This window comes from Vibrio sp. 970, assembly GCF_033339075.1.
Genome location: NZ_JAWOTW010000002.1, coordinates 172,117 through 287,459 on the forward strand (window position 1 = coordinate 172,117; position 115,343 = coordinate 287,459).

The 115,343-nt window shown below is 46.1% G+C and carries 87 protein-coding genes (1 of these 87 running past the window's edge); 43 read left to right on the forward strand and 44 right to left on the reverse strand.

The window, feature by feature from the left end; translation table 11 throughout:
* Positions 1–554, reverse strand: partial view of a U32 family peptidase gene (locus tag R7Q11_RS03365; RefSeq protein ID WP_225466177.1) — the beginning only. The gene continues 1,438 nt to the left of window position 1, outside the view; 554 of the gene's 1,992 nt are visible here — the first part of the coding sequence; the start codon lies at positions 552–554; the stop codon falls past the left edge of the window.
* A gap of 227 nt (positions 555–781) precedes the next feature.
* Here R7Q11_RS03365 and R7Q11_RS03370 point away from each other — a divergent pair, with 227 nt between their 5' ends.
* Positions 782–1,228, forward strand: coding sequence for a DUF302 domain-containing protein (locus tag R7Q11_RS03370; protein WP_005383492.1), 447 nt, complete (start codon positions 782–784; stop codon positions 1,226–1,228).
* Between the two features lie 95 nt (positions 1,229–1,323).
* Here the strand turns inward: R7Q11_RS03370 and ptsG are convergent, their stop codons facing one another.
* Complete coding sequence (ptsG, locus tag R7Q11_RS03375; protein ID WP_079766922.1) at positions 1,324–2,766, reverse strand: glucose-specific PTS transporter subunit IIBC; 1,443 nt, start codon at positions 2,764–2,766, stop codon at positions 1,324–1,326.
* A gap of 265 nt (positions 2,767–3,031) precedes the next feature.
* Between ptsG and R7Q11_RS03380 the strand changes: the two genes are divergently transcribed.
* The 3 genes from R7Q11_RS03380 to R7Q11_RS03390 are packed head-to-tail and all read left to right on the forward strand — an operon-like array spanning position 3,032 to position 6,406.
* A complete protein-coding gene (locus R7Q11_RS03380) occupies positions 3,032–3,739 on the forward strand; it encodes a response regulator (RefSeq protein WP_005383484.1) in 708 nt (235 codons plus the stop codon).
* Positions 3,729–5,159 (forward strand): ATP-binding protein, encoded by a 1,431-nt coding sequence (locus R7Q11_RS03385; RefSeq protein WP_225466178.1) that lies wholly within the window; start codon positions 3,729–3,731, stop codon positions 5,157–5,159. Before R7Q11_RS03380 ends, R7Q11_RS03385 begins: the two co-directional genes overlap by 11 nt.
* A 2-nt stretch (positions 5,160–5,161) precedes the next feature.
* The gene (locus R7Q11_RS03390; protein WP_225466179.1) at positions 5,162–6,406 is read left to right on the forward strand and encodes an ABC transporter substrate-binding protein; all 1,245 of its coding nucleotides are present in this window, start codon (positions 5,162–5,164) and stop codon (positions 6,404–6,406) included.
* Positions 6,407–6,479: 73 nt separating this feature from the next.
* Here the strand turns inward: R7Q11_RS03390 and R7Q11_RS03395 are convergent, their stop codons facing one another.
* From R7Q11_RS03395 to R7Q11_RS03415, 5 genes are read right to left on the reverse strand one after another with little or no spacing between them, the layout of a single operon-like run.
* Positions 6,480–7,682: a type III PLP-dependent enzyme gene (locus tag R7Q11_RS03395; protein ID WP_225466180.1), complete on the reverse strand. Its 1,203-nt coding sequence runs from the start codon at positions 7,680–7,682 to the stop codon at positions 6,480–6,482.
* A complete protein-coding gene (locus tag R7Q11_RS03400; RefSeq protein ID WP_225466181.1) occupies positions 7,675–9,504 on the reverse strand; it encodes an IucA/IucC family protein in 1,830 nt (609 codons plus the stop codon). Before R7Q11_RS03400 ends, R7Q11_RS03395 begins: the two co-directional genes overlap by 8 nt.
* Positions 9,476–10,681, reverse strand: a complete 1,206-nt coding sequence (locus tag R7Q11_RS03405) for an MFS transporter (protein WP_054576553.1) — start codon at positions 10,679–10,681, stop codon at positions 9,476–9,478. Before R7Q11_RS03405 ends, R7Q11_RS03400 begins: the two co-directional genes overlap by 29 nt.
* A gap of 6 nt (positions 10,682–10,687) precedes the next feature.
* Complete coding sequence (locus R7Q11_RS03410; protein WP_054576554.1) at positions 10,688–12,520, reverse strand: IucA/IucC family protein; 1,833 nt, start codon at positions 12,518–12,520, stop codon at positions 10,688–10,690.
* Entirely contained in the window at positions 12,517–13,728 is a 1,212-nt protein-coding gene (locus tag R7Q11_RS03415; RefSeq protein ID WP_054576555.1) for an acetyl-CoA carboxylase biotin carboxylase subunit family protein, read from the reverse strand. Before R7Q11_RS03415 ends, R7Q11_RS03410 begins: the two co-directional genes overlap by 4 nt.
* Positions 13,729–13,978: 250 nt before the next feature.
* On the opposite strand from R7Q11_RS03415, the gene R7Q11_RS03420 reads away from it, so the two are divergent.
* The 6 genes from R7Q11_RS03420 to fecE all read left to right on the forward strand — a co-directional run bounded on the left by R7Q11_RS03420 (position 13,979) and on the right by fecE (position 22,068).
* Positions 13,979–16,015, forward strand: coding sequence for a TonB-dependent receptor (locus R7Q11_RS03420; RefSeq protein WP_033906633.1), 2,037 nt, complete (start codon positions 13,979–13,981; stop codon positions 16,013–16,015).
* Positions 16,016–16,135: 120 nt separating this feature from the next.
* Positions 16,136–18,274: a TonB-dependent siderophore vibrioferrin receptor PvuA gene (pvuA, locus tag R7Q11_RS03425; RefSeq protein WP_225466182.1), complete on the forward strand. Its 2,139-nt coding sequence runs from the start codon at positions 16,136–16,138 to the stop codon at positions 18,272–18,274.
* A gap of 101 nt (positions 18,275–18,375) precedes the next feature.
* Positions 18,376–19,299, forward strand: coding sequence for a Fe(3+) dicitrate ABC transporter substrate-binding protein FecB (locus tag R7Q11_RS03430; RefSeq protein ID WP_025768676.1), 924 nt, complete (start codon positions 18,376–18,378; stop codon positions 19,297–19,299).
* 74 nt (positions 19,300–19,373) lie between these two features.
* Positions 19,374–20,333 carry a FecCD family ABC transporter permease gene (locus R7Q11_RS03435; protein ID WP_405531633.1) on the forward strand — a complete coding sequence of 320 codons (960 nt, stop codon included), beginning with the start codon at positions 19,374–19,376 and terminating at the stop codon, positions 20,331–20,333.
* Complete coding sequence (locus R7Q11_RS03440) at positions 20,330–21,301, forward strand: FecCD family ABC transporter permease (RefSeq protein WP_047102431.1); 972 nt, start codon at positions 20,330–20,332, stop codon at positions 21,299–21,301. Before R7Q11_RS03435 ends, R7Q11_RS03440 begins: the two co-directional genes overlap by 4 nt.
* A 2-nt stretch (positions 21,302–21,303) precedes the next feature.
* Positions 21,304–22,068, forward strand: coding sequence for a Fe(3+) dicitrate ABC transporter ATP-binding protein FecE (fecE, locus tag R7Q11_RS03445; RefSeq protein WP_054865921.1), 765 nt, complete (start codon positions 21,304–21,306; stop codon positions 22,066–22,068).
* A 117-nt stretch (positions 22,069–22,185) separates the two neighbouring features.
* On the opposite strand, the gene R7Q11_RS03450 is transcribed toward fecE, so the two are convergent.
* Entirely contained in the window at positions 22,186–24,072 is a 1,887-nt protein-coding gene (locus R7Q11_RS03450) for a methyl-accepting chemotaxis protein (protein ID WP_130545695.1), read from the reverse strand.
* A 364-nt stretch (positions 24,073–24,436) separates the two neighbouring features.
* Here R7Q11_RS03450 and R7Q11_RS03455 point away from each other — a divergent pair, with 364 nt between their 5' ends.
* On the forward strand, positions 24,437–27,187 hold the full coding sequence (locus R7Q11_RS03455; RefSeq protein WP_213871306.1) for a M16 family metallopeptidase: 2,751 nt from the start codon (positions 24,437–24,439) through the stop codon (positions 27,185–27,187).
* Between the two features lie 87 nt (positions 27,188–27,274).
* On the opposite strand, the gene R7Q11_RS03460 is transcribed toward R7Q11_RS03455, so the two are convergent.
* Positions 27,275–27,727 carry a polymer-forming cytoskeletal protein gene (locus R7Q11_RS03460; RefSeq protein ID WP_080773744.1) on the reverse strand — a complete coding sequence of 151 codons (453 nt, stop codon included), beginning with the start codon at positions 27,725–27,727 and terminating at the stop codon, positions 27,275–27,277.
* Positions 27,631–28,584, reverse strand: a complete 954-nt coding sequence (locus R7Q11_RS03465; protein ID WP_005374721.1) for a M23 family metallopeptidase — start codon at positions 28,582–28,584, stop codon at positions 27,631–27,633. Before R7Q11_RS03465 ends, R7Q11_RS03460 begins: the two co-directional genes overlap by 97 nt.
* A 427-nt stretch (positions 28,585–29,011) precedes the next feature.
* Between R7Q11_RS03465 and R7Q11_RS03470 the strand changes: the two genes are divergently transcribed.
* Positions 29,012–30,766: a hypothetical protein gene (locus R7Q11_RS03470; RefSeq protein WP_017634495.1), complete on the forward strand. Its 1,755-nt coding sequence runs from the start codon at positions 29,012–29,014 to the stop codon at positions 30,764–30,766.
* Between the two features lie 81 nt (positions 30,767–30,847).
* On the opposite strand, the gene R7Q11_RS03475 is transcribed toward R7Q11_RS03470, so the two are convergent.
* The 12 genes from R7Q11_RS03475 to R7Q11_RS03530 all read right to left on the reverse strand — a co-directional run bounded on the left by R7Q11_RS03475 (position 30,848) and on the right by R7Q11_RS03530 (position 44,054).
* Positions 30,848–31,492, reverse strand: a complete 645-nt coding sequence (locus tag R7Q11_RS03475) for an START domain-containing protein (RefSeq protein ID WP_225466184.1) — start codon at positions 31,490–31,492, stop codon at positions 30,848–30,850.
* A 77-nt stretch (positions 31,493–31,569) separates the two neighbouring features.
* Positions 31,570–32,754, reverse strand: a complete 1,185-nt coding sequence (locus R7Q11_RS03480) for a multidrug effflux MFS transporter (RefSeq protein ID WP_017820099.1) — start codon at positions 32,752–32,754, stop codon at positions 31,570–31,572.
* Entirely contained in the window at positions 32,751–33,395 is a 645-nt protein-coding gene (locus R7Q11_RS03485; protein ID WP_047102429.1) for a recombinase family protein, read from the reverse strand. The genes R7Q11_RS03480 and R7Q11_RS03485 overlap by 4 nt, the downstream gene beginning before the upstream one ends.
* Positions 33,396–33,541: 146 nt before the next feature.
* A complete protein-coding gene (locus R7Q11_RS03490) occupies positions 33,542–34,549 on the reverse strand; it encodes a LacI family DNA-binding transcriptional regulator (protein ID WP_017820101.1) in 1,008 nt (335 codons plus the stop codon).
* Positions 34,550–34,765: 216 nt separating this feature from the next.
* Entirely contained in the window at positions 34,766–36,499 is a 1,734-nt protein-coding gene (locus tag R7Q11_RS03495) for a sodium:solute symporter family transporter (RefSeq protein ID WP_203345554.1), read from the reverse strand.
* The gene (locus tag R7Q11_RS03500) at positions 36,492–37,487 is read right to left on the reverse strand and encodes an ester cyclase (protein ID WP_213885246.1); all 996 of its coding nucleotides are present in this window, start codon (positions 37,485–37,487) and stop codon (positions 36,492–36,494) included. Before R7Q11_RS03500 ends, R7Q11_RS03495 begins: the two co-directional genes overlap by 8 nt.
* A 49-nt stretch (positions 37,488–37,536) precedes the next feature.
* The gene (locus tag R7Q11_RS03505) at positions 37,537–38,511 is read right to left on the reverse strand and encodes an ester cyclase (protein WP_017820104.1); all 975 of its coding nucleotides are present in this window, start codon (positions 38,509–38,511) and stop codon (positions 37,537–37,539) included.
* Positions 38,512–39,035: 524 nt separating this feature from the next.
* Entirely contained in the window at positions 39,036–40,316 is a 1,281-nt protein-coding gene (locus R7Q11_RS03510) for a TRAP transporter large permease (protein ID WP_213885245.1), read from the reverse strand.
* On the reverse strand, positions 40,313–40,876 hold the full coding sequence (locus R7Q11_RS03515; protein WP_025768663.1) for a TRAP transporter small permease: 564 nt from the start codon (positions 40,874–40,876) through the stop codon (positions 40,313–40,315). The genes R7Q11_RS03510 and R7Q11_RS03515 overlap by 4 nt, the downstream gene beginning before the upstream one ends.
* Positions 40,877–40,934: 58 nt before the next feature.
* On the reverse strand, positions 40,935–41,930 hold the full coding sequence (locus R7Q11_RS03520; RefSeq protein WP_025768662.1) for a TRAP transporter substrate-binding protein: 996 nt from the start codon (positions 41,928–41,930) through the stop codon (positions 40,935–40,937).
* A 267-nt stretch (positions 41,931–42,197) separates the two neighbouring features.
* Positions 42,198–43,154, reverse strand: a complete 957-nt coding sequence (locus R7Q11_RS03525) for a LacI family DNA-binding transcriptional regulator (protein WP_025768661.1) — start codon at positions 43,152–43,154, stop codon at positions 42,198–42,200.
* A 150-nt stretch (positions 43,155–43,304) separates the two neighbouring features.
* Positions 43,305–44,054, reverse strand: coding sequence for an HpcH/HpaI aldolase family protein (locus R7Q11_RS03530; RefSeq protein WP_005374748.1), 750 nt, complete (start codon positions 44,052–44,054; stop codon positions 43,305–43,307).
* Between the two features lie 289 nt (positions 44,055–44,343).
* Here R7Q11_RS03530 and hisD point away from each other — a divergent pair, with 289 nt between their 5' ends.
* The 4 genes from hisD to R7Q11_RS03550 all read left to right on the forward strand — a co-directional run bounded on the left by hisD (position 44,344) and on the right by R7Q11_RS03550 (position 48,163).
* Complete coding sequence (gene hisD / locus R7Q11_RS03535; protein ID WP_005374756.1) at positions 44,344–45,636, forward strand: histidinol dehydrogenase; 1,293 nt, start codon at positions 44,344–44,346, stop codon at positions 45,634–45,636.
* Position 45,637: 1 nt separating this feature from the next.
* Complete coding sequence (locus R7Q11_RS03540) at positions 45,638–46,372, forward strand: SDR family NAD(P)-dependent oxidoreductase (protein WP_005374763.1); 735 nt, start codon at positions 45,638–45,640, stop codon at positions 46,370–46,372.
* A 65-nt stretch (positions 46,373–46,437) separates the two neighbouring features.
* Positions 46,438–47,442 carry a cupin gene (locus R7Q11_RS03545; RefSeq protein ID WP_025768658.1) on the forward strand — a complete coding sequence of 335 codons (1,005 nt, stop codon included), beginning with the start codon at positions 46,438–46,440 and terminating at the stop codon, positions 47,440–47,442.
* A gap of 1 nt (position 47,443) precedes the next feature.
* Positions 47,444–48,163 (forward strand): alpha/beta fold hydrolase, encoded by a 720-nt coding sequence (locus R7Q11_RS03550; protein ID WP_053350176.1) that lies wholly within the window; start codon positions 47,444–47,446, stop codon positions 48,161–48,163.
* Positions 48,164–48,226: 63 nt separating this feature from the next.
* On the opposite strand, the gene R7Q11_RS03555 is transcribed toward R7Q11_RS03550, so the two are convergent.
* From R7Q11_RS03555 to R7Q11_RS03565, 3 genes are all read right to left on the reverse strand, one after another.
* The gene (locus R7Q11_RS03555; protein WP_225466185.1) at positions 48,227–49,312 is read right to left on the reverse strand and encodes a porin; all 1,086 of its coding nucleotides are present in this window, start codon (positions 49,310–49,312) and stop codon (positions 48,227–48,229) included.
* Positions 49,313–49,489: 177 nt separating this feature from the next.
* Complete coding sequence (locus R7Q11_RS03560; protein ID WP_005374772.1) at positions 49,490–50,506, reverse strand: nuclear transport factor 2 family protein; 1,017 nt, start codon at positions 50,504–50,506, stop codon at positions 49,490–49,492.
* A gap of 101 nt (positions 50,507–50,607) precedes the next feature.
* The gene (locus tag R7Q11_RS03565) at positions 50,608–51,903 is read right to left on the reverse strand and encodes an MFS transporter (RefSeq protein ID WP_025768655.1); all 1,296 of its coding nucleotides are present in this window, start codon (positions 51,901–51,903) and stop codon (positions 50,608–50,610) included.
* A gap of 339 nt (positions 51,904–52,242) precedes the next feature.
* Here R7Q11_RS03565 and R7Q11_RS03570 point away from each other — a divergent pair, with 339 nt between their 5' ends.
* Complete coding sequence (locus R7Q11_RS03570; protein WP_225466186.1) at positions 52,243–53,784, forward strand: sodium:solute symporter; 1,542 nt, start codon at positions 52,243–52,245, stop codon at positions 53,782–53,784.
* Between the two features lie 11 nt (positions 53,785–53,795).
* The gene (locus R7Q11_RS03575) at positions 53,796–55,166 is read left to right on the forward strand and encodes an L-serine ammonia-lyase (protein ID WP_225466187.1); all 1,371 of its coding nucleotides are present in this window, start codon (positions 53,796–53,798) and stop codon (positions 55,164–55,166) included.
* 78 nt (positions 55,167–55,244) lie between these two features.
* Here R7Q11_RS03575 and glgX read toward each other — a convergent pair whose 3' ends face one another.
* Complete coding sequence (gene glgX / locus R7Q11_RS03580; RefSeq protein WP_225466188.1) at positions 55,245–57,236, reverse strand: glycogen debranching protein GlgX; 1,992 nt, start codon at positions 57,234–57,236, stop codon at positions 55,245–55,247.
* A 446-nt stretch (positions 57,237–57,682) separates the two neighbouring features.
* Here glgX and lamB point away from each other — a divergent pair, with 446 nt between their 5' ends.
* The 5 genes from lamB (at position 57,683) to R7Q11_RS03605 (ending at position 64,299) form a co-directional block, all read left to right on the forward strand.
* On the forward strand, positions 57,683–58,903 hold the full coding sequence (lamB, locus tag R7Q11_RS03585; RefSeq protein WP_053307973.1) for a maltoporin LamB: 1,221 nt from the start codon (positions 57,683–57,685) through the stop codon (positions 58,901–58,903).
* A 156-nt stretch (positions 58,904–59,059) separates the two neighbouring features.
* A complete protein-coding gene (locus R7Q11_RS03590; RefSeq protein ID WP_053307972.1) occupies positions 59,060–59,890 on the forward strand; it encodes a MalM family protein in 831 nt (276 codons plus the stop codon).
* A gap of 163 nt (positions 59,891–60,053) precedes the next feature.
* Positions 60,054–60,572 (forward strand): glycosidase, encoded by a 519-nt coding sequence (locus R7Q11_RS03595; protein ID WP_225466189.1) that lies wholly within the window; start codon positions 60,054–60,056, stop codon positions 60,570–60,572.
* A 120-nt stretch (positions 60,573–60,692) separates the two neighbouring features.
* Positions 60,693–62,351, forward strand: a complete 1,659-nt coding sequence (locus R7Q11_RS03600) for an alpha-amylase family glycosyl hydrolase (RefSeq protein ID WP_225466190.1) — start codon at positions 60,693–60,695, stop codon at positions 62,349–62,351.
* Between the two features lie 331 nt (positions 62,352–62,682).
* Entirely contained in the window at positions 62,683–64,299 is a 1,617-nt protein-coding gene (locus R7Q11_RS03605; protein WP_225466191.1) for an endonuclease, read from the forward strand.
* Between the two features lie 99 nt (positions 64,300–64,398).
* On the opposite strand, the gene pulA is transcribed toward R7Q11_RS03605, so the two are convergent.
* Positions 64,399–68,388 carry a pullulanase-type alpha-1,6-glucosidase gene (pulA, locus tag R7Q11_RS03610; RefSeq protein WP_225466192.1) on the reverse strand — a complete coding sequence of 1,330 codons (3,990 nt, stop codon included), beginning with the start codon at positions 68,386–68,388 and terminating at the stop codon, positions 64,399–64,401.
* A 545-nt stretch (positions 68,389–68,933) separates the two neighbouring features.
* Between pulA and R7Q11_RS03615 the strand changes: the two genes are divergently transcribed.
* From R7Q11_RS03615 to pdxY, 6 genes are all read left to right on the forward strand, one after another.
* The gene (locus R7Q11_RS03615; RefSeq protein ID WP_064376884.1) at positions 68,934–70,130 is read left to right on the forward strand and encodes a tetratricopeptide repeat protein; all 1,197 of its coding nucleotides are present in this window, start codon (positions 68,934–68,936) and stop codon (positions 70,128–70,130) included.
* Between the two features lie 537 nt (positions 70,131–70,667).
* Positions 70,668–71,114, forward strand: a complete 447-nt coding sequence (locus R7Q11_RS03620; RefSeq protein ID WP_025768646.1) for a helix-turn-helix transcriptional regulator — start codon at positions 70,668–70,670, stop codon at positions 71,112–71,114.
* Between the two features lie 410 nt (positions 71,115–71,524).
* On the forward strand, positions 71,525–73,705 hold the full coding sequence (speF, locus tag R7Q11_RS03625) for an ornithine decarboxylase SpeF (protein ID WP_176311362.1): 2,181 nt from the start codon (positions 71,525–71,527) through the stop codon (positions 73,703–73,705).
* 61 nt (positions 73,706–73,766) lie between these two features.
* Positions 73,767–75,077 carry a putrescine-ornithine antiporter gene (potE, locus tag R7Q11_RS03630; RefSeq protein WP_053307967.1) on the forward strand — a complete coding sequence of 437 codons (1,311 nt, stop codon included), beginning with the start codon at positions 73,767–73,769 and terminating at the stop codon, positions 75,075–75,077.
* A 147-nt stretch (positions 75,078–75,224) separates the two neighbouring features.
* The gene (locus R7Q11_RS03635; RefSeq protein WP_017634469.1) at positions 75,225–75,413 is read left to right on the forward strand and encodes an AbrB/MazE/SpoVT family DNA-binding domain-containing protein; all 189 of its coding nucleotides are present in this window, start codon (positions 75,225–75,227) and stop codon (positions 75,411–75,413) included.
* A gap of 101 nt (positions 75,414–75,514) precedes the next feature.
* The gene (gene pdxY, locus R7Q11_RS03640) at positions 75,515–76,384 is read left to right on the forward strand and encodes a pyridoxal kinase PdxY (RefSeq protein ID WP_176311361.1); all 870 of its coding nucleotides are present in this window, start codon (positions 75,515–75,517) and stop codon (positions 76,382–76,384) included.
* A 65-nt stretch (positions 76,385–76,449) separates the two neighbouring features.
* On the opposite strand, the gene sstT is transcribed toward pdxY, so the two are convergent.
* The 7 genes from sstT to malT all read right to left on the reverse strand — a co-directional run bounded on the left by sstT (position 76,450) and on the right by malT (position 85,171).
* Positions 76,450–77,667 (reverse strand): serine/threonine transporter SstT, encoded by a 1,218-nt coding sequence (gene sstT / locus R7Q11_RS03645; protein ID WP_005374821.1) that lies wholly within the window; start codon positions 77,665–77,667, stop codon positions 76,450–76,452.
* A gap of 356 nt (positions 77,668–78,023) precedes the next feature.
* A complete protein-coding gene (gene rsgA, locus R7Q11_RS03650) occupies positions 78,024–79,100 on the reverse strand; it encodes a ribosome small subunit-dependent GTPase A (protein WP_054728841.1) in 1,077 nt (358 codons plus the stop codon).
* Between the two features lie 276 nt (positions 79,101–79,376).
* Positions 79,377–79,685 carry a PTS transporter subunit EIIB gene (locus R7Q11_RS03655; RefSeq protein ID WP_104980204.1) on the reverse strand — a complete coding sequence of 103 codons (309 nt, stop codon included), beginning with the start codon at positions 79,683–79,685 and terminating at the stop codon, positions 79,377–79,379.
* Positions 79,675–80,289: an SCO family protein gene (locus R7Q11_RS03660; RefSeq protein ID WP_225466193.1), complete on the reverse strand. Its 615-nt coding sequence runs from the start codon at positions 80,287–80,289 to the stop codon at positions 79,675–79,677. The genes R7Q11_RS03655 and R7Q11_RS03660 overlap by 11 nt, the downstream gene beginning before the upstream one ends.
* A gap of 9 nt (positions 80,290–80,298) precedes the next feature.
* On the reverse strand, positions 80,299–80,724 hold the full coding sequence (locus R7Q11_RS03665) for a hypothetical protein (RefSeq protein ID WP_025768641.1): 426 nt from the start codon (positions 80,722–80,724) through the stop codon (positions 80,299–80,301).
* 242 nt (positions 80,725–80,966) lie between these two features.
* Positions 80,967–81,884, reverse strand: a complete 918-nt coding sequence (locus R7Q11_RS03670; RefSeq protein WP_225466194.1) for a DUF368 domain-containing protein — start codon at positions 81,882–81,884, stop codon at positions 80,967–80,969.
* A 578-nt stretch (positions 81,885–82,462) separates the two neighbouring features.
* The gene (gene malT, locus R7Q11_RS03675; protein ID WP_158173265.1) at positions 82,463–85,171 is read right to left on the reverse strand and encodes an HTH-type transcriptional regulator MalT; all 2,709 of its coding nucleotides are present in this window, start codon (positions 85,169–85,171) and stop codon (positions 82,463–82,465) included.
* A 734-nt stretch (positions 85,172–85,905) separates the two neighbouring features.
* Here malT and R7Q11_RS03680 point away from each other — a divergent pair.
* The 5 genes from R7Q11_RS03680 to R7Q11_RS03700 all read left to right on the forward strand — a co-directional run bounded on the left by R7Q11_RS03680 (position 85,906) and on the right by R7Q11_RS03700 (position 96,186).
* Positions 85,906–88,359: a glycogen/starch/alpha-glucan phosphorylase gene (locus R7Q11_RS03680; RefSeq protein ID WP_225466195.1), complete on the forward strand. Its 2,454-nt coding sequence runs from the start codon at positions 85,906–85,908 to the stop codon at positions 88,357–88,359.
* 117 nt (positions 88,360–88,476) lie between these two features.
* Positions 88,477–90,657, forward strand: a complete 2,181-nt coding sequence (gene malQ / locus R7Q11_RS03685) for a 4-alpha-glucanotransferase (RefSeq protein WP_225466196.1) — start codon at positions 88,477–88,479, stop codon at positions 90,655–90,657.
* A gap of 283 nt (positions 90,658–90,940) precedes the next feature.
* A complete protein-coding gene (gene glgB, locus R7Q11_RS03690) occupies positions 90,941–93,133 on the forward strand; it encodes a 1,4-alpha-glucan branching protein GlgB (RefSeq protein WP_405531563.1) in 2,193 nt (730 codons plus the stop codon).
* 137 nt (positions 93,134–93,270) lie between these two features.
* A complete protein-coding gene (gene mtgA, locus R7Q11_RS03695) occupies positions 93,271–93,945 on the forward strand; it encodes a monofunctional biosynthetic peptidoglycan transglycosylase (protein ID WP_053303908.1) in 675 nt (224 codons plus the stop codon).
* Between the two features lie 180 nt (positions 93,946–94,125).
* The gene (locus tag R7Q11_RS03700) at positions 94,126–96,186 is read left to right on the forward strand and encodes an alpha-amylase (protein WP_225466197.1); all 2,061 of its coding nucleotides are present in this window, start codon (positions 94,126–94,128) and stop codon (positions 96,184–96,186) included.
* 69 nt (positions 96,187–96,255) lie between these two features.
* On the opposite strand, the gene R7Q11_RS03705 is transcribed toward R7Q11_RS03700, so the two are convergent.
* Positions 96,256–96,972, reverse strand: coding sequence for a DsbA family protein (locus R7Q11_RS03705; protein WP_225466198.1), 717 nt, complete (start codon positions 96,970–96,972; stop codon positions 96,256–96,258).
* Positions 96,973–97,068: 96 nt separating this feature from the next.
* The gene (locus tag R7Q11_RS03710) at positions 97,069–97,356 is read right to left on the reverse strand and encodes a hypothetical protein (RefSeq protein WP_049872671.1); all 288 of its coding nucleotides are present in this window, start codon (positions 97,354–97,356) and stop codon (positions 97,069–97,071) included.
* 448 nt (positions 97,357–97,804) lie between these two features.
* Between R7Q11_RS03710 and R7Q11_RS03715 the strand changes: the two genes are divergently transcribed.
* From R7Q11_RS03715 to R7Q11_RS03730, 4 genes are all read left to right on the forward strand, one after another.
* Positions 97,805–98,542 carry a nucleoside recognition domain-containing protein gene (locus R7Q11_RS03715; protein WP_005374846.1) on the forward strand — a complete coding sequence of 246 codons (738 nt, stop codon included), beginning with the start codon at positions 97,805–97,807 and terminating at the stop codon, positions 98,540–98,542.
* A complete protein-coding gene (locus R7Q11_RS03720) occupies positions 98,542–99,009 on the forward strand; it encodes a YjiG family protein (protein WP_158173260.1) in 468 nt (155 codons plus the stop codon). Before R7Q11_RS03715 ends, R7Q11_RS03720 begins: the two co-directional genes overlap by 1 nt.
* A gap of 9 nt (positions 99,010–99,018) precedes the next feature.
* Positions 99,019–100,143 (forward strand): M20 family metallopeptidase, encoded by a 1,125-nt coding sequence (locus tag R7Q11_RS03725; RefSeq protein WP_205391344.1) that lies wholly within the window; start codon positions 99,019–99,021, stop codon positions 100,141–100,143.
* 212 nt (positions 100,144–100,355) lie between these two features.
* A complete protein-coding gene (locus tag R7Q11_RS03730) occupies positions 100,356–100,730 on the forward strand; it encodes a YkvA family protein (protein WP_047102406.1) in 375 nt (124 codons plus the stop codon).
* Positions 100,731–100,834: 104 nt separating this feature from the next.
* On the opposite strand, the gene R7Q11_RS03735 is transcribed toward R7Q11_RS03730, so the two are convergent.
* From R7Q11_RS03735 to R7Q11_RS03745, 3 genes are all read right to left on the reverse strand, one after another.
* Positions 100,835–102,139: a dicarboxylate/amino acid:cation symporter gene (locus tag R7Q11_RS03735; RefSeq protein WP_017820133.1), complete on the reverse strand. Its 1,305-nt coding sequence runs from the start codon at positions 102,137–102,139 to the stop codon at positions 100,835–100,837.
* Positions 102,140–102,528: 389 nt separating this feature from the next.
* Positions 102,529–103,794 (reverse strand): DUF1835 domain-containing protein, encoded by a 1,266-nt coding sequence (locus R7Q11_RS03740; protein WP_042521728.1) that lies wholly within the window; start codon positions 103,792–103,794, stop codon positions 102,529–102,531.
* Positions 103,795–104,074: 280 nt separating this feature from the next.
* Positions 104,075–104,965, reverse strand: a complete 891-nt coding sequence (locus R7Q11_RS03745) for a LysR family transcriptional regulator (protein ID WP_042521726.1) — start codon at positions 104,963–104,965, stop codon at positions 104,075–104,077.
* A 109-nt stretch (positions 104,966–105,074) separates the two neighbouring features.
* Here R7Q11_RS03745 and R7Q11_RS03750 point away from each other — a divergent pair, with 109 nt between their 5' ends.
* The gene (locus tag R7Q11_RS03750) at positions 105,075–105,383 is read left to right on the forward strand and encodes a monooxygenase (protein WP_005384613.1); all 309 of its coding nucleotides are present in this window, start codon (positions 105,075–105,077) and stop codon (positions 105,381–105,383) included.
* 7 nt (positions 105,384–105,390) lie between these two features.
* Complete coding sequence (locus R7Q11_RS03755) at positions 105,391–105,762, forward strand: hypothetical protein (RefSeq protein ID WP_017634450.1); 372 nt, start codon at positions 105,391–105,393, stop codon at positions 105,760–105,762.
* Positions 105,763–105,827: 65 nt separating this feature from the next.
* On the opposite strand, the gene R7Q11_RS03760 is transcribed toward R7Q11_RS03755, so the two are convergent.
* The 3 genes from R7Q11_RS03760 to R7Q11_RS03770 all read right to left on the reverse strand — a co-directional run bounded on the left by R7Q11_RS03760 (position 105,828) and on the right by R7Q11_RS03770 (position 109,736).
* Positions 105,828–107,996, reverse strand: a complete 2,169-nt coding sequence (locus R7Q11_RS03760) for a polysaccharide biosynthesis tyrosine autokinase (RefSeq protein WP_005374875.1) — start codon at positions 107,994–107,996, stop codon at positions 105,828–105,830.
* Between the two features lie 51 nt (positions 107,997–108,047).
* Positions 108,048–108,488, reverse strand: coding sequence for a phosphotyrosine protein phosphatase (locus tag R7Q11_RS03765; protein WP_025768627.1), 441 nt, complete (start codon positions 108,486–108,488; stop codon positions 108,048–108,050).
* Between the two features lie 129 nt (positions 108,489–108,617).
* Complete coding sequence (locus tag R7Q11_RS03770) at positions 108,618–109,736, reverse strand: polysaccharide export protein (RefSeq protein ID WP_017820139.1); 1,119 nt, start codon at positions 109,734–109,736, stop codon at positions 108,618–108,620.
* Positions 109,737–110,194: 458 nt separating this feature from the next.
* Between R7Q11_RS03770 and R7Q11_RS03775 the strand changes: the two genes are divergently transcribed.
* Positions 110,195–111,088 (forward strand): hypothetical protein, encoded by an 894-nt coding sequence (locus tag R7Q11_RS03775; protein WP_025768626.1) that lies wholly within the window; start codon positions 110,195–110,197, stop codon positions 111,086–111,088.
* A gap of 69 nt (positions 111,089–111,157) precedes the next feature.
* Here R7Q11_RS03775 and nfsA read toward each other — a convergent pair whose 3' ends face one another.
* Positions 111,158–111,880: an oxygen-insensitive NADPH nitroreductase gene (gene nfsA, locus R7Q11_RS03780; RefSeq protein ID WP_025768625.1), complete on the reverse strand. Its 723-nt coding sequence runs from the start codon at positions 111,878–111,880 to the stop codon at positions 111,158–111,160.
* A gap of 194 nt (positions 111,881–112,074) precedes the next feature.
* Between nfsA and R7Q11_RS03785 the strand changes: the two genes are divergently transcribed.
* Positions 112,075–112,716, forward strand: coding sequence for a MarC family protein (locus R7Q11_RS03785; protein ID WP_005374889.1), 642 nt, complete (start codon positions 112,075–112,077; stop codon positions 112,714–112,716).
* Positions 112,717–112,906: 190 nt separating this feature from the next.
* Positions 112,907–113,779: a patatin family protein gene (locus R7Q11_RS03790; protein WP_005374891.1), complete on the forward strand. Its 873-nt coding sequence runs from the start codon at positions 112,907–112,909 to the stop codon at positions 113,777–113,779.
* A 53-nt stretch (positions 113,780–113,832) separates the two neighbouring features.
* Here the strand turns inward: R7Q11_RS03790 and gbpA are convergent, their stop codons facing one another.
* On the reverse strand, positions 113,833–115,296 hold the full coding sequence (gbpA, locus tag R7Q11_RS03795; protein WP_104976409.1) for an N-acetylglucosamine-binding protein GbpA: 1,464 nt from the start codon (positions 115,294–115,296) through the stop codon (positions 113,833–113,835).
* Positions 115,297–115,343 lie beyond the last annotated feature (47 nt).

Below are 115,343 nucleotides of genomic sequence, written 5' to 3' on the forward strand. Positions count from 1 at the left end.
GAACTGATGTAGCAAATTCCGGAGAATCCGATGCAGTATGAGCCGTGGACAAACACTTCCATCATTACGTTGTGCTCGCGACCAAATTGCGCCAGATGTTTTATTTCATCGATGTTAAGTTCGCGAGATAAGTTTACTCGGCTTGCGGTGAGCTGGTTGAGAAAGAGGATTTGGCCTTCGTTATGCGTGTTCAGTTGCGTTGAAGCGTGCACATCCAAATCGGGAAAGTAATGTTTGAGAATGTAGGCCAGACCGAGATCTTGTACGATCACGCCATCGATTTTGGTGGTGTTCAGTTGGCTGAGTAAGCGAACAATCGCTGGAATTTCACTTTCTAAAATCAGCACATTCAACGTTAGGAAAATCTTACAGCTGTGCTGATGGGCCAACGTTAACACGCCATTTAAGTTATCTAAGGTGAGGTTGGTCGCTCGGTTACGAGCATTGAAGCGGTCGAGCCCACAGTAAATTGCATCGGCGCCAGCGGCAATGGCGGCTTTGATGGAATCTAAATCACCACCGGGTGCTAATAACTCAAATTGATCGCGTGTCACTACTTTTCTCTTTCTTACTAAAATAGGCTGCAAATGTTACGTATTTCACGCTTTTGATGCTCAGCTAGTTAACGCTTTATTAATCTGAATCAATTAATCCGTGTTACACGGTCGACTCTTGAGTGGGTAGAGTGCAATTCGCGAGAGCGGAATTTGACTTCTATAGTTTTCCTACACTTGGTTTTTCTATATTTAGTTTTCGACTCAGAGAGAGGAAGGGACGACAAATGAAAAAAGTAATCATCGGGTTGGTAGTGGCGTTGACGTCATTGAGTGCGTTGGCTGGTGAGGGCGTGGTAACCGTTGCGAGCACGCATTCAGCAAAAGATACGGCGGATAAATTTGTCGCTATCGCGCAAGAAAAAGGGTTGAACGTCTTTGCGCGCATTAACCACCAAGAGAATGCCACGAAAGTCGATATGACGTTGCGACCAACTGAAGTTATCGTGTTTGGAAACCCTAAAGTGGGCACACCACTGATGATCTGTGCGCAGGAAGTGGCGCTCGATTTACCCCAAAAAGTGTTGGTGTATGAAGATGCTGAAGGCAAAACGTGGTTAGCTTACAACGATCCGATGTATTTAAAACAGCGCCATCATATTGAAGGCTGCGACGAGGTATTGAACAAAATCAGCGGCGTGCTGGGCAATTTAACCAACGCGGCGGCGAAGTAGGGCTGGTTATTGGCTTCGCTTTTTTTACTCCGAAAACGAAAAAGCCAACCTCACAAGGAGGTTGGCAAATCTTACCTATATTGGGGGAGGTAAGATCAGGAGGTGGCGAGTACGCTGTGCACTTCTGACTTAATTGAGTCAGACTGCGTACCGAAAATCGCTTGTAAACTGTCGCCAATCACTAATACATCTCGCGCGCCAAGTGCTTTTAGCTTAGCAACATCAACGTTAGCAATGTCTTTCACCGATACGCGCAGACGAGTGATACACGCATCGACTGACTTGATATTGGCTTTTCCGCCCAATGCCGCCACTACATCTACCGCAATTTCATCAGGTTGTCCGGCAATCGTCACTTCTGCAATGTCGGTTTCACGGCCCGGCGTTTTCAGATCCAACTTCACAATTAGGAAGCGGAACAAGCCGTAGTACAGCGTCGCCCAGATTGGACCGATGATGATGAACATCCACGCGTTGGTCGACATTGGGTAGTAAAGGAAGAACTGGATCGCGCCGTGCGCAAAGTCCGTACTGTGTTTGATTTCCAAAAACGCGGTGATCGCAAACGCAATACCGGTGAGGAAAATATGGATCACGTACAGCACTGGCGCGACGAATAAGAAGGTAAATTCGATTGGCTCTGTGATACCAGTCAACCAAGAGGTCAACGCCGCAGACATCATCAAACCGCCGACGATTTTCTTACGCTCAGGAGACGCGCAGTGGTAAATCGCCAATGCCGCTGCTGGTAGCGCCCACATGGAGTACATAAAGCCACCAGACAGATAACCCGCGGTTTTATCGCCCGCGAAGAAGCGAGTGAGCTCACCGGTAAACTCTTTGCCGGTTTCTGGGTCTACATAGCTGCCGACTTCAAAGAAGAACGGCGCATTCCAGATGTGGTGCAAACCAACCGGGAGTAATGAACGTTCGCCCGCGCCGTAAACCGCCCACGCGAGTACTGGGTTTTGGTACGCTGCCCAATGAGAAAATGCATCAAGAAGTTGTCCGACAGGTGGCCATGCAAACGCGAGAATCGCACCAACGACGATCGCCGATAAACCGGTGACAATGGGCACAAATCGCTTACCCGCGAAGAAGCCCAAATATTCCGGCAGTTTGATGTTGTAGAAGCGGTTGTACATGATTGCTGCGACCGCACCGATAAAGATGCCGCCAAACACCCCGGTTTGCAACGTCTCAACGCCCATGATGGTGGCGTCAGTTTCTAAGCCGCGCAAGCCAGTCACGATACCGAGCGATGCGTTCATAATAATTAGGCCAACTAAGCCAGCGAGCGCCGCGGCACCGTCATTGCCTTTTGATAACCCGAGCGCCACACCGACCGCAAACATCAACTGCATGTTGCCGAACACGCCTTCACCGGCGGCGAGCATCACTTTGTTGACCGCGTCTGGAATAAACGCAAACCCCGCATTACCAATCCCCAGCATCAAGCCGGCCACCGGTAACACCGCCACAGGCAGCATCAACGACCGCCCTATTTTTTGTAGTTGTCCAAATATACTTGCAAACATGGTTTCCTCCTGACGAATGTCAGTGTTGTAGGACCTGATTCCTTCAGGTCATGTTGTTTCACGTAAGGTCAGGATGATCATAGCGAGCAAGGCGGCGCCTAAGGTTACAAAAGGCAATCAGTTTGTAAGTGGCCGCTTACAAATCTCTTACACCGAGAAGTGAAAATTGCAATCGGCTCGATTGTGCATGGGCGTTTAAGAATGCATCATATTGGCCAGCGCCAAACTTAGGGGCAGGTACAGGGACGGACACAGGGAAAGTAGGATGGAAAACAAGCAGATACTGGTCGTCGATGACAACCTCGACCTTCGCGAAGCATTGTCAGATTACCTTGGTCGCGCAGGGTTTGAAGTGCTTTGCGCAGAAAACGGCGGCGTGATGTGGCAACTGCTCAACGATCACCATCCTGATTTGATCATCCTCGATATTATGATGCCCGGTGAAGACGGCTTTACCCTGTGCCAAAAACTGCGCAAAAACTCCGATATCCCGATCATCATGCTGACCGCCGTCACTGAAGAAGCCGACCGAGTCGCAGGGCTAGAAATGGGCGCCGATGACTACATCACCAAATCATTCAGCCCGCGAGAACTGCTCGCGCGCATCAAAACGATTTTGAGACGCAGCCAATCGACCGCCAATAGCAAACTGACGCGTAAAGTGCGTTTTGACGATTGGTTATTAGATACCGTAACCCGGCAACTGACCCACGTTGCTAGCCGCGAGGTCAAACAACTGAGTGGCGCGGATTTGTCGCTACTTGGTTTATTCGTCAACCACGCACAATCGATCTTGTCGCGCGATGATATTGCGCGCGAGATCTGGGGACGCGATGCAGACCCGTTTGAACGCGGCATTGACGTGCAGATCAGCCGCTTGCGTCATCACCTTGAAGATAAAGACCGTTCGCTGATCCTAACGGTGCGCAATAAAGGCTACATGCTGACCACGGACGTGCATTATGAGAATTAAACGCTGGACGGGATCACTGGTCGTTCGTACCAGTGTGTTCTTGTTGCTGGTGATCATTCTGGCGCAGGTATTATCCGGGATTATCTGGTATCAACACGCCAGCGAACGCGATAAAGAAGGCCTGACCACCACGGTCAAAAGCTTAGCATTGAGCGCTTCTTCCACCATTGCTTTCTTTCAAACCCTCCCTTCGGAATATCGCCACTTGGTGCTCAATCAACTACGCAACATGGGTGGTACGCGCTTTTTCGTCTCACTCAACAATCACCAGATTGAGGTCGACCCGCTGCCAGAGAGCGAGCGCAAAACGTTGGTCATCAACCAAGTTCGTGAAGTATTAGAAAGCGAGTTGAGCGGCATTCCTAATATCGAGGTGGAATTCACCCAGCGCGACAAACTCAAAGTGTTCAACAACGAGCTACCTATCGACGAACTGCCGCTATTGTGGGCGCATTATTCGCTTTCGTTTGGTGACCTCAATCCACCGATTCTGGTGATGCAGGTCGAAGTCGCACAGAACGAATGGTTTTATCTCGCGGCGGTGCTACCCGCGCCTTACATCAACCTAGAGACTAACTATTTTGAGCTGCGCCAATGGCTGACGCTATTGGTGTCCGCGCTAATGCTGTTGCTGTGTACCTGGTTTATCGTTCGCAAAGAAATTCAACCCATTCGAGAGCTGGCAAAAGCAGCAACCCTGATGTCGAGCCGACTAGACGTGCCCGAAGTCTCTGAGCGAGGCAGTAACGAACTGAAAGCGGCGGTACGTGCGTTTAACAAGATGAATCGACGCATCGACAGCCACATTAAAGACCGCGAGATGCTGTTCAGCGCCATCTCCCACGATCTGAAAACGCCGATAGCCTGCCTAAAACTGCGGGCGGAAATGCTGGATGACGACGCCGACCGAGAACGCTTTATCCGCCTGAGTAACGACCTAGACTTGATGGTCAAAGGCGCATTGCAATGCATTAAAGAGACCGATATCCACGAGGAAATCGAGCCGATCAATTTCACCCAACTGATTCAGCACATTTCCGCCAATATCGCCGATGCGCCGGACACAATTCGCATCCACGGTGAAATCCGCACCCACTTTGCTGGTAAACCGTTAGCGATTAAGCGCTGCATTCAGAACCTGGTCGATAACGCGCTCAAATACGGCCATCAAGCGGACATTACGCTGAGTGAAAGCCCAGAGTCGATCCAGATTGAAATTGAAGATCACGGTGACGGTGTTGACGATTTATTACTTGAAAAGCTCTGCCAGCCATACTTTCGCGCTAGCAACGATAAAGAAGGCAGTGGGCTGGGGTTAACCATTTCACAGAGTATTGCAAAGGCTCACGGCGGCAATTTGTTGCTGAGCCATTCTCAGTTTGGCGGCCTCTGCGCCACGCTGATTTTCCCGAGAGACTGACTATGAACAAACTGGCATTCTTGTTCCCACTGTTGCTCGCCCCTGGCGTCGCTCACGCTGAGCCGCCACAAGGGGTAGAGTTTTTACATTGGTGGACTTCTGACGGCGAGCAACAAGCGCTGCAAATACTCAAAGCTCAGCTAAAACGGCACGATATTGAGCTGCTGCAAAGCCCGGTGCTAGGCGGTGGTGGCGACAGTGCGATGACGGTACTGCAAGCTCGCGCGCTGGCGGGCAATCCACCGAGCTTCGCGCAAATCGAAGGGCCAAGTATTAAGGCGTGGGATGCCATCGGTATTTTGCACAACGTCAACGCGGTTGCCGATGAGCAGCGCTGGGACGAGGTGCTCTACCCACTGTCTATCGAAATCAATAAAACACAAAACGGCTATATCGCCCTGCCACTTACGCTGCACCGTTTGAACTGGTTGTGGGTCAACCACAAGCTGCTTAAACAACTGAATCTATCCGCGCCGAAAAACTGGCAAGAGATGTTCGCCGCCATGGAGCTTGCTAAGCAAAATGGCATTGTACCGATCGCGGTTGGTGAGCAGCCGTGGCAAGTCGCCCAACTTTTCGAGAACTTAGTGATCTCCACTGGCGGCGTTGAGTTCTACACCAATGCAATGGTTAAACTTGAGCGAGACAGCATCGACAGCGATACCCTGCGCCAAGCGCTGACGCAATTTCGCCGCCTGAGCTTGTTGATCGACAACCAATTACCCGACAGTAAGTGGGATACGGCGACCCAAGCGCTAGCCGACGGTCAAGCGCTGTTTCAAATCGGTGGAGATTGGATTTTAGGTGAGCTGCTCGCCAATCAAGTCTCAGTCCCGCAAGAGGTCGGCTGTTACCCAACGCCGGACAGCGATGGTGTATTCCTCTACAACATGGACAGCTTGGTGTTTATGTCGAGCAAGTCGTTTTCTGCCGAGGCGGCTCAGCAAACCGCAAGCGCGCTGGCAGATGTCGAGTTTCAAGCTAAGTTCAATAAGGTAAAAGGCTCGATTCCGGTACGCACCGATATCGACATCAGCGATTTTAATCCGTGTCAGGTCCAGTCATATCAAGACTTTCACTACGGCGTTAAACACAACCTCGCTGTGCCGAGTATGATTGATTCGATGGCGGTCAATCCGGTTGCTCAGCAAGCGATAAACTCGGAAATCTTCCGTTTTTACCGCAATCCCAAGATGGAACCCGACGAGCTGATAAAACGCATTATTGCTATTTCGCAAAGCGGTTAATGGCAATGAATTTGTGCCGAGTGGAATAAAAAAGCCCCAATGATTGGGGCTTGAATGAAGCGAAGTATGCCGTTTAAAAATAGTGGAAGATCGGCGGTTCATGCATCAAGAAGTTTTGATGGGAGATGTTCCACGCATAGGCGCCAGCTAAGGTAAACACAACGTAATCACCAATATCGACGTGGGCGACGTGTTGATTGCGTGCCAGCACATCTTTGGGCGTACAAAGCTGGCCGACAAAGGTCGCTTGTGCATGCTGAATTGGGTGAGAAATCTCATGGTGTTGCTCGCTTTTCAGGATGACGAATGGATGATCATGGCTCTGCGCTGCTGGCGTGCGGAAATGGTGAGTCCCCCCGCGTGCGATGACAAAGTTTTCGCCAAGATTTTGCTTAATATCCAGCACTTCCATCACGTAATAACCGCATGCCGCCGTGATGAAACGTCCGCATTCAAAACGCAGTGTCCAGTCTTGCACTTGCTCTTTAGCGATGAGGAATTCCAACTTGTCGCAAAACTCCATCCACGGAAAGTGTTGCTCAGGGTTTTGGTAGTTGATGCCCATGCCGCCGCCCAAGTTGATCATCAGCTCACCGAGTTCGAACTCTTGTTGCCACGCCTTCACGACTTGGAAATAGCGCTGCATTAACGCTAAGTGACGTTCAACATCGAGCTGATGCGACATCAAGTGAAAATGGAAGCCTTTGAGTGACACTTGCGGGAAATCGCGCAGCAACATCAAAGCATTACTCAGTTCGGACTCGTCCAAACCAAAAGGAGTCGGCTTGCCGCCCATCGCCAACTTGCTGAGCGTGATGTCGCCAATATCAATGTTCATACGCAAAAAGATCGAAGCAGGGCGGTTGAGGCGCTCGGTTAGTGCTCCAATGCGTTGCAGCTCGGTGAGGCTTTCGACATGAATTGCATCAACATCAAGATCAATCGCTTGTTGCAATTCACTTGGCATTTTCCCTGGGCCACCGAAGATCAATGGCTTATCGAGTTGTTGCTGGTGAAGGTGTGCCAACTCCCCGCCAGACGCCGCTTCAAAACCATCGACAAACGGCGCGAGCGTTTTAAGAATCGGGCCCGATGGATTGGCTTTGGCTGCGTAAAATAGCTCGACATTTTTCGGCAAAACGTGACGCAGTTGTTTGATGTGTTCTTCTAAGGCTTTTAGGTCATACAAGTACGCGCACAAGGGGTGATTTTGCTGCTGTGCGAGCGTGTGAACTTGCTGGCTAACGCTTGTCGGTAGGGAGAGTGAATTAGACATGTTGCGCTCCTTTTTCGTGTTGTTGCCAAGGCGCGGCGACTTGGGTATAGCCCGACTCTTTATCGGCTTTTTGCATCAAACGCGTGGTGAAATTATTTTTGCTTGGGAAGTGACCGTCATTCAGTAACGCTTCTAGTTCTGGCTGTTTTCCATTCACTGATTGCCAACGCACAATGGCACTTTGCACCGCATTCCACAGCGTTTGTTCTAGTGGCTCATCACCTTCTGCGATGAAGAAAATCGCTTCGCTGATGTTGTTGATAAAGGTGCAGTATCCGATGCGATTCCAGCCTTGTTCGCGACTGTAGTAAACCGATTGTCGCGCGCGTTCAGACAAGTCAGTTAATGTTTCTGCTGGCCAAAACTCTGGCAGTAATTTAGTGCCTTCCAAATCACGAATCCAAACACAACACGGCATCTCTTGCTCAAAGCCAATCAAGGTGTTTTGCAAATGCGGCTCAAACGCCACCCCGTGTTTGAAGTAGTAATTAAACACGCCCGGAATTAGGCAATGCAAATAGCGTTCAAACCACAGTGTCGCGATGTCGGAATAGCGATTTTGCGTAGTACGCGCTTTGTTTTTAAGGCGTTGAGCAATGCAACTGTTGCCGTTTTTGTCGTAAGCAAACAGAGCGCCAGCGAGGGTTGGTTTTAAGATATCGACTTCGCTCAACGAGAAATTTTCGCGATACAAAATCCCAAACGATTCGCGCGCTTTGGTGTTGTCATCCCAATTACGCTCAGCGACACTTTCTAGATTCAATGTGGTGGCGTAAGGCTCTGTCATCACTTTAAATACGGGGTTGTGCAGCTGTTCGTTTTCTCTTATTGGTTTGAGAATCGACGTGAGCTGCACGGCGCTGTCGAGTTCGTACCACGCGTTTTTGCGCACGCAATTGGTTAATCGTACGTTGATGGAGAATTTCGCAAACCAGTCCATATCTGGGTGGTAGAGGGTACGAACTGAAGAGGTCGGCTGCATCTTTTCACCACCTAAACCCAGTGGCGTGATTTTGCCTTGTTCAATGGAGCGCTTCACGCTTGGGTTGCTCAAAATGGTGTAGCTTTCCCAAGGATGGCAAGGGTAGAGGGTCTTCCCATTGCTGGTGGTGTGTTGTGGCGCGAGCTGTTGTAGCATGCGTTGCGCAGGGTTAGCGTCTCCGTCGGAACTCAGCACATCAAGTAAGGACGTATCCACTTCAAACCAGTACAGCGGGACTTGCGCGCCGACTTCTGGAGAAAACGCCAAGAGATCATCCATGGTGACGCCCGAACGACTTTTCGGGGTCGGATGGAAAGTATGCCCCCAAATCAGAGATTGTTCCGAAGCGATAAATTCGTTGTGATGCGATTTGGGCGCGACGTTGAGAAACTGCTCGGTAACCAGCACGCTATTTTCCAGTTGTTCGATCAGCTCATGGTTAAATGGGATCGCCAACACCTGCTTGAGATAGTTAAGCAAAAGCGTAAGAGTTTGCGTGGCATCCAATTTCGCCCAACCAGATCCCGGCATTTTCGCCCACGGCAGTTCTGCCAATTTGATTTTGCCCAGTTTGCTCGCGTAGTGAATCGGCAAAACCAACACGCCATTTTGTTGAGAAAGATGAACGGCTATCCGCTGTTTAGCGGGATAGTTGCGTTTTAACGTTTGGGGTAGCGATGTCGATTGGTAGTGCCATTCCACTTGTTGATTCGGTAGCGCAAATTCACGTAAGTAACAATTAAGAACACCCATTATCGTGTTGAGTTGGGCTTTCTCACGGTTGAGCTGCACCTCATGCGCGCGCAACTCGCTAGTCTGAGAGGATTGAGTTTGTAACATGTTGATTTCCAAATTTTGAGTGGAGAACCAGCGCGATCAAGGTGATTACGCTGACTATCGCAGAAAGTAGGAAAGGAACCTCAAGTAGCCCCAAGCTAGAAATGAAAGAAGCGCAAAATCCCGCTGCCACGCCACCCCATTTGGACATGGCATCAAAGCGAGAAAATACTTTGCCACTGAGTTTGCGATCCAGATTGCTCGCAAGATGCTGATGCAATCCGTGATAACAACACACCATCGCGATGCCGAAGATAATTCTCGCAGCAATGAGTGCGGTTTCGGACGCAATCAAATGCAAAGCAGAGCTCACGGCAAGCAATGCAAACCCGAGCCACAACGTGCGCAGCGGTTGATGGCGACTCAGCCCATCTGACAACACGTGGATTTTGCCTGCCAGCAACAGATAGACACCATGCGGCAGTGCGTACAAAAAACCGATCCATGCGTGGTTAGTGATGCCATATTGCTGCACAAACGGCGAGAAATAAGGAAAGGTCACCACCATGGAAAACGCAAACCCGAACTGAGCAAAGAAGATCCAGCGAATGGCATGCATTGCGTTTTTCTGTGCAACCGGTTTTTCTTGCTGAGATTCTGAGTTTGGCTTTTCGAGGTTTCGTTCGGCGGGTTTATCCGCAGGCAGTGTTAGCGTGATGCCCATAGCAATTAAAGGCAAAACGCATAACCACAGGTACGCGTTGAGTGGGTTGGTTTCGGACAAGCTCCAGCCGAGCCCAATGGGCGCAACGATCAGCGCCAAGCGAGCAGATAGTTGGGTTTTATTGAGTGACTTGCCGAGTGTTTTGGCTTCTTTAATTTGACTAGATAAGTAGCTGTTCGAGGCGGCCATGGTGCCGCCAAAGGTTCCTTGAACAATAAGACCAAACACAAACATGGCGAGGTTGTCTGCCAAGCCGCACAGCGCAAAACCTGCTGCAAGGCCAAGTTGCGCACGCAAGAGTGAGCGGCGGCGACCGTAGCGATCGGCAAAGTTGCCCCAAAATCGCGCCGCCAACGCAGTACAAAACGTAGGTAGGATAAACAATACCCCTGCCCAGTCCGCATCAATGCTTGCGCCTAATGTTGGCAACACGACGGGTAGAAATAGCGGCATACCTAACGCGGCAAACGCAGCGATAAAGTGGCACAACAACACACTGTAGATGAGTTTGGTCATAATCGTTTAACGTACGCTTTTTTTGATGGCTTCTAAGTAGGCGCGCTGCGCTTCTTCGCTAGAAAGCAGCAAGAAGTTCGGGGCCGACAAACCATAGAACTTATTGATGTCACTCGCGCCGGAGGCTTCTTTCGAGAGCAAACTGCCAGAGCTCAACAAGTACTTGGCGTACAAATCAGGCGCCTCTTGCAGTAACTCGCGTGCCAGTTTTGTTTCTAACCCTTCGCCTTCCAATCGGTTGAGTTGCTCAGCAATGCTTTTGGCCACGATGGCGTAAAGCGATGCTGAAGAGGCAATGCCCTTTGTAGCCATTGCTTCTACAATCGCTGCGATATCCAATTGTAATGTGATGGTGGTAAACATCTGACCGAGCGCCAATTCATTGTCGACTTTGATGCGTTGGTCGAGCAGTTCATCGCAATCCACTGGAATTGTTTTTGCGCCGTGTTTTTCGGCAGCATGGTCTGTTGCAAAGCGGAAGCGCTCTGGCCAAATTCGCGCCGCGTCGTTGTCTTTCATCGCGAGCGTCATTTTGCCCTGTTGATCAAATGCAACGATGGCGTTTTGCTGGTTGGACTCCAATGCAATGCCATAACGAAGCCACAAGGTGAGGTGCACTTGGCATAATAGATCGACGTAATCTTGGAACCACGCCAGCGTATCTTGTTGATAGTAATGTTCTGCCAAATGTTCTAAGAACAAGCGGTCGTCAGGCATTGGGCTTGCCAGTGCTGCAACCGGAACTAACGCTTTGTCTTCGCAATGAGTAAGTGGGTACTCACGTACGATGTACGCGAAGGTTTTATCCTCGCCGACGTGTCCACCGTGTTTTTCGTTGCAATGGAACAAGCGACTGTTTAAGTCGGCGTCCGTTTGTTCAAGGTGGCTGAGTAGGCGTTCAAACCAGTGGCCGTCATACAGTGTTGAAGGCTTGATTAAGCGAATATTTTTTGTGCCTAGCGATCGCATGATCAGCGGAACCTTGATGTGAATGTGCGGTGCCTCGTTGACGACCACAGTACGAACGGAAAGCGTCGGCGTCACGTCTAGATACGTTAAAGGCGCTTCTATCATGCCTTCGGGTAAGGCTTCTAAAGATCGCAGGGTGAGCGGATGTGCAGGGAACAGAACGTGGCTCAGTGCAAAATCAGCAGGAAGCCCAACTTGCTCCATGGTCGGCCAGCAATCAGGTTGTTCGCTGGTTAATGTCACCAGTGATTTTTCAATCGCAATCCAATGCAGAGCAAAGCTTTGTGCGAACTCGGGCGCGTACTTAGCAAGGTCTTCATCGCTCAGACCAAACTTCGCACGCGCAGTTGGATAGTACGGATGGTCAAGGTAAGAAGCGATCTGGTCGGCTAGCAGCAGCTTTTTATGCCAGGAACCAAGCTCGGATATTGGTTGAGAAATGTGGTCTGCGTGATGATGAAACGCTTGGTCACACAGCGCTTTGTGTTTCTCTGCACATTCCAGTTCTTGAAGGTATCCCGCCAGCAACTCGTGAGAGCTCTCATGCGCCAGTGTCGTTAGTAGTGCAATCCACTCTTTGTAATGTTGTTGATGTTCGACTTGGCCATTTTTCTCCACCCACCAACCTTGTGGTGCTTCGTCATTGGCGTGACCGTAGCGCCAGTGCTGCATGTAATACGTTGGCGCAACGGGTAAATACAACGTGAAATCAGAGTTGGCAAATATCAGCCAGACTTGCTCGCCTTGAGGAACAATTCCCCCTTTTGGCGCGTCGCTACTGAACTTGGCTTTCGACAAAATGCCAAACATGTCTTCCCGTAAGCAAGTGTCGATCAATCGTTGCGTTAGATACAAAGCGTTGTCATTCATGCTGCCACCTCACGAGTCGGAGCGAGATCGAAATTGCTAAGCGCGTTCTGCAGCGCTTGGTCGAGGTTTCGCCCTGATGGTGAGACAATCGAAATTCGGGCGAGATAATCCTTATTGGAATAACTCTGTTGGAAGTGTTCTCCAGCGGTTTTTAGTACCTGTTGCTGAGTGATGATATCGTCATCGTGTTGGATGAAGGAGGTTGAATCTCCATCAATCACACCACTGTGCTCCGCAACCACATAGTGCACGTGCGCTGACCCATGAATTTGGTAATCGCCGGCCAATCTTCGGCCCAAATGCAGACCCAAAATTGTGCTAAACCAACCGAAGTGAGCGAGATTGTTGAGCAAGAATTCGCGGCCATCTCCAATACTGCGGTAGTTAATTTCCACCAGAACCGGGCCATTTTCCGTAATGATAAATTCGCTGTGGCAAACTCCAAAACCAACGCCGAACGCTTTAAGTTGAGCCAAGCAAGCTTCTCGGTGAGCAATGCCGTTTGGTCCGTTCCAGTCTGCGGCGGTTTCGATAAAGTAAGGCGGCTCAGAGAGCGACACATCAAAACCGCCCACGGCGATAAGTTGGTTACCGTCTCCTAAAGTTTCGAGCGTAACCAACGGTCCTTGAAGAAACTGCTCCACCAGAATGGCGGTGTTTGGGTGCTTTTGCCAAAACGCCTCGGAGTAAGCATCGAGCTCGCTTTGGGAGTCACAGCGCTGTACATCTAAACTTGCCACGCCTTCTTTGGGTTTTGCTACGACAGGGAAGGCCATGCCTAATGCCACATTCGAATGGCGATGCAGCAAACAGCTTTGTGTGTTGGGTAAGGATTTTTCATTTAACACCTGTCGAGTTAAGTGTTTGTTTTTGGCCTTTAACGTGACAGACCAATCTTTGGATGGGAGGCCAAAAAATTGCGCGCAGATGGCGGTGGAAGTTTGTAAGTGATCACTATTGCTGAAAATAGCGTCTGGCTTTAATTCATGCTCCGTGATGGTTTCGATGAGTTCTAATGGGTTGAAGACATCACATTCTAGAATGGTATCCGGATTAAAGTGACTATCACGACTCGCCAGCTCTAAATGGCTTAGCTTGTGGTCGGTGATAAGAACGACGTGAAGGTCCATCGCTTTAGCTGCAGGCACAAAGCCGTGAGTGACTGCATCGTTAACGACATGACTTACGATAATCATCGTAGATTTCATGAGCTTTCCTAATTTTCTAACATTTTCTTCTAACGTTGATAAAGTCGCTCACGGTCGTCTTCCAATGTGCCTCTCTCGAGACGGAGGGCAGAAGTTTTAGTATTTATTGTTATGATATTTGGTTTTTTTTGTTGTTAGTTGTGTTTTTAGGGTAAATAAATATAGAGCATAAAATTAATATTGCAAATAGAAATAATATTTGTTCTTATTTCCATCCGTTGGCTTTATAACAACTAAACGGAATTATGGAATGAATAAATTATTGACCCTGACCCCCTTGGCGGTCGCGATTGGTTCTTCATTAGTAGCACCAAGCGCAGTGGCTTCAGAAGAGACGAACTCAACCTCATCAGCAACTGAAACGATTCAAGTCTTCGGTCATCAGTACGAAGGTTATGCTGAACACATGCCTCAATCAGGCACCAAAACCGATGTGGAATGGCTTGATGTGCCACAAGCGGTATCCGTAGTAACGAAAACAGAAATGCAAGACCGAGGCGCGGTGCGTTTAGTGGATGCGCTAGATGGGGTAGCCGGGGTCAATAACACCTTGGGCGAAGGCAGCCGCGATCAGTTCATGATCCGTGGTTTTGATTCACTCAACGATATGTACCGTGATGGCTTGCGAGATGACGGTACGTTGCAGTCTTACCGCAGCTTAGCGAACGTTGAACGCGTTGAAATTGTGAAAGGCCCTGCGGGTGCTTTGTATGGCCGCGGTTCGGCTGGGGGCATCATCAACTTGGTGACGAAACGCGCTAACGGTGAGAATTTTACTCACGTAAACGGTAGTGTAGGCAGCAACAACCAGTATGTTGGTCAGGTCGACAGCTCAATGGCGTTTACAGATAAGGTCAACGGGCGTATTAACTTGGAATACCGTCAAGCCGACTCGTACGTTGATCATGTTGATTCAAACGATTTCTTCATTGCACCGACCATTCGTGTGTTACCAGCGGACGGTCACACCATTGATATTGACGTGGAATACGCCCATCAAGAACTAGTGCCGTATCGTGGTGTGCCATCAAAAAATGGCAAGCCAGTTGATTTGCCAGTAAGCACTTACTTTGGCGGCACAAACGACTATCAGGAGTCAGACAGTCTCCGTATTGCGGTGGATTACGAATGGCGTCTGAATGATCAATGGGTATGGAACAACCGAGCGGCGTTCAACCATATCGAACTTGAGCAAAAAGGCACGCGTCAGGGCAAAGTGACGGGTAATGAAGTGTCTCAAACCGTCAACAACTTTGGTTACGATCCACGTACTACGACCACTTTACAATCTGAGTTGGTTTGGGAAACCAGGGACAATCAATTGATGGTGGGTGCAGATTTCAACCAGATCGATATCGACCTAACGTTGGCAAGTGACAAAACGCTTCCTCCGCAAAATATATACGACCCAGTCGTTGGTCCAACGCCTGATCCGGGCTTTAAGCCATTTCGTGACAATACCACCACCACGACAGGTTTGTATGTGCAAGACGTCTATACGTGGGGCGACCTTTCTTTGATCGGTAACGTGCGTTACGACTCGATGGAGCTCGAACAACAAAAAGCGGGCTCAGATAAGGAAAAGTTGGATGATGACAAAGTCAGCTACCGTGCTGGTTTGGTATACCGCATCAATTCCGACACATCCGTATACGCCAGTTTAGCGCGCTCTTGGCAGTTACCGTACGCTGGTATCTACATCAATCCAAAATTGGCGGAATTCTTCCACACCGACTTAAAAGAGGTGGGTGCGAAAGCGTACCTTTTGGATAACGCATTAATGTTGAATGCGGCACTGTTCCAGATTGATCAAGAGCAACCACAAACTAACGTGGACGGCGATGTGATCGATAAAATTGAAGTGCGTCACCAAGGCATTGAATTAGAGGCTCGCGGCCAAATCACCAAACAGTGGGACATCTCTGTTGGTTACAGCTACTTAGATGCGGAAGACAAAGCCACAGGCAAAAAGCCTAACGATGTATCAGACCACTTGTTCTCTCTTTGGAGCACTTACCAATTGGATGACAACTGGCGTTTAGGCGGTGGTGTGAAGTACGTGGGCGACCGTTACGCAGGTAACGACGAAGCCGTCGCACTTGGCGATTACACAACGGTGGATTTGATGGCGGCGTACACCACTGGTCGTCACAAAATCCAAGCGAACGCTTACAACATTTTGGATGAGAAATACATTCTTGGCGCAACAAACGGCACGTCTGGCTTAAACCAGATTGGCTACGGCGCACCAGCCGAGTTCATGCTCAGCTACGGATATCAGTTCTAGGCTTTTTGTGCGTAGTTAGCGCCTGTTAGCCGATTTTTGCCTCATATTGAGGATGTTTAGCCCCTAGAGCCTACGGGATGTATTCTGCCCGAGGCTCAATTTCTCGCAAAGGAGATCTTAATGTCTTACCAGAATTTGGATGGTAAAGTGCGTGTACGTGCTGGTTTGTCTACCACTTACAGTGTGCTTGCGATTGCAATCGCTTCTGCCACATCCATGAGCGCGGTTGCTGCTCCTGCTAAAAAAGAACAAACTACCACGATGGAAACCGTCGTTGTCACTGGTAGCGTGATTGGTAAATCTGAAATTGAAGACGTCAAAGAGTACCCAGGTGCTCGTACCGTCATTACCCGCGATCAAATCGAGAAAACCGCCGCAGGCTCGATTGATAACGCGCTACAGCGCGTGCCGGGTATTAAAGTTCAGGATGAAAGCGGAACGGGCGTATTGCCTAACATTTCCGTACGTGGTTTGAAAGCAAGCCGTAGTGGTCATGCTCAGTTCTTGATGGATGGTGTACCGCTAACACTTGCGCCATATGGTCACACTGGTCAGTCTATCTTCCCAGCAACACTGTCGATGCTTGATCGTATTGACATTGTACGCGGTGGTGCCGCAGTACAGTACGGCCCAAACAACGTCGGTGGTGTGATCAACTTAGTGACCAAACCGATTCCACACACGTGGCAAACTGAAATCAGTAACCGCCTTACCGTTTTTGATGGCGGTGATGCGCCGCTGAATGATTTTTACCTACGCACGGGCGGCTGGTTAAGCGACACATTTGCACTACAGTTGGAAGGTAACTTCCTAAAAGGTGAAAGCTTCCGTGAACATTCCGATACGGACGTGAAGAACTTCCAAGCCAAAGCACAGTGGCTACTGAGTGACACTCAAGAGATTCAAGCATTCCTGCAACGTTACGATGCTGAAACGCAAATGCCGGGCGCACTTTCGCCACAAGATTACGAGCAAGATCGTCACCAATCGAAACGTCCTTACGATGATTATGAAGGTAAGTCGACGCGCTGGAGTGTTAAGTACATCCACGATTTGCCATTTGCCGACAGTGCCGAGCTAGAAGTGCTAACGTTTGGCCATAAGTCAGAGCGTCTTTTCAAGTGGGGCTTTAACAGCGCGGGTGGCCATTGGGCGGATCCGGCTCTGCCAGCGACGGACGTTCGTACCTCTCCACGTGAATTTACCGTGTATGGTATAGAGCCAAAAATGGCGATGTACTTTGGCGAAGGTAAATCCGTTACTCAAAACTGGATCGTGGGTACCCGTTATGTTAATGAAGACATTGACTACAAACTCACTCAGACTCCAATCGCCGGTGGTGCAACCAGCGTTCCGCGTGATTGGCATCTAGATACGGACGCGTTTGCTGGATACGTTAGCAACGAAATTGGTTTGTTCAATGATACATTGAAGGTAACGCCTGGGTTGCGTGTTGAGTCGGTTCGAATGACGTTTACCGATCGTGGTAAAAAACAAACGGCAGACAACACCGTGACGGAATGGTTGCCAGGTTTGACGGTGGCATACAACTTAACTGACCAGTGGGTGACGTATGCGAACGCGCAAAAATCACTTCGTGCGCCACAAATTGCCTACATCCGAGGTTTGGGTGAAGAAGGTAGCGAACTGGCTTGGAACTACGAAGTCGGCGCGCGTTACACCCAAGATGCGACCAGCTTTAACGCTGCACTTTATCGCATCGACTTTGAAGATCAATTGCAATGGCAAAGCTCAACGCAGACCTTCGATAACATCGGAAAAACACTTCACCAAGGCATAGAGCTTTCTGCTCGTTACGTGCCTGAAGCACTACCTGCACTGAGTTTAGGCGCAAGCTACAACTATCTAGACGCTACGCTTGAAGAAGAAGGCGCGAATAAAGGTAATCAACTGCCTTACACCTCTAAGCATCAGCTTGGTTGGGATGCAACCTACGCATTTTACGGCATGGACACCACGCTATCGGGCTTCTACTTTAGTGATTCGTATACCGATAACGCCAACACCAGTGCCGAAGATGCAACTGGCGCAACGGGTGAAGTACCATCTTACATGGTGTGGAACTTCAACTTGGGGACGGATTTATACAAAGACGACAAAGGCAAGTTACGCATGAATGTTGCGGTGAACAACTTGTTTGACGAGGAGTATTACTTCCGCGGGATTGATACAAGCCCAGTTGGTCGGTACCCAGCTCCGGGACGCTCTTACACACTGGATCTGAACTATCAGTTTTAAGCGTTTCGTTCACCGAGTTTGAAAAGAAAAGTCGCCAATTTACCTTGGCGACTTTGCCGATCTTAGGTAATGGAAAACTCTTAGCACTGGAAAAAAGCAAGATGAAAAATAAAAAACAATTTACGATCAAACACTTTTCAACAGTTTTGCTGATGCTGTTGAGCTCAGCTTTGATGTCATTTAGCGCATTTTCTCAGGCGCGCAGCGTGCAAGATGAGCAAGGCACTTTTGAGCTAGAAGCGATACCTCAACGTATTGTGGTTTTAGAATTTTCGTTTGTCGATGCATTAGCGGCAGTCGATGTCTCACCTGTAGGCGTCGCCGATGACAACGATGCCACACGAGTCATTCCTGCTGTTCGTGCCAAGGTTGGTCCTTGGCAATCGGTCGGCATGCGCTCGCAACCGAGTTTAGAGGCGATTGCGGTGCTCAAGCCGGATTTGATCATTGCTGATGCAGAACGTCATCGCGCGATTTATCAAGATTTGCAGCGAATTGCGCCAACTTTGCTGTTAAAAAGCCGTGGTGAGACATATCAAGAAAATCTCGAATCCGCACACAAAATCGGCGTGGCAATTGGCAAACAAGCGAAAATGACACAACGAATTGAGCAGCACAAACAGACAATGGCGGAGTTCAAACAGCATTTTGCAACACAGGAAACCATTCAGTTTGGTGTGGTTTCTGACAAAGGGATGTGGTTGCATAGCCCGGTTTCTTACGCTGGGGGCGTTTTGAGTATGCTGGGCATCCAAAGCCCGCTGGCTCCATCTGAGCAAAAAGCGTATATCCCAACCAGTTTCGAACTTTTACTAAAAACCAACCCTGATTGGTTGTTAGTTGGACTTTACTCTCAACCAAATATTGTGGATGAGTGGCGCAAAAATCCATTGTTTAAGTTGCTAACTGCTGCGAAAAAACAGCAACTTGTTGAGGTTTCTCCTGAACTGTGGTCGTTAAATCGCGGCATGTTGGCTGCGGAAGAAATTGCCCGCAATCTTGAAGCGTTATTGGAGCGCTCATGAGTGCGGCGATAAGCTCGGAAAGCGCGTCTTCGGTTAGCAAATCGCATTGGAAAGCGAGCTTGTTTGTCTGTGCTATGGCGTTGTGTACGCTCTCAGGCTATGCAGCCTCAATGATTGGCTGGTCCAACTTTTCTTTGAGCGTTAATGATCTGACAAGCTATTGGTTTGCGTTTGATGAGGGCAATATGCTGCATCAAATCCTCGCGACGCTGCGTGCGCCTCGTGCCTATGCTGGGTTATTAATTGGCGCTTCGCTTGCGGTATCCGGAGTGCTGATGCAAGGATTAACTCGTAACCCTTTGGCGTCGCCATCCATTCTCGGCATTAATGCTGGTGCGGCTTGTTTTATGGCCTTGGCGTCCATCGGCGTACCATTCTTTAGTCAATTGAACTCAATCATCAACGCAGTACTCGGCGCGCTACTAAGTGGTGGTGCGGTCATGTTGTTGGGCGGTTTTTTTTCCGCGCGTTCTCACCCATTGCGTTTAGTGCTAGCGGGCATTGCCATCAGTGCACTGCTGATAGGGTTAACTCGTGCGTCGGTAATTTTGGCGGATGACATGGCTTACAGCGTGTTGCATTGGTTAACGGGTTCACTCTCCGCGGTAGATTCTGAACAGTGGCAGCAACTGTGGCCTTTTGCGACTTTAGGTTTGGTGCTCGCCATGGGCTTAGTGCGAAACTTAAATTTACTCGCGTTGGGGGACGAAGTTGCTGTTGGGCTAGGTGGTAACATTCGTCTTACGCGATTTATCAGTGGTTTAGCGGTTGTGCTGTTGGCAGGAACTAGCGTAGCGATTGCTGGGCCAATTGGCTTTGTCGGGTTGTTAGTGCCGCACTTGGTACGCCCAATTGTTGGTCACAACTATCACATTCTCATTCCGGTTTCCGCCTTGTGTGGCGCGGCATTGGTGACGTGGTCAGATGCTTTATCACGAGCGATTGCTTTTCCGGCTGAAACGCCAGTGGGCGTGATTACCGCGCTGTTGGGCACACCTTGCTTTATCGCGATTGCAATGAGGAAATCATCATGATGAATCAAACCAAACTGTTTGCATTAGTTGGATTGTTGCTGATTGCGTCTTCTCTCACGCTGTTTGTTGGCGCGGCGAACATGTCGGCTCAACAGGTTTTTGCATTGCTGTTTTCTTTCTCTGACTCGGACTTTGTGATTCACCAATATCGATTACCGAGAATGTTGCTCGCCATTGGCGTGGGCGCTGGGTTGGGGCTGTCAGGCGTTTTAGTTCAAGGCGTCATCCGTAATCCACTTGCCTCACCAGATTTAATGGGGATAAGCGCCGGAGCAGGACTGGCGGCTACCGCTTGTTTGGTGCTGTATCCGAATGCGCCAGTGGCAATGTTGCCGATGGTCGCTATGGCGGGAGGCTTGCTTGCTGCTGGCTTTATTGCTGTGCTGGCTTACTGGTCGAAACCAACACCAGCACGTTTGGCGCTGATTGGTGTTGCTGTCAGCGCATTTTTAGCTAGCGGTATCGATTTTCTTCTGATTGTGCACCCTATTGAAATCAACACGGCGATGGTATGGCTAACCGGCAGTTTGTGGGGACGAAACTGGCAACAAGTGCCGTTTATTTGGAGTGCTTTATTGCTGCTACTACCATTGGCGTTTTGGCTGGCTTGGCGGCTAGATGTTATGGGACTGGGAGAAGAAAGCGCCACTACACTTGGCACGAAACCAAGACAGATCCAAATTATTGCGTTGATTGCTGCCGTGCTATTGGCGAGTATCAGTGTGTCTGTGGCAGGCACGATCAGCTTTGTTGGCCTGCTTGCGCCGCATCTTGCGCGTTTGCTGTTTGGCCACAACCACAAGTTGTTGATTCCAGCCGCTGCAACCCTTGGCGCTTTGTTGGTGATTTGCGCCGATGGTTTAGCGAGAGGCTTACAGCCACCAATTGAGCTACCAGCGGGAGTGCTGACATCTGTTATTGGCGCACCATATTTCATTTTTCTTTTGTATCGTTATAGAGGTTGGTAAGCATGTTACGAACGCAGAACTTATCCGTCGCGTACGGCAAACAGACCATCATTCCAGATCTCTCTTTGTCGATTCCTCAAGGTAAAATTACCGCGCTTGTTGGCCCAAATGGTTGCGGTAAATCGACACTATTAAAAACCTTGGTACGCATCAATAAACCCGCTTCTGGCCAAGTATTGTATGACGACAAACCTCTAAGCAACTACGGTGATAAACGCTTGGCGCGTTCGTTGTCTTTGCTGCCGCAGATTCTTGTCAGTCCTGAAGGTATTACCGTCAGAAAACTGGTCGAATATGGCCGCTCGCCTTATCTCTCTCATTGGGGCCGGTTAAGTCAACAAGACAAGACCTTAGTCGAGCAAGCAATGCAAGATACTGGCGTGATTGAGTTTGCTGACAAGCCAGTTGAATCGTTGTCTGGCGGTCAAAGGCAAAGAGCGTGGATTGCGATGGTAATGGCGCAAGATACCGACGTAGTGATGCTTGATGAGCCAACCACTTACTTGGATCTCTCTCACCAAGTTGAGCTGATGAAACTCATGAGGCAGATGAACGACAAAGGCAAAACAGTGGTCGTAGTGCTGCACGATCTAAACCAAGCGTGCCGTTACTGCGATCATTTGGTGGTGTTGGAAAAAGGTCAGTTAGTCACGCAGGGAACACCGCAAGAGGTAATGACAGAAGGCATGTTGTCATCGGTGTTTGATTTACAAGCGAGAGTATTTAATGACCCAATCTCAGGCACGCCGATGTGTGTGGCGGTGTAGGTTTACGTCTTTGGAAAGCTATCTGCAATAAAAACGTCGATCCATAAAAACAAACCCCGCTAGTAACAAAGTTGCTAGCGGGGTTTGTTGTTTTTAAGAGCGTCCTTAATGTGGCGTTTAAGCCAGTTTAAACGTCGCCACTTTCGAGTTGAGATCCTCAGCTTGCGATTTCAGCTCAGCAGATTGATTCATCGATTCTTCGGCACCAACTACCAAGTGATCGGTCACATCTTTAATGGACGTGACATTTTGCGTGATTTCATTGGTTACGTGCGTTTGCTCTTCGGCGGCGGTCGCGATTTGCGTTGCCATATCGCTGATCAGCGCAACGGCCGCGTTGATTTCATCCAGAGCCAGTGCTGCGCGATCTGCATCTTCCACCGAACCTTGCGCGAGCTGAGAGCTTGTATCCATGATGGTCACAGCGCGTTGTGTGGTTTGCTGCAAGGTCTCGATCGTCGAGCGAATCTCTTCGGTTGAGGTGTGTGTGCGTTGTGATAGCACGCGAACCTCGTCTGCAACAACGGCAAAACCGCGACCTTGTTCACCTGCACGCGCCGCTTCAATCGCCGCATTCAGAGCCAGTAAGTTGGTTTGTTCTGCGATGTCTCGAATCGTTGATAGTACGGTTGAGATGTCTTGCGCGTGCTGGTTGAGCTCGCCGATGACAACGCTCGCTTGGTTGACTTCAGAAGACAAATTGTTGATGGATGACTTGGAGTTGATCACTAACTCATGACCATTTTGTGTGCTTGCTGAAGAGTCTTGAGCGGCTTTAGCCGTCTGCTCTGCATGTGCTGCAATCTCTTGCGTTGCCGATGCCATTTCAGTCACAGCGGTCGCCACCATCGTGATTTCTTGTTGCTGATGGTTCAGATCGGAAACCGATTGATTCGCGCGAGTCGTGCTCAGCTCCGATTGTTGGCTCAGTTCTTCCGCTTGGTGACGAATGTGACCAATAAGTTGCTGCAAACTTTCAACGAACTGGTTGAAGTTTTCAGCCAGCTCACCAACTTCGTCACGGTTTTCTACTTTGATGCGTTGAGTTAGGTCGCCGCTACCGTTTGCGATTTGTGCAAGCGCATTCGAAACGTTGTAGAGCGGACGGAACAAGATGTTACATAGCAGATTAAACAAAGCTACACAGATAACGACGACGATGGTGGTTGCGATGATCTGATCCCAAACAGCATCGTAGAGTGGGGCAACCAACGAGTTTTGATCTAACACCGTCACTGTTGTGAGCTGGGTACCCTCTATGTGGCGCGCGTAAATCACATATTCGGTGCCGTTAATAGAGACGCGACGCTCTGTACCTGAACGTGCGGCAGACGTAATGTCGTTGTTGTTGAGGCCTAGCTTGCTAACCGGTTGATTCAGCAGTTTACCGTTGTTATGAGTGAAAATATTGCCCTGTTCATTGGCAATAAACATATAACCTGCACCCGGTAGGATCACTTGGTTCAGACTGTTCAGGATATCACCGATCTCTACGTCAGCACCCAGAACGACGGTTTGACCATGCAATTGCAGGGCTTTACCGAGCGACACCACATTCGCACCAGTTGCAGCAGCAACGGTCGGGTTATCCATAAAGACTTTCGATGGATTGGCAATGGCGTTGGTGTACCAGCCCCACTTGCGAGGATCGTTATTACCTGGTGGCAAAACCACCCCATTAGCGTTGTCTTGTGACCCGTCCGGGTAAGCGAGGAAAACGTTATCGAACGCGCCAGAGTCTCGGACTTGTTTCAAATGCGTAACCAGAGAACGTTTCTCTGAATCAGAAGAGAGTGAAGTTAGTGCGCGCTCTTTAGAGAGTAGCCAGTCCTTTACGTATTGATTGTAAGATGCGCTAGTGCTTTCTAGTCGCTGTGCGACTTCGACATCGAGCCTATTTAATGAATCTCGAAAAGACAGCCCCTCTACCAGCACTCCCCCTAGAATGATGGCGGCACTGGCAGAGATTGCCAGTTTGTTTTTTAATGATAGATTTTTGAACATAAAGCGAATAATAGATCTTTGAATAATAGTTGTTGTGTTTTTATTCTCATCAGTGCTCTCTGCGCTGTTGAATATGCAGCAGAAAGTTAGATTCGAATCTGTTCAATAATTATATTTTATTGCTCAAAATAAATACTGACTCCATGTCGCGAATTTGAGTTTTACATCAAATAAGCAAAAGGATTTGGAACGATATTATTTATGTATTTGTAAAGTAAGGATTTGTCGATTTTTGTAAATGAGAATTGATTTCAATAAAAGGTGATCTTTATCACATTTGCGCGTCTGATAATCCATTAAAAATGTGAAGGTTATAGCACCGGATATATATTGATTAGCTTAATCATTGTTATGGGCAATCGTTATGCGCAGTATATTGTTAGTCCCCGCGTTATTAGTGTCAGGGTGTGCTCTGATACAACAGTCGACGCCGATTCAACCTGACGCCAACTGGCACGTGGACCAGTTATCGAACGGTATGAAATACCATCTTTATCCAACAGAAGATCAAGAAGTCTCGGTCCGTTTGGTGATGAATATCGGCTCATTCCAAGAAACATCTTCTCAAAAGGGTTACGCTCACTTTGTTGAGCATATGGCGTTTAATGGTAGTGAGCATTTTACCGGTAACGACGTTGTTAAACTTTTCGAGCAATCTGGTGGTAGCTTTGGCGCTGATATCAACGCTTTTACCAGTTATCAGCAAACGTCTTACCAACTTGACCTTGCGAATAATACGAAGCTAGAAGATGCCCTGAAGTGGATGAGAGATATCGGTAACGGACTTGAGTTTGCTCCTGAGCAAGTAGAGAAAGAAAAAGGGGTGATTCTCGGGGAATGGCGACGTGCTAATCCGGATGATAAGTCCTTTTCTATGCATGCTTACCAAGCCTCGATTGAAGGCACTATGTATGGTGAGCATGACCCAATAGGTACTCGCGAAGCGATTCAAAATGCTTCCTCGAGTAAGTTAAAGGCGTTTTACGACAAATGGTACCAGCCACAAAATGCCGAGTTGATTGTGACTGGTAATATCGACGTAGATTCACTGTCCAAGATTATCAAAAGCAAGTTCTCGAACTGGGAAAGTACCTCGGATACGCTAATAGAGAAGCGCCGTGATATTCGAGTGAACAACGAAAACAGAATCTTGCCAAGTAACACGATGGAATCACCAAGTCTTCATTTAGTGATTGAGCGTGGTCTAAGTGGCGGCACGACGATTGAGCAACAACATGAAGTGTGGCGTGATGAAGTAGCAACACAACTCATTCAACAGCGTTTGATCCGTGTACTCAGTGATGCCGCTGAACCTTTTCAATACGCTTATGCAGAGCCCTATTACTCTAACTATCAGCGTATGACGTCGGCAGGGATTTCGTTTGCACCAGATCGCCGCGAACAAATGCACCAGACTTTCATTCGTACCTTGGCGTCGTTGAGAGATTATGGTGCGACTCAATCCGAGTTAGATAGCGTTATGTCAAATTGGCAAGGTGAACTTGCAAATATTGATTCAGATTGGAGTCAGCGCAAGCCAAACAGTTACGCAGAAGCACGTGTTTTTCAAATTGGACAAGACAGTGTCAGCCAATCAAAAGAGAATTATGCCCAGAGTTTGGCAGAATTCATCAACAACGAGAATTTAGAGAGCATTAACACACAATTGACGGCTTTGTTATCTCAGCAGCCAAGCTTTTTTATTGGTTTGGGGAAAAGCGAAACGTCAGAACAGTTCAATGGTGTATTTGCCGCTCTAAACAGTGCCTATCTTCAAACTGGCGAAAAACCGTTAGAGATGTATGACAAAGTGGATGGATTCTTAAAGCCTACCCAGGAAGGCAGCATCACGAGCATGCGTCAGGAAGCGGGTGGTTTTCAAGTCTATACGCTATCAAACGGTGTCGAAGTGTGGTTCCAAAAAGATACTAAAGCGGGTGGTCGAGCGTATATTTACTATGCGAGCCAAGGTGGTAAAGCCGCTGTTGATCCGACGTTGTATGCCGCTTATGAAATCGCAGCAACAACGGCAATACGCAGTGGGTTAGGGGCATTTTCTGGTTCAGAGCTAGATAGCTACTTACGCAAAAACAACATTGCGCTTGGCGCGATGCTTGATGCGACCAGTCACGGAGCACAAATTACGGCGCCAAATACGCACCTAACTGATGCTTTGAATGGACTATACAACCTAGCGACGGAGATTAAAGTCGACGAGCGCCAGATGGCAGCAGCGAAGCAAGAGTTTAAACAGCAGAGCGGCGCTTTTTTTGAATCACCGATGGGAAAACTGATTCAAAAAGCAAACGGCAATTCTTATTTGCCGGGTAGTCGTCATCGTATAGTGTCCAGTGATGATGTTGAACAAGTGACTTCTGAGCAGATACTAGCGGTGCATGAGCAACTTTTCAAAACCAATGATGGTTTTAAGATGGTTATTGTTGCAAACGTAGAGCCGGAAGAAATTACACCACTTTTGCGTAAGTATGTGGCCTCTATCGAAATGAAACCGAGTCGTTCGATTGATTATCACGTTGCGTTTAACCCGGAAGTGCCGGAGCGAACTGTGGTTGCGGATGGGCATGAACCTTCATCGTTGTATGTAATGCGTTTGACTAATACGAGCGATTACCAACGTACGGCAAGAGACACGGTTATCGAAGATATTTTGCAACGTATTAGTAATGCACGTGTTTTGGATATTGTGCGAGAAGAGTCTAGCCTTGATTACAGCCCGAGCATTTACACCATGACACAAGATCGCGAACCCATTTCTGATTGGCTCTTGGAGTCTCAAGTCGAGCCCGAAGACGTGGCACTTTTAGAGAGTAAACTGGGTAAAGTGTTTGATGATTTAGCGTCAAATATTACCCAAAAAGAAGTGGATACGGCCGCGAAACAACTGGCAGTCGCGATGCAAGGATTGGATGACAACCCAGCACAGAGATCATGGGCATATGCTCGTTATTTGGTGCATGATTACGGCGTCGATGTGTTACTTGACGTTGAGAAAGTGGCTAAAAGTGTGACGTTAGATGAAGTGAAAGCGCATGCAAAATCAGCTTTTGGTCCACAAGCAAAACGCTCGGTGATGGTTTTAAATCCGGCCGAATAATCACGTAGTTTCTGACGAAAATCGTGGCAATAGTAATAAAAAAGACGGCGTGAAAGCCGTCTTTTTTAAGCACTTTAATCAAAGCTTTTATGCTGATTTACGCGCAAGTCGCTTTTCATTGTTGGTGTTGTTTTCTTTTGTGATCGCACTGTCTTGAGCCTTACCCTTTAACGTTACCACTTCCTTTTCAGGTAATTCGGCTGCTTCACCAAAGAATTTGCCACCAGGTTCAATGCTGAGGTTATTGCTCCAGATCCTACCGCTTACGCGTCCCTTGGCAAGCACTTGAATGTGTTCTGCGTGACAGTTTCCGTCCATCATGCCATTAATGATCAGCTGTTTAGCGTAGATTTCACCGTTTACTCGCCCGCTTTCTGCGACAACGAGAGTGCCTTCCACGTTAATTTGACCATCGACGATGCCATCAATCTGGACATCGTTTTCTACTTTGAGTTCTCCGCTAAGAGAACAGCCTTTGGCGATGAGAGTTGAAGCTGCTGAGCTACTCGTTGTTCCACTGTTTTGATTAAAGATTCCCATCGTATTCTTCGCTCCTTAGTAAAAATGTCTTCGAAATCATTAAGGCTCCAATCGACAAATGGTTTCGGATTCAGTGCTCGCCCAACAAATCGCACCTCGTAATGCAGGTGAGGGCCAGAAGAGAGCCCACTGTTGCCGGAAATTGCAATCAGCTGCCCTTTTTTGACGAACTGACCACTTTTTACTTTGAACGCTTTCAAGTGCGAATAAGAACTCGAAAAACCGAAAGAATGTTGCAGCCTGAGGAAGTTACCAGAGCCTTTATTACTGCGGCGGGTGACTTCCACTACCCCATCGGCAGGGGCATAAATTTTGGTGCCGATATTTACGGCAAAATCGAGCCCACGATGCATCTTGGCAACTTTTGTCACCGGATGGATACGCTTACCGAATCCGGAAGATAGTCGTACGTTGCCGACTGGAGAGCCACTTGGTATTTGGTTTAATAACACCATGCGAACGTTTGAGGTTATCGCCGCTGCATCGAGCCTAGCATCCAAGTTATTTGTCGAGGTATGTTCTCCAACCCCAAGCACTTTCTCTAATTCACCCAAACGTTCCGAAACAAGTTGTACCCGTTCTTCCCGTTCTGAAAGGTCATTTTCTAGCTCTGATTTAAGTGTTTTCAGTGTGCTGAGCTCTTCACCCATGGTGCGTGAATGCTCTGTCAATTCAGCTTGTTTTAACGCTGCATTATCAACGCGAGTGTACAAGTGATGAATTAAGATTACGGTAGCGGCCAGAGCAACAACAAAAAAAACGAAAAACGTTTTTATGTTGCGTTGCATCCTTTTACTGAAGTACCAATGTCTTGAGCCATTGATAGTTGATATAGAGATCGTCAACTGGTCTTTCATCGTCTTCTATTGCTCGTATTTGGTATACGTCTCGTCACTGAGTTAGTAGGAATGTAAGGAAAACGAGTAGGGACCGCCAGAGGCAAATTGGAAAGAAGTGTCAGGTCGTGAGGCGTTTTCAGATATTAGATAAAAGACTCAATAAAGATTTAATATTCTGCTGATTTTGGTCGTAATTACTCCAAATCGCTTCATTTAACTGAATATTATGATTTTTAAGGCGGTTATCCGAGAAATTGGATTGTGAATATTGCCAATAGCATCCGCACGCAATTCAACTTACTTCACGGTTTGCCTTATAAATGTTGGATAATTTATCAAACCGACATTCATTACATCGATAACTTGTTTATGATAGCGGTTGATATAAAGCACTATTCATTGGCTTTAAACCTAAGCGTTACATTTCGTTTAGGAACACATAACTATGACAACGGAGTTGGTCGTGAAAAAACTACTATTGGCTACAGCAGTGGTCGCAGCAGCAGGGGGCGCTGGCTACCTGTACCAAAACAATACTACCGCGAGTGATGCAGGCTCACTGTTAACGCAAGTTCCTGCAGATTCACTTATGGTGACGTATCAGACAGAACCTTTTAACCATTATAAATACATGAACGCATTCGGTACGGCGAATCAAGGCTCGATTGCAGAACTTTTTGCCGATGAACCACTGTCTCCACAACAGCAGTTTGCAGTTAACTTATTCGATGGGTACCTAGAGAGTGCTGCGTCGCCAGAAACATTAAAAGCTTATTTGGGCACCGGGGAAAACATTAATCCTGTGTTGTACACAATTGGTATGGTACCGGTGTACAAAGTGGATATTGAAGACCCTGCCGCGTTATGGAAAACACTGGATCATGAAGAGCAGATGAGCGGCGCTAAGCATGAGTTGGTTAAGCTTGGTGAAGTCGAGTATCGTCGTTACGAGATGACTGATTCAATTGACCCGCAGGACGGTATTGGCTTGGTTGTAGCCGTGGTTGATAACGTGCTTACGTTAACGGTTGATGTTCCGCAACTGGGCGTTCAAAACCCGATTAAAATGGCATTAGGGCTTGAAGCACCAAGTCAAAATATTGCTGACAGTGGACGCCTTGAGGCGTTGCAAGCCAAATACGGTGAAAACAACAACTCTTTTGGTTACTTTGATCATCGCGAAGTGATTAAAGGTTTGACGACGAAAGATGGCAATATGTTTGCTCGTCAAATCAGCACGTTGGATGCAATAGATCCTGAACCAACGATTGAGGAAATGCGTTCACCAGCCTGCCATACTGAGCTTACTCAAGTTGCAGAAAACTGGCCTCAGTCCGTCGCGTTTGCAGAATACAAGATGAAAGGCGATCAGGCGTTCATTAAAGGTTCTTTTGTTGTTGAGTCCAACAATAAAGTGATTCTAGATGCGCTCAAGTCGATTCGTGGTGTATTGGCTGAGTCTAAAAGTGATAAGAGTTTCTTTAGTATGGCGCTTGGTTTAGACATTAATACTCTAGCGCCATCGATTGGTCAGATTTGGGCTGACTTGACCCAGCCTCAATATCAATGCTCTTTATTGACACAAATGCAGCAAGAGATGGGCGGCCAGAATCCAGCAGCCGCTGTAAGCATGGGGTCAGGCATGGTTAATGGCCTTAAAGGGTTAAGCCTGCAAATGTTTGATATCAAAGTAGATACTAATGCTCAGCATGGTGAAGTATTTAGCCAGCTAGATGGTATGTTGTCTCTTTCTGCCAATGATCCAATGATGCTTATTCAAACTGCGCAAATGTTCGTTCCTGAACTTGCTCAATTGCAAATTCAACCGGATAACCAACCTGTTAATGTCAGTGACCTATTAGAAATGCATACTGGCATGAAGGTGGACGTGTTTGCTCGTCTAAACGAAAACCATTTCACCCTTTACAGTGGTGATAGTGCTGCGGAAGCAAGCAAAGAAGTGATGGCGCAATCACTTTCTCCAAATGGCTTGTTCAGCTTTGATTTTGATTCAGAGCGTATTTTGGAAGTGTTAGAGAGTGCGTCGTCAATCACTGGGGAGCCGGTTCCGGATGATGTTGTCAAAAGCTTACAAGGCGAGCTTGTTGGTGGTATGACGATGGACGTGACAGACCAAGGTATTGGTTTTGAGTTTGATTACCGCGGTGCAACTAAACCTGTAACGGTTGCACAGCAGTAACACATTGCGTAGAAAAAGGCGGCTTGAAGCCGCCTTTTGTTATTATGTACCGTATTAAAAAGCGAGTGGGAAGAGCGACGCTTACTCATCTATTTGAGGATGAGAGTATTGCTGATATTCAGGTAACTCTTTTCTTAAATTACTAAATGTCGCCCATGCACTTTCTTTTGAGAGTTTGTTGATCAGCCAGTTTGGCAATAGACCTCCGGGGTCAGCAAACGCCTTGTATTCCACGAGTGTTGTATCGTTTGTGAGTTTTTGTAACTCCCAAGTCGCATCAACCGAGCGAATTCGAACATAACCATTTTGTTCAGCAAGATATGAGTCAGGTGCGCTTTTGATTTCTATCGTGAATCCCAGCTCATCGACCCAGTACTTTGAGTAGGTGACCATATCCCGATTTTTGGCAGGCCATGGTGCTTTAAACTGGGTGTAAACGATGTTCTCGGTGGCCGATATCTGATTTAAAACCCGGCTATGACTGGCATTGTCAATCCAGTTCGGGATATTGTCACTCTCTTCCAGTAGCGTTAAAAATGCACCATAGCTGGTGGGTGTGAACATCCGGGCACGGATCTCAACTAAACCGTCACTATGTTCTCGGGAGTAAATTGTGATTCCATTCTTGTCACTCTCGAACTGCCAGTTCTCGTTGGCGCTCGCATCAGTGCCAGCGGATATCAATGTGGCGAGTGTTAAGGCGCCCATTCTTAAATGCAACATCATGTTAGTATCCGCCAACTTTTCCTAAATTTAAGTTTATACGATTTGTCGTAACTATAAGGACAATAGTATGTTTTTTGTTATCGTTCTGAAGGTTGCTCTGCACTGAAGCCACGTTGAATGTTGGTGAAGGTAAGCGATGCAAATATTACGATAACGATCGCTAGATGCCATGCTTGACTCAATCCAAGCTGCACCAGAGTTAAGCTGACCAATGAGGAGACGACCATTTGTCCACCACCAGACATTGCCGCTGCGGCACCTGCTTGCTTTTTATAAGGTTGCATTACCATCGCTTGTGCACAAGGTAGGGCAATACCATTACCCAAGATCATTAATAGCTGTCCTAGCATCAGAAATAGAGGCTCAACAGGACAGAAAAATAACCATATTGCGGCAGCGAGGTGAAGAAATGGGGTGCAGAGCAGCATTTTTTTATTGCCAATAATTGGCCTTACTCGGTTACAAATCGTGGTACCACATAACATACCCAAAGCGGGAATGAGCGCCCACATCGCGTATTGAGCGGAGGTCATGCCAATTTGATCTTGCATGATAAATGGCATCACAGAGACTGTCGTAATCATTAAGCTGAAGTTTAACCAACTGATACTGGCGAAGCTCATAAAGTAACGAGACGTAAGTAAGCTCTTGTATTGGAGTAACATTTTTCGGGGTGACGGAATGACAGAACGTTTTGTGATGGTTTCTGTGAACTTAAAGGCGATGATTACCCAAGCCAGCGAGACATAGCCCAACAGAGAAATAAACACCATACTCCAACCGAAGTGGAAGTTGATAAAGCCGCCAATCACAGGTGCAATAAGTGGCGTGATTGAAGCCGCCATGGCGATGTAAGACATTGCCACTGGGAGTTCATCCCCGCTAAATCTATCTCGAGTCGACGCCCTCGCGAGTACCGCGCAGCATCCTGTACCTAACCCTTGTAAAAAGCGCCCCATCACCATCCCTGTAAATGTGTCACTGAAGAAAATAATTATCAGCAGACCAGACATCGCGATGAGTAAACCGGTAAGTAATACTCTTTTTCGTCCTAAAGCATCTGACACTGGCCCGTAGATAAATTGAGAGGGGCCGAAGCCGAGCAAATAAATACTCACAAGCAGTTGAGCTTGGTCGAGGGAGATGGAAAAGTCTTTTGCTATCCATGGCAAAGAGGGCATAACTAGCCCCATGCTCAACTGGCCAACGCTAATAATAAGACAGGCGAGTAGTATAGTATGAAAGTTGATTGGGCGACTCATGACTGGTCTCCATTCAAACAACCTTTTTGGCGTCGTGAGCTTAAGCCGCCTTCGTCATCCACTTCATTTAGCTTTGCTTTGACCCGCTTCACAGTCGATAGACTGACTTCGCATTGCTCTGCTACGTTTTGCAATGTGTAGCCTTCTAGCAGTAACGTTGCGATCTGTTGGTGTTTGGTTTTGTTTGCGGGGCGGCCGCGAAACTTCTGTTTCCATAATTCTGGCTGCTCTTTAATGGCCTGTCGCCCTTGCTCTGCGGCAAACAGGCGATGTTCAGTCTGCACTTTCCCATATCCAGATAACACTGTGAGTAGTGTTTGAGTCTGAACAGAACCTGGCTCAAAAGTTATTGATTCACATACAGTTTTCAATGTTACCCCTTTATCGAGTAGCATTTTTATCGTGTTCAATGCTTGACTAAAGTCGCGACCAAATGCGGTCAGCCACCAGAGCACAATCGTATCCCCAGCTCTGACGGAATCGAGCAGTCGTAAGAATGCCTCTCTCTCGGTTGGAGGCATGCAACCACGAACCTTATCCTCAAAATGCTGAGCTTCGGGCGCAAAAGCTTTTAGAGTATTAAGGTGCTCTTGGTAAGCTCGATTTTTTGGCGAATAACGAGTGTAAAGATACGTGGTCATAAGGATTATGAGCCTCTTTTTGTTTGGTTCATATAGTGTAATAGCTCATAAATATACATGGGTTCATTAATGCTTACAACACTAAATGAGCCGTTTGGGAGTCAGAGGCAAATAAAAAAGCCAACCGAATGGCTGGCTATAGCTATTTAAGCTTTTGTTGTCTGGCGCTCGATTAACTTCACTGGCACCATCATTTTTACTAGGCTGCCGTTTTTCGTATTAATTTGATCAACAATGATCTTCACGCACTCGCGAGCGAGGCGACGGAAATCCTGGCGGAACGTGGTTAATTGATAGCTTAACCATTCTGTCTGAGGAATATTATCAAAACCAATGACTTGTAAGTCCTGAGGAATCCTCAACCCGCATTCTATACGGGCGATATCCATGACCGCCATCGCAAGGTTATCGGTTGCACAGAACACCGCTTCAGGCCGATTTTTGTCTGCCAGTATGGCACGGACTTTATCAAGTGAGCTCGCGTAGTCATAGCTGGCTTCAATGATGCGTGGCGTCTTGCCGGTTAGGTCTTCAAATTCAGAGCAGAAGCCGCTTTGACGTTCGTCATTCGTAAAGGTTGGCACTTCTCCCGTCAAATAAACCGCGTTCTTCACGCCACTTTTGTGCAGAAGTTGCGCAGCTTGTTGGCCTGCTTCGTAGTTGTCACTGATAACGTAGCTACTCCTAGTACCTTCAACAACTCGTGCGTATTGAACAATTGGGATATTAAACTCTTCACATTCTTCATAAAGGGACTTATTGAAGGTTGCGGAAGCAGCAATGACACCATCGACGCGATACTGGAAGATATTTGGGATTGAGTGGCCCTCTTCTTCATCCACTTGCCATGGAATCAATACGGCAGAATAACCTTTTTTCTGTAACTCACTGGAAATTAATTGCAGTGTTTTCATATGGATAGGGTAATCCGCATCAGGAAACACCAAACCTATCAATTTCGATTCGTTTGTGGTCAGGCTACGTGCAAAGGCGTTAGGGCGGTAGTTAAGGGCTTTAGCCGCTTCAAAGACTTTTTGCTTGGTCTTTTCGGATACTGAGCTACCCGGAACAAACACGCGCGATACAGTAGATTGAGAGACGCCTGCCATCTTTGCCACATCTTTTGATGTGACTACGTGTTTAATTGATTTCATGAATAAAACTTAGTTGCCAGTAATTGAGGTCATAAGACTAGCATAAATAGGTACGTATTCATAAATGTTCTAACGGGTATCCTAAGTAGAATAATGGCTTTGGAGTATTAAAAAGCAAAATGTGGGTTAACCCATTCGATTTGCTTTGAGCTAGCACTAGAGCTAGAGCGTAGATACTGTCCGTTTGTTGGACGTACAGTATCTACGTAAAGAACATTAATTTGCTTGTTTGACTGCAACTTTACGTTTCGGGGAGAGGAGTGAATACCCCATGTATCCGATGCAAGCGGTTGCGACAAGAATAGAGCAGCCACGCATAAAGTTAATCAGCATAGGAGCGTTGTCGGTAAACGCGTTGATCCCCCAAAGCATCACGAGAGAGAACACAAACATCACTAGTAAGCCATAACATGGAGCATCGATTTTGCCGGGAACGACATACCAACCATCTTCCTTGATTGGTTTATTTAGACGAGCATATTCCGCTTGCTGGCCTTTCACTGTGTAAAGATGCATTTCATCTTGTTTACCCGTCAGGAGAAGGCTAGCAATGTAAGCAACAACGGCATTCACAAGGACGCCAATCACGCAATACCAAGGCCACGCAATATCGGTCGCAACGGCTACATACCAAATCACCAAGAAGCTAGCAGCAACGCCAATCAACAAGCCTTTTTCAGTAATGTGTTTTGAGTAGAACCCAAGGACGAACATACAGAAGCTCGCACCGACAAAGTAAGAGCCTGCCTTACTCAGCACTTCCAGTACCGAGCCGGTGCTGGTGGCAAACATGATCGCTGGAATGATGACCAAAATCGCCCACGCCACCGTGAAGAAACGCGATACCTTTAAGTAATGCTCTTCCGACTCGTTTTGCTTGTAGAAGCGTTTGTAAAAGTCAGCCACAGAAACGGTCGCCATTGAGTTAAAGGCGGAATCGAGACTCGACATACTTGCCGCCAGAATCGCAGCTGCAATGATGCCCATCAAGCCTGGCATTCCATATTCACTCGCGTAATGAAGAATGATGGTGTTGCCATTTTCAAACTCTTTACCGTCGTAATAAGCGTTGAATAGGACGCCAAGCAAGATAAAGACAAAGTAAATAAAGAAGGCCACGTAGCCCATCATCAACATTGCCTTTTTCGCATCGCCCATGTTTTTCGCGGCCATACAACGTTGTACCATCATCTGGTTACCGCCATACACGGTGGTGTGGAACATCGTCATTGCGATAACGCCAGCCCATACCGTCGTTACTTGGCTTAGGTCAAAACTTGTTTGTAGGGCATCGGTCATTCCTTTCGCTTTGAGCTCTGCCATGACCTCCGTCATTGGAGAAGGCATGCCATTCCAAACGGCTTCAATGATGATGAATGCGCCAATAAATAAGATTACTGCTTGAATCACATCGGTCCAAATGACAGCCGCGATACCGCCCATTACGGTGTAGATAAGGGCAATTGCAGTGACGATCATGATGCAGTACATCACGTCGATACCAGTAATGAACTCTAAAATCATTGCTGTCGCGTAGAGTACGGCTGCCGAGCTCAATGCTTGTTTGATAAGGAAGATAAACGACAAAGTCAGTCGTGAAGCCTTACCGAAGCGTCGTTCTTGATACTCGTAGATGGAGGTTAAACCGCTGTTGTAGAAAAACGGCATAAACACAGCCACGATGAAGAAGATCACCAGCGGATAATTGAGGTGAATCGCGATAACCGACAGGCCTTCTTTGTAAGACCAAGCTGGCCCGCCAAGGAACGACATGGCACTCACGTAAGTACAAACGACAGAAATACCGATCGCCCACCAAGGGATGCTCTTATCACCCAAAGCGAATTGGCTAGCTGAAGTTACTCGCTTACCAATCACCGCACCCAATACTAGCGTTAGGGCGATGTATCCCCCAAGGATGCTCCAGTTAAGTGCGCCAAACTCATGCATAATTAGGTCCTTCTAACTGTTCTTTCATTTGTGCAAACACGTCATAGCCAAGCTGCAGCAGGATATGAACGATGTCGATCGCCACCCAGTTTTCCTTCAGTAAATCGCCTTCGCGTCGCCAAATGTCCATAACGCGAAGTTCGATGTGTTTTCCTGTCGGGGCGAGACCGAGCCAGCCACTGTGACCAGTGTGAGTACCATGCATATGTGGCCAACCACCTGTGGATACGTAGTCATTTTTGGCCAAAAAATTGACCTCAATATCGACACTTCGATCAGGGAAGGCGAACACGAATGGTGCTTGGTGGTGGTTACGGAAACCTTTGATACCGCGCGTAGTACCAATACCTGCAGGGCCGTACCACATGAAGTCATTGTGCCAGTAGTTTTCTAAATCCATCGAGAAAAGATCTTGACCATCAAAACGACCCAAGCAAGACAGCATATCTTCAACCAGCTGGGCGCTCTTTTCACTTTCTCCCAAAGACACAACAGATTGTTGAATACCGTCAGAAGTCGCAGGAGAAGGAACCAAGCCATCGTGACCTAAGCTTTTACGAAGAGGGTTGCAGCCTGCTTGATTCATCGCGTCGATGAAGTCTGGGATCATGTAAGATTCGGTGATTTGGTCGTTCTCCACACACACCATTTCGGTGTAACGCAAGTAGAGTGTTTTCCCTGTTGCTGGGATGCCAAACAGTGGTTGTTCAAATGTACCGATAAAGTAGCCGGTAGAGTTGTACCAAGTGCGGCCTTTGTATTCGCCGTGCATCACAATTATTGGTCGGCGCTCGGCGTCAGGCAAAGCATTCACAAGTGGTGAGAGGAAAGATTCGTGGGTTGCATCTGGGCCATTAAGATCGTTCACAGGGTGCGCCACGCACCATTTTACGTCAGGGTTCAAAGCTTGCAGAGCGGCCTGTTTTTGCTCTTTGTCTGCGGCTTTGAAGTAGTTCTGGTAGAACTGTTCGATGATGTTGAGTGACATGTTGCTTCCTTACTGTCTGTGATTTTAATAAATAGTGTTTAGTCAGCCGTTAGCCTTGCTGTAGCAGGATTTGCTTCCAGATTGCGGTCTCGTCAAACAAAGTGAATTCGCGACGAAGACCCCAAGGGCCAAACTCAGCGTGGCTGATCCCCATGATGTAAACCTCTTTTCCTGAAGGCTTACCAAACATCCCATATCCCTCATGCTTACCGTGCAAAGACCATCGAATTGCAGCGCGTGGTGACATCATGTCGTCATCCCGGCCAATACGATGGTGAACGGTAAATTGAGCATTTGGGAAAGACGCACGAAGTGCCATCCAAAAATGATCGACTTCCGAGTGTGATAGGGCAGTTTGACCGCCAGTGTATTCGCCGATGCAAGCGCGGTCGTACTCTTTCGGTACTATAGAGAACTCGGCATTCATAAGGCTTCTGAGAATTGCTTCATAGCGCTGACCATATTCGTTGTCGTTGCCTACGCCCAAATAAGGTCCAGGAATGTCGACTTCAGGTGTGAACGGAAATGGGCTTGATTCCACGCCACCTTCAAATTCGATTTGTTGGCGTGCAAACTCTTCTGACGTCATACCCAGTTGTTTCGCGATATCGGCTTGATCGCGAACCAACCATTCGTCATTGATTTGGTTATTGATAGCGTGGCAATCTGCGATAATACGGAAACGAAGTTTGCGGTTCGAGGCTTGCCCGTAGAAGCCGTTGCCACTGTGTGTTGCAGTAGAGATGATTCGATGAGAAGAAAGCATGCCTTGTTCCGGGGTGCCTGACCAAATGACGTCTTCGCCATATAGCGTGCGATCGGGAAACTCGGCCAGTGTCGCCATTGTTGCACTGATCACCCCTTCGTTTCCTTGAACGATAGAGAGTGGAGTACGCACAACAATGTCGGGAGAGTAGTAGTGTTCTAAGGTGTTTAAACCTCGGTCTTCCCAAATCTCTTTTGTGATACCAAGAATGTAGTCGGGAAAATCACGCCACTTTTCATCGAAGCCAACCATGGCCATAAATCACCTCCGTAATTGAATAATTATGTTTGAATTATGTTTTGATTACGTATTCAAAATATATCATGTTGCCATTTTGTCAACGGATTGTTTTTTGATTGTTTAAATAGCGTGCTGATGATCAGGTTTTTAACAATTGAGCAGAAAACAAACTAAAAAAGTACAGGCGAGATGGAAGCTATCTCTTATCGAGACGTGTTAATAAGAAAGGAGGTCAAAGTTTTTTGTATGAATTTCCTAATATCTTATTGTTTTTTAATCGCTTAATTTATTTTGATCTGTTTGAATGGAAACAAATGATTAAGCCAAAACTGATAATCATGCAGATCAAGGCACCCAAATAGACTTTATCGCTAATATTCAGCTATTTTGGTGTCAATTATCCTTATATCTTTCAAATTTTCCTTTTGCATACGAATGCTTAAGGGCTTTTTTATTAAATCGGAAGTAAATAACGAATAAGCCACTAGAAAGGTGTTTATCTAGTGGCTATAACAGTCATAAGCGCTCTATGAGTGCAACGATCAGGATAAAAGCGCAGGTAACGATAGCGAGATGGCAGGGATGAAGTTAATCAACATCAAGGCCACTATCATTGCCCCAATCCAGCCCATAATGGCTTTAGAGAGCGACTCTATCGGTACTTTGCCTACCTGACTTGCCATAAACAAGTTGGCACCTAAAGGAGGCGTAACAAAGCCAATGGCCAAGTTCACGATCATCACGATACCAAAATGAACGGGGTCCATGCCGAGTGCTGACGTAATGGGTAGCAGAATTGGTGTGAGAATAACAATGGCCGCCAGCGTTTCCATGAAGGTACCGACAAGCAACAACAGAACATTGATGCAAAGCAGTATCAGCAGTTTGTTTTCGGTAATCGATAGAATGAACTGAGCAATTTCAGTCGGCAGACGTTCTAGGGTCAATATGCGGCCAAACGTCACGGACGCACCCACAATGACAAGCACAGCGCCAACTAACAGTGACGACTCTAGAATGATTTTCACCACTTGCGCTGGTTTGAGTTCTTTATAAACAAACATGCCAAAGAATAAGCCATAGAGAACTCCGATGGCGGCTGATTCGGTAGGCGTGAAAATGCCAGAATAGATACCGCCGAGAATGATCACGGGGAGTAGCATTGCCCAGCTAGCTTCTTTTAGCGCAGCAAGACGCTCTGCCCAAGTCGCTTTGCGTTCGTTACCTGTGTAGCCCCGCATTTTTGAGACAATTAGACAGTAGCCGATCAATACCATACCGACGACCAAGCCAGGAATGATTCCCGCCATGAACATCTTAGTGACGGAGACTTCAGCAGTGATCGCGTAGACGATCATCACCACAGAGGGTGGAATAATGACGCCAATTCCGCCGGAAGAGGCTATCAAGGCACCGGCAAAGCTGCGGTCGTAGCCTTTCTTCACCATCGAGGGAATCATCGTCAGGCCGATAGCGGCAACAGTGGCAGACCCCGTACCAGAGATGGAAGCGAAGAACATGCACGCCACAATGGCCACGATGCCAAGCCCACCAGTAAAGTGGCCAAAGAAGACCTCCGCCACGTGTAATAATCGTTTTGAGATCCCTCCTTGGCTCATAAGGTTACCTGCCAAGGTAAATAGAACGACGGCGAGGAGAGGGAAAGAGTCGAGCCCTGTTACCATTCCTTGGACTAAAAACTCGATGTTAAGAAACGGCAGACTGAGTATCGCGACCATACTGGCTGCCGCCAGAGCAATACCGACTGGAACGCCAATGAGCAGAAGCAGACCAAAGCTGCCAAACAAAAGTGCAGACGTCATGCGTTAAACTCCAATAGTCGGTTAGAAGTACGGTACTTTGCTTTGATATGGCGATAGCGTTGGCGAGAAAAGCGAACTCGTTCATTGCTGGTGGAGCACGCGTTCACACGTTGATAAATGCTTGTCACTAGGCGCGCGCAGCTTAATAGTGCGCAAACTAAAACAGAGGCATACAAACACGCAATAGGAATTTCCATTGCGGGTGCAATCTGACCGAGTTGCAGGCTGCGATTGATCACCTTAAATCCAAACCAGGCGACAGTGGCACTAAAGGCAAGGTAGATAAGATCAGAAACAATCAAACTGAATTGCGTCCAATTGCCCGGAAGTTTATCGATGAACACACGAATGCGGATGTGTCGATCATCTCGGATACAATAGCTGATGCTCAGGTACATCGCCCATACGAATAAATAACGTGCCAGCTCTTCAGCCCACGCGATCGTTGCGTCAAATAGGCGTAGTGCGATTTGCAAGCACAGTAAAGTTGTCATCGTCGAGATCGCGATAACGATAAGGGTAGGTTCTAGGTATTTGTCTAGTAAGCGAAACCACTTCATGTTCACCTCCAAAACGAGAAAGCACGACCTGTTGCCAGATCGTGCAAAAGAGTGGGAGTTATAGGCGTTCTATCTCGGCAATCACGTTGTCAAACAAGTCTTCACCTGTCTTGCTACGCAGGTCTTGGTACACGGCTGCATTCATTTTTTCTTTCATGATGCTGCGTACCTCGTCTGGGACGATGTTAACCGTCATGCCTTTTGCTTCGAGCTCTTTGATTACTTCTTGGTTTTGCTTAGCGGCGAGCTCACGCTGTTTTGCGATGGTTTCTTTGCTTACTTCACTGATCAGCGCTTGTTGTGCGGCCGGCAGTGAATCCCAAAACGATTTGTTCATGAACAACACGTAGTTGGTGTATATATGGTTAGTTAAAGAGAGGTACTTTTGTGCCTCGTAAAAACGTTCGGCATAAATAGAGTAGATAGCACTTTCTTGAGCGTTAATCAGGCCTTGTTGTAACGAGGTGAAAATTTCTCCCCAAGACAGAGGTGTTGGCGCAGTACCAATAGATTTCCACGCGCTTATTTGAGTGGGGTTAGATGCCGAGCGAATCTTTAGCCCTTTCAGGTCCTCAATACTATCAATTGGCTGTTTGTTGTTGGTCACGCTACGAAAGCCGACCTCCATAAAGCCAAGTCCATGAAAGCCTTTTGATTCCATAGCATTCAACAATGGTTGTCCGATCTTCTCACTGTCGAGCGCTTTGTGTGCTTGCTCTTCGCTATCAAAAAGGTAGAACACGTCGAGCACGTTAAACTCTGGGACGTAGGGAGAGAGTAAAACTGACGCACCAAACGTCATTTGTAAGTTGCCTTGCTGCACGAGTTCAGTAGTCTCACGCACATCGCCTAGTTGTCTTGCCGGATAGATTTCAACTTCTATCTCACCGTTTGAGCGAGCTTCCACTTCTTGTTCGAAATAGAGCATTGCTTTGTGTACGGGAGAGGTTTCTTGACTGTCATGAGCAAGACGAATAACACTGGTTGCAAACGTATTCATACTGCTAAATGCAAGCCCCAGTGCGGTAAGTGAAGTAAGGATTGCTTTCTTCATCGTTCTTCCTTGTTTCTGGTATGACCTGCCATGGGCATTCGTCGGCAAGTCACACAACTTTTTATGTTTTTATAAATTAGTTGAGCAATTCATATCCATTTTGCATACGAATCCAAAATAAAACATTAAAGTAACAAGTCAATAACAAGATTGATGAATTGATGAGGAATTAAATAACGATTGGTGAAAATTTAATCGTGATCACAGAAAATGCCTTACTCGAAAGCAAGGCATTTTGTTTATGAAGAATGAATAAAAATGGATTTATTAAATGGTGCTACTACGTTCGATCAAGGTGCCTTGCTCGAAAAGGTATTCGCCAGTTGCATCCAGGTTGCCGTTGATTCGATTCATCAAATCTTCAACCGCTCGTTTAACAATTTTGTCGACTGGTTGAGCAATGGTGGTCAAATCATAGCTCGGCCATGCAGACATCGGAATGTTATCTACACCCATCACAGAGAAGTCTTGGGGGATCTTTGCTCCGGCTTGTCGCAAGCCATCCATCACACCCATGGCGAGGATGTCGTTTGCACAAAAAATTGCATCGGGTTTGCTAGTGTGCGACAAGATCGCTTTCGCCGCTTCTAAGCCTGCTTCAAAGCTGTACTTGGCTTGGATAAAGGTTGGTGACGGGGAGCCGAGTTCTTGCAATTTTGAAGAGAAACCCAGCCAACGCTCTTCACTGGTCATGGAGCCAGCATCGCCACTGATATAAGCACACTGTTTTGCGCCTTTCTGCGTTAAATACTCGGCTGCTTGTTGGCCCGCCAATCGGTTATCAATACCAGAGCTATTGGCATTAATACCCTCGGCGTAGCGGTTAATCAAGCTTAAATGAACGCCAAACTTTTCGCATTGGGCAAACGCGCGTGAGGTTAAACGGCTGGTGGCGATAACGAGTCCGTCCACTTGGTATTCAATGGCGCGTGAAATGGCGAGATCGAGGTCGTCTTTGTCGATAGGGCAAAGCACAACTTGTCCGCCTCGCTTTTGAATTTCGACAGCCAAAGCACGAGATTGCATGTCATACATTGGGTTTGATTCGCTATCTAACGCAATCGCCACTAAGCCTGAACGATTCGAAATCAGACCTCGGGCGATGGCATTCGGTGTGTATCCGAGCTTAGCTGCGGCATCCATCACCATTTTGCGTTTCTTCTCGCTAATACTCGCAGTCGGGCTGAATGCTCTAGATACCGTCGATTGAGAGACGCCGAGCATCTTCGCGACGTCGATCGAAGTTACTTTCGCTTTAATGGTGATACTCCTTATTTAAGGCCATTGAACCTTCTCATACGTGCTGAGTGTATGGGCTAGGGGATTTCTGTGTCTAGAGCATTACATTGATAAGGCGTAAATATCAGAGAAAACTCAAGAATTCATCACATTTCTCTCTTGCTTGAAGCCATCAATGATCATTTTGTGTTCAGAGCCAACACAAAAGAAGCTAACGCCGAGTTCACGCCATTCCCGAGCTTGTTGAGCCGTCGCGACAAACATGCCAACAGGTTTATTGGCGGCTCTGGCCGCTTCGATTACTCGCATACTTGCTTGTGCGACTTTCTCATCATGAACGCTATCAGCACCATAAGCGACAGTGAGATCAACTTGGCCAATGAAGAGCGCATCAATTCCTTCAACATTGGCAATCGCTTCAACATTTTCAACCCCTTGAGGGTCTTCAATTTGTGCAATGACAATCGTATTCGCACGGCTGTCTTTTAAGTGTTCAACCATGGGCTTAGTGGCGTATTGCGCTGCTCGACTGGAACCAGCATACCCTCGGCCACCTTCTCCGTAATGGCAGATTTTCGCCAGTTGCGTCGCTTGCTCAGCAGTACAAACATGGGGAATTTGTACACCCGCCGCGCCACAGTCAAGCGCGTTCAAAATGGTTGAAGGGGCGCTGTCTTGTACTCGTACCACGCACGCGAGGTCATTCGCTCTGGCCGCCATGATGCACAGATCAAGCGAGGAACGATCGAAAGGTGCGTGCTCTGCATCCAGTACCACAAAAGGCAATTCTGCCAGTGCCAATACCTCGATAATGTGAGGATGAGGGGTTTTAACAAATGTACCTAATAGCGTTTCTTTAGTCAGACGTTGCTTAAAATTGCTCATAATTCTCTCCTTTGCAAAGGTATGCAAAAACTAACACGGAGAAATGTAAATGATGAGTAAAAATGATGTGATCTAAAACTCATTTTTGATTAAAAATTAAACTCAATCAAGGTCCTTATTACTTGCTTTTATTTATTTAAATTAATTAATACAAAGGCTTAAGGGTGGTTTTTGTGGTTTGTTGACTTAACTTGTCAAATGTTAATTAAGTGTTTAATCTGATTTTGCATTCGTATCCAAAAGCATAAAAATAACCGTTCGTCAGCCTCAATGTTCAAGGAGAAACCCAATGGCACGCATTTTAAAAAACGGAATCACTGAAGAAGCATCAGCATCAAATGACGCAAAAGTGCGTCAGATTGTCGAAAACATTCTTGCTGATATTGAATCGAAAGGTGATAGCGCTGTACGTGAGTTGTCTGAAAAGTTTGATAACTGGTCGCCGGAGCAATTCCGCCTGTCAGAAGAGCAAATCCAAGCCTGTGTGGATGCGCTTGATGAATCGACTCGTCATGATATCGAGTTCGCTCAGCAACAAGTTCGAAACTTTGCTCAAATTCAACGTGACTCAATGAAAGACGTCGAAGTAGAAACCATGCCTGGTGTGGTACTGGGGCATAAAAATATTCCAGTAAACAGCGTGGGTTGTTACATCCCTGGTGGAAAATACCCATTGGTTGCATCCGCTCACATGAGTGTACTGACGGCGAAAGTCGCGGGCGTAAAACGTGTTATTGCTTGTGCGCCTCCGTTTAACGGCCAGCCGAACGTCGCGATTGTCGCTGCGATGGCAATGGCGGGTGCGGATGAAATCTACTGCTTCGGTGGTGTTCAAGCGGTAGGAGCTATGGCATTGGGCACGGAGACTATTGCGCCAGTCGATATGATTGTAGGGCCGGGTAACGCATTTGTAGCAGAGGCAAAACGTCAGTTGTTTGGTCGCGTTGGTATCGATTTGTTTGCAGGGCCAACGGAAACCTTGGTCATTGCTGATGAGAAAGGCTGTGACCCGGAATTGGCAGCGGCAGACTTGCTTGGTCAGGCTGAGCACGGTTACAACTCTCCCGCTGTATTGTTGACCAATAGCGAAACATTTGCGCAAGAAACCATTAAAGAGATCGAACGTCAGTTAACCATTCTCCCAACGGCTGAAGTTGCGGGTAAAGCGTGGGCAGATTACGGACAAGTGATCGTATGCGATAGCTACGAAGAAATGGTGGAAGTGGCAGACGATATCGCTTCTGAACACGTACAAGTGATGACGGAAGATCCTAAGTACTTCCTAGATAACATGACCAACTACGGTGCCTTGTTCCTAGGTCGTGAAACCAACGTCTCTTACGGCGACAAATGTATTGGTACCAACCATACACTGCCAACGAAGAAAGCGGCGCGATACACCGGTGGCCTTTGGGTAGGTAAGTTCATCAAGACTTGTACTTACCAGCGTGTAACGGAAGCGGCATCCTTAAAAGTCGGTGAATACTGCTCTCGCTTGTGTGCACTAGAAGGTTTTGCCGGTCACAAAGAGCAAGCGGATATTCGTGTACGCCGTTACAAAGGCAAAGTGGAAGAGGCGTAATATGTCGAAACTTGCCTTAGTCACAGGCGGCAGTGGCGGACTGGGTGCCGCCATTTGTCGCAAGCTAGCTGAATCGGGATATCGCGTAATTCTGACTTACAACAGTAATCAGAAAGCGGCCGAGGATGTGCTTTCCTCGCTGCCACGTAACGAGCATCTAGCATTCAAATTGAACGTGGCAGATTCTAGTGCGATTGAACAGCTTAAACATCAAGTCAGTGAAATAAGCGACAAGCTGGATTTGTTGGTCAACTGTGCGGGGATGACGAAATTCGTCGCGCACTCTGATTTGCAAAGTTTAGATGACCAGCTGTTTGACCAAATTTTCCAAGTGAACGTCCGTGCGCCTTTTGCCATGGTTCGAGCGTTTGAGCCTTGGCTTAAGCAAGCCAATGGTTGTGTGGTGAACATTACTTCTATCGCGGCACAGACTGCGATGGGGAGCAACATTGCTTACTGTGCAAGTAAATCTGCCGCGGAGAACATGACCCGTTCTTTAGCTCGCGCTCTGTCTCCCGAGGTTCGAGTTCTGGCTGTTGCTCCAGGGCTTGTCGACACTGAGTTTGTCAAAGGCTTGGATGACGCATGGCGTAATCAACAAGAACAATCCACACCGCTTAAGCGTTTAGCCAATGATGAAGAAGTCGCTCAAGCCGTGTACGCCGTGGCAGATCTTCTTACCTTCTCGACAGGCAATACCATCGCGGTTGATGGTGGGCGACCTTTAGGTCTGTAACACACTTTCGGTTTGTAACTAACAATTCAAAGGCTAGGTCCAAACAAGGACAACAAGGATTTACAATGACTCTACAATCTAAAATGAATAATAATCTGGTCCGCTACATGGAACTGATTCCGGGTACGAGTGCGTTTATTGATGCGCGCACGCCTGGCAGTGATCTGAAAGATAACTTCTGCATTATCGGTGCTGGGGTGGCAGAAAGCAGTCGTCAACATGTTCATATTCGCGATACGGCGGGCTTTAACATTGGTGCCGCAGGCCAACCGCCGGGCATCAAAAATTCGTTGCACTCTCATCGTACCGCCGAGCTTTTCTTGGTGTTCAAAGGTCAGTTCCGTTTTTATTGGGGGAACGATGGAGAGCATGAGGCGGTGTTGTCTCACGGTGACGTCATCTCGATTCCAACCAATCTCTTCCGTGGATTTGAAGTGGTTGGCCGCGATTACGGCTTTATGTTCTCGGTACTTGGCGGCGACGATTCAGGTGGCGGCGTTATTTGGCATCCAAACGTTATTAAAGACAGTCAAGGTTATGGTTTATACCTCAAAGCCGATGGCACACTCGTGGACACCATTAATGGCGACCCGGTGCCACAAGAATCAGAATTGATGCCGCTGCTTACCGAAGAAGAGCTCGCGACCTTCGATACCTACACCGCAGAAGAGATGATGCCATTTGTCGCTCTGCAAAAAGATTATCGTGAAATCAAAGGCGATTTCGGCGGAAGCAACGTGAAACAATACGCCTTAACGGGTCATCCTTTGGCGAGTTATGACTTCCAAGTAAAGAGTGAAGATGAAGTGAGCATCATGGCTTATGAGCTTTCTGAAGGTGGCTCGATTCCTCAACACTGCCGAGAAGAAAAACAAGTACTTATCAACTTTGATGGCGATACAGAGGTGGTCCTCACGCATCAAGGCGAACAAGCTAATGTTGTTTTAACGCGCGGTGATGTGCTGAATGTTCCAGAAGGTGCGTCATACTCACTGACGAACTTGCGTGGTAATAGTTTGACGTATTGCATTCTTGGCTCTGATCAACCAAAGCCGCTGGCAGGAGAATAAAATGACGCAACCCACCTCGTTAGTTTGGCTACCCGGACTACTTTGTGATGGCACATTGTTTGAGGAAGTCAACCGAGCGTTGCCAAGTTGGGTTGAGCCTTCATGCCCGACGCTGGCTTCATTGCCGTCAATGGAACAGCTGGCGCAGAGAGTGTTGCAAGACGCACCGCAGGAGTTTGTCTTGGGTGGCTTATCAATGGGTGGGATTCTTGCCTTTGAGGTGTACCGTCAAGCGCCAAACAGAGTCAAAGGCTTGATCCTCATGGATACCAATGCAGCAGATGAAAAGCCAGAGGTGACACAAAAGCGTGATGCACTGGTTAGCCGTGCGTTAAGTGGTGAGTTTGAACGCATTACGCCTGACACTCTGATGCCTGTGCTGATTCATCCCAGCCGTTTGCAAGACAAAGTGTTGACAGAGCGTATTGAAGGCATGGCGGTCAATGTAGGTTTGGAGGCATTTGAAGCGCATGCTAAAGCGTTAGCAACTCGCCCGGATGCTCGACCTTTATTGGCGGACATTCAAGTTCCTACGTTGGTGATAACAGGTAAAGAAGATAAGCTTTGTCCGCTAGACAATCACCTGCTCATGGAGAGATGCATCCCAAACGTCACGCTTCATGTTATCCCTGAGTGTGGGCATCTATCTACGCTGGAGCAGCCTTTAATGGTTAGTGAAGTGATGACTACTTGGCTTCAAGATAACTTTGCTTTGTGTTGATAAGAACTTCATCACTCACCACCTTAAGGCTACTTGGGTATAGGTGGTGAGAGATGAGTATTATCAGAAGTAGTAGCGAATACCTGCCGCGAATTGATCATCACGATTTTCGAATTTGCTGCCATCGTACTGATCTTTACCTAGGTCGAATTGGTATTCAGTCCAAACTAGGAATTTGTTCTTCTGGAAGTGGTATTCAACACCAGGAATCAGCAAGTTACGCTCGTAACCTTGCGTCTCGTCACCGCGATCTTCCATGTAGTTGTAGTTCAACGTTGGGCGTAGGCCGTTGTCGAAGTGGTAGTAAGTGTAGATTTCGCCACCTAGGGTATCGAACATTACGTCCGTACCGCCTTGGCTCACTGCTTCCCAGTTTTCGCCAACGTGGAAAGTCGCACCCGCGTAGAAGCCACCGTTGCTGTAGTTTGCGCCCAATAGCATGATGCGCATGTTGTCGCCGTTTTCTACGCCAACCACGCTTGCGTCTAGATCCGCAACTTCATTCTGATGGTAAGCCGCACCCAGTGTTACGCCATCAACCGGTTTGTAAGTGATCGACGCACCCATGCCGTTTTTCAGTGAGGCTGTCGCATTGCCTGCTAGAGCAACATCTTCACGCGTGGTTTGGTAAGTAAAGCCGTAGCTCACTTTTTCATTGATTGAATTACGGTACGTAATTGAGTTTTCTGCACGACCAGCACCGGATGCGATACCCCAGTCAGCTAGGTTGTAAACACCTGAGCCACGAGTACCGAATACACGACCTAAATCGGTGTACCATGCTACGTCGTAGAAGGTAGACCACTGCTTAGTACCCGCAGCAATCTTGCCGTATTTTTCGTGGTCAACACCTGCGTATAGCAAGCGGTCGTAAATGTTGTCGCCGTTCGCGCCAGAGTTGTAGCCCCATTCCGCGTGACCGAAACCAGTCCAGCCATTATCCAGACCCATTTGGCCTTTCAAACCGAAACGTGAGCTGCCGCTGTTCCATTCGCCGTTGTCATCACCGCCACGGTCTTGGTAGCGAAGATCGAAACGGCCATCGATGGTTAGGCTGTCGCCAGCGTCATTAACAAAAGTGTGTGCAGCAAAGGCTGAGCTAGAAGTAAGCGCTGCTAAAATCACTGCAGAAAGGGTCGACTTTTTCATCATCAATCTCATTATTCAGGGCGCAGAAAGCCACCGTGCGTTCATGCCCGTTTTGAATAAGGGTTCTATCTTGAGGTTGTGCCCCATCCTTGAGGCACGAGTTGGGAGCATGTCGCCTGAACCGAGAGGGGATTCAGGCAACATAAAGGCGGGTTGACAATCCGCCCCTAGGACTTCTTACAGAGAAGGGTTTAGGATCTGTTGAGTACGCTCGAACACGTCTAGACCTTGCTGTTTTAGCCAGTAAGGAAGGTCGATCAGTACCCAGTTCTCAGATAGCTTGTCGCCGTCACGGTAGTAAACGTCAACCACTTGCATGTCTGCACGTACTTCACCGCCTGTCATACCTAGGAAACCACCGATTGGCGTGTTAGATAGGTTTGGCCAGCCGAAGAAACAAGAGAAGTTACCTTCTGCGAAACGACATACGTGGCCGTTAAACTTCTTGTCTTTCAGGTTGTTACGGAACGGCAATTGGTGCTGCTGTTGGTAACGAGGGATTGTGTAAGACGCACCGATACCACATGGACCGTACCAGATCATGTCTTTAGACCAGCTCTTCTCAAGAACTTCTGGTGGGCAACCCATAGCACCGCTGTCGTTTAGTGCAGATAGGTCATCAACCATCTTGTTCACTAGTGCTAGTGTTGCTACACCTTCTTCTGGTGCTGCGTCTTCGAACAGTAGACCGTCGTGGTTACGAGGACCAGGGTATACGAAGTGTTTACCTGTTGATGGTGGTAGTGGGTAACAACCCGCTTGGTCCATCGCACCTAGAAGGTCTAGGAATAGGCCAGTCTTAGTGATCTTGCCGTTTTCAACACAGTTAAACTCTGCGTAACGGATGTTCATGATTTTGCCAGTTGGGCGCATGCCTAGGTATTCAGCGTCGAATAGACCCATGAAGTGACCCATGCTCATTACCCAGATTTCACCTGATGTTACTTCGTTCTCACCACCGATGAAGATGTCTTGACGACGCTGCATGCGAGTCATTGATTTCATCAAAGGAGCCCAGAAAACGTCAGCCGCTGCTTGAGCGCCTTGTTGCTCACGGAATGGGTAAACACCACGCCATAGGTAATCTTCTGAAGTATGTGCTTTTAGTACTTCTGCCACGTTCTCGTGAGTTGCGTTTTCCATTGCGCTGAAGTATTCACGTACAACGCGTTTCGCTTCTTGATATTTAGACATAATAAACTCTCTTATTTGCTGTCGAGTCGGCTTTGGGAACAGGACTCGAAATTAAGTTTTTTCATCCGACCGGGGAGCCAGCCGGAGTTTTTGAAATTCAGTTACGCTTTTGCTGCTTCGGCTTTTTTGCTCTTATCGAACACGCCGCCTTTTAGTGTCTCTGGCAGTGATAGCCATAGAAGACCAGCAAGGATCCATACGATTGGTGAACCCCACATTGCGGTTTGTAGGTCGGTACGCTCTTGGATGAAGATAAGTACCATTGGTGCCCACATACCGAGGATACGACCACCGTGGAATAGCGCCGCGCCGTAGCTACGTAGGTGTGCTGGGAACAGTTCTGAGAAGTAACCACCCCATACCGCTGAAGAAGACAGGCCGAAGTTGTAAATCAGACCAAGTAGAGCCAGCATGTTTAGGCCGCCAATCACCATGTCGCCAGGTGCAACAAAGAAGATTGAAACCATGATGCCCGCTAGGATGAAGCCAAACGCGTTCACCTTACGACCGAATTTGTCAGCTACCCAACCCCAGAACCACGCACCAAACAGTGAACCAAATGCTGAGATAGAGAAGATGAGACCGATGGTTGCACCGTCGAACATACGTACATCACGTAGGTAAGTGGTTACGAAGCCACCAAAGAATTGGAAACCATAGAAGTTAAGGCCAGCCAGTAATAGACACGTTAGAGTGATCTTACGGTAAGGCTTGCTTAACATTTCGCCCCAAGAGCCTGTTTTCGCTGGTGCGTCTGATTCTTCCGCTTTTGCTTGTTCTTCTTCACCGTAAGCGATCACTTTGCTGTCGCTAGGTAGCACAAAGATCATGACCACAGCGGCTGCCAATGGTGGGATACCACCAACAAGCATTAGGCTTTCCCATGGTGCATCAATGCTTGCAATAAATGCTGCATACGCACCCATTACCATCAGTGCTACAGAGAACATAGAAGACGCGAATGCCGTCAACTTACCACGTACCGTTGGCGTAAATAGGCCGATCATCAAGCTTACTGCCACGGTGAAGTAACCACCCAGTGACAAACCAATGATGAAACGCATTGCTGCCCATGTTGTGTAGTCGGTGAACATCATATTGATGATCGTAGCGCCACCGTTTAGGGCTGTGATGGTAATAAGAGTGGATTTCTTACCAAATTTTGTTGCGAACCAAGCACAGCTCAATGCACCGATAAGTGCACCAACCGACTGCCATGTATAGAACTGGGCAGTGTCTGACAGGCTAATACCATCATACGCTTCAACGATGTATGGGCGTACGTAGTCAATAATTACAAAGTTATAACAATAGAAAAAGTAACCAACCAGTATCGCTAGATAGGCAGCTACCCTTTGAATCATAGGAACTTCGCTCATGTGTCTTTTGGCATTCATGACCGATAAACCTCTATTTCACTTAGGATTTGTTGCTATTCAAACTCAATGAACACGATCTTATTTGGATCATCTTCGATTTCGTGTCGGTGTGAATCATAGTTTTTTTAAGGTCATTAGATCCGTGATCAATATCAATTTTAAAATGAATGCGTACCCAATTAGTGGTTTTTAGTGATGGGAGTCTCATTAAATCGGTCTTTTTGGCATTTTTGAATATATAACCGTCTATATTGGTGATTGTAGTCACAGTTATGGCGGGATTATCGTTTAGATATGCTTTTTTAAAGTAATATCCAAGCACAAATAGTTAGCACCCAGAATTATGGAAACCCTGAAATGGTTACGTACTCAAGTTTTGTGGTGATTGCGTTATACGTGTTAATCACCATATTAATCAGCTATTTAGTGAATAAGCGCTACAGCAATGGTGGCGACTTTTCTACGGGTGGAAAGCAATTTGGCTGGTTTACGGCAGGTGTTTCGATACTTGCGACTTACATTAGTGCGATGACGTTTGTAGGGATGCCAGGTTGGGTTTATAGCTCTGGCATGGAAGCGATGAGTATTCACCTTAACTATCCCATCGTTATTTTTTTCACCGTCATTTTCTTTGTGCCTGTTTTCTATAAGCTGGGTCTGACTTCGATTTATGAATATCTTGAGCACCGCTTTGGGGTGTATGCAAGAACCATCAACTCGATTGTGTTCATTGTGGTTCAATGTATCTCTGCGGGTGTGATTTTGTATGCCGTGGCGCTGATCTTAGTGCAAGTTCTGCCTATCAGTATTTCTGAAGCCATTATCTACATTAGTATTTTCACCGCTTGCTATACCTATGCGGGCGGAATTTCCACGGTGATCTGGACCGATATGTTGCAATCTGCAGTATTGGTAGCAGGCAGCATCGCTATCTTTGCCATTCTAATGACAGAGATTAATGCGGCAGATTACCTTTCTCGTGATCACCTGAATATCATCAACTTAGATTTTGATTTGGGCGTAGATACCACACTCTGGGCTGGCGTGGTTGCCGTGAGCTTTTTGCATTTGAGTGTGTACGGCACCAACCAATTGATCATCCAACGCACGTTAGCGACGAGATGTGAAAAGACGGCGCAGAAGTCGATGCTGTTGTGTGGTTACGGTGCGTTTTTCGTGTACTTGTTCTTCGCGGTACTCGGTGTTCTTTTGAGTGTTTTCTATCAAGATCAATCGTTTGAAAACAGCAATGAAGTGATTTTGGATTTCGTCTTCAACCACACTAACCCAATCGTCGTTGGTTTGATCATTTCCGCGTTGGCGGCGGCCGCAATGTCGACCTTGGACTCGACCTACAACTCGATGGCGACTGTCGCAACGTTCGATATCTACAAGCGTTTCGTTCGCAAGAGTGCCGATGATGAGCACTACGAAAAAGTCGCAAGAAAGATGAGTTTGCTAGCTGCGGCTATGGTGGTAGTGCCAGCTCTTCTGGCGGTATCGAATGAATCGGTACTCAAAACCATCGCTAGCCTGACTTCCATCTTTGTTGGTATCCGTCTTGGGTCATTCGTGCTTGGCTTATTCTGGGCAAAAGCCACTGAGAAAGGCGTGATCGTTGGCAGTATCATGAGTGTGATTGCGGTGTTTACTGCAATGTATCTCGACGTGGCTTGGCCGTGGTTCGCGCCAATTGGTACGTTTGTCTTCCTTTTGTTTGGTGTGTTAGTGAGCCGTCGTTGGGGCGCTGTGACTGCCGAACAACAAATCTTTATCAATAATCAAAAACATCTTTTTGCAAAGCCAACCGCAAGCCATTACGGGCTGTTGGTGTTCGCTGTGGCGACCATCGCTGCTTGTATGGTTCTCCCTGATTGGCTTTATGCTGCATTGTCGTAATAGGTAAGTTTATGCTGTCCATCTTTGATATTTACAAGATTGGTGTGGGCCCTTCTAGCTCTCACACCAATGGTCCAATGATCGCGGGTTACCACTTCACTCGTTTGATTGAATCGAACTTGGCAAAAGTGGTTCGTATTCAAGTCGATTTATACGGCTCACTCTCGTTAACGGGGGTTGGTCACCATACTGACCGTGCAACGATTTTGGGTCTGTTGGGTAACAAACCAGATACCATCAAAATCGCTTCTGCGAACAAAGCGATGCGCAAGGCGATTGAAGAGGGCATGATGTCTGTTGATGGCCGTCATGAAATCGAATTCAACAACAAAACGGATATGTTATTCCACGAAGAGAACCTTCCTCTGCATGAGAATGGCATGACGATTACTGCCTTAGATGCGCACGGCAATCAGGTTGGGTTTGAAACTTACTACTCTATCGGTGGTGGTTTCATCGCAACGGCGAATGAACTGCAAAATGGCAGTGCGACTGCTCCCGTAGAAGTTGAGTTTCCATTCTCCAGTGCGGACGAAATGTTGGCGCAGGCAGAGAAGAACGGCATGAGCCTCGGTGGCATGATTCTGAAAAACGAACAAGCATTTCAGGATATGGAAGCCATCAATCAACGTGCAGAACAGATCTGGCGTGTGATGACGCGTTGCATGGAGCGCGGTTTCGAGACAGAAGGTATCTTGGATGGCGGCTTGAACGTGACCCGCCGTGCGCCTAACTTGCTGAAGAAGCTTGAAGCAAATGCAGCGATTGAAAACGATCCAATGGAAATCATGGATTGGATTAACCTGTTTGCTTTTGCTGTGAGTGAAGAAAACGCCGCTGGTGGACAAGTCGTAACGTCGCCAACTAATGGTGCGGCGGGTGTGATTCCAGCGGTATTGATGTACTACCATCGCTTCATCAAAGAGCTCGATACTAAACAGCTTAAAGACTTCCTTGCTGTATCCGGTGCGATTGGCATTTTGTACAAAACTAATGCGTCTATCTCGGGTGCCGAAGTGGGTTGTCAGGGCGAAGTCGGTGTTTCTTCTTCTATGGCGGCAGCTGGCTTGACCGCGCTACGTGGTGGCAGCAATGAACAAATTTGCATTGCTGCTGAGATTGCCATGGAGCACTCACTAGGCATGACTTGTGACCCAATTGGTGGCTTAGTGCAAGTACCGTGTATTGAGCGTAATGCAATGGGGGCAATGAAAGCGATCAATGCATCTCGCATGGCATTAAAGCGTAATAGTAAATGTTTGATCTCGTTGGATAAGGTGATTGAAACCATGTATCAAACGGGCAAAGACATGAACAAGAAATACCGCGAGACGTCACTGGGTGGATTGGCTTTGATCCACCTAGCGCCGCCTTGCGAATAATGAGTTAGGCAAATCTAACCAACAAAAAAGCCGAAGCACTGAGATGCATCGGCTTTCCTTTTTTGGAGCGTTTATAACTTAGCTATGCGTTTGCTCACCTTTTGGTGTGCTTTGGTTTGGTTGATAGTGCAAAATCACCATTGAGGTGGGTGACAGCAAGACTTCGCCTTCAGCATGTCCTGGGTTGAGGTTACGTACGTTTGTATCACAGATCGTCACCCATTCTTGCTTTCGCTCATTGGGGAGTTTAAAGCGCGCTGTGGCGTTAGTTTGGTTGATGAGGTAGACCAGCTCTTGCCCTTCTTTACCGATACCAAGGTGAAGTGCGACAGAGCATAAACGGTTCCAATCATCGTGCTCCATTAAGCGACCGTCTGTACGGCGCCAGAAAATACGGTTGTTATTGCGGTTTTCGCCACTGAAAGCTCGGATAAATGGCACCATGTATTGATTTCGGTTGGCGACCATTTGTGACATCCATGCTTTGAAATGTTGCTTACGTTCTGTCTCTTCCCAGTTCAGCCAACTGGTTTCGTTGTCTTGGCAATAGGCATTATTGTTACCGCCTTGGGTGTGAGACAGAACATCAGCAGTGAGAATGTGTGGGATACCGAAGGCAAACAGCAAGCTAGCAATAAGGTTGCGTTTTTGCTTCTCACGCGTGGCGATGATCATCAGATTTTCCGTCTCGCCCTCAACACCGTAGTTTTCTGAACGATTGTCACCGTGACCGTCGCGATTTTCTTCGCCATTGGCTTCGTTATGTTTGTGCTTGTAAGACACTAAATCTTGCAGTGTGAAGCCATCGTGATACGTGATGTAATTTACGGTGAGTTTGTATGGCCAGTTCGCTGCACTATAAATGTCACGAGAGCCCATTAATCGAGTGGCAAACTCTTTTAAATAGCCTTGATCACCGCGCCAAAAACTGCGGGAAATATCACGCAGTTTGTCATTACATTCGTTCCAACCAAATGGAAAGTTACCCACTTGGTAGCCATTTGGACCAATATCCCAAGGCTCGGCAATCAATTTGGTTTCACGCAAAATTGGGTCTTGCGCAACGGCTTTAAAGAAAGCTGCTTCTGGGTTGTAATCATCGCCCTGTCGACCTAACGTTGCAGCCAAGTCAAAACGGAAGCCATCGACTTTAAATTCGCTAACCCAGTAGCGCAATGTATCCATCACAAGGTTTAAGGCTGGTTGGTAGGTGAGATCCACTGTATTTCCGCAGCCAGTGTAATTGGCGAAGTGGTTGCCATGTTTGATGTAAAAACAGGAGTCGAGGGCTTTCAGGTTGAAAATTGTAGGCCCTTCACCACCTTCAGCAGTGTGGTTGTAAACCACGTCGAGAATCACCTCAATGCCGTTTTTATGCAATTCGCGAATTGTTGTTTTTAATTCCGTAACGGCGTCTTGTTCTGCGTAGCGCGGATCGGGCACCATAAAGAGATAAGGGTTGTATCCCCAATAATTGACCTTTTCCATCTCTAGTAGATGAGGCTCATGCATGCATGCTGCGACAGGTAGCAATTGCAGCGTGTTGATGTTTTGCTGTTTGTAAAAGGCCAGCATTTCAGGTGATGCAAGACCTAAATAGCGCCCCCTCAGCTTGTCCTCAACCTCTGGGTGGCGTTGGGTAATCCCTTTGACGTGCGTCTCAAACAACACCATCTCTTCTCTGGGTATACGCGGGTGATCCGTGTTTTGCCAGTCAAAATCATCTTCGATAACGACGCACTTCGGCATATCGAAACTTTTGGCTGGAGAGTAGGGAGGATGATAGTGGAGGGCTTTATCTATTGATTTTGCGTACGGATCAGAAATTAACAGTGGCTCGTCCTTGTGGGAGACAAGATAACCGTATTTTTGCCCCGGCTTAATATCTGGAATAAAAGTATGACGTATGCCAGCGTATTCATTCGGTAAACCGCGAAGCTCGTAGCTGCCATCGTCTGCAAACAATGCCAGTTGAATGTCTTTTACGCCCGGAGCATGAATAGAGAAGTTACAGCCTTCTTTATTCAATGTTGCGCCCAGGGGGTAGGGGCGAGAGAGAAGTCGTGTCATCGGAGATACTTTATTTAATATTTATTGCTACCTTTAGGAAACTATAAGTTAAAAACTTTGTCTTACTAAGGTCAACCACCCTAAATATAAAAATATTCGTGTAATTTAATTACTTTATGTGACGGCTTAGAGTCAAAAATATGAAATGGCTATCACTTTGTAGCGGCTCAAAACCGAACAAACTTACTAATTCCTCCCTAGATTGGTGATCTGACTCGAAAAAACACCATTCGGTAAATTTTCTACTCCCTTCTCATCCCCCTTAAATTAGTTTAGGGCGGAGGAAGTCATCCTTGTACGCCTCGGGTAATCTCACAACTGTTGAAACAAACGGGGATTCGTTCCCATCTTACCTCTCTTTCTTTAGGTGTGTTTTTACTGCCTATATTCACCTAAAAGAGTGAGCAGGGAAGACAGAATTATAAATACCCTTAATGGAGTTAAGAATGAAAAAAGTAAGTGTAATTGCTGCTGCTGTTGCTGCAACTTTAGCTGCTGGTTCTGCGTTTGCAGTGGATTTTAACGGTTACATGCGCGCTGGTACTGGTATCAGCGGTAATGGTAATGGTGACCTTGCTGTAAACAAATTTGGTATTGGTCGTCTGGGTAACGAAGACGATAACTACTCTGAGTTTGGTTTGGCGGAAGAGTTGAAAATGGGTGACCAGACTTGGCGTATCGAATCTATGATTGCTTCTGGTGCTCCTGGTGCGAATGGTTGGGAAGATGCTGATTTTAACGTTGCTCAGTTTGCTGTAAAAGCTAAAGGTCTGATTGCTTCTGATAAAGACGCAACTATGTGGGCTGGTAAAACTTACTACCAGCGTAAAGATATCCACATCACTGATTTCTATTTCCTAAACACTTCTGGTACTGGTGGTGGTATCGAAAACCTCTCAGTAGGCAACCAAAAACTATCTCTAGCATTGATTCAAGATGGTGAAACTTCAGATTCAACGGGTTACATCTTTGATGCTCGTTTAGCGAACATCGGCCTTTGGGATAATGCTGCTCTTGAGTTGGCTGTTGCTTACAACTTTGCGACAGATTCTAACGATGCAAAAGAAGAAGCGGATGACGGCGTATTGGCGTCTGCGATTATCCATCAAGGTATGAGTAACGGTTTTAACCAAACAGTATTTCAATACGGTACAAATGGTTACGGTGTTCAAGCTGCTAACTTCTGGGGATCTGGTGCTTATTACGCGCGAGGTACAGAGGCATTTAATGATGCATCAGGCTTCCGTTTGATCAACTGGGGTGTAATGAACCTAGCTGAGAACTGGGAAATGGGTCACCAACTTGCTTACCTATCAGGTAGCGACATTGGTGGTCAAGCTGCTGGCGCTTACACAGGTAAAAACTTCGATATTGATCAATATTCTGTAGTTGTTCGTCCTATGTACAAGTGGAACGATACAATGCGCACAGTATTCGAAGCGGGTTACAACTCTGGTGAGAAAATCGCAGATAGTGGCCTAGCAAAAGAAGATTTTGGTAATGCTAAATTCACAGTTGCTCAAGCTTGGGCTATGGGTGACAGCTTCTGGGCTCGTCCAGAACTACGTGTATACGGAACTTACTTGCTAGATACTGAAAATGACAATGCGTTCAACGGTGACGATACAGAGTTCGTATTTGGTGTTCAAGCTGAGGCTTGGTGGTAATCAAATAAACTCTTAGTTATCTAGCTGTCCTAGTCAAATAGCCGACATCAGTCGGCTATTTTTCTAAGGGTTATTGAAAAGTTAGACGTTTCATTAAAGTCACTCTAAGATGCTTTAGTGCCAAAACCTTTAGAAAAATAACTAGAAGGAAAAAGTATGTACTTCCGTGCCCTCATGTTAAGTGGATGTGTAGCGCTTGCTGGCTGCCAATCCACTGAAGTTATCGAACAAGTTCAAGTTGCTCAAATGCAACAAGTTGACACACTCTCTGAACTTCAATCGGTAAAAATGAAGCTTCCTAGCTCTGCCATTATTGATATCACTGCTCAAAGCCAAGTTCTGAAGTATCAGAATATCGATAGCCGTGTCGCTGTGTTTGAGCTTCCAGCAGATCGTGGTGAGTTTGCTATTAAAATCACCAGTCTAATCGAAGAGACGGCTTTTGTACCAAGAGCAGTTATTGTCGATAAAAATGGTAGAGAGCTCGAAAATTATGATAAAACTGAATTTGAGTACAAAAAACCTCGCCTGCATCTTGGTAATCGCTTGGCTGCCGAAAAAGACTTTTTCCCCCCAACGGGATTAGATTCTGTTTATCTTATTATTTATACAGATAAAGCCGACCTTGGCGGGTTTACCGAAGTGATTCACCCCGCGCGTTTGGACGCTGAGGGGAGAGGTAACTACTTACCAGAAGTAAAAGATATTCCAATTCCTAACAGTGATACAGGTAAGATTGAAGTCTCGATTGACCGTGTGAGTTTCTTCTCAATCGGAACATCAAGTAATGAACCAGCGGCGGCTCCAATTGCGGCTAAGGCGGTTGAATCAGTACAGCCTGAAACACAAACTTACTACCACAACGCAATTAAAGCGGCCGTAAAAGCAGATGATATCCCTAAAGCTCTGAGCTTACTTGATGAAGCAAAAGCGTTAGGAATTGAAGGTGCGCAAGAAGTATTTGTAAAAGCAGTTAATAGTAAATAGATAATTTTAAAAAGCCGGCTAAGATAGTCGGCTTTTTTATTACGCATTTAGTTATCTTTTTCACATATTATATTATTCCTATTTAAAATTTATTTTATTTCGATCCATAATATATATGTTCTAATTTAATTAGTACTTGGTCTAATAAAAATAAGGATATAACGTGAAAAAAATAATTATAAATACAGCATGTACTTTAGCTGCTGTGTCTATCTTGTCTGCTTGCTCGTCCACATCATCAGAAAATACAACCCAAGGTGAAGTAAATAATGCGGTTGCGTTTACGAGCACGCAGATTGATATGATGACAAATTGTAGTTTGCCGGATTCAGCCGAATCTGGCCCATTGTCTAAAGACATTTTTGTTGTAGGTAGTTTCCCAAATGCAGATTGGAAGCACACTGCCGAGCGCAAGCTGACCTATAAGGGGAACAATGTCTATCAAGTGATTACCGATGAAATTTCAGGTAATTATAAAATGCAGTATGCCGCTGAACAATGGAAACCACAGTTTACTGCCAAAGGTAAAAAATTATCGGTCGGACAATTAAATGAACTGACTTACGGTGGTTACGGTACAGATACAAAACTAGAAATTAAAGAGCCTGGTAAATATCTTTGGAGTTTAGAATTTACAGATGATGGCTCACCTTATTCAATTATGGTAAATAAGTGCCAATAATATTCCATTCAATTATTTAAACTCTATTTTTATTTATTAACCCCTGCATGAAACACATGTCGGGGTTAATTTTATTACTCAAATTTCCGTAGTTTATTTGAGTAAGTTAGGGAGAATAAAATGCGTAATATCCTACGTAACCATCGCCTGTCTCGATCGTTGCTTGCGTTAAGTGTGATTGGGGCTTTATCTGCGTGTAATTCTTCTGGTGGTGGCGACACTAATAGCAGCACTCCGCTACCGGATACCAGTTATGCTTGCCAAGCCAATGTCATGGCGCAAAGTAACCAACTTCGTACTTATCAAATCATGGTAGAGAGTTTTGTGGATGGTGATGCGAGCATTGGTCACGGTACAGGTTATGGCACCAGCCATCATAACGGCGATTTGCAAGGAGTGATTGATTCACTCGATTACATCCAAGATTTAGGGATGAACGCGATTTGGTTGACGCCAGTTTTTGAATCGGAAGCGATAGCGGGCCAAGAACACTGGGCCGATCGTCTGGATGCCACGGGCTACTTTGCAACGGATTACTTCACCATTGATCCACGTTTTGGTGATTTAGAAACGGCGAGAACCTTGGTCGAGGAAGCACACAAACGCGGCTTATACGTATTTTTTGATGGCGTATTTGGCCACCATAAGAATGGTTTGATCAAACCCTCGCCTTCCGGCTTGTCGCCTTCCGGCTTGTCGCCTTCCGGCTTGTCGCCTTCCGGCTTGTTGCCTTCAGGCTCAAGCAACCCCGTGGATTACCCAGCCAGTCTCGATTTCTACAAAGAGGTGGCGACGTATTGGATCAAAGAACTCAAGATTGACGGCTGGCGTTTAGATCAAGCCTATCAAGTTCCGACAGACGCTTGGACACAACTTCGTAAAGCCGTCGATGAAGCCTCACAAAGTGTGACGTACACCAATAGCAAAGGCGAACAAGTGAATCCGTTGGGCTATATGGTGGCAGAGATTTGGAAAGGGGAGTCTGAGATCGCGAATGAGGCGTATGGATCGAACAGCGATCCAGCATTGTGCTCTGCGTTTGACTTCCCTATGCGATATCGCATCGTTGAAACTTTGGCCGTGAATGAGAGCGGCGTGGGTGGTCGCGGTGCGTATTGGTTAGACAACGGCTACAGCACACACAACCAATATCCAACACATGCGCAGCCGAATTTGATGATCGGCAACCATGATTTAGTGCGCTTTGGTGACTTGTTACAGCGCGGAAACTTGGCGGATGTGAATGATGCAGAATATTGGTTACGCCATAAAGCCGCGTTTGCTTTCCAAGCGGCGTACACCGGGCCAATCACGTTGTACTACGGTGATGAAATCGGGGATCAAGTGGATGGTTTTGCAGCAAAAGAAGACAACAGCACCTGCGCCATTCAAGGTTTGTGCGATGATCACGTTGCGCGCAGTAGTGCGAAAATTGAAGGCGTGACGGCGACGCTTGATGCAAACCAAGCCGATCTCAAATCTTATGTGACATCGCTGATGACAATGCGCGATGCGCATCCTGCACTTTATCAAGGGTCACGCACGAATTTAGTTGCGAGTAACGGCAGTTATGTGGACTTGAAACAATCTGGTTCGGACAAAGTCTTGTTTGCGCTAAATACCTTAGAGAGCGCTAGAAGCGTCACTCTTACTCAGGAGAGTGTTGGTACTGGTGAGTTGGTGGATTTGCTCACGAATGAAAAAATTACTCCGAGTAATGGTCAATATCAGATTCTGATGTCGCCACTACAAGGACGATTCTTTGCGGTAAAACCTTAAGGAATTATCCAGAATTGATGCTCACCAGTTGAGCTGACCACAAGCTTTCTTATAAACAAGCCAAGTGTTGTTGCTGACCCCCATAGGCTCACACTTGGCTTTTTTCTGTCTGTTTTACTTTTCCCTTAATGGTTTTACGACGATGTAGCCAACAAGTTGCTTCGCTTTTTGTATTGGCATTTGTTTTCAGCAGATGGATATTTGTGAGATAAGCTGCACATTAAAAAGTAAATTAACACTTGTGCAACGTAAAAATGTGACTGAAGGATTACTTATGCCCCGCTAATATGTTTATCGTGTTTGGGATTTATATAACTAATGGAAAAGTATAATGAAATCCATAACGAACTCCCTCTGTCTCCTTGTTGCTGCTAGCTCTCCGTTTGCATATAGCCAAATTATCAACGGTGACTTTGAGCAGTGGAATGGCAATGTACCTACGCAGTGGTCAGAGATTGACGCGGGCATTACAGTGTCGCCAAGCAGCGAGCAAATCAAATCGGGTGGTCTGGCTGCCCAGGTCGTCGTGAATACAGGTACCCAAAGCAACACCGACTTTTTGCAAACCATTAATGTGGAGCAAGGGAAAACCTATCCGTTTTCTGTCTCGGTTTATCATACCGAAGGAAATGTAAAAGCACGTCTGGTGGTTGATGGTTATCACAATTACTCGAACCCACAACAGATAAACCAGTGGCAAGAGCTCGCGCACAACTACACAGCGAGCTCGAACAAGACCATCAACGTCGGTTTGCGTTTTTACGATGAAGCCAGTTTTGATGGCTCAGAAGTTGTCTACGTCGATAATTTTCAACCGACTGAGACGAGTACACAACCTCCTGTAGAAAGTTGTAGTGATCACCAAGTGGTCTTGACTCTCACAACCGATAATTATGGTTCAGAAACTAGCTGGACGTTAAAAAACAACCAAGCTGAAGTACTGTTTTCTGGTCAGGGATATGAGTCAGCAATCACCATTGAAAAGAGCATGTGCTTAGCTGACGGTAACTACCAATTCACGATTCAAGATGAGTATGGTGACGGCATTTGTTGTGGCAGTGGCGCGGGGTCTTACACGCTGACTGAGGGAGATAAGACTCTTGCTTCTGGCGCTGAATTCTCGAAAAGTGAAACCACCGATTTTACGTTAGGTGACTCAACCACGACCCCACCAGTGGTTGATGGTTACTATCAAGCGGCATCTGGTAAGACGGGATACGCTCTAAAAACAGCGTTGTTTAACATTATCAGTAATCACTCCAGCCGAGGCTATTCTGCGGTCTGGACCTTGGTAAAAGATGCCGATATTGATCGTTATTATGAAAATGATGGCTCTATTCTCGATATGTACTCTGAAAAGCCATCTGCTAGCGATACAGTAAGCTTTACCAAAGTCACAGACCAATGTGGCCAATACAAAACGGAAGGGGATTGCTACAACCGTGAGCACTCTTTTCCGAAAAGCTGGTTTGGCGGTAAGGTTGAGCCGATGAACTCAGACGGTCATCACTTGTTTGCAACTGATGGTTATGTAAACGCGAAGCGCAGTAATTGGCCATTTGGTGAAGTGGGCACCGCGACCTACGTGTCTAGTAATGGCTCTAAACTTGGACAAGCAAGCACTAGTCTGGGCTACTCCGGTACGGTGTTTGAGCCGATTGATGAGTTTAAGGGCGACTTCGCCCGTGCTTATTTCTACATGGCAACCCGCTATGAAAATGTTGTAGGTAACTGGGAAGGCAATTCAAGCAATGCGGATGCTGTCCTTGATGGTTCAAGTTCAACGGTTTTTGAACCTTGGATGTTAAACATGCTGAAACGTTGGCACAAAAATGATCCCGTTAGTGAAAAAGAACGAAACCGCAATCAACAAGTGTTTGATTTTCAGGGCAATCGTAATCCATTCATTGATCATCCTGAGTTTGTTGAACAGATTTGGGGAAACTAACACCTTTTTGATTTTGGTATCCACCATTTAGTGACGCCAACAAAACAAAGGGGAAGCGTGATGCTTCCCCTTTTTCATTACGGATGTTTTTAAATGAAACTAGTTTTTCGTTACCGTCACGATTGGCGCCGACTTGTCAGCCGCATTGAAGTGGAAGTTGTAGTTTCCTGCTTCTGCAATCGCAATTTTTAGGTTTGCGCTACCGCCACCGGCTTCCATCGTCAGCGCTTTACCAAGCTCAACACTGCCTTCACCACCGAAGTTGGTGTCTGCTGCCCAGTCTGCGCTCGCAACTTTCATCTCGTAGTTGCCCGCCGCTAGGGTAATGTCTAGCGAATAAACGTCATTTGCAACATAGCTGAACTTCGCTGTTGAGTCTTGTGCTGGAGCATCCCATGTAGTGATAGTGCCACGTAAGTATAGTGCTGTTTCACCGAATGTTGGTGCATCTGCTGATTTGGTCACTGACACGACCGGTTTTTCTACGCTTTCATCTTGAACATGCAGCGCGTTCAGAGTGAAGTTGTACTTACCTGTTTCAGCAACAGACAGCTTACAGTTACCTTCTGAACCTAATTCTAGTGAACCAGAAGCTATATTCGCAGCATCACAACCGATGTTTGGATTTGCCCAACCAGAGTCCGCGAATTTGAATTCGTGCTCACCTGCTTCAAGAACGCCAGTTACAGAGTACATACCGTTGCCAATAAAGGTCATCGCCCAATCACTGCTATCAGACCACTCGTTCATCGTGCCTTTCACGTAAACAACGGTTTCGCCGTAAGGAGGAATACTCGATACGTCTTTGTTATCCGTGTTTACTGGTAGGCCAGCACCTTGTGCGCCGTTTTGTGGCTGCACGAATACCGCTGTTGTCAGTGCTGGTACTGTGAACGTTTCATTGGTGAAGCTTGCACCTTTCACGATGTCATCCGCAGAGTTTTGTTGAACTTCATGTAACTCGAAACTAGTTGCACCGGCAACTTTGAAAGATTTCTCAGTTGATGTTGAGTTCACAACCGCCACGATAGCATCGTAGTTCGAATCTAAATCGGCACCTGCTGATGTACCATCGTCGATAGACATCACAATCAAGCCTTCCATTTGGTTTTTCCCTACGTTGCGGAAGTCAACACGGTTCATCACTTCTTGCGCGGTATCTAGGCGGAACAGTTCGCTTGTGCTACGGATTTTTAGTAGCTCTAGGAATTGTTGCTTAGTCAGCTCGATGTCGGTTGAATCTGGTTTCGCAGTGCTGTCACCAACGATGGTTTTGATCAGCTCCCAGTTTGCACCGTCTTTGTCTTCACGTGGTAGACCAACGTTCCAGTTATTGTCGCTTCCGTCGAAGAATACACGGTTGAACCAGTCACCAGAATCGTACGAGTCGCGCTGCATAGATTTAGAGCGCAATAGCTCAGAACCCATGTGGATGAATGGAATGCCTTGACCAAGCATCACCGTTGATAGGGACACAGACTGCATACGTGCACGCTCGGCAGATGAAGTGCCTGTCGCAATCTTGTAGGCGTTGTTATCCCACAATGTTTGGTTGTCGTGCTTAGACACGTAAGAGATGTTCTCTGATGGCACTTTTGTGTAGCCTGCAGGCGCACCATTGTAATCAACGTTCTTACCCAGCTTGGTTTCGCCTTTGTAATCAAGAAGGATGTAGTCAGCCAAGTTACCAGCCATACCTAGACGAACCAGATCTTGGTTGTGTAAACGACCATTCACCGACTCTGCGTCAGTTTTGGTTTCTTCGTTAGGGTAAGCGGCGTTACCAAAGCCTTGGTTAAAGCGAAGTGGGTGCTTACCTTCAGAATCTACACCGCCATCAAACGGGCTTCCGCCACGAACTGCGTCACGCAGACGATCAGAGAAAGTACCGATTTCTGTCCCCGCCATGTTGACTTGTGTCGCCTGATCGAAGCGAGCGTTTTGCGCGACTTCACCAAAGTCCCAACCTTCGCCGTAGAACAAGGTATTCGGGTCAATTTCACGGACTTTTTCAAGTGCGTAAACCATCACATCTTTCGGCTGGTGGCCCATAAGGTCAAAACGGAAACCATCGACTTTATAGTCATCCGCCCATACCATCAATGAGTCAACCATTAGTTTACCCATCATCAAGTTCTCGGTTGCGGTGTTATCACAACAGGTTGAGTTTTCGACGCCGCCAGTGTTGACGTTTAGGCGGTGGTAGTACCCAGGGACAATCTTATCCAGTACTGATTTTTCGTTCACACCAGATGCATTTGTGTGGTTGTACACGACGTCCATGACCAGTTTCAGATCCATTTTATGCGTCGCTTGAACCATTTCGCGGAACTCAAGAATACGCTTAGACCCGTTAGGATCGGTCGCATAACTGCCTTCTGGCACGGTGTAGTGGTAAGGGTCATAACCCCAGTTGAAGCTGTCTAGCATGCGAAGATCGTTCATCAACGCTTGTGCTTTGCCCGTTGTTGGGTCGTAGCTATTTAATACCTCTTCAATTACTTTGCCGTCATCTTCGGTCTCACAAATGGAGGCTTCTGGCTTGATGCCACAAAGTTTACCCACGGTGTCGGTGATATCGACTCGCTTGTCAGCGTCTTCATCCACGGTTGCAATATCAAACGCAGGCAGGATATGTAGCGTTGTTAGGCCAGCATCTTTTAAAGCTTGTAAGTGAGATACAGACTCACGCTCAGGTTCTGTAAGCGCCAGATATTTGCCATCAAGACTTGGTGTGCCTTTGCTGTCGTTAAAGCTGAAATCACGAATGTGTGACTCGTAAAGGACGTGGTCTTCGTCTTTTTTAACCGTTGGGCGTGCGTAGTTTTTCCAATCTTGAGGCATTAAGCTTGGATCATCTAAATCAACCACTTGCGAGTATCGTGAGTTCTTAGACAAGCTCATTGAATATGGGTCTGTTACCAAACGCGTTTCAACGACGCCAGTTGTTGGGTGGTATACCTTAACTTGGTAGCGATAATATTTGTTGACAACGTTGCTTTGTGCCTCAGAAACCCAGATACCTGTTGCTGGGTCTTCCGTCATGGCAACGGTCGCTTCTTCTGCTAAGTTTTCATCGTAGATTATCAGATCAACATCTTGGGCAGTTGGTGCCCATAGTTTGAAGGTTGCGGCACCGCCTTCCACAATCGCACCGAGTTCTTGACCGATCGCGTTACCTGCCTTGGAATCGGCAAACACCGCATCCAAAACGCCCGGTTTTTGCACTTCAGTTGCAGAAATGACGTCACCATTTGCGTTGTAAGCCACCATAACGATTTGTGACTTCAGGATCGTACGCAAGGTCGCGTCATCGACATCGATACCCGCAGCTTGAAGGCTAGCAAGGTGACGGAAGCGTGATTTCAGACCATCAGACAACTCACCAGCTTTTGTCAGCTCAACCGCTGTACCGCCAGAGATTTGCTTATCTTCATCCATTTTGATGTCATTGCTAAGGCTGTAGAACAGCTTCATGGAATCCGCACTGGTCGCCGCTTCCCATGCAATGGTGTTGGCGTCTAACCAATGGGCTTTTTGACCATCAATATCAACAGGGCGCTCTTCTATTGGCTCGTAGTAAAGTTCACTGCTGCCGTGGAAGCCAAACAAACCTTTCGATTCGCCGATTTTCGTCAACTCTACTTTTGAGTTTGCGCTGCCGAACGCTTTCTCATCACCCTTGTGCAGAATGAAGTTCATGCATTCGTGTGGGTCAGAGGCATCTGGGTTTATTTTCAGTACGTAGTAAGCACCGTAGGTGTCGTTGATGCCATCGAATGGGTGTGGCGCAGACCAATCCGTTCCTGTTCCCGGAATGCCCATTGCGTCTAAATCTGTGCTGGTACAGCCCTCACCGTTCCATAGGTGCAAGCCCCAACCTTCGTAGTCGCTGGCCGTTGAAGCTGATGCTACGTCACGTTTGTAATAAATGACGACTTCGTTCTCTCCCGCAGGGTACAAGCCTGAGCCAGGGTTCGTCGTATCTTCGTTCGTGCTATCACTACCACAACCGCTGATTACCGCGACGGAAATCAAAGGCAGTACGGTTTTGGCAATTGTTGATAATTTAAATGTCTTATTGTCCACGTTTACAAATCCATTGTTATTGAATTGATATTGAGCTGCGCGCTGCCTTCGCTGACTCAATCATCAAGAAGGTTTTGCACACGCTAGAAAGGCAGATGCCAAAAAGGAAATGTTCAATTAGATGCTAATACACTGAATCATCAGCAAAATGTGAGAGCAGGCTGTTAAGTTTTTTACAGGTGCAAATTTTCTGTCACAGTCGATTTTGTTCACAAATTAAATAATAAAACAGGCGCATAGTGAGAGATTCTGCACATCATTAAAATGTGAATTTTTATGGGAGGAGTAAGGGGGGATGATAGGGGATGAGAATGTCTCAGCCCCAAAACCGTGATTAAGTTCTATAAAAATGAGGGCTATATTTTTCTTTTAAAAATAAGTTGCAGTGATGTTGAATAAAATACCGCCATTAAGTCTTCGCAAGCTTCAGATTTTCGCTAAGTGGTCGTTATATAATGAAGGTAGTCGGCGTTATGTCGGCGCGTAATCATAAGATTTCCCTGAAAGGGAGTTGAATTGGGCCCTGAAACCAAAAGAGGCTATTTATGAGTAGTATGGGCATTGCCATTGCGGCAACTGGCCTTTCACTCGTCCTGATATTTGTGTGGATGATCTCGTTGTCGATGCGGAAACAGAGACTCGAGGCAGAGAGGAAAGCTCGCGAAGCCGCTTATCGAAAGGCGATGCATAAAGCGCGAGAGCAAGAGCGTAAAGAGCGAGAGTTCAAAGCAGAAACCGGGCATATCCCCACCATTTTATTTCTAGCGAAAGAAGCCGAAAAGGACAACATTCGTCAAGCGCTGTATTGGTATGATAAAGCCGCTAAACTGGACAATGTGACGGGGATGTACGGCATTGTTCGCTTAAGTGAACGCATGCGCGAAGATGTGATTTTAAAAGAGCAGGCAAACTTCTGGCGTACCGCAATTGCGGGAATGGAAGGGGATACCGAAGCGAAATTTTCGACAGGCAAAGCGTTGGTTTTTGGTCGCGGAACGGAAAAAAATATTCCCAAAGGTAACCAACTGATTGAAACCGCAGCCGAGGAAGGCTGCATTGATGCCATGCTTTACATGGGTGAGTGGCAGCTTTCACCAGACAATAGTGCAGGACGCAGTGCAGATGCGCTTTACTGGTTTATGAAAGCGGCGGAAAAAGACAGTGCGGATGGCAAGATCCAAGTCGGCTTATGTTACCTAAATGGCATTGGTACAGAAAAAAGCATGGTTAAAGGTTGCTACTGGCTGGAACGGGCCGCGGAAGGTGGCAGTGCTAAAGCGATGTATCATGCTGGCGAAGCGTGGAAGGATAAAGGTAAAACGGGTAATGCAATTGCTTACGTTTGGCTGTTTCTTGCTGCCAATATGGGCTACCAACCTGCGCGTACGTTACGTGATGAAGTGGCAACCAATATTGGTGTTGATGTTGTCGTTGGATTGCAGTCCATAGCGAAGCCGTTGCAAAGAAAACTGGCCTCAGGAATGGTGAGAAAGCACTCTATTATTCGAGCCCTTAACAAAGTGTACAAACGCGAAGCGTATTTTCCTGCGGAAGAGGAGCTCAATGCGGTGTTGAATGATGAGAATAAAGACGCCTCCGAAGCTTGGGAGGAGGCATCAACACTAGATTTTCAGCCTAACATGACAACGGTAACAGCAGAAGGTCAGGCAAGCACATCGCCCAACGAAAAAAAACTTTCTAAAGAGGCGCTCGATTTCACTCAAAACTTCCTTCAACCATAACCTATCTTATCCAGAAGCCTCAAGATTGAGGCTTTTCTTTTGCTCTTTTGCCAGTATCTCTATCAGTCACGACAACAGAATGTAAACTTACTTAAGCAGTCATTTTACTGATGTGCATACTATTTATGCGATTTTTCAACATATTTTTAGTACTTAACTAAGATGGGATCTGTTTACCTTAAAAAAGAGGTTTTTCCCTCTTTATTTACTTCCGCTATTGGGCTTAGATCAAGACTTTTCAATTGATAGTAATAATGATTGAAGAGCAATACTTGATGCCCCGATTTATAGGTGAATAGTACTCATTACTTTATCTAATAATTTAAATTAAAAAATGTATTATAAATCTTAAATTGTTCTTTTATATTTAGGTGTCGATTATTGATTTTATGATTAATTAGGCGCAAGATAACGTAAAAATAAAATAGCATAGTTAATATGCAGAATTACACTAGGAAGTAACTTTTTCATTACATGTTTCATAATAAATAGAGATAATTTTTTATCTCTGTTTTTATTTATATTAGAGATTTGTGTATGTTGAGAATCATTAGTGCAGATAAATTTATCTCTTCAAGGTTTATCTTAGAGTACAGTAAGGCTGAGTTCGCTTCTTTATTAGGTGTTTCCGTCGCTAAAATAAGTAATATTGAAAGTGGAAAATCTTCAATCCCCCCGGTGTATGATTACGCCATTAATTACTTGTTGAGTGAACATCCATTTAAAGATAGTGCTGTTGAGGCTTTATGTTCTCACGAAACGTTAAACTTTGCTCGTCGTATTGACGTCAATACCAAAGTAAAACGCTTGTCCTGTAAGCGTTGTGATAGCCGTAGACTGCACGTTATGGCTGGCATGAGTGGCTTGTATTTTGTCGAGTGCATGGATTGTAAACACACTATGTACTCGTCAGGCATGTCTGTAAAACGTTATCAGCAATGGTCGAATGATGGAGTCAAACTAGATAGTCATTTATTTAATTGAATTGTGTTTCCTTTGCACCTAAAGTAAAAAGCCATCAATACATGTGTTGATGGCTTTTTTATTATGTGTTTAAATTTAGTTAAAATTAAAATATTTATCATTCCTAATAATATACTCCTAATAATTATATAGTGATGGAAATCTCAAAAAATTATTTTCTTGATATTTTATTTCTAACAATAATGGTTGTGGTCACACAATTTTTAATTATTTTTCCTTTTAATTCTGGTTTCAATATCATTGGACTATCAATTGGAAAGTGATGAAGGTCGCGAAATTTTAATTCGAGGAAATAAGTCTTTTAAATGTGAAAATTTAATCACGAAATTTGTTTTTTGAATTTTAAATATCGTTTTCGTTTGTAATATCTGTACTTGTCAATTTTAAAGAACAAAAAAGAGATATTCCAAATGAAAAGTTTAATTATAGGTGTTAGTAATTACATGCCAGAAGACTTCAGTTTATTAGCTGAGTCTTTAGATGAACAATTTAATCGTCATTTACAACCTTTAGAGCAAGTTGAATTAACCGACGTTGGTGCGGCTATTATTACTTCAGCAGACATTAAAGCAGGTCTGCATAAAATGATTTCTGAAACGGGTTACGGTATTCCAGTTTTCTTAGTAACGGATGAAAACCCAGTTTCGGCAGAAGATTACGTTTGGCTAACTGGCGTTATCGATTTAGAAAGACAATCTATTGAGTACTACTGTCGTCAAATCAATGAAGCAGTAACCAAGTACGAATGTCGTCTTCTTCCTCCTTTCTTCAAGCAATTAACGCACTATGTTGAGATGGGTAACTCAGCGTTTGACTGTCCGGGACACCAAGGTGGTCAGTTCTTCAAAAAACACCCAGCTGGTAAACAGTTCTACGATTTCTTTGGCGAAAACCTGTTCCGTAGTGACTTGTGTAACGCGGACGTGGATTTAGGTGACTTGCTGATCCACGAAGGTTCTGCCCACCAAGCGCAAGCGCACGCTGCAAAAGTATTTAACGCGGACAAAACTTACTTCGTACTCAACGGTACTTCTGCTTCAAACAAAGTGGTGTGTAACGCGCTGGTAACTGAAGGTGATTTGGTACTGTTCGACCGTAACAACCACAAATCGAACCACCACGGTGCGTTAATCCAAGCGGGTGGTATGCCAGTTTACTTAGAAACGGCGCGTAACCCTTGGGGCTTTATCGGTGGTATGGATGAACACTGTTTCGATGAAGAATACATTCGTGCTCAAATCGCGAAAGTGGACCCAGAACGTGCACGCGATGAACGTCCTTTCCGTCTTGCTATTATCCAGCTTGGTACTTACGACGGTACTATCTACAACGCTCGCTACGTAATGGATAAGATAGGTCATCTTTGTGACTACATCCTGTTTGACTCTGCGTGGGTTGGTTATGAGCAGTTCATCCCTATGATGAAAGACTGTTCACCACTGCTGCTGGATTTGAAACCAGAAGACGCAGGTGTGATCGTGACTCAGTCTGTTCACAAACAACAAGCTGGCTTCTCTCAAACATCGCAAATCCACAAAAAAGACCGCCATATCAAAGGTCAAGCTCGTTACTGTAACCACAAACGCTTTAACAACGCGTTTATGATGCACGCATCGACTTCACCATTCTACGCACTGTTCTCTGCGCTTGATGTGAACGCGAAGATCCACGACGGCGAAGCAGGTCTGCGTTTATGGCGCGATGCGGTTAAGACAGGTATCGAAGCGCGTAAAGAAATCCTTAAGAGTTGTGAATTGATTCGTCCGTTCATTCCAGATGAAGTCGAAGGCCAACCTTGGGGCAGCTACGACACTGACGTGATCGCAACGAACAAGAAATTCTTCATGTTTGAGCCAAACGCAAGCTGGCACAAATTTGAAGGTTACGGTGAAGGTCAATACTTCGTTGATCCATGTAAATTGTTGCTAACTACTGCGGGTATTGCAGAAGACGGCAGCTATGCAGATTTCGGTATTCCTGCAACGCTATTGGCGAACTTCCTTCGTGAAAACGGCATCATCCCTGAGAAGTGTGACTTGAACTCTATCTTGTTCCTACTCACTCCTGCGGAAGATATGGGTAAGATCCGTCACCTTGTAGCTCAAATTAACCGATTCGAAAAATTCATCCGTGATGATGCCCCTTTAAGTATCGTACTTCCAAGCGTCTACGAAGCGAATAAAGAACGCTACCGTGGCTACACCATCCGTCAGCTATGTCAGGAAATGCATGACATGTACAAAGAGCTGAACGTGAAACAGTTACAAAAAGCGATGTTCCGCAGCGAGTACTTCCCACAAATGGTTCACAAACCTGACGTAGCAACACGCAAATACTTCCGTGGTGAATGCAATTACCTACCACTTAAAGAGGCCGTGGGCCGCGTAGCCGCTGAAGGTGCACTTCCTTACCCTCCAGGCATTATCTGTGTGATCACTGGTGAAGTCTGGACTCAACAGGTGGTGGATTACTTCCTATCTCTAGAAGAAGGCATTAACCGCTTCCCAGGCTTCGCGCCAGAAATTCAAGGTGTGTACCTTGAAGATGTTAACGGTCGCACTACCGCACATTGTTATGTCCTAAAAGATTAATCTACCCGTTCGCACCACGCTCCGGCGTCGGTGCGAACCGCTTATTCGTGGAGAATAATTTATGAGTACTGAAACTAAAAAAATGTCGGTGGTGCAGTTAACCATTCTGACATTCATCAACATGGCCGGCTCCGGCATCATCATGCTGCCAAGTAAACTGGCGCAAGTGGGCACCATTTCTGTGTTGTCTTGGCTGATCACGGCGGCGGGCTCTTTGGCGTTGGCTTACGTGTTTGCAAAATGTGGTCGTTTTAGTAAACGTGACGGCGGTATGAACGGTTACGCGTCTTATGCATTCGGTAAATCGGGTGCATTTATGGCGGGCTGGACTTACGGTTTGTCGCTCCTTATTGCGAACATTGCGATCGCGATTACTTGTGTGGGTTACGGCTCCGCATTCTTTGAAGTGACCCTATCTCCGGTCGAAACCTGTTTGTACACCATCGCCATTCTTTGGATTTGTACTTTCGCGAACTTCGGTGGTGCGAAAATCACAGGTCAAATTGGTACATTCACCGTGTGGGGCGTAATCCTACCAGTGTGTTCATTGGGTATTGTTGGTTGGTTCTGGTTTAACCCAACCATGTACATTGAAGCTTGGAACCCACACCACCTACCATTTGGTGAAGCTGTGAGTGCTTCTATTGCGATGACTCTATGGGCATTCCTTGGTCTTGAATCGGCCTGTGCGAACTCTGAAGCCGTAGAAAACCCAGAGAAGAACGTACCAATCGCAGTGCTAGGTGGTACGCTAATCGCGGCTGTGGTTTACATTGTATCGACAAACATCTGTTCTGGTATCGTTGCAAACTCTGAGCTTGCTGCATCTACAGCGCCATTCTCAACCGTATGGACAGTGATGCTAGGTTCTGCTGCTGGTAAAGTGGTTGCGGGTATGGCGGTATTGGCTTGTGCGGGCTCTCTATTGGGTTGGCAATTCACTATCGCGTCAGTGTTCAAATCGTCTTCTGATGCGGGCTTCTTCCCTAAATTGTTCTCTCAAGTGGACAAACGCGGCACACCGATCAAAGGTATGATCGCGATTACTATCATCCAATCAGTATTGTCTCTAATGACGATTTCTCCAACGCTGAACGAGCAGTTCGAAGCACTGGTTAACCTAGCGGTAGTAACAAACGTTATTCCTTACATCTTATGTATGGGCGCAATCTTTATTATGCAGCAAGTAGCGCACGTGCCAGAGCGCGAGATGAAAACCACCAACGTTATCGCTCTGATTGGCTCTCTGTACAGCTTCTATGCGCTTTACGGCTCCGGCTACGAAGCGATGATGTGGGGCTCTATCGTAACCTTCCTAGGCTGGAGTGCTTACGGTCTGATTGCTGCGAAGCATGAGCCTTTAGCAAATTAAAAAATAATACTGAAAGAGCCTTCCCAAACGCGGTGTGGAAGGCTCTTTGCTTTTAGGCATTTACGCCAAATCCAAGTCAGCTTAATGTATTTGAGGCTAGACATCCAATGACGTGAAAACTCATTTTCGACATTTGGAGGACGAAAGATGATAAGTCAACCTGTTAAAATCGGTGACGACACCGCCGTAGTCATTCCAAGCGTAATCCTGGCTCAGCTCGGGATAAGGGAAGGAGATACCCTAGAAATCGCACTGAATAAAGACAAAATGGAAATTAAGAAGATGGTGTTGAAAACCAGCGCGCCAACTTACTCTGAAGATATTGAGGAGAATTGAGTTAGAGAATCTTGGTTTGTCGGATACACTACTGGTTTCGCAAAACTGGCGCTTGCCGCTGTCTTTGAACTATCGATAACTACAATAAGAGGTAAGGTACTATGCAAGGTATCCTCTCTATGCAATCTCATGTTTCTTTTGGTCATGCTGGTAACAGCAGTGCCGTTTTCCCAATGCAACGCATGGGTTTCGAAGTATGGCCGATTCATACCGTTCAATTTTCTAACCACACGCAGTATCAAGAAGGCTGGACTGGGCGAGCGTTTGCGGCTGAAGACATCAGCGAGTTAGTTCGTGGACTTGGTAACATCGGCGCGCTGGAAAAGTGCCAAGCGGTATTGACGGGCTACCAAGGTAGCGCAGAGCAGTGCCTTGCTGTTGAAGATACCGTGACGAAAGTGAAGCAAGCGAACCCGAACGCACTTTATGTTTGCGACCCTGTGATGGGCGCGCCAGACAAAGGCTGCATTGTGGCTCCGGGCATTGCTGAAAATCTTCTAACGCGTTTGATGCCAATGGCGGACGTGATCGTTCCGAACCAATTCGAGCTAAGTCAATTTGCTGAGATGGAAATCCACTCACTAGACGATGCGATCACCGCATGCCAACGTGCGCTAGAGAAAGGTCCAAAAGTGGTGCTAGTTAAGCACCTTTACTGCCTAGAAAATGGCAGCTTTAACATGCTATTGGCTACGCAAGAAGGTATTTACCTTGCGAAGCGTCCTCAATTTGAGTTTGCTAAACAACCTGTTGGCGTGGGCGATCTTATTTCAGCTATCTTTACCGCGGGACTCTTAAAAGGCTGGTCTCCTAAACAAGCTTTCCAACATTGTCACGACGCGTGTTACGGGGTGTTGAGTGCAACGTACCATGCGGGTGAGTGGGAACTGCAAACTATTGCTGCGCAGCAAGAGTTTGTTGAACCAAGCAAACACTTCCTGATTGAAGAAGTGGCTTTGGTCACCGCGTAATTGAGCGCAATTAAACAAAAAAGGGGAGCCATCATCGGCTCCCCTTTCTATTTGTTCTGTCAGTCTTACTGAGCTTTTTGCTGCTCTGATTTACAAACTGCTGCCGTAAAGACAACGTCTGTTGAGCTGTTTAGCGCAGTTTCTGCAGAGTCTTGAATCACACCGATAATGAAGCCAACCGCTACAACCTGCATTGCTACGTCGTTTGAGATACCAAACAGGCCACACGCAAGTGGGATAAGTAGTAGAGAGCCACCTGCAACACCTGATGCGCCGCATGCAGAAACCGCAGCTACAATACTGAGCAGTAGCGCAGTCAGTAGATCAACTTCGATACCCATAGTGTGCACAGCTGCAAGCGTTAGCGTTGTGATAGTGATTGCAGCACCAGCCATGTTGATGGTCGCACCTAGAGGGATAGATACTGAGTATGTATCCTCGTCCAGTTTTAGCTTCTCACATAGTGCCATGTTTACTGGAATATTCGCCGCACTTGAACGAGTGAAGAACGCTGTTACACCACTTTCACGTAGACAACGGAATACAAGTGGGTAAGGGTTTTGTTTGGTTTTAACGAACACGATCGCCGGGTTTACAACGAGTGCGATGATCATCATTGCGCCAAGAAGAACCGCTAGAAGGTGTGCGTAGCTTGCTAGCGCGCTAAAGCCCGTTGTCGCAAACGTTGAAGCAACCAAGCCAAAGATACCAAATGGTGCAAGACGAATGATAAAGCGCACAATGTGAGACACGCTGTGGCTTAGATCTTCAAATACGGCCTTCGTTGTCGCCGATGCGTGGTGTAGTGCAAGACCCAGACCCACACCCCAAGCAAGAATGCCGATGTAGTTTGCTTCTACTAGTGCATTTACTGGGTTGTCGACCAGTTTAAACAACAGTGTGCGTAGAATTTCAGCAATACCTTGAGGAGGCGTTGCACCTTCAGCGCCGGTGACAAGCGTTAAATTGGTCGGGAAAAGGAAGCTTAGAACCACTGCTGATAGCGCCGCGAAGAATGTACCCATCAGGTACAGTACAACGATTGGGCGCATGTAAGTGTGTTGGTTTTTCTTTTGGTTTGCAATTGAAGCGGCAACCAAAATAAACACAAGAATTGGCGCGATCGCTTTAAGCGCACCGACAAAAAGGCTACCAATTAATCCCGCGCTTTCGGCATGGCTTGGAGAAATTGTCGCGAGCAAAATACCAAAGACGATACCGACAAGGATCTGGACGACGAGGTTACCACGAGCATATCGGGCAACGAGGCTGTTATGTTGCATACATCATTCCTGCAATTTTATGCCAGAGTGGCAGGGCAATAGTCCATCATTACACGGCGATAATGCCCTTATATTACAAGGGGTGAGCATTGCTTCTGGTCACTAAGACACATGATTATCAATTATCCTGTTTTTATAAATTCAGCCATTTTCTTGCTGAATATCACATATCTTAGCTTGGTAATATTTTGTGTCTAGTTTTAGTTTGTTTTTGGATTAAATGTTTGCTCAATGTTATTTAAATAAGATTTTTATGTTGAAAATTATCATTAGTTATGAGTAATGGTTTTTAATAAAGTTGTTAAAAAGGAGACTTTCGTCTCCTTTGATTTTATTGACAACTCAAACGCAACAAATTAATAACTTTGTTGGCGCCTGCGCTTATCACTCATGGCATTGCGAGCAAGTTTACCGAATCGTCGACTTTGTGCTCGTTGCTCTGCCAAAGTCGCGCCGTTAAAGGCTTGTTCTCGCAATAGTTTTTGATAGTTATTGAAACGACGAACCTCCAGTTTGCCATTTGCAATCGCAGTTTGAACTGCGCAGCCTGGCTCAGTTTGGTGCTTACAATTGCCAAAGCGACAACGCTGAGCGAGCGCCTCAATGTCAGAAAATGCCTCACTGACCCCCGATTCACAATCTGCTAGTTGAAGCTCGCGCATTCCCGGAGTATCAATCAAGATGCCGCCATCAGGTAATAGATGGATAGAGCGCGATGTAGTTGTATGTCGCCCTTTGCTATCGTCTTCACGAATATGCCCAGTTGCCTGTTCTTGTTGCCCGAGTAATGCATTAACAAGAGTTGATTTGCCAACGCCTGAAGAACCGATAAAAGCGAGGGTTAGTCCTTCTTTGCACCAGGTCATGAGTTTAGAAGCACTCTCTATTTCTAAGCCGTTGACTGCCTCTATAGCTAATAGAGGGTCGAGCTTCTGTACTTGGCTTTTTAGTTCATCAGTATTGTCACACAAATCGGCTTTGGAAAGCACGATGACGGGTTCGACTTCGGCTTCATGAGCCAAGGCAAGATAACGTTCAATACGACTTAAATTGAAGTCGTCGTTAAGGGAACAGACGATAAACACTGTATCCACATTGGCTGCGATGAGTTGCTCTGCCACTTTGCTGCCAGCGGCTTTGCGGCTAAAGAGGCTCAAGCGATCCAGTAAGCGAACAAATTGCTGATCTTCATTTAAGATTACCCAGTCTCCGACGGTCATGTTGGGTAAAGAATGGTGGGCATTAAGATGAACTTGCCCAGTTTCTGTTGCCAATAAATAACCACTTCGGTGGTGCGTAATCACACGAGCAAAGATAGTGTTGTCGTAATCGTCTAATGTCAGTTGTTGCTGAAAAAATGGTTTCCAACCCAATTGTTTTAGAGGGTTTGAAGTTGAAACTAATGTGTCACAAAAAGTATGTGTTTGATTCATTATTGAATTATCCCAGACGCAACAAAGCGCCTTAATACAAATCGCATTAGGGTCTAATTCGGATAGAGTTGACCCCGGTGAAGACCGGGCAGAGAAGGGGAAGTTGTGGTTATGCCACAGAGTTGGTGCTGTTAGGGTTACCCTTGCGATGCCCAGTTAGTGTTATTCAATACAATCATCTTGTGTCCTCTTCGTTGGTTAATAAATAAGTGAGTTAATTAAGCCAAAAGAGTATAGCCGCCGTTTTTTAAAGAGGGTAGCTATACTGCAAAAATATTAACTTTGTTTTGTGATGCGCTCTTCCATAATTTGCGAATACGTGTTGGCTTTTAAGCCGTATATGATTTGGACATGACGATCATCCAATATCACGACGCCATGCGCGCCATGATTTTTGAGTGCGTTCTTATCGATGACGGACGTCGCTCTGAGGGTAAGACGCAGCCGAGTCGCACATGCACCAGTTTCTATCAGGTTCTCTATGCCCCCAATGGCGTCAATGATCGTATCGACGTCTTGTTCGACATTGGGGTTGGTATGAGTTAGGAAATTGAAAAATTGCTTCAGCACTGACTTAACCGTCATTTGAAGAGCCTTCGGTCGTTAGTTTTGAAATGGCTTCAACAATCGGTGCCGGCGAGAGCGTATGCGGTACTTTAGTGATTAACGTGCCATCCGGCTTCAAGAAGTAAAAGTAAGAGCTATGATCCAGCGTGTACTTTAGTTCCGAGCCTTCCAATTCTGTCTTACGGAAAATGACACCATAGTTGTGTGCCAAAGATGTCGTTACATCAAGTGGTGCCGATAGGCCTTCAATCATTGGATGGAAGTAATGGGCATATTTTGCTGATGCATCGGCCTCATCACGCTCTGGGTCTAAAGAAATGAACATCGGGCGTAGTTGTGCTTTTTGCGCGTCGTCAATTTGATTCAGTGCTCCTGCCAGCATTGCAAGAGAAGTTGGGCAAACGTCTGGGCAGCGAGTAAAGCCAAAATAGACGACTCGGATGCGAGGGTCATTCACATCGAAGATATTGACGGCTTGGTTATTTTCCCCAAACAATACCGTTTGTTGAGAGGTGGAACTGTCCACTTGCTCTGGCTTCGTTTTCTGATTATCTAAATAGCTCTTTACGCCAAATCCGAGTGCGAAAGCAGCTACGAGAAATAGGGACCAATTGCGGCTCATAACGATTCCTTATCTTTGCATTTTTATAGCAGGGTAAACGGTATTCTCTCCATCACTGAGTTCACCAACCCAAGTCATTGCATCCTCCGTGCAAACCGGGAGAATGATGTCACCTTGATATTGGCCAGGAGCGATTTGCTTCAGTAAAAACTTAGGCTCACCCATCTCCATTTCTCTTCCTGAAAGACTTAGGATGAGTTGCTTAGCATCGCTTGTATGCCACTCAACATTTAGAGTGGTAGGAACCAAGGGTTGAGCAGTTTCTGAGTTTAGCGTCATCGTAACATTTTCTTGGACGCAAGAGGTTGTAGAGAGAAAGCAGTATTCATCTATTGACTTGCTTTGAGTGGAAGAAGAAAAGCTTTTTATTAGAGTCGGGGCATAAAATCCCGCAACTAATGCGGCTGAAACAGCGGCGATTTGTAACAGTTTCATTAAGGTTCAGCATTTATCACTTAACATTACGAGCATCGTAGCACAGATGCGCCGCTCGCCAACTCGTGACCTCAGTAAATTGTGCGTTATACCTCGGTGACCAGCTTCCTAGTAACGCGACGGACTTTATTGCATCAAATACAGCAGAGTTTTCAATTGAGATGTTTTGCCCTTAGCCAATAGATAAAACGGAGCCAATTGACTCCGTTTTTATTTGGTTCAGTATGTGTTTGATACCAAAGTTATTTATCTGAATCTGCGAATTTCTCTAGACCCAAAACCAGAGCAATGGCTGCAAGCATCATCACGACAGCAAGTACTAACTGAGAAGGTTGTGATGTCACGTGTTCAAATTCAAATGGTGATAGGTTGTGCTGTAGCAATGGCACTTGTTCGCCCTTCGAATTGGTGCGCCAAGTGATGGTTTCTTTCCATGGCCAAATCTTTGGCAACGTACCAATCATTAATCCAGTCAAAAACATCAGGGTGAAATCACGGAACTTGCGTAGTAACCACGACAATAAGTGAGAGAAGGACAGTAAACCGATCACGCAGCCAGACAAAAATAGCGCTAATGTATCGACTTGAAAACCTTTCACTGCGGCTAATACAGGAGCATACATGCCAATCAGCAGCAAAATAAAACTGCCAGAGATACCCGGCAAGATCATCGCACAAATCGCGATAGCTCCAGCGAATAAGGTGTTAATGGCCGTTGGTTCCATGTGTAAAGGTTTGAGCACAGTAATACTATAAGCAAACCCGACACCAACGAGCAGAATGACAAAGCGGACAAGATCGCGTTGCTCAACCTGACGAATAATGTGATACACAGAGACCAAAATCAGGCCAAAGAAAAATGACCAAAGTGGGATCGGGTGTGTGTCAAGAAGCCAAGTAATCAACTTTGCTAGCGTTGCAATACTGGTGAAAATGCCGGCAAACAGAGCGATAAGGAAGAATCCGTTGATGTGATTAAACGCGGCTTTAACCCCTTCTTTTCGCCAGACAGAGAAAAGTGAGGGGTTAATGCGTCGAATGCTTTCAAGCAGCGTATCGTAAATACCAGTGATAAACGCGATGGTGCCGCCAGATACACCAGGTACAACATCTGCTGCACCCATGGCGATTCCCTTGAAGAAAGTAATTAAGTAGTTCATTGCTCTAATGCTAAGTCGTTTCGATGGCAGAGAGTATACAAACATTGCGATGAAAAAAGTATGAAATAGTGCTGTAACTACTTGGTTTTATATCCAATCTATTGCCTATCTTTATTACCCGCCAAAAGACAATGCCGCCGTAACGAGCTTTTAATGCTTGGTTTACATTTTTGAGATGATTAACTCTACTATCAATTATCAATCTTGGTTGCATTATGCAATTGCAATTTGCATTATCAAATTGCATTTTGATAATTTGCGCGTGAATAAATCCAGCTTATATGAGATCTTGTGCCCAAAAATAAGTCTTTGTATTTTGGCATGATTAATGCATAATACTGCTCGACCCTTCTTAAGCCGAGGGTCACCTAGCCAACTGACGTTGTTAGTGAATACAATTTGTTCACACTAAATATAAGCCAATCGCGATTATTGCGGTTGGCTATTTTTTTATATGAACAACGTTACTTACGTGCTTTGCAAATTGCACTTCTCTTCCTGTCAGTCATAAAAAAGGGCTGACGTGTTACGCCAACCCTTGTGTTTTACTTTACGTTTTAACCCGTTTATCTAGCAGTTCAGTATCCCATTAACTGTAGCAAATTTTCAGCTGTCACAATGGCTTCTTTACGATTAGCAATATTAAGCTTTTGGTACAGGTTGCGAATGTGGGTTTTAATTGTCGTACCTGCCACATCCAGCTCTTGTGCGATTTGCTCGTTACTAAAGCCTGAATAAATCAGTCCCAGAACCTGCCATTCGCGTTGTGTTAATGGGCTGGTACGTACTAGCTCTGGCACATTAGGGTGATTCACCAACTTTTCAATAAAGTCTTCATCAAAGTGAATCGACCGGCTACGTTGATTCGATGAAATGTCCTTCATTAACTGTTGAGCACGGTGACGCTCAAGATCGCCCAGTTCATGGCGGAGGCTCAACTTCTCCAGCAGACCGCCAATGGTTGCACCATCAATCAGGAAGTTTCCGACCATGCCAGTTTGGTTCGTCATTACTAATGCTTCTTTTAACAGAGCCTTGGCTTGCTCCTCATCTTTTTGGCGAGCAGAAAGGACCGCTTCAACCACTAAGTTGCGATTAGTATCTGTGATTAGGTTAGTGCGACGAGCTTCACCTTGGAGGAAATCTAACGCAGCACGAGCGTCGGTATATTGGCCTAAGTTAATGTGGGCGCGGGCAATGTTACGCCATTGCAATTGAGAAAAGTGGTTGCATGCCGATTCAGGACGAACCGCAGTGTTGAGCCATTCTTGCATTGCATCGGTATTCCCGCGCGCTTGCCAAAATAGAATCAACGATAGTGAAGCGTTTGCAGTCCAATCTACATGGTAAGTCGACTGTTTCATCAAGTGTTGGATGTGCTCAATGAATTTACCGGCTTTGTCTAATTCACCGCGTCCAATCGCAATACGCGCCAACATCGAATAGCTATGTAAGTGCTTGCTTGGTGAATGGTTTTCGAGAATTTGCAGACCTTTGTACGCGCATTCTTCCGCTTCATCAAGTCGGTTCCAGCACCAAAGTACTTGCGCGCGAATACGCAGCAAAAATTCATGAAGAGGAACATGCTGAAGCTGCTGATCTTCAATCAGACGGAATGCGGAATCTTGTAGTTCAAAGGCAGCTTGCACGTAACCTTGTGCAATTAAAATCTCGCTTTGCTGCAATATTGCCCATAACGCTTGGTGATATACCTGATACTGACGAGCTAGCTTTTCAGTTTGTTGCATCATCGGCAAAGCACGGTCTAGTTTACCTAGCACGTGGTTAACTTCACCAACAACCGAAGTCGCCACAATTCGGCTACGGTAAATAGTGTTATCAAGTTGGCTAAGCGCTAGCTCCGCTAATTCGAGAGCTTTTTCTGGTTGGTTACTGTTGATAGCCACTTGAGCAAGCAACGCGTTTGCTTGACCTTGATAATGAATATCTAACGCAATGTTACGCTTTTTGTGTTCCTCTTCCGCTTCTTCAAGCAGGTGGCCCACTTGGTTATAACGATGCTGACTTTGAGCCAACCATGCTCGGAGCATCGTAAGTTTTGGGTGGCTGAACAACAGATCATCGTCCAACTTGTTAATTGAGCTTTCCAGTGTGCTGAGTTCGCCTTGGTTAAACATCTTCCAGCCGTATTCGTTTAGGATCTCTACCACTAAGTCCTTATCATTCGATTTTTGTGCATGATGAATCGCTTGGTGTGGTGCTTTTTGTTGTAACCAAGCGATAGCAGCATTGCGGTGGAGATCTTTTTCTTGCTGAGGAATACGAGCTTGGCGCTCATGAGACAAAAACTCGCCAAATAAGTTATGGAACCGGAACCAGTTCTGTTCCCCTTCGAGCGGATAAATGAATAAGCCGTAACGGTTAAGCGATTCAATCATTCCCAGTGCATCTTCGCGTTGGGTAAGGGCAAACACTAGCTCATCATTGAAGTGGTCAAGCACGGATACTTGCATTAAAAAGTGACGAGTTTCGTGATCGAGTAAGTCAAACACTTCTTCGACCAAGTAATCCCACAAGTGCGCGTGATTGAACTGCGATACCGACTCTACAGTTTGTGCCAATGTGCGGTTTTGATGTTGGGCTTGTAATGCGATCAACTGCATCGCCGATGGCCAACCTTCAACATAGGTTCTGAGGCTGTTTGCCATGTCTTCGTCGATGCCATCGGCAATACGCTGATTAAAGAAGCGAGTCGTTTCTTCGGTATCGAACGCCAACATCTCGTTGCCGATTTCGATCATTAAATCACGAACACGTAAGTTTGCAGTGCCCAGAGGCGGCGCTGCACGACTGGTTACCACAACGGTGAGGTTGTCTGGCATGTGCTTTAAGAAGAAACGCATGGATTCATGGATTTCATCATTCGTGATTAAATGGTAGTCATCAAGTACCACGTAGCACTCTTGATGAAAGTCAGCCATTTCAGCGAATACTTCGCTAAATAGGGAGCGTAAAGACGAGATCTGACGTTTTTCCGCCAGTTTTTGTGCGTTAGCGCAACTGAAGTTGGTGGCTTTGTTTAATGCTTGAAGCAGATAGTTTACAAAGCGAAAGCCGTCGTTATCGCTGTCATCAATGCTGTACCAACCGACGTTTGGCTTATCGGATAGCCACTGCGCTGCCATTGTTGTTTTTCCGTAACCTGCTGGGGATCGGAATAAAACCAATTTGTAGTAAGGCGCTTGCTGTAGTAAGTCCAACACTCGTGGGCGCACGATGGCATTGTGCAGGCGTCCTGGTCGAGTAAGCTTAGATGGAATCCACATTAGTAGTTATGTCCTTATTTATGTATACCCAAATGACAGCAACGTGATCATTCTAGTAAAGCCCCCTTGAAAGCCGTCTTACTGAATGATGCCATCAGCATCAAAAACACTGTTTGAATACCGGATAATGTCGCTACTATTGGGGCTTGCGTCCGTCTGAAAAACCATTCCATACGGTCACTTAAATATAAAAGCTAGCGAAAACTAGAAATAACTCACATCGCCTAATTCTAGTTTGTATAAAAAGCGTACAATCCTGTGAGCTGAGAGGGATGTTACGACATCAGAAATGTTCGTTACTTTGATCCACTTCCTAATTCTCAAGGGTTGATGGATTTACCATCAACTACGCCCTTTATTTGTGATTGTCGTCACTTAAATATCGTTTGTTTCGTTAGCGTTAAGATCGCGTTGCACATAGATTACGAAAAGTTCTTCTACGCTGACCGAGTTAATGTGACCGATATTACAATTTTCACATCATCAGATGAGTGGACTATAAAAAGCGTCATGAACGGGTTTTAACCTTTCTCACATTCCATTGTGATCAAAATCACTAAGAACTGGTGCAAAGTTCACTTTGTTGAGATTTGGATCACTAACCTAGCAATGGTACCCCCTCTACGCCCTCAGCCCTCCTCCTTCAAAGGATGAGAATTAGGAGGATGTTTATTCACAGAGGTAAATGCACGATGTATGGCAGATGAATTACCAAAAGACGTGAGAATTTCGTAATGAAACCTACTCAACAAAAACAATTTGACAAGAAGTCGTTCCAAGAAAGCGTAAAGAAACACCTATCTGTAACTTACGCTCATACGATTGAAAACGCAGACAGCCGCGCATGGTACCTAGCAATGGGGCATGCTCTGGCTGAATTTACTACTCTAGATTTGCTTGCGACAGAAGAAGATCCACGCATTAAAAGTGCGAAGAGCGTTAACTACCTTTCGCTAGAATTCCTTATCGGTCGTTTGACGGGTAACAACCTAATCAGCATGGGTCTGTATGAACAAGTAACAGAAGCAATGGCTGAACTGGGTTACAACCTAACTGATCTGCTAGAAGAAGAGCGCGACCCATCATTGGGTAACGGTGGCCTTGGTCGTCTGGCTGCGTGTTTCATGGATTCATGTGCGGCACAAGAATTCCCAACTGTCGGCTATGGTTTACATTACGAATACGGTCTATTTAAACAGTCATTCAAAGATGGTCGCCAGCAAGAAGCACCTGACGCATGGCGCGGTGTAGAAGGCTACCCTTGGGAAATTGCGCGTCCAGAACTTGCGCAAGAGATCGGTTTCTACGGTCACGTTGAAGTGATTAACGAGAACGGTAAAGAAGTCCGCAAATGGGTACCAGGCATGACAGTAAGAGCAATGCCTTGGGATCTTCCAATTGTGGGTTATGAATCAGACACGGTTTACCCGCTACGTCTTTGGGAATGTCAGGCGATTGCACCATTCTCACTAGCAAGCTTTAACAATGGTGATTACTTCGAAGCTCAGCACGCACTGATCGACGCAGGTAACATCACTAAAGTGCTTTACCCGAACGACAACCACGAGAAAGGTAAAACACTGCGTCTAATGCAGCAGTACTTCCACTCAGCAGCGTCTGTACGTGACATCCTACGTCGCCACGAAGCTGCGGGCTACTCGCTAGCGGATCTACCTAAGCAAGAGACTATCCAGCTTAACGATACGCACCCAACGATTGCGATTCCTGAACTAATGCGCATCCTGATGGATGAAAAAGGTTTAGCTTGGGAAGCGGCTTGGGAAATCAGCTCTAAGACATTTGCGTACACCAACCACACGCTACTTCCAGAAGCACTAGAGACATGGCCAGAGTCGCTAATCCAGCACCTGCTACCACGTCACATGGAGATCATTTACGAGATCAACCACCGCTTCCTACAAGACGTACGTGCAATGTGGCCGGGTGATGTCGCGAAGCAACAGAAGCTTTCTATCATCGAAGAAGGTTTCCACCGCATGGTTCGCATGGCAAACCTATGTGTAATCGGCTCTTACGCAGTAAACGGTGTAGCAGCACTTCACTCTGAATTGGTTAAGAAAGACCTATTCCCAGAGTTCCACGAAATGTACCCGACACGTCTACACAACGTAACGAACGGTATTACGCCACGTCGCTGGTTGAAGTTCTGTAACCCAGGTCTGTCTCAGCTTATCACTGAGAAAGTCGGTCCAGAATGGCCAGCGAAACTAGAGCAACTTGAAGGTATTGCGAAGTACGCTACTGACGCGACATTCCAAAAAGAATTCATGGCAGTGAAGAAAGAGAACAAAGAACGCCTAGCAACTTGGGTGAAAGAGAACATGGGTATCGAGCTCGATACTAATGCAATCTTCGATGTTCAAATCAAGCGTCTGCACGAGTACAAACGTCAGCATCTAGACTTGCTACACGTACTGTCTCTGTACCACCGTATTCTTAATGAACCAGGTTTTGAGTGTACGCCACGCGTTGTGTTCTTCGCAGCAAAAGCAGCACCGGGTTACCACCTAGCGAAAGAAATCATCTTCGCAATCAACAAGATTGCAGACAAGGTGAACAACGATCCTCGCATCGGTAACAAGCTGAAAGTGGTATTCATCCCTGACTACCGCGTGAGCATGGCTGAAATCATTATCCCTGCGGCTGACGTTTCTCAACAAATCTCGCTAGCGGGTAAAGAAGCATCAGGTACAGGTAACATGAAGATGGCGCTAAACGGTGCGCTAACTATCGGTACAATGGATGGTGCAAACGTTGAGATTCGTGAGGAAGTAGGCGATGAGAACATCTACATCTTCGGTCTAGATGTTGAAGGTGTGAAAGCGCTGAAAGCTCAAGGTTACAACCCATTTGATTACTACAATGCGGATCACTTACTCAAAGCGTCAATGGACTTGCTATTGGGTGAAGAGTTCACACCAGACCAACCGGGCTTACTGCGTGCCACATACGACAGCCTGCTAGACGGTGGTGACCCATACTTATGTCTCGCGGATTTCGCCTCTTACGTGAAAGCACACGAAGACATGAGCGAACAATATAAAGATCAAGCTGGCTGGGCGAAGAAGGCCATTCTTAATACCGCCCTTGTTGGCAAGTTCACGTCAGACCGCTCAATCCGCGACTACGTGAACAATATCTGGAAGCTTGAAGCGGTGAAACGCTAATAGAACCTAGTTAAGACCAAGGTAGCCAAGCGCTACCTTTGGTCATTTTCCAAAAGAAGTTATTGATAACAATAAAACCCTACATGGAAGGTGTTGGTATTACCTTCGGAGAAAGCGATGAAAGAACAAACAGCATTAAAGAAAGTCGCGGAAATGGCGAGATTGGCTGATAGCTATGTCAGTGCTTGGGGAGATGAGGCTAAAGTGTCTGAGGAGACGCTACGCCGCTTGCTCGCTTCGCTTGGCTACGATACTAGCAGTGATGAAAAACTACTGGCTTCTGCTGAAAAGAAACATAAAAAAGACGTACTAGCCCCTATTCTTGTTTTACGCGACGGCGAACCAGTCGAAGTGGAACTAAACCTAGGTACGAGTGCTCGTGAGAGTGAATTCAGCTGGCGTTTAGAAACAGAACAAGGAGAGGTACTTGAAGGCTATCTTCAGTCCCAAATTGTTCGTGATGAGCGTGCTGAGGGTGGCCCTCTAGTGTTTGCATTGCCAAAGAACTTGGCTTGGGGTTATCACAAACTGATCATCAGTCGTAAGCGTCGTAAAACACCTTACGAGATGTCATTGATCATTACGCCGAAAGCGTGTTTCAAACAAGACGATCTAAACCAACACAAAAAGCTATGGGGTCCTAGTATCCAGCTTTACACACTGCGTACTCAGCATAACTGGGGCATCGGTGATTTTGGTGACCTAAAACAACTGGTGAGTGATATTGCCTCTCGTGGCGGTGACTTCATTGGCTTGAACCCGATTCACTCGCTGTTCCCTGCGAATCCAGAAGGGGCAAGCCCATACAGCCCGTCTTCTCGTCGCTGGCTGAACATCATGTACATCGACGTAAGCTCTGTACCTGAGTTCGCGCTTAGTGCAGAAGCACAACAGCGAGTGGGTAGCGCAGAGTTCCAACAACGTCTACAAAAAGCGCGAGACTCTCATTGGGTGAATTACACCGAAGTTTCGCAACTAAAAATGAGCGTTCTTCCGCTGCTATTCAGTGAGTTTAAAGCTCGCCATTTAGACAAGAACACCGATCGCGCTCGTGCCTTCTTGGACTTTGTTGAAAAAGGCGGCGACAGCTTGCTACATCAAGCTGCATTCGATGCACTTCATGCTGATTTACATGCAGAAGATGCAAACATGTGGGGCTGGCCAGTATTCCCTGAGAAATACCGCACATTCGACGCAGCTGGTACTCAGAAGTACATTAAGGACAACCAAGATCGTGTTCACTTGTACATGTACCTGCAATGGATCGCAGACGATCAAATCAAAGAAGCGCAAGCGCTAGCCGAAGAAAAAGGCATGGCTGTGGGTTTGTACCGTGACCTTGCGGTTGGTGTTGCAGATTCAGGCAGCGAAACATGGGCTGACGAAGGCGCGCTAGTATTGGATGCAAGCATCGGTGCGCCACCAGATGTACTTGGTCCACTAGGCCAAAACTGGGGTCTGCCTCCGCTTAACCCTCAGGTTTTAGAAGCGACTGGCTACGACGCTTACATCAAATTGCTACGTGCTAACATGAAGCATTGTGGTGCATTGCGTATCGACCACGTACTTGGCCTGCTTCGCCTTTGGTGGATTCCAAAAGGCGAGAAAGCGACAGAAGGCGCATACCTGTACTACCCAGTTGAAGACATGCTAGCAATCCTAGCGTTGGAATCTCACCGTCATCAGTGTTCTGTAATCGGTGAAGACTTGGGTACTGTACCTGATGAAATCGTTGATATCCTTCGTGATGCGGGTGTGCATTCGTACAAAGTCTTCTTCTTCGAAACATCAAAAGACGACGGCGGTTTTATTTCTCCGAAGCACTACGCTGAGCAGTCTATGGCTGCGCTGTGTACGCACGATATGCCAACACTACGCGGTTTCTGGCACTGTGATGACTTGAAGATGGGGCGTGAGATTGGTCTGTACCCTGATGAGCAGCAGTTGGAAGGCCTATTCGCTGACCGCTTGAAGTGCAAACAAGGCATTCTAGACAGTGTTCGCTGGCATGGCTATCTGCCAGAAGGCATTGGTCATGATGCTCAGTACGTGCCAATGGATTCATACCTAAGCGAAGCGCTGCAACTGCACGTAGCCGCGGGTGACTCTGCACTGCTTAGCGTTCAGCTTGAAGACTGGCTAGAAATGGATCAACCTGTCAATATTCCTGGTACGGTGGATGAGTATCCAAACTGGCGTCGTAAATTGTCGATGAACCTAGATGAAATCTTCAGCCGTGAAGATGTGAATCGTATTTCTAAACGCCTTACTGAAGTTCGCGCACAGGCGAGTAAGTAAGATGCCTAGAGTGGCGTAGATGGACGAGCTGATTACCAATTTTGTTAGCTCAGAGGTACGAAAGTTCCGTCTAGGTCACTCATTCCTAAAACACAATCCGTTAGGATGAAGTACCGTTATTATGCCCGCGACAATAGCGGGCATTTTTGTATTTTGACGCCGTTTACGCAACGAACGTGAGAAGCGGAGTCTTTTTGTGAGTTCACAACGTTGGCTGTGGAGAAACCGATGTTTGATTCAGATCTCTGGTCTTGAAAAGGATGTTGGCTCTAGGGAGAAAGATTTGAAAACCACCAAAACCAAGAAAATAAAGAAACAACACGAACGCGCATACGAACTGCTTGCTGAGGCGGCTTACTCAGATCCATTTGCGGCGCTGGGTCCATTCATTGACGACGAAGCTTTGCTGAGAGTTTGGATGCCGGGCGCAAACAAGGTTGAACTGCTTGTTAATGGTGAACCTCGCGTGGCGCTTGAGCGTGATGGCGACAGCGGTTTCATCTTAAAAGAACAACGCGATTTACACCTGACCCACTACCGTTTAGCGGTCGATTGGAATGGTGTTGAACAAATTATTGATGACCCGTACCAGTACCACAATATCTACCAAGAGTACGAGCATCTGCATACGCCAAAAGACATGTATCACTACATGGGCGCACACTTTGTCACGCTAGAACGTGGCGGTGAAAACATTTCCGGTGTTCGTTTCCTTGTCTACGCTCCGCATGCATCGGCTGTTAGCCTTGTCGGTTGCTTCAACCAATGGGATGGTCGTCGTCACCCAATGCAACGTTTAGATTATGGCATTTGGGGTTTGTTCATTCCTGGCTTAGAAGAAGGCGTTCAGTACAAATTTGAGCTCAAAGGGCCAAATGGGGAAGGGCTGCCACACAAACAAGACCCTTGGTGTTTCTACTCTGAGCAATACCCATCGTTCGCATCCATTACTTACGATCACAGGCGTTACCAATGGCAAGATGCGAAATGGCAAAACCGCGCAGTGACACAAAAGCGTGATGAAGCGTTATCGTTTTACGAGCTGCATGCTGGATCATGGAAGCGCGACGAGAACGGTGATTTCCTCAACTACCGCGAACTCGCGGAGCAGTTGGTGCCATACCTTGTGGATATGGGCTACACCCACGTTGAGCTGATGCCTGTGTCTGAGCATCCATTCTATGGTTCATGGGGCTATCAACCCGTTGGCTTATTTGCGCCAACTAGCCGTTACGGCTCTCCGGATGATTTCAAATTCTTCGTGGATGCGTGTCACCAAGCTGGTATCGGTGTGGTGCTGGATTGGGTTCCGGCGCATTTCCCATCGGATGACCATGGTTTAGCTAACTTTGATGGTACGCCTCTGTTCCATGATCCAGATCCTCGTCGCGGTTGGCACCAAGATTGGAACTCCTACATTTACGATTTAGGCCGTGAACATGTACGTCGCTTCCTTGTCTCGAATGCGCTGTACTGGTTTGAACAATTCCATATTGATGGCATTCGTGTCGATGCTGTTGCGTCGATGCTCTATCTCGATTATTCACGTAGCCACGATCAGTGGGTCCCGAACGTTGATGGTGGCAACGAAAACTACGACGCAATCGCAACCTTAAAATGGATGAACGAAGAAGTGTACAAGCACTTCCCGAATGCGATGACGATTGCGGAAGAGTCAACGGCGTTTCCGGGGGTGTCTGCGCCAACCTTTATGGGTGGTTTAGGTTTTGGCTTCAAGTGGAATATGGGGTGGATGCACGACAGTCTTTCATACATCAAAGAAGATCCTGTTCACCGCAAATACCACCACAATACCATCACCTTCCCGCTGGTTTATGCGCACAGCGAGAACTACGTCTTGTCTCTCTCTCACGATGAGGTGGTGTACGGCAAAGGCTCTATCCATAACAAGATGCCGGGTGATGAATGGCAGCAAACCGCAAACCTACGAGCATACTACGGTTATATGTATGGTCAACCGGGCAAAAAGCTGAACTTTATGGGCGCGGAAATTGGCCAAACGGCGGAGTGGAACCACGATGATCAGTTGCAATGGTTCTTGCTGGAATATGAGCGTCATCAAGGCGTGCAAAAGCTGATGCGCGATTTGAACCACTTGTACCGAAATGAAGCGGCGATGCACGATCAAGATTGTGTCCCTGCGGGTTTTGAGTGGCGTCTACAAGACGAAGCGGATGCGAGTATCCTAGCGCACGAGCGTATCAGTCAAGAAGGTGAGCGTATTCTCATCATCACTAACTTTACGCCCGTACCACACGAGCGTTTTCGTTTAGGCGTTCCAAATGTAGGTCAATACGAACTACTGCTGAACACGGACGACAGCAAATACGGCGGCAGCGATTTTAAAGTGCTAACCAGTGTGAAAACGGAAAAAGTCGAAAGTGAATCACTGCCTCAATCACTTGAGCTTCGTTTACCACCACTTTCAACCGTGTTCTACAAGCTGCACAAATAATTTAGTCTAATCAAATTCTAAGCCCGTTTTACATTGTAAATCGGGCTTTTTTTTAACCAAGTTTTCACTAACGATAAACAGACTGCATACTCTATACTTGCATCATATTGTTTTATGAAATCAGGCTAGGTCGGACTTTGAGAAAGATTAAATCCCTTCTGTTCAATATCTTATTGGTGCTTTTGCTTTTACCAGTGATGCTCGTTGGCATAGTGAAATACATCGATCCACCAATTTGGGGATGGAAGATCAGCCGCATAATTTCTCCTCCTGAAGGATTTCCTGAAGAGAGTCAAAATGAATGGGTGCCTTTGAGTGATATTTCTAAACACATTCAACTGGCCGTGATTGCGACAGAAGATCAAAAGTTCCCGACCCATTACGGAGTGGATTTTGATTCCTTGTTTAAAGTGATCTCAGAGTCTGGCGAGAACGGTCCCTCTCGCGGTGCGAGCACGATTACTCAGCAAACTGCAAAGAACGTGTTTCTGTTTCCTTCACACTCTTATGTGCGCAAAGCGTATGAGCTTTATTTTGCTCTGCTGATGGAAGCAATGTGGAGTAAAAAACGCATTCTTGAAGTGTATTTGAATGTGGTGGAGTTTGGTCCAGGTATTTATGGCGCGGAAGCCGCTGCGCAAAACTACTTTGGTATTCCTGCTAAACAACTTTCAACACGCCAAGCAGCAAGGCTTGCGGTGGTGCTGCCAAATCCGTATCGCATCAAAGTTTACCCTCAGACTTCTTACACCATCAGCCGCGTCAATTGGGCGATGAGACAAATGCGTAACCTTGGTAGCGTTCAGCTTTAAACTCCTTTTTACCCTGCTCATAAGTAGAACTACGCCCCCATAAAAGCAAAATGTGAAGCGTCACAAGCTTTAGGGCGTAGCTTTTCAGAATGATGTGCTCAGTTTTTCATCCATTTACTATTAGTGTGAATAAAACTACAACACGAATACTGCGCCTATGCGCAACCAATGGACTGAACGATGAAACTGAATCTGATTACGACGACCTTATTGCTTGCATCGGCAAGTGCCATCGCCGAGCCAAACATCACCATTTCTACCACGACCAACAGCCGTGACTTTCCTTTAAGTGCAGAGCAACCTTTGGTTGTGCCCTTAACCAAAGACGGATACACGCTCAAAATCACGGGTGTTGAAGGCGACTGTGTCGCGCCTGATGGTCAGAAGGTCAAATTCAACAAACCTATCGCGCTGAACTGCGGAAAACCAACAGAACTGCCGTTAAAAATCCGTTTTACTGGCGATTACTCTTTTGCTTTTGATGCGGAAGCCAAAACTCTACGCTTCAAGCGTGAACCTAAGAAAGCTGCCAAGACAGAATTCAAACGCCCAATCCCACAAGTGCAATGTGAGGTTTACCAAGGCGGCGAAGTCACCATCGCGCTGGGTGACAGTTTCCCCGATGGCACCAAGTTGCGTGATGCCTATTCTGGTCAAATGGTCGAAGTAAAAGATCAGCAAGTATCGCTGACACCAAGCAAAGATTCCGGCGGTTTGGTGCTACTAGAGCCAGTGAAGAAAACCAAAGAAGCAGTACCGTTTGATTACCGTAATGCCAACATTTACTTCGTGATGGTCGACCGTTTTAACAATGCCGATACCAGCAATGATAACAGCTATGGGCGCAAGAAAGACGGCAAAGAAGAGATTGGTACCTTCCACGGTGGTGACCTAAAAGGCGTGATCGAAAAGCTAGATTACATCAAGAGCCTAGGTACAGATGCAATTTGGCTGTCGCCAATCGTTGAGCAAGTACACGGTTTTGTGGGTGGCGGCGATAGCGGCTCATTCCCATTCTACGCTTACCACGGTTACTGGACGCGTGATTTCACCAAGATTGATGAGAACTTCGGTAACGAAGATGACCTGAAAAAGCTGGTGGAAGAGGCACACAAACGTGACCTTAAAGTATTGATGGACGCAGTAATCAACCACACCGGTTACTCAACGTTAGCCGATTTGCAATTTGATGGTATTGAGGTGTTAAAACCAAACGCTGAACTACCTAAGAAGTGGGGGGATTGGCAACCAAAAGCGGGTGAAAATTGGCATAGCTACCACCAGAATATTGATTACCAGAGTCCAAACTGGGCGAAATGGTGGGGCGGTGACTGGGTAAGAACAGGTCTACCGGGATACCCAGCTCCGGGCAGCAGTGATATTACCATGTCATTGGCGGGTTTGCCTGACTTTATCACTGAATCAGACAAAGCCGTGAAGCCAGCTCAATGGCTATTGGATAACCCTGGCACTCGCGTTGAGGCGCGTGATAATTACACCGTCTCGGACTACCTAATTGAGTGGCAAACTGATTGGGTGAAACGCTTTGGTATTGATGGTTACCGTGTCGACACGGTGAAGCACGTTGAAGGCGATGTGTGGAAACGCTTGAAAGAAGAGGCATCAAGCAGCCTTGAGCAGTGGCGTAAAGAGAACGGTAAGTCAGGTCAGCCATTCTGGATGATAGGTGAAGTATGGGGACATACCGCTTATCGCAGCCCTTACTTTGACGATGGCTTTGATGCGTTGATTAACTTCGACATGCAGAAGAAATTAGATAAAGGCGCGGCGTGTTTCAGCCAAATGGCAGACACTTACCAAAGCTATGCGGACACTATCGCCAATGAGAAAGACTTTAACCCTGTGAGCTACATGTCTTCTCACGATACCGAGCTGTTCTTCTCTCGCTTCAAAGATTACGGTATGCAGCGTAACGCCGCGAATGCACTGCTTCTGAGTCCTGGTGCTGTTCAGGTTTATTATGGTGATGAAGTTGGTCGTAACATTGGTCCTTACGCGGACGATTTCCACCAAGGCACTCGTTCTGACATGGTATGGAAGCTATCTGATGAGAAGCAAGCGCTGCTCAAACACTGGCAAACTCTTGGTCAGTTCCGTAAAGCGCACCCAGCGATTGGTGCGGGTCAGTATCAAGTAATTGAACAAGAAGGCGCGTACGTGTTCTCTCGCTCGCTTGGCAATGACAAAGTCGTTGTGGCGTTTGTGGGTCGCGACAAGTAGTTAGAACTTCGTTTTAAGCCTAGATAGAAAAAGCCCTTCCTTGAGTTATCAGGGAAGGGCTTTGTTGTTTTAGTTCGCCAGTTCTTGGTCGATGACTTTTTCTAGCTCGTCAAACGGCACATAGCCAGGAATGACTTGATCATTAATGATCAACGCAGGCGTGCCGCGTAAACCAAGTTGCGTGAAATACTGATAGTTTTTATCAAGCAACGCTTTGGTCTCTTTGTCGTCGAAAAGCTGCGCTTCTGTCCCCGTTTTCTTCGCGATTTGATTTAACGAACGTGCGTCATGTGCGCCCGGTTTTTTCACCAATAACTCATGCACTTGTTCGTATTTATCTCGCTGGTTTTGCCAAACATTTAATGCGTAACTTGCCGAGTTGTAGCCGTTTTTCTCGTATTGTTCTTTAAAAGAGACATTGAGGTTAAGCACTTTTACCTGCGGATATTCCTTACCAACTTTGACCAGCTCTCCTTCTAAACGTTTACAAAAAGGGCAGCTGTAGTCTGTTACGTTAATAATGGTTAACTCAGGGTTTTCAGCACCAAAAGAGGAATGTTTGCCATCACTTAGATATTGACGAACCTCCTTCAAGGTGTCGCCAAATGACTGTTGATACGCAATGTACTCTTGAAGGTTTTGGTGCAATGAATCAAGAATTTGAGGGTTATCTTTTAGTATCTGATTAACTTCCTCTAGCTTTTGTTCTGCGGTCTTTTCTGATGCGAAAGATACGGCAGATACGATAGCCATCGTTAACGCCAAAAGTGTACGAGTGAATGTCATAATATTTCCTAAAACTTTTAAATTTCGTTGTTTGTTATGTGAAGTGAATAAAATATGTACAAAAGTCAGGCAGAAAGGTCTCTCGCCTTGCTGGCTTTATTCTCTAAACACGCAAAGTTTTAGGTGAACCCGATACTTTTCCGGTATCGGTTCTGTGTATTCCAGATAACGAATTGCTGTGGTTGTCATCGGCAGCGCCACAATCAAAGCAAACAGAAAAAATGGAATAAGAATATGATCAAACTGATGTTGGTACGCTTGAACCAGCTTTTCTGAAAGGTCGCAAGATGGTGATAAATTCACACTCTCATCTTGCTGACTCTGTATTTGGTGAGCCTTCGGGCAGCTTTTCGAGAAACCAGAATTTTGGCTTAAGCATATCATCACCACCCAAAGCACGAGGGCGAGTGTCCACTTGGCTATTTTAGGTTGTGAGCGTAACAATGGGTCGTATAGTCCTGTTAATTCTGGTTTATGCCGTTTACATATGACCGGACCATCCTAACCTAAATTTCGTGGCTGAATGTTACTTTCGAGTTAATCGATATTGCCTCAATGCCAAAGTATGAAGTACGTCATGAATGTTGTAGAAAGCAATATTCGTCAGAATCATTTGTTGAGTTGATGAAGAAGTCGTGAGCTATCGATATAGATTAAAATACCTAATTGTTGGCACAAATTTTTATTATCTTTCAATTGTGATTGGAATCATAAAACAAAACTTCATAACTGAGTCGCGATAATGTTCGGCAGGCGGATTGATTTTGATCATCTCTCTAGCACATTATTCAGGTGAACATATGTGTTAAGTTCCACATGTGTAGGTAATGTTATGAAAATTCCTGTTCAAACTGAGCGTAAAGTTACACTGGGGTGCTACGTTGCTCTGGCGTTTGCGGTTGTGTTCTTTTCTGGCCTGATGCAATCTAGCGAATGGTACGGTGTATTCGATTTTACAACGCTCAATGGCTCTTTCGGCAAGGTGGCGTATGGTGTCACCGAAACGGCTGACGGTGTGCAAGTTGCAACAACGTCGCTTCGCGGTACTGGTGGTAGCGGTGCTCGCGACGGTTTCATTTTCGCACTTACTTTGATTCCAACTGTTATGTTCGCCTTAGGTATGATCAACGTACTTGAGCACTACGGTGCACTTGAAGCAGCTCGTAAGCTTCTTACTCCTCTTCTACGTCCTCTAATGGGCATCCCTGGTAACTCTGGTCTGGCTTTAATTGCTTCTCTACAAAGTACCGATGCAGGTGCGGCAATGACGCGTCAGCTAAAAGATGAAGGTCACCTAACTAAGCGTGAAACGGACGTATTTACCATGTTCCAGTTCACTGCAGGTGCAACCATCGTGAACTTCTTCTCATCGGGTGCTGTGCTGTTCACACTGACGATGGCTGACGGCTCTCTAGCAGTAACGTCTTCTATTGGTTTAGCAGTTGTGGTGATGTTCGCATTTAAGATCATCGGCGCGAACCTGTTCCGTATCTACCTGAACATGACGGAAGGTAAAGAAGACAAGCAAGACCAAAACAAATCAGAGAACTTAAAAGAGGAGACGGCATAATGGGTGACGTTAAAGCGAAAAAACCAATGGTGACGGATATCTTCGTCGAAGGTGCTAAGAAAGGTTGGGTGATTGCGACTACCTCTACGGTGCCTAACGTATTGATGGCATTTGTTATCATCAAGGCGCTACAAATCACTGGCGCGCTGGATCTGATGGGCACGGTGTTCTCTCCAATCATGGCGGTGTTTGGTCTTCCGGGTGAAGCTGCAGCGGTATTGATCGGTGCTTGGATGTCGATGGGTGGCGCAGTGGGTGTGGTTATCACGCTGTTTGACCAAGGTCTCCTTAACGGCACGCACATTGCGATTCTTGCACCTGCTATCTACCTAATGGGCTCTCAAGTTCAGTACATGGGTCGTATCATGGGGCCAATCGGTACTGAAGGTCGTTACATCCCAGTTATGATTGCAATCTCAGTATTGAACGCATTTGGCGCAATGCTGGTGATGAATCTGTTTGTCTAGGAGTGAGTCATGCAATTCTCTCTAAATGAATATCTAGAAGAGCTACGTCCGCTGATTAATGTGGATTGTGGCACTTACACGACTGATGGTATCGAGTTTATCGCTTCTCAATTTGAAGAGAAGTACCAAGCGATGTCAGGTTGGAGCGTAAAACGCATCGACTGTGGCAAAGCGGGCATCGGTCTTGAAGTTCGAAACAAGCCGGAAGCTGAGCAAATCGACGTGATGCTGATTGGTCACATGGATACAGTGTTCCCCGTGGGTACTGCTGAGCTTCGTCCAATGTCTCAAGATGCAGAGAAAGCTTACGGTCCGGGCGTCTCGGACATGAAATCTGGCTTGCTAAACATCGTATACGCGATGCGCAACCTAGACCAAGCGGTGTTGGATAAGCTGTCTATCGCTATCTGCATGAACCCAGATGAAGAAACGGGTTCTCTGGACTCTGTGGATTGGATTCAATCAGTAGCGAAAAACGCTAAGAATGTACTGGTTGCAGAAGCAGCACGTGCAGATGGCGGTTTAGTGAAAGCGCGTAAAGGCATGGCTCGCTACAAAATGACCTTTAATGGCGTTGCAGCTCACGCAGGTAACGAGCCAGAAAATGGTCGCAGCGCAATCACTGAGATGGCGAATTGGATTCTTGCAGTCAATGCAATGACCAACTTTGAATCTGGTACTACGCTGAACGTCGGTATTGTTTCTGGCGGCAACGGTGCGAACATCGTCCCTGAGCACGCGGAAGCGATCGTGGATGTGCGTTTCTGGAGCAACGAAGAATACGATGATGTCGATAGCAAGCTAAATGGCATGCTGGAAACACCATTCGTTGGTGGCGTGAGAATTGAGTTGGTTCGTGAAGCTTATAAGCCTTCTATGGTGCCAAGCCCACAAACAGAAAGCCTGATGATGCTAGTTGAAGAAGCCGCAAGTGAACTGGCGATCGACATCAACTGGAAAGAAGTAGGTGGTGGCTCTGATGCAAACAACACGGCGATTCTTGGTGTTCCAACTTTGGATGGTCTAGGACCTATCGGTGCGGGCTTCCACAGCGATCAAGAGTACTTGTTGCTTGAGTCTATTGAACCACGTATCAAAATGTTGATACGTGTACTGGAGAAGATTGTTCAATAAGGCATTCTGCTTCTAAAGCTTGGCTCCCAAAGCTTTTGGTTTCAAAACTTATGTTTTCCAAGACTTTTTGTTTCCAAGGCAATAATCCCCGGACTTCGGTTTGGGGATTTTTCTATCTGTGTTTCACTTTACTATCATTTCTTGTTATTAATCTTGCGTTCAGGTTCGATTTATTAATATGTTGGACATAGTCATAAATTTCGGAGGCAACGATGACCACAACAATGTCTGTAAAATCGGCGCCGAAAGACGCCAAAGATCAAACGATGCAAGCGCCAGATGAGAAAACATTCTGGCGAAAAATGAAAGGGTCGGTTAAGAAAGCGGGTGAAGAAATTGCCGTAATGGGCATAAAATCATGGCTCGCGATGGCAGATTCCAACACCTCAGTTCGCCACAAGGCTATACTAGGTGGCGCGCTGGCTTACTTCGTCCTACCAACTGATATGGTGCCAGACGTACTAGCAGGCGTCGGCTTTACTGATGATATGGCGGCACTGACTCTGGCGGCGAACTCGGTCGGCAATGCCATCACCGACGAGCATGAAGAACAAGCGAGAGAAAAGCTGAATTCGATGGTGGATTAGAAAGAGCATTTCTAGACGCGGAGAAAACAAAAGCCCCGATGTTTCCATCGGGGTTTTCTTTTAGACAGGACTATATAATTTCAGGATGGTAATCGTAGAACGATTTAGGCGTCAGCGCGTTTCAGGTGCACTTCTTCTTCGGCTACGCCTGCCATTGGGTCGTTGAAGCGAGCTTCATCCAATGCACCTTCTGATTTCGCAACGATGACGGTCACAGCACTATCACCAGTGATATTTACCGCGGTACGAATCATATCAAGAAGACGGTCAACACCCATGATAAGTGCAATACCCTCTAGAGGCAGGCCTACTTGGTTCAATACCATTGCCAACATTACTAGACCCACACCAGGAACACCTGCGGTACCGATAGACGCCAGAGTTGCCGTCATGATAACCATTAGGTAATCGCCCATAGTTAAATCAATATTGAAAGCTTGAGCAATAAACGCAGTTGCTACGCCTTGCATGATCGCCGTACCGTCCATGTTCACGGTTGCACCAAGTGGTACAGTGAACGATGATACACGGTTCTCAACACCCATGCGGTGCTTTGCTGTTTCCATTGTCACTGGAATCGTCGCGTTCGATGATGCTGTAGAAAAAGCAAACATGATCGCGTCTTCCATCTTGCGTAGGAACGTAATTGGGTTTAGACCTGTGAAACCTTTTAACATTAAGCTGTAAGTAACTAGACCGTGTAGGACAAGCGTACCAGCCAGTACTAAGAAGTACTCTGCCAGATTGACGATCGCGCCCAGACCAAGACCAGTGAATAGCTTCGCCATTAAGAAGAACACCCCATAAGGCGCCAAGTTCATCAAAATCGCGACCAGCTTCATGATCACTTCATTCAGATCAGAGAAGAATGCTGCGATGCGTTCGCCTGGTTTACCCGCTGCACTGATCGCGATACCGAATAGCACGGCGAACACGATAACTTGCAGAGTTTTACCTTCTGCCATTGCGCTGATTGGGTTGGTCGGGAACATATCGATGATCACCTGACCTAAAGATGGCGCTTCGGCTGATTTGAATGAACTTGCTGCCGTTAGATCTGCCCCTGCCCCTGGCTGGAATAGAGTACCCATAGTTAGAGCAAGCGTAATCGCGATAGCCGTTGTCGTAACGTAGAAAGCGAGGGTTTTACCGCCCATGCGACCCAGTGTAGAGAGGTCTTTGAGAGAGCTAGTACCACAAACTAACGAAACAAATACTAGCGGTACAACAAGCATTTTTAAGCTGGCAACGAAGATCTGTCCACCAACTTCGAATAATCCATTAACAATGTATGCGTCGACAAATCCGTTGTCGGCAAAAAGTGTGCGAATTGCAAATCCTGTCAAGATACCCGCAACCATACCTAAAATTACGCGGCTGGTAAGCGACATCGGTTTCTTGGTATTCATGAGAACACTCCTTATAGTTATGCACCTTGAGTTCACTTCAAAGCGGCGAGCAGATTAGCAGCGGAGTGAGAAAATACGAAAGAATAATCCTCTAAATGGTTAATAGATGTGAACTTTATCACTAATAAAAATGGGATTTTAACCAAATATTAACGAATTGGCCGGATGAAAAGTTTGTATTTTAACACTTTTATCGAATATACAACCGATAACAAAGAGGATTTACAATAAATTTTAATAAGAGATAGAGTGCATACTCTCTTTGAGTGGATGCATTTCTGCATAACTATTTAAGTTATATTCAGGCTAGCGGTCGCTTCTTTAGGGATAATTTAGTATTGAGTGTTCATCAGAGCCAACGAACCCTTTATGCTTTCATATTTGTCAATTCAATGATGGTTGGCAAGTGTAGTTAGTTGGAGGTGATCCCAGCTCCAATAACTTTGACTGGTATTTTTAATCCCTCCAACCCAATAGCATTGTTTCGCTCGTATTAAGCCTTCCAAACACTGCTTGCCAGCCTCAGTGATACGGACGCTTTGTTCCCACCAGTGCCTTTCACGTGACTCAATCGTGATCAAAGGTGTTTGACACTGTGCTAGAGGGAGGAGTAACGCGTAAAACATCACGTCTCCTAGGTAAGGAAGAGGTTCTAGTTGTTGATATTGCTCAAACCAATCTTTGATGGGAATTGAACGATTTTGCGAGCTCAAGACCTTTAGTGCGAGGTGTTGTGTCAAGCTCAATCCAGTTTGTGAATTAGGTAACTCTTGCAAATGGCGTTTAAGCACGTTGAATATATTGGGCAAGCAATCCAGGTTATGCTGCTGAATTAAATTAACTATGGAAATAGGTGTTGGTGATGTAATAGCGTGCCAACACCGTTTAGCCTGACTGAATAATTTTGCTGTCACAGGTTTACGGTATCGCCAACAAGAACGAATAGCTTCTTCAGGCAACTGCCCAAAGCCGATGAATCGTTCAGTGCCCGGGAACTGGTTCAACTCAATGATCTCTATCACTTTATTCTCTACATTCTCTAACTGTGTTAGAGCACGAATTAGCATCAATTGATCATAACTGTCATGTTCGACCCAAAAGACGATTCGTTCAAATACATCACTTTGCAACAGATCGAGGTTTGATTGTTCCAATGTGACTATATCTTGAACCGAGTCTTCACGCTTCATCACAGGCAGCAGAGTCTCTACGACATATTGGGCACGAATGGCAAGGAAGTTCTGCGGTGTTGCTGGTATGGGGCCAATACAAAGCGGATCGATCAGGGCTAAAAATGTCCCTTCAAATCCACTGGTTTTAAGCTGTTGTTGTATATCGTGACCGCAACGAACGTGTAGCGTTTTTACTTTCGCATCTAGGGGCGGTTTTTGTTGTTTGATGGCTAGTTTGTGCGCTTCTAGCTCTTCGACATGAGCTTTTAGTTTACTCCAACTGGATAAGCCAAGTTCTCTTGCGAGTGCATGTTGAACGTCAGCCAATTGAATTGTATTGGGAGCCAAAGATTCTGGTTTGGAGTGAAATCGCTTAACTAACTCCAACGTAGCGTCATCGTATAGGCGGATAGCTTTGAGCCTTTTTTTAGCAATGGATTTTTGCTGATTGATATTGATCGAGAAGCTATTTGTAGAGTTCATATTTCACCCTTCTTATTTCTTCCACACTCGCCTATATAGAAGCAAAAAAGAAGGTAAAAACAGATTGTGCCTGCTAAACCAAGCAGGTGAGGATATTGCCGTGAACCGAGTTCTTTCCGCGAGTGTTGGGTGCTTTAGGCATGAGCAGAGTGATAGTAGGTGGTCGCTATCCTTCGTGCAACCTTTTGTGAGAGTGTAGCGTCACAAAATGGCCGTTTCTCTATATTTAGGGAGAATCAATAGCCGATAACACTAGCGATTCAACTCAATACCACTGTTGCTAGACTCGAGTTTCTACACTTTTGAGTAAAGTACGATAAAGCGCTTGAGTCGCAGGACCACTTTTGGCTCCTTTGGGCAAAGTGAGGTGCAGCGCAACTTGATATTGATGGGAGTGTTCGATCTCCAATACGTTAATTTTATCGCTCTTGCGGGTTGCGACTAAGTGCGCTGGTAGCCGACAAAATCCAGCGCCTTGCTCTACGGCGTGAAAAGCGTGGTCGAAGTTATCGACGGTAATACGCTGACGTGCGCGTAACCAACCCACATCTCTTTTCGTTTTGTCTGAATCACCTAAGTCACGGATGACAATTTGGCTGGTGGTTGCAAAATCGTCGATGGAAACATGCGGCTTTTTAGCGAGTGGATGGTGTGCTGCGATTACAGGCAGCATGGTTGTTACGCCAAATGCTTCGGCAGGGTAGTTGGTTATCGGTAAGTTGATGATTGCGATGTCAGCGAGCTCATTTACGACCATTTCGGTTGTTTTGCTCAGTGACGTTTCGACCACTTGAACGGAGGTCGTGTTGTTGTCCTCCAAAAATTGACTGAGTGGTGCATAAAGCCAACAAGGGTCACAAAGATGATCTATTGCGACCGTGATTTGAGATTCCACCCCACTTTTTAACTGCTCGCTGATGACTTCTAGTTCCCGCGCTTGTTCAAGCATGGATTGTGCACGACGCAGTATGGTTTTGCCGTGCTCTGTCAAACCCGCTTTGCGCCCTCGTACTTCGATAAGTTGAATACCAAGTTGGTCTTCTAACTTCCTCACCGAGTAGATCAATGTGGTATGGCTCTTGTTGAGCAGTAAAGCTGCGGATTGAATGCTGCCTTCTTGATTAATCGCTTGTAGCGTTTGCCATTGTTCTAAGGTCGTTTTTAGTCTCATGAGTCAATTTTTTAGACAGTTAATGGCGAAATTATGAACTTTTCTGTCAGTTTTATAAAGGTAATAATCTTGTCATCGAAAACGAGTCAATAAGAAGAGGAGACTCAAGATGGCGAAATTATTACAAGTTGATTTTGAATTTCATGGTCCGTTTGGTGAAGAGATGTCGAATGCTTTGGTCGACTTAGCTAAGTCGATTAACCAAGAGTCGGGCATGATTTGGAAAATCTGGACGGAAAGCGAAAAAGACAAACTCGGTGGTGGTATCTATCTTTTTGAAGATGAAGCCACGGCGCAAGCGTATCTCGAAATGCATGCCGCACGCTTACGAAAAATGGGCGTAGTCGAAGTACGAGGTCAAATTTTCGATATCAATGTGCCGTTAACGACGCTCAATCAAGGGCCTATTAGAGGATAAGGAGATGATGACCAACCGCACTTTTCTAACCGTTCATGGTGTCGTATATACGGTATTCGCTTTTGCGTTGTTTTTTGTACCAACCATAATGTGGCCGATGTATGGAGTACAAATTAACGACCAGTACGCGCTGTTTTTATCGCAGCATACTTCGATCTTTTTAGGTGGAATCGCTGCGGTGAGTTTGATGTTACGTAATGTGGAATCAGGGCATACTGCGAAACAGCTGTTTAAAGCATTATTGATTACTAATGGCTTAGGGGCAGTGATTACTACCTATGCCGGCATTATCGGAGTATTTGTCGGTTTTGGTTGGAGTGACCCAATATTCTTTGTCTTGCTTAGTTTGATTACGTACAAGCAATTAAGAGTGCAATAGAAAAAGCCCTGCTGTTTCTAGCAGGGCTTTGTCATATTTGGTTTAATTAGCGATCTAAATTCAACTTATGATTCGCTTTTGTACGCGTAGTTATAGTAGCCGTATCCATAGCCGTATGAGTTAGATGCCTTTTTCTCAACTGCATTGAGAATCACACCTTTAACTTCAACGCCTGATTGCTCGAAGCGACCTTGCGCGACTTCAATCTCCTTCAAAGTCGTTTGATCAAAACGAGCGACCATCAGAGTTGTTCCTGCAAGCGCGCCAACAATGCTTGGGTCGGTAACTGCGAGTACAGGCGGTGTATCGATGATGACTAGATCGTATTGTGCAGACATCTCGTCAACAAAGCTCTTGAAGCGAGGGTGCATAAGAAGTTCTGACGGATTTGGTGGTACTTGGCCGCGAGTCACAACATCTAAATTATCAATGGATGTAGATTTAATGATGTTGCTAAGGGATGTCTTACCGCTCAAGTAATCAGAAAGACCGTTGTCCCAACGTAGACCGAAGCATTGCTGCAAATAACCTTTACGCATATCCGCATCAATAAGCAGCACTTTCTGACCGGTTTTCGCAGCTACGGCCGCAAAGTTGGTCGATACAAATGTTTTGCCGATAGATGGTGCAGGACCTGAAATCATAAGAACGTTATTCTTCGCTTCCATCATTGCAAAGTGCAAGCTAGTGCGAAGACTACGTAGAGCCTCAATGGAAAGATCAGCTGGGTTAGCTTCCGCTAGAAGGACTAGCTCATTGTTGCTGCCTTTGTTGCGCTTAAGCTTGTTTGCAAATTCCAGTTGTTGAATAGATTTTGGAACGCTTGCGTAAACTGGCATGCCAATCTGTTCAATTTGATCTGGTGTTTCCACACCACGGTGGAATGCTGCACGAATTAATACGAAAGCCACGCCTGCCATACCGCCAAGCAGTGTTGCTAGCACAACGATAAGCGCTTTTTTCGGCTTGATTGGCTTAGAGAAAGATTGAGCGTTATCTAAGATTCGAACGTTGCCAACTGTTCCGGCTTTAATAATGTTGAGCTCTTGAACCTTGTTCAATAGTTGGATGTAGATTTGTTGGTTTACTTCTACATCGCGTGTCATACGTAGAACTTCACGCTGTGTTTTCGGTAACTTTTGAACTTGTTTATTAAGACGTTCTTTCTCTTTTAGTAGTGTTTCACGTTTATCAAGTAGCGACTTATAAGCTGGGTGATCCTGTGTGAAGCGTTGGCTGATCTCACTTTCTTTGAATGTAAGCTCATTTAGCTGTGCTTCTAACTCAACCATTACTTTCAGCGTTGACTGAGCTTCAAGGCCTAAATCGATAGATTCATTTTCTTGACGGAACCGATTTAAAACGTCTTCAGAAGCGGTCAGTTTTGTTTTGATGTCTGGGAGGTGACCTTTCAAGAACTCGAGGCTTTGCTCTGCCTCTGCAGAATTTCTTTGAACGTTTTGTAAGAAGTAGTTTTGGCTAATGTCGTTCAAGATATCTTGAATCTTAGCGCGGTCTTCACCAGAGAAGCTTAAAGATATAATCCCGGTTTGCTTACCACGTTCGCTAATCGATAAGTTTTCTTGAAGTTTATTAATTGCATCTAATTTACTGATTTTGCTGACCGTGAATGAGTCACCAGTTTGAGCCACAAGTTCAGTCGCCAAAAACTGGTATCCATTCTTCTCAAGCAGTTCACCAACTTTACCTTCTAGAATGACGTTATTGTCATCTTCTAAGAGCCTGAACGTCTGTTTTTCAGAATCAATAACTTCAAGAGTTAAAGGAACGCCAACTGCGTAAGAAGGAGCATTAAATCGTGAAACGCTCAGACTGATTTGCTCACCTTGTAGTCGAGCTAGGCCTTTACCAATAATTGGCATGTAGTTTGGAGAAACGACAGTCGTTAAGTTGAACTTATCAACAGTACCGCCCAAGATCATACGAGATTTGATGATCTCTATTTCTGTTGTCGCTGATGATTCTGCTGAAAACAGCTCTCCCATATCACCAACCATCGCTGAAATACCACCTGAACTCTTACTTTCGATTTGGATAAGAGCGTCAGCTTTATAGATAGGTGTTGATAGAATGGCAACGCCGACGCCTATAATTGAAAATAGGACTACGGTACATAGAATGAGCCATTTGGCATCGAGAATGATCCCAAATAACTTTCCCAAATCGATCTCATCGTCGGCTTGACGTGATTGCTTAATAGTTTGTGTTGTCATTACTTTAACTTCTTAAATACCTTGCCATTGGCGTTTATTTAGCCTTGCGGCTTATAGTTTTTGAGACCACGCTTTTGCTGCTTTTTCTATAAGCGTATATGCATGTTCGAAAGCTTCTCTACTTTGTCTGTATGGATCAGGGATGCTTTTTTCATTTATCCACTGTCCAAACAGCATCGTTTTACCTCGTGCCTCAGGAGCGATTTTGGTTAAGGCTTCTAAATGACCTTTTTCCATAACCAATATCAGATCGTATTGAGCGCAAAGCTCAGGTGTTAATTGTCGTGCTTCGTGTCCATCTAAGCTTACGCCATGTTCGTTCGCGATAGTGGTTGCCATCTCGTCAGCAGCTTTTCCCGTTAGATGGCTCTTATCTACTGCGATTCCTGCTGATGCGACATGTTTGTTTGGTAGTAAAGACTGCAAAAGCCGCTCTCCTGTTGGAGAGCGGCAAATATTACCGACACAGACGACAAGAATATTAGAAAACAAATGCTTACCCTACTTTAAGTTGTATGCTTATGATCTCAACTGAATTGCTGGCTTCTTTATATTGCGCAATTGAGCTGAGTAGCTATCGATTACGTGCCGCAAGAGATAATTTTCTTGCGGCACGTTGTTTTACGGCCAAGTGCGTACTCGTAGTACACCTTCGGTTAGTTCATTAAAGCCGGAAATGGTTGGAACGAGCTGAGCAATCACACGATTCCAACGACTAACAGGTGCAGCCGTCACATAGACTATGTCGTAAGGGTTGAGATCAAACTCAGTACCAATCACCAAAGCAGAAGCGTCAGAAACATCTAGCTGATAAATGTCCGCCATTTTAGCTTCTTCTTTTGAACGTCTGATGACAAACACACCGGTAGCATCTGCGGAGATTTCACTGATACCACCAACGCTGCTAAGAGCCTCAGTAAGGCTCATGCCGCTACGATCAATTTTGAGTAATTTCGGATCGTTAACCTCGCCCATAACAAATACTTTTTGCGCATCGTTTCGAGGAATATGAACAATATCGCCAGGCTTTAGAAGGCGGTTTTGAGTTAAATCGCCTTGTTGCATCAGAGCATACAAAGAGACGTTTTCAACAACGCCATTGCGTGTCAGTGTCGCATTACGCCAATCAGCCTCGGCAGCCAGTCCGCCAGCTCTATTCACAGCATCTAGAAGTGTAAGGGGGATGTTTGTAATTGGTTGTTGTCCTGGCTTGTTAACTTCGCCAGTTACATAAGTCTTTTTAGAGCGAAATGCCGCAACGCTTACATCGACCTGTGGGCTCTCAATGTATTTTGCAAGGCGGCTTGCAATGTCTGCACGAATCTGACGTACGTTTTTGCCTTCAACATGTACGACACCTATGTAAGGGTAGAAGATCGTGCCATCCGAATGCACCCAGTTACCCGCTTCGGCTGAGCTTCGGTATGAGCCCGCTGGGATCGTTAGCTCTGGGTGATCCCAAATAGTGATATTTAGGATATCGCCAGGTCCTACTTCGTATTCATATTTTGCGATTTCAATATCTAACTCTGGGTTTGGTTTTGAAAAAGGGTCCACTGAATTTAAAGACGTTACGCGCTCCAAAGTTAAGGGATAAACGGTAACCTGAGACTCTATATCACTCGATTCAGTGCTCATGACTGTTTTGTCACTGACCGAAAGGTGGCTACCAGGCAAAGTACACCCTGTAAGAAGGATAGGAAGTACTGATATCCCCAAAAATTTATTAAATGTGTTCATTGGTTTATAACTACCGAAAGAAAGTTTGCCGACTGAAATTGATTCATTCTAATTGAACTGCATTTCATCAATATTGATGATTTACTGCAGTTTTAAGCCTTTAGAAAGCGAGTCCATTCAGAATTATTTGTGTAATAAACACTCCAAATGGCTGCTAGCGACTTAGAGCTCTTAGTTTCATTAATGAAGGTGTGAAAATCCGACCCACAAAAAATAGTCAACTATTATCCATCTGGTTGCAATAAAGGCAACAAGTTACTTGAAAAAATACTGACGAATACATGACAAAATTGTGTCTATTTAACGTTATTGAGATGAATGCATGATTTTGCACAAGCAAACAGGCAAGAATGTGAAAAAACTCATGCCAAAGTTGTATGCATCCTATTTACACTATATGCAACTGCCGTTATGCTTCCTGTTGCGGTCGGATATAACAACAAATATTGGAGCTAATTTTGAAAATCAAACTTTTAACGGCAAGTGTGGCAGCAGTCCTACTAGCAGGTTGTGGTAGTGACAGCGACCCTGAGGTAAAAAGATACTCAGTTCAGGCTTATGACCCAGCTGTTATCGGCATGAAAGTTCAAGCAGTATGTGGTGGTGAGACATACGACGCGATTGAAAATACAACAAACTATGAAGGTATGGTTGGTAAAGCGCGTTTTGAAAATATCAACGTTGTAAATGCGCCAGGTGATTGTGCTTTCGTATTAACGCACACAGAAGATAGTAAAGACGCGTCAAATGGCAAACCTATTACATCTGACTACAAAATCCCTCAAGGCCTAGCCCAGGCGGATTCATTGGTAACAGGCTCTCCATTTACGACTTTGGTTGCTAACTCTTTAAAAGATGGTGAAGTATACTCTTCTGATATCGCTGAAAAAGTATTCGAGAATTTGGGTATCGATATCAATGCAAGTGGTAAAACAGTTGACGAAATCCTTCGTGATACAGAATCTGTAGTAGCAGGACTTGGCAGTGAGGGTGGTAACAGCGCACTTGCTACTCAGCTAGTTGCAACAGCAAACGTTGTATCAGACATCATCAAAGCGAACCCAACAGCTTCGCCTGAAGCTGTAGCTGTTGCTGCAAAAGCAATAACAGAAGATGTAATCGCGGCGAACCCAAATTATCCTGAGAATGATTCAGGTGACGTTATCTACGTAACGATTCCAGCTGAAGATACTCAGAAAGTTGTTGCTGATGTAAAAGAGGCTATCGATAACGACATTCCATTAGAAGATATCGAACCTGACGTACCACAAATTCCAGATGCGGAAGTCGGTGAGCCAATTGAACCTGAAGACCCACCGGGTCCAGGCACTGGCGCGACAGGCGGTAACTAAGCAAGTTTTTGCTGATAAATTCTAAAGGCCTCTTCAGAGGCCTTTTTTGATCCTATCGTATTGTGGTCATCACCTTTTAGTGAGTCCTTTACTGTTTAAGTAAGGCAGGATATGCGGACGTGATTCCCCAGCCAGTTTACTGGTGACTTCTTGTGACCAAGTACTCTGTTTTTGATTGCTCGAACGGTTTGCATAGTAGTTTTGCATAGTTTGGTCATACGTCTGAATATCATCCAAGTTTAGGTCTTGATACTGATTTTCATGCACCACGACATGCTTAGGTAGGCGAGGTTTTACTTCAGGGGCTTGATCTGGATGACCAAGACACATACCAAATAAAATGGCGGTATTTTTAGGTAAACCTAATAATTCGTCTACTTTTTGGGCATTGTTTCGTAAACCACCAATATACACACCTCCTAGTCCCATCGACTCCGCCGCAAGCAAGCAATTTTGTGCCATGATGCCCGAGTCTACAGCGCCTATTAGCGTTAACTCGGTAAAGTCAGCTTGAACATCTGGGTTGATACTGGCATGGCGCTGGTAATCAATACAAAACACCAAAAACTCAGCCGCGCTTTCAACGTACCCTTGATTTCCGGCATATTGAGCTAATAGCGTGCGTTTTTCTTTGTCGGTCACGCGGATAATTGAAACGACTTGCAACATGCTTGATGAGGATGCCGCAAGGCCGGCTTGAAGAATGGCATCTAATTGTTCACTCTCAATCGGTTGTGAGGTGAATTTTCGAATTGAGCGGTGATTGAGAATTGTTTGAATCGTGCTGTTCATGGTGACTTAACATCCCCTGTTACGTTAAAGGCTGAAGACTCACCTTAGCGACATTTGATGAGTCGGTAAACTATCTCAAAAGAAAAACAATGCTTGGTGCATAAGTGTGAAGACGAATAGAGAATACACCACTCGTTCTGTTTGAGAGCGTATATACTGTTTTTAGAATCAATAATTTAAATGCAGTGGAAAATATGAAAGAACTCATTGTTCATACAGTTACGGTGTTTATGGGCTTCTTTGCCATCATGAACCCTATCGCCAATATTCCCATCTTTTTGAGTTTAACTGCTGATGAAGATAAAGAAACCATCCGTTCCATTGCGCTCCGCTCGGTTTTTATTGCATTTATTATCATCGCGATATTTTCTATTGCCGGTAAGTTAATTTTTGATTTGTTTGGTATCACGCTTTATGCATTGCGAATAACAGGCGGTATTTTGGTGTTTTTGATAGGTTTTAACATGCTTCAAGGTGATTCGACGCATCAAAAAACCAAAGAGAAGGCGTATTCACCAGCTCAGCAACGGGCGGCATTGAGTATTGCAGTGTCTCCACTGGCGATGCCAATATTAGCTGGGCCTGGAACGATTGCTACCGCGATGAACTTTGCGACAGCGGGTGGTTTCGATCAAACCATTATTACTATCGTTTCTTTCGCTGTCCTTTGTGTGATCACCTATGTACTGTTTTTGTTTGGAGACAAATTGGTCAAAGCGGTTGGACCAAGTGCTCTAAATGTTGTGACTAAAATGATGGGCTTAATTCTAGCGGTTATTGGTACTCAAATGTTCATTGATGGCGCGGGCGAAGCCTATAAAACGGTTTTCTCCTAGATTTCTCTTAGGCATTGCCACCTTGGTTCAACCCGCAATTACATTTCTAACGGGTACGGATTTTTTGAACTTTAGTTTTCATTTTCTAAGAGAGAAATAAATAGACTTCACCTATTTCAATAATAAGAATATTCAATTGTTGTGATTGCACGAATTTCATTACTCTTTTGGCAAGGAGAATGGGGGAAATATGGCAACAAAAGCAATTGTAGTAGAAGGTGGCGCGATGCGAGGCGTCTTCGCAAGCGGAGTGTTAGATGCGTTTTTAGAGCAGAGTTATAAACCGTTTGATTTTGCAATCGGTGTATCTGCTGGTGCATCAAATTTGATTGGGTATTTGACCGACTACCCGCATCGCAGTATTAACGTCATTACTAAGCTGGCCACAAGCAAACGCTTTTTTGACCCGACTCGCTTCGTTAAAGGTGGGGACCTCATCGATGTGAAGTGGTTGTTTGAAGAATCTAATCGCTTGTATCCCGTCGATGAAAATAAACTGTTTAATGGCGTTCCTTTTCTCGCAGCGACAACAAATGTAGATACAGGGCAGGCAGATTATTACCGCGTGACACGTGATAATTTTCACCATGCGATTGAAGCGACAACAGCATTACCGATTGCCTACAAGCATACCCCTTGTTTTTCTGGCGGTTGTTATACCGATGGTGGGGTCGCTGATTCTATCCCAGTGCGTGAGGCTTATCGTCGAGGGGCTCGCGACATAACCGTAGTACTCTCTCACCCGCTGAATTATGCCAAAAAGCCAGTTAAGACCACATGGCTGATGAAGAAACTGTTTGCGGAGCACCCCAAAATGGCGGATGCGATGTTAAGACGTGCAGATAACTATAATCAATCATTAGAGTTTATTCGTAACCCTCCACCAGGAACACATGTTAGGGTGATTGCCCCACCAGATAATTTTCATGTTCAGCGCTTATCAATGCGACAATCCGTTTTACTAGAAGGGTATGAAATGGGGCTGATTGAGGGGCGAGCGCATCTCACTAGTTTATCTGGTGTTCATGGTTTAGACCGGGAAAGCTGTCATTTTTGCGTTTGATTATAAAAGAGCCTCATCGTGAGGCTCTTTTTACTTAACGTTCAAAGGGTGATTTAGTTGACTTTATCCCAAGCCATCTCCCAGTGTGAACCTATTCCAGGCTCGTAATGATTTGCGCTTTCTTTCCACTGCATACAGTAACCAGAGTATGGGAAAGGTTTACATTGATAAATGCCCCCGTCGCTGGCAAGCACTTTTGTGCCCGCCGTGTAGCTAGATAGTCCTTCAGGGAAGACAAAATCGTACTCATCAGATGGTGGTGGAGTAACTGACTCTTCTTTTAAGTGAAAGTCGAGTGTTTGCTGATCCACCAAGTTGCCATCTTTATCCTTAATACGTGTTACGAGCATATGGTGACCCGGCTCCGATTTACTTAAAGCGAGCGATATCGCCTCTACCGAGCCGTCTTTCATTTCGTTTGCCCAACTTGCAAGTGGCTCGCGATGGTGATTGTAAACGGTGAGTTCTGCATTTAAATCGCCTTCAGCAGTTAGTGTCAGATCCAACGTTGTCGGTGTTGACTCAATGATATATTCGTCTGCTAAGCCATCTACTGTGAGTGAGTATTCTGGAACAGGAGTTTCAATGTTATAGCCGATCTCTACTCGCTCAAGGCCGCTATTTGCTTGCAGATACACCGGATTAGTACCATAAACAGGAGTGAATTTATCCTCTGCATACTGCCCGGCTTGCAGTTTTGCTTGTTCTTGGTTTAGCTTAGTCGCGAGTGCGTAAGACCAGTTTTTCGCTTGGCCCATTGCTGCATCGGTAATTTCTAGTTCAGTTCTATACGCCACGTTTTCACCTGCTTGATCAAATACGCGTGTATAAACCGAATCCCCAATATTTAAATCCATTGTAGGAATAATTTGACCGCCTTGCTTCCAATCTGGAATAACGGGACTGTCACCATCAAATTTCACATCGATCACGTTATAAAATGAGGCTGCAGTGTCGCCAACATCCCATACTGCCAGGATGACATGGTATCCCTCGCGAGTAGGCACATTACATTGATGGCTTACCTGTTTCGGGGGTTGAACCATATTGCCGTCGACGACACAGAAAGGAGTTAGATCAAAAGAGTCTCGTGATAGTGAAGCGTTTGGGTTCCAATCAGGCTTGGTGATGTAATATTTCCAGTCGCGCGTCACGTGGTTAGCGGTAAATGTCCATTCAAAAGTTTGTGTACCTGCTTGAATAGGGCGTTTTACCCAACGGTCGGCAGTTTGCTCATCAAGGGCAGCTGCTAAAGCGGTTTCGGCACTCGCTATTTTACCATCGCGAGGCCCTGTTTCGGGAAAGCCATCAGGGCCTTCAACGCTTTGCGGTTCATATTGAATCGCACCGCAGTTATTATTTTTTTCGTTAGTATCTGGCGTTGGATACTTACATAGTGCCGAGCGACTTGCAGCGACACCACCATTGGTTTCTGATACATAACCGTGAGCCGCAGCACCTGAGCTAATGCTTGCAAGTGCTAACGCGAGTACGGATTTGGTTGGAAATGATTTCATCACATGTCCTCTGTTATGGCTGACAAACTAATGTCACACCCCGGCGC

What these genes read in the sequence shown, in the direction of transcription:
- ptsG (WP_079766922.1), bottom strand. Translation starts at nt 2,766, where the DNA reads ATGTTTGCAAGTATATTTGGACAACTACAAAAAATAGGGCGGTCGTTG.
- R7Q11_RS03415 (WP_054576555.1), bottom strand. Translation starts at nt 13,728, where the DNA reads ATGAAATCTACGATGATTATCGTAAGTCATGTCGTTAACGATGCAGTC.
- R7Q11_RS03660 (WP_225466193.1), bottom strand. Translation starts at nt 80,289, where the DNA reads ATGAGCCGCAATTGGTCCCTATTTCTCGTAGCTGCTTTCGCACTCGGA.
- potE (WP_053307967.1), top strand. Translation starts at nt 73,767, where the DNA reads ATGAGTACTGAAACTAAAAAAATGTCGGTGGTGCAGTTAACCATTCTG.
- R7Q11_RS03450 (WP_130545695.1), bottom strand. Translation starts at nt 24,072, where the DNA reads ATGTTCAAAAATCTATCATTAAAAAACAAACTGGCAATCTCTGCCAGT.
- R7Q11_RS03560 (WP_005374772.1), bottom strand. Translation starts at nt 50,506, where the DNA reads ATGTCTAAATATCAAGAAGCGAAACGCGTTGTACGTGAATACTTCAGC.
- R7Q11_RS03590 (WP_053307972.1), top strand. Translation starts at nt 59,060, where the DNA reads ATGTACTTCCGTGCCCTCATGTTAAGTGGATGTGTAGCGCTTGCTGGC.
- R7Q11_RS03700 (WP_225466197.1), top strand. Translation starts at nt 94,126, where the DNA reads ATGAAACTGAATCTGATTACGACGACCTTATTGCTTGCATCGGCAAGT.
- R7Q11_RS03480 (WP_017820099.1), bottom strand. Translation starts at nt 32,754, where the DNA reads ATGAGTCGCCCAATCAACTTTCATACTATACTACTCGCCTGTCTTATT.
- R7Q11_RS03745 (WP_042521726.1), bottom strand. Translation starts at nt 104,965, where the DNA reads ATGAGACTAAAAACGACCTTAGAACAATGGCAAACGCTACAAGCGATT.
- R7Q11_RS03475 (WP_225466184.1), bottom strand. Translation starts at nt 31,492, where the DNA reads ATGATGTTGCATTTAAGAATGGGCGCCTTAACACTCGCCACATTGATA.
- R7Q11_RS03750 (WP_005384613.1), top strand. Translation starts at nt 105,075, where the DNA reads ATGGCGAAATTATTACAAGTTGATTTTGAATTTCATGGTCCGTTTGGT.
- R7Q11_RS03380 (WP_005383484.1), top strand. Translation starts at nt 3,032, where the DNA reads ATGGAAAACAAGCAGATACTGGTCGTCGATGACAACCTCGACCTTCGC.
- R7Q11_RS03515 (WP_025768663.1), bottom strand. Translation starts at nt 40,876, where the DNA reads ATGAAGTGGTTTCGCTTACTAGACAAATACCTAGAACCTACCCTTATC.
- R7Q11_RS03435 (WP_405531633.1), top strand. Translation starts at nt 19,374, where the DNA reads ATGGCGTTGTGTACGCTCTCAGGCTATGCAGCCTCAATGATTGGCTGG.
- R7Q11_RS03455 (WP_213871306.1), top strand. Translation starts at nt 24,437, where the DNA reads ATGCGCAGTATATTGTTAGTCCCCGCGTTATTAGTGTCAGGGTGTGCT.
- R7Q11_RS03470 (WP_017634495.1), top strand. Translation starts at nt 29,012, where the DNA reads ATGACAACGGAGTTGGTCGTGAAAAAACTACTATTGGCTACAGCAGTG.
- R7Q11_RS03390 (WP_225466179.1), top strand. Translation starts at nt 5,162, where the DNA reads ATGAACAAACTGGCATTCTTGTTCCCACTGTTGCTCGCCCCTGGCGTC.
- R7Q11_RS03420 (WP_033906633.1), top strand. Translation starts at nt 13,979, where the DNA reads ATGAATAAATTATTGACCCTGACCCCCTTGGCGGTCGCGATTGGTTCT.
- gbpA (WP_104976409.1), bottom strand. Translation starts at nt 115,296, where the DNA reads ATGAAATCATTTCCAACCAAATCCGTACTCGCGTTAGCACTTGCAAGC.
- R7Q11_RS03440 (WP_047102431.1), top strand. Translation starts at nt 20,330, where the DNA reads ATGATGAATCAAACCAAACTGTTTGCATTAGTTGGATTGTTGCTGATT.
- R7Q11_RS03760 (WP_005374875.1), bottom strand. Translation starts at nt 107,996, where the DNA reads ATGACAACACAAACTATTAAGCAATCACGTCAAGCCGACGATGAGATC.
- R7Q11_RS03465 (WP_005374721.1), bottom strand. Translation starts at nt 28,584, where the DNA reads ATGAAAGACCAGTTGACGATCTCTATATCAACTATCAATGGCTCAAGA.
- speF (WP_176311362.1), top strand. Translation starts at nt 71,525, where the DNA reads ATGAAAAGTTTAATTATAGGTGTTAGTAATTACATGCCAGAAGACTTC.
- R7Q11_RS03410 (WP_054576554.1), bottom strand. Translation starts at nt 12,520, where the DNA reads ATGAATGACAACGCTTTGTATCTAACGCAACGATTGATCGACACTTGC.
- R7Q11_RS03370 (WP_005383492.1), top strand. Translation starts at nt 782, where the DNA reads ATGAAAAAAGTAATCATCGGGTTGGTAGTGGCGTTGACGTCATTGAGT.
- R7Q11_RS03615 (WP_064376884.1), top strand. Translation starts at nt 68,934, where the DNA reads ATGAGTAGTATGGGCATTGCCATTGCGGCAACTGGCCTTTCACTCGTC.
- R7Q11_RS03735 (WP_017820133.1), bottom strand. Translation starts at nt 102,139, where the DNA reads ATGAATACCAAGAAACCGATGTCGCTTACCAGCCGCGTAATTTTAGGT.
- R7Q11_RS03725 (WP_205391344.1), top strand. Translation starts at nt 99,019, where the DNA reads ATGCAATTCTCTCTAAATGAATATCTAGAAGAGCTACGTCCGCTGATT.
- R7Q11_RS03385 (WP_225466178.1), top strand. Translation starts at nt 3,729, where the DNA reads ATGAGAATTAAACGCTGGACGGGATCACTGGTCGTTCGTACCAGTGTG.
- R7Q11_RS03575 (WP_225466187.1), top strand. Translation starts at nt 53,796, where the DNA reads ATGCTGTCCATCTTTGATATTTACAAGATTGGTGTGGGCCCTTCTAGC.
- R7Q11_RS03510 (WP_213885245.1), bottom strand. Translation starts at nt 40,316, where the DNA reads ATGACGTCTGCACTTTTGTTTGGCAGCTTTGGTCTGCTTCTGCTCATT.
- R7Q11_RS03520 (WP_025768662.1), bottom strand. Translation starts at nt 41,930, where the DNA reads ATGAAGAAAGCAATCCTTACTTCACTTACCGCACTGGGGCTTGCATTT.
- R7Q11_RS03540 (WP_005374763.1), top strand. Translation starts at nt 45,638, where the DNA reads ATGTCGAAACTTGCCTTAGTCACAGGCGGCAGTGGCGGACTGGGTGCC.
- R7Q11_RS03570 (WP_225466186.1), top strand. Translation starts at nt 52,243, where the DNA reads ATGGTTACGTACTCAAGTTTTGTGGTGATTGCGTTATACGTGTTAATC.
- lamB (WP_053307973.1), top strand. Translation starts at nt 57,683, where the DNA reads ATGAAAAAAGTAAGTGTAATTGCTGCTGCTGTTGCTGCAACTTTAGCT.
- R7Q11_RS03550 (WP_053350176.1), top strand. Translation starts at nt 47,444, where the DNA reads ATGACGCAACCCACCTCGTTAGTTTGGCTACCCGGACTACTTTGTGAT.
- R7Q11_RS03545 (WP_025768658.1), top strand. Translation starts at nt 46,438, where the DNA reads ATGACTCTACAATCTAAAATGAATAATAATCTGGTCCGCTACATGGAA.
- R7Q11_RS03785 (WP_005374889.1), top strand. Translation starts at nt 112,075, where the DNA reads ATGAAAGAACTCATTGTTCATACAGTTACGGTGTTTATGGGCTTCTTT.
- fecE (WP_054865921.1), top strand. Translation starts at nt 21,304, where the DNA reads ATGTTACGAACGCAGAACTTATCCGTCGCGTACGGCAAACAGACCATC.
- R7Q11_RS03530 (WP_005374748.1), bottom strand. Translation starts at nt 44,054, where the DNA reads ATGAGCAATTTTAAGCAACGTCTGACTAAAGAAACGCTATTAGGTACA.
- nfsA (WP_025768625.1), bottom strand. Translation starts at nt 111,880, where the DNA reads ATGAACAGCACGATTCAAACAATTCTCAATCACCGCTCAATTCGAAAA.
- R7Q11_RS03430 (WP_025768676.1), top strand. Translation starts at nt 18,376, where the DNA reads ATGAAAAATAAAAAACAATTTACGATCAAACACTTTTCAACAGTTTTG.
- pvuA (WP_225466182.1), top strand. Translation starts at nt 16,136, where the DNA reads ATGTCTTACCAGAATTTGGATGGTAAAGTGCGTGTACGTGCTGGTTTG.
- R7Q11_RS03485 (WP_047102429.1), bottom strand. Translation starts at nt 33,395, where the DNA reads ATGACCACGTATCTTTACACTCGTTATTCGCCAAAAAATCGAGCTTAC.
- R7Q11_RS03605 (WP_225466191.1), top strand. Translation starts at nt 62,683, where the DNA reads ATGAAATCCATAACGAACTCCCTCTGTCTCCTTGTTGCTGCTAGCTCT.
- R7Q11_RS03600 (WP_225466190.1), top strand. Translation starts at nt 60,693, where the DNA reads ATGCGTAATATCCTACGTAACCATCGCCTGTCTCGATCGTTGCTTGCG.
- malT (WP_158173265.1), bottom strand. Translation starts at nt 85,171, where the DNA reads ATGTGGATTCCATCTAAGCTTACTCGACCAGGACGCCTGCACAATGCC.
- R7Q11_RS03655 (WP_104980204.1), bottom strand. Translation starts at nt 79,685, where the DNA reads ATGACGGTTAAGTCAGTGCTGAAGCAATTTTTCAATTTCCTAACTCAT.
- R7Q11_RS03505 (WP_017820104.1), bottom strand. Translation starts at nt 38,511, where the DNA reads ATGGCCATGGTTGGCTTCGATGAAAAGTGGCGTGATTTTCCCGACTAC.
- malQ (WP_225466196.1), top strand. Translation starts at nt 88,477, where the DNA reads ATGAAAGAACAAACAGCATTAAAGAAAGTCGCGGAAATGGCGAGATTG.
- R7Q11_RS03405 (WP_054576553.1), bottom strand. Translation starts at nt 10,681, where the DNA reads ATGACCAAACTCATCTACAGTGTGTTGTTGTGCCACTTTATCGCTGCG.
- R7Q11_RS03770 (WP_017820139.1), bottom strand. Translation starts at nt 109,736, where the DNA reads ATGAACACATTTAATAAATTTTTGGGGATATCAGTACTTCCTATCCTT.
- R7Q11_RS03565 (WP_025768655.1), bottom strand. Translation starts at nt 51,903, where the DNA reads ATGAATGCCAAAAGACACATGAGCGAAGTTCCTATGATTCAAAGGGTA.
- pdxY (WP_176311361.1), top strand. Translation starts at nt 75,515, where the DNA reads ATGCAAGGTATCCTCTCTATGCAATCTCATGTTTCTTTTGGTCATGCT.
- R7Q11_RS03635 (WP_017634469.1), top strand. Translation starts at nt 75,225, where the DNA reads ATGATAAGTCAACCTGTTAAAATCGGTGACGACACCGCCGTAGTCATT.
- R7Q11_RS03620 (WP_025768646.1), top strand. Translation starts at nt 70,668, where the DNA reads ATGTTGAGAATCATTAGTGCAGATAAATTTATCTCTTCAAGGTTTATC.
- R7Q11_RS03525 (WP_025768661.1), bottom strand. Translation starts at nt 43,154, where the DNA reads ATGCTCGGCGTCTCTCAATCGACGGTATCTAGAGCATTCAGCCCGACT.
- R7Q11_RS03705 (WP_225466198.1), bottom strand. Translation starts at nt 96,972, where the DNA reads ATGACATTCACTCGTACACTTTTGGCGTTAACGATGGCTATCGTATCT.
- R7Q11_RS03755 (WP_017634450.1), top strand. Translation starts at nt 105,391, where the DNA reads ATGACCAACCGCACTTTTCTAACCGTTCATGGTGTCGTATATACGGTA.
- R7Q11_RS03790 (WP_005374891.1), top strand. Translation starts at nt 112,907, where the DNA reads ATGGCAACAAAAGCAATTGTAGTAGAAGGTGGCGCGATGCGAGGCGTC.
- R7Q11_RS03395 (WP_225466180.1), bottom strand. Translation starts at nt 7,682, where the DNA reads ATGTCTAATTCACTCTCCCTACCGACAAGCGTTAGCCAGCAAGTTCAC.
- R7Q11_RS03490 (WP_017820101.1), bottom strand. Translation starts at nt 34,549, where the DNA reads ATGAAATCAATTAAACACGTAGTCACATCAAAAGATGTGGCAAAGATG.
- R7Q11_RS03665 (WP_025768641.1), bottom strand. Translation starts at nt 80,724, where the DNA reads ATGAAACTGTTACAAATCGCCGCTGTTTCAGCCGCATTAGTTGCGGGA.
- glgX (WP_225466188.1), bottom strand. Translation starts at nt 57,236, where the DNA reads ATGACACGACTTCTCTCTCGCCCCTACCCCCTGGGCGCAACATTGAAT.
- R7Q11_RS03730 (WP_047102406.1), top strand. Translation starts at nt 100,356, where the DNA reads ATGACCACAACAATGTCTGTAAAATCGGCGCCGAAAGACGCCAAAGAT.
- R7Q11_RS03720 (WP_158173260.1), top strand. Translation starts at nt 98,542, where the DNA reads ATGGGTGACGTTAAAGCGAAAAAACCAATGGTGACGGATATCTTCGTC.
- R7Q11_RS03500 (WP_213885246.1), bottom strand. Translation starts at nt 37,487, where the DNA reads ATGTCACTCAACATCATCGAACAGTTCTACCAGAACTACTTCAAAGCC.
- rsgA (WP_054728841.1), bottom strand. Translation starts at nt 79,100, where the DNA reads ATGAATCAAACACATACTTTTTGTGACACATTAGTTTCAACTTCAAAC.
- R7Q11_RS03400 (WP_225466181.1), bottom strand. Translation starts at nt 9,504, where the DNA reads ATGTTACAAACTCAATCCTCTCAGACTAGCGAGTTGCGCGCGCATGAG.
- hisD (WP_005374756.1), top strand. Translation starts at nt 44,344, where the DNA reads ATGGCACGCATTTTAAAAAACGGAATCACTGAAGAAGCATCAGCATCA.
- R7Q11_RS03555 (WP_225466185.1), bottom strand. Translation starts at nt 49,312, where the DNA reads ATGAAAAAGTCGACCCTTTCTGCAGTGATTTTAGCAGCGCTTACTTCT.
- sstT (WP_005374821.1), bottom strand. Translation starts at nt 77,667, where the DNA reads ATGCAACATAACAGCCTCGTTGCCCGATATGCTCGTGGTAACCTCGTC.
- R7Q11_RS03460 (WP_080773744.1), bottom strand. Translation starts at nt 27,727, where the DNA reads ATGGGAATCTTTAATCAAAACAGTGGAACAACGAGTAGCTCAGCAGCT.
- R7Q11_RS03680 (WP_225466195.1), top strand. Translation starts at nt 85,906, where the DNA reads ATGAAACCTACTCAACAAAAACAATTTGACAAGAAGTCGTTCCAAGAA.
- R7Q11_RS03710 (WP_049872671.1), bottom strand. Translation starts at nt 97,356, where the DNA reads ATGATATGCTTAAGCCAAAATTCTGGTTTCTCGAAAAGCTGCCCGAAG.
- R7Q11_RS03495 (WP_203345554.1), bottom strand. Translation starts at nt 36,499, where the DNA reads ATGCATGAGTTTGGCGCACTTAACTGGAGCATCCTTGGGGGATACATC.
- R7Q11_RS03715 (WP_005374846.1), top strand. Translation starts at nt 97,805, where the DNA reads ATGAAAATTCCTGTTCAAACTGAGCGTAAAGTTACACTGGGGTGCTAC.
- R7Q11_RS03740 (WP_042521728.1), bottom strand. Translation starts at nt 103,794, where the DNA reads ATGAACTCTACAAATAGCTTCTCGATCAATATCAATCAGCAAAAATCC.
- R7Q11_RS03670 (WP_225466194.1), bottom strand. Translation starts at nt 81,884, where the DNA reads ATGAACTACTTAATTACTTTCTTCAAGGGAATCGCCATGGGTGCAGCA.